We start from the raw sequence: 80788 nt of genomic DNA on the forward strand, positions 1-80788 counted from the left end.
CAGGGTTGGTCATGGCCGCCACAGTCAATTTCAATAACAACAAGAGAATAACGAGGCCGGTATTGTCGCACGGCGCGGCCATTGCAGTAAAACTGCGGCCCGCGCGCCGTTGGCGCACCGTCAAACACCGCGTCGACCGCATCGCAAATGACGTGGAACTTTCATCAACCTTGCACCTCTAACATGCAGAGCAGCGGCTTTGGCTGTTCGCAACCCGATCACAACCCAGGAGGCAGCAATGGCAAGCAGCAATCAACGTAATGCAGCAAGCAAGGATGGGGAAGACCAGGCCCAGCCCAAAACCCCGGCCAAGCGCGGCTTCGCCGCCATGGACCAGGCCACCCAACGCAGCATCGCCAGCAAGGGCGGACAGGCCGCGCACCAAAAAGGCACGGCGCATGAATTCGATTCCGAAGAAGCACGGCGCGCCGGCCAGAAAGGCGGCGAGGCGGTCAGCCGCAACCGCGAGCACATGGCCGCCATCGGCCGCAAGGGCGGCGAAAGCCGGCAATCGGCCGCGCGGGCGGCAGCCGCCGAACGAAGCAACCGGGGCTCGGAACAAGCTTCCGGCAGCGGCAACCGCCAGAGCAGCAAGGGCTAGGCGGGTGTCCCCACAATCACGCTCGACGCCTTGAACACCGCCACCGCCGCGCCGCCCTCGGCCAGGCCCAGTGCCTCGCCGCTGTCGCGCGTGACGATGGCGGCAATCACGCCGCCGCCCGGCAGGTCGATACTCACCTCGGTATTGACCGCGCCGGGCACCACGCGGCTGATGGTGCCGGCCAGCTGGTTACGGGCCGACAAACGCGCGCCGCCCAGGTCCGTCACCACGATCACCGATGACGCCTTGACCAGCGCAAACGCTTCCGCGCCGACCGCCAGCCCCAGGCTCGCGCGGCTGTCGCGGGTGATGGTGGCCACGATGTGCTGGCCACCCACCACCTCAAGTGTCACCTCGTCGTTGACGGCGCCCTCTTTCAAGGCCACCACCGTGCCGCTGAACTGGTTGCGCGCGCTGGTCTTCATTTTCATTCTCCGTATCATTAATAGGTCATCGGCCAGCGCGTGCGACTGTTCGCTCAGGTGGGCCACGAACTGGCGGTGCGCCGCCTCGATCTTGCGAAAATTCTCGACCAGCTGGGCGCCGCGGCTGGTGAGCCGGGTGCCGCCACCACCCTTGCCGCCGGCCACGCGTTCGAGCAGCGGCTCGCCGGCCAGGTTGTTCATCGCCTCGATGGCATCCCAGGCGCCCTTGTAACTGATGCCCACCGCCTTGGCCGCTGCCGTGATCGAACCGTGGGCAGCGATGGCTGACAGCAATTCCACGCGGTCCTGGCCGCCCAGCTTCTGGCCGCCGATGGTCATCCAGACATTGCCCTGCAATGCCAGCGTCTTGTGATCGTCATTCATGGTGCATGCTCCTCGAGCCGTCCCTGGTTCATGCGCAGCACGTGGTCGCCGAACGCGCGCACGTCCTCGGGATCGTGGGTGATCAGTATCATCGGTATCGCCAGGCGGCGTTGCAATGCATCGAGCTCGGCGCGCATGCGTTCGCGCAGGCCGGGGTCGAGCGCAGCGAACGGCTCGTCGAGCAACAAGGCGCCCGGCTGCGGCGCCAGCGCGCGCGCCAGGGCCACGCGCTGGCGCTGGCCGCCCGACAGCTGGTGCGGCAACTGCTGCGCCACGTGGTCAAGCTCAAACGCCGCCAGCCAGTAGCGCACCGCCTCCACATCGACACGCGCCAGCGGATTGCGCCAGCCGCGTTGCAGGCCAAAAGCGATATTCTGCCGCACATTCAGATGCGGGAACAGTGCATAGTCCTGGAACAGGTAGGCCACGCGGCGGTGCTGCGGCGTCACATCGATGCCGGCAGCAGCGTCGAATAGGCAGCGCCCGGCCAGCGCGATGCGGCCCTGGTCGGGCGTCATCAAGCCCGCCACCGCTTTCAGGAGCTGGCTCTTGCCGGCGCCCGACGGGCCATAGATCACCACGCGCGTACTGGCCGACTCGAAGCGGGCATCGAGCTCGAACACGCGGTCGCCCGAGCGCAAGGTCTTGCGGATATCGACGTTGATTACCATGGTCATCGTTGCGGGTTGCGGTTGGGGGTGAGCTTGTTAGCCGCCACCAGCACGGTGACGCACACCACCGACGTGATGATTACCAGCAAATTGGCGGTATCGTCCTGGCCCGCCTGCACCGCCTCGTAGACGGCAATCGACAAGGTCTGGGTTCTACCGGGGATGCTGCCGGCCACCATCAGCGTGGCGCCGAACTCGCCCATCGAGCGGGCAAACGCCAGCAAGGTGCCGCCCAGCACACCGCGCCAGGCCAGCGGCAAGGTCACGCGCAGGAACACGCCGAACGGCGACACGCCCAGCACCATGGCCGCCTGTTCAAGTTGCGTATCGACCGTTTCAAACGCGGCGCGGGCGCCCTTGAGCACCAGCGGAAACGCCACCACGGCCGCCGCAATCACGGCCGCCTGCCAGGTAAAAATCAGGTTGATGCCAAAATGGTGCTGCAGCCAGGCGCCGACCACGCCCTCGCGGCCGATGATCACCAGCAGGTAGTAGCCAAGCACCGTCGGCGGCATCACCATCGGCAAGGTCAACATGGCGTCGAGCAGCTCGCGGCCGATGAAACGCTTGCGTGCCAGCAGGTAGCCGAAGGCGGTGCCGGCCACCAGCGCCAGCAAGGTGGCCCAGCAGGCCACCTTGAGGGATAGCCGCAGCGCGATCCACGCGGGCTCGTTGAAAAAACTGTCCACGCCCTGTTTATGGACGGCTGAAACCGTATTTGGCCAGGACCGCCTGAGCGCCCGGCGCCATCACGTAGGCGATGAAACGGCGGCCGGCCGCCACTTGCGGGCCTTTTTCAATCAGCGCGATCGGATAGGTGACCGGCGTGGTGGTCGGGATGGTGGCAACGACCGCGACCTTGTCCTTTTGCACGGCAGCGTCGGTGGCGTAGACGAAGCCGGCATCGACTTCGCCACGCGCCACGTAATCGAGGCTCTGGCGCACCGAGGTGCCGTAGATGGCCTTCGGCTCGACCGCGCTCCAGAGCTTGGCTTGCTCGAGCGCGTTGCGCGTATAGCGGCCCACCGGCACGCTGGCCGGGTTGCCCAGGGTGATGCGGGTAATGGCCGGCTGCTGCAGGTCGTTGAGTCCCTTAATTGCATGCTTGCTGTTGACCGGCGTGATCAGCAGCAGGGTGTTGGCGACGAAATTCTTGCGGGTACCGGCAGCGAGCAGCTTCAGGCCTTCGGCCTTGTCCATGGCATCCTGGTCGGCGGAGGCAAACACGTCCACTGGAGCGCCCTTGGCGATCTGCTGCACCAGCGGGTCGGATGCGGCAAAGTTGAACAGCACCTTGTCGTCCGGATGGTCTTTCTCGTAGGCCGCACCGATTTCCTTGAAGGCATTGGTCAGGCTGGCCGCCGCCGAGACGGTAATATCTGCCGCCGCCGCCGTGCCACCCATCGCTGCTAATACCGGCATCAGCGCCACCATCATCTTCGTATTCCGCATTGCCGCCCCCAAGTGAAAACCGTAATATACATGATTATATAGCGATCATCATTGGATGCACCCGGGCAAAGGGACAGGTATGATACATTGCGCCCTCGATTGATTTTTCGCCTTCCTGCCATGCCTGCCTTGAAGTACCTGAGCGCCTATTCCGAGCAAACCCAGCAACAAGTATCGCTACTGCTGGCCCAGAACAAGCTGGGCGAGGTGCTGCTCAAGCGCTACAGCAAGGCGCACGACGTACGTACCGACAAGGCGCTGTACAACTACGTGCAGGACTTGCGCGAGGAACACCTGCGCAACGCCGAACCGATCAACAAGGTCGAATACGACAGCAAGATCCACGTGATCAACCACGCGCTGGGGCTACACACGTCGATCTCGCGCGTGCAAGGCGGCAAGCTCAAGGCCAAGCACGAGATCCGCGTGGCCACCATGTTCAAGGAGGTGCCGCTGGAATTCCTGCGCATGATCGCCGTGCACGAACTGGCGCACGTAAAGGAAAAGCAGCACGACAAGCCGTTTTATAAACTGTGCACGTACATGGAACCGAACTACCACCAGTACGAGTTCGACTTGCGGCTGTACCTCACCCATCTCGATACCGGCAGTGGCAAGCTGTGGACCTGACGGTCAGGTCACTTTCACCTTCAGCGGCCCGGTGCGCGATGGCATGGCCGGCCGATCCGGTGGCGTCAGCCCCTTGATCAGGTCGGCAATTTTCACCGTCTGCCCCGTCTCGAAGCACTGGTTGGCAGCCACCCCGACCAGGCACGACCAGGCGCCGGCACGCTCGTCGGCCATGCGCAGGTACTTGTCGGCCGGGGCCTTGCCGAAGATTTCGGTGAGCATCACCAGGTCGCCGCCGCCGTGGCCGCCCTTGCCTGCCCAGGGCTCGATGTCGCGCGCGGCGCCGCGCAGCGGAATGACGCGGGTATGCACACCTTCGCTCATGCTCTGCACCTCGTTGGCGCCGGCCACGCCCACTTTTTCAACGATGCGGTGCTCGAGCCGACCCTTGGTGCCGTTGAAGGCGATGTGGTACCCCTCCCAGGCATCGTAGGCAGACAGCGCGTAGTTGAGCTGGACGTTGTTGTCGTAGCGGACCATGACATTCATCGTATCCTCGATGTCGATCTCCGGCCGCCAGACGCACTGGTCGCGGAAGTAGCCATCGTATTTTTCATTTTCCAGGTACAACGCCTTCAGGCCCGCATCGGCCGCCAGGTCGAAATAGAACGCGCATTGGGCTTTTTCGGTGCAGGTCAGGCAGCGTTGGTGCGCGCCTTGCAGGCCCAGGCGGCGAGCCGTCTGCGGCGTGTAAAACTGGCGCGAGCCGAACGCGTGCACCCGCTCGGGCTGGGCGCCCAGCCACCAGTTGACCAGGTCGAAATGGTGGGTCGCCTTGTGGATCATCAGCCCGCCGGAACGGGCCTTGTTGCTGTGCCAGCGGCGGAAGTAGTCGGCGCCGTGGACGGTATTGAGCAGCCATGTGAAATCCACCGACAGCACATCGCCGATCTCGCCGCTCATCAAGATGTCCTTGACCTGCGTGCGCGGCGGCGCGTAGCGGTAATTGAACGTCACGCGCACGTGGCGACCGCTGCGCTTGACGGCGTCAAGGATGCGCTGGGCCTTGGCGGCCGTCGTGGTCATCGGCTTCTCGGTGATGACGTCGCAGCCCAGGTCGAGCGCACGCACGATGTAATCGTCGTGGGTGGCATCGACAGTCGTCACGATCACGTAGTCGGGCTTGGTCTCGCGGATCATGGTGTCGAACTGCGCGGCGCTGTAAGCGCGGGGCTGGCTGGCGCCGGTGGCGGCGATCGTGCGCACGGCCAGCGCCGCGCGGCCGGCGTTGTTATCGCATACGGCAACGATTTCGTTATCGTCACGGAAGTCGTCGGTGATCGCGCGCGTAAACATGCGGGCGCGCGAGCCGACGCCCACCACGGCATACCGCTTGCGCGGTGCGGCCGCGCAGGCGCTGCCGCCGAGCAGCAAGCCAGTGGCGGTGGCGCCGACGGCCTTGAGAACGGTGCGGCGGCTGGTGCCGGCCTGGCGGTCGGCGCCGCTGTCGATGTCGCTGTTGTTGTCGCTGTTGTTGTCGTTATGCATGGCTGGTCTCCGTGGTTGACGTCATCTCTCACCCATGTCGATCATAGGGAGATGTCTCCACGCAAGCAACAGCATCGCCGCAACACCAGCACATCGGTCACCGAGACGATTGTTATCGGCCAGCCGGGCCTGCCACGCCCGATGCGCGCTGAAACGTCAGGTCACTGGCCCGGCCCGGGATTGCTCTCGATAATCTCAGCGATCCGGTCCGCCGCCGGCCGCTCCGCTGCCATCACGGTGGCAAACGTGGCGCAGGCCTTGGCCACTGCCGGATCGTCGAGCAAACGGGCGAGCGCCTGCTGCCACACGGCCGCCGCCGCATCGGGCAGCACGGTGGCCGCCACGCCGAGGCGCGTCAGGCGCGCGGCATTGTCGGGCTGGTCGAACGCGAACGGCACGATCAGCTGCGGCTTGCCCGCCGCCAGCACGGTGGCGCTGGTACCGATGCCGCCGTGGTGCACGAAGGCTGCCACCTGGCGGCTGAGCACATCGAACGGCACGTAGGCGATGTAATGCACGGTCGGCGGCAAATGCTCCTGTACCTGCTCGCGGTACGGCGTCACCACCACCGCCCTCACCTTCAATGCTGCAGCGGCGGCAAGCGCCCGAGCAATAAAATCGCCGCCATGCGCCATTGCCGAGCCGGGGGTAATCACAATCGGCGCGTCACCGTCGTCAATAAAGCGCTGCAAGTCCGGCTCGAGCGCACTGCTTGATGAGGGCATGCGCGGAAAGCCGGCGCATACCGCATTGGGCGGCCAGTCCGCCTGCGGCGCGGCAAACCAGGCGGGCCACGCGCAGACCACGTGCTGCGGCGAGTGCAGCCACTGGCTCATCACGCGCCGCACCGGCGCCAGGCCAATATGGGCGCGCATGCCGTTCAGTGCGGGCCGCACCACGGCGTCGACCATCAGGCGATCGATCAAACCAAGCGTCATGCGCACCGCCCAGCGCGGCCAGCCGCGCGGCCAGTGCAAGCCGCGCCGCACGGCCGTATCGTCGGCAGAGAACAGGCACGACGGCGCCAGGTGGACGGTGACCAGCGGCACGCCGTGCGCTTCCTGCAACAGGCGGCCGGTCAGGCCCAGCGTGCTGGCGACGATCAGGGTCGGCTTTTCGCGCACCAGCGCCAGCTGCTGGTTGTAAGCTGCCGGCAGGTGGCGCGCCATGTATTTCCAGATGGTGGCAAAGCCCTTGACCGGGTGCCACAGGTCGGGGTCATGAACGCCCTCGTCCAGCTCCGCCTGAGTCAAGCCCGAAATGAACTGCAGGCCGGCACGCTGCACCCGTTCCTCGAAATTGGCCGAGGCCATCAAGGTCACTTCGTAGCCACGCGCACGCAGTGCCTGGCCGATGACGATGAAGGGATAGACATCGCCGGCGCTGCCGACGGCCAGGATCAGGATGCGAGGCGGTACAACTGTAGGCTGCACGACAGGGAGCTGCATGGCTGCGCCTCCGGGGTGGTTACTGCTTGAGGAGTTTGAGCAGTGCTTCGGGTTCATTGGCCGACATCATCAGCGCCGCGTGCTGCGGGCGGATGAAGCCCTGCTCGCGCGCGTGGCCGATGAAGTCGATCAGGCCATCGTAAAAGCCATCGACGTTGAGCAGGCCGATCGGCTTGGCATGGATGCCCAGCTGCGACCAGGTCAGCATTTCAAACAGTTCTTCCAGCGTGCCCATGCCGCCGGGCATAGCGATAAAGCCGTCGGACAGGCTGGCCATCATGGCCTTGCGTTCATGCATGTCCTTGACGATGAACTGGCGCGTCAGGCCCGCGTGGCCCACTTCGCGCTCGACCAGCGCGGTGGGAATCACGCCGGTGACTTCGCCGCCCAGGCGCAGCACCTCGTCGGCGATGATGCCCATCAGGCCCACCTTGCCGCCGCCGTACACCAGCGCCAGGTTTTGCTCCACCATGGCCGCGCCCAGCGCGCGCGCCGCTGCCGCATAGTTGTCGCTGATGCCGGCGTTGGCGCCGCAATATACACAAATGGTTTTGGTCACTGCTGCTTTTCCTCGTTGAGTTTTGTGTTCAGTTCTGATCGGGCAGCTTCGATATCGAGCCGCTCCACGGCGTCGTGCGCGTGCACTGCCGCCGCCTGTTCCAGCATGGTCCGTGCCTCAGCCAGTTTGCGCTTGCCTTCCAGCAGGCGCAAGGCGCGCGCATATTCGACGCGGGCAATCGCCGACCCGGGATTGAGCCGCAAGGCGGTCTCGAAGTGGCGATAGCCCTCCTCCTTCTTGGCGCCATAGGTCAGGCCGCCGATCATGGCGCCGGCCTTGTCGACGATCTCGGTGTGATACACGCCCAGCGCCACGTGCGCGTCGGGACGCTCGGGCGCCAGCCGCAGCGTGGTTTCCAGGCTGTGGCGCACCTTGGCGCCCAGGCCCTGGGCCAGCGCCTTGACCACGGAAATACCGGTGGAGTAATAGCCGAGTGCATAGCCGTGCCAGTACCAGCCGGACGGGTTGCCGGGCTGCTCGCGCTGCTGGCGTTCGCAGCGCTCGGCCACGCATTCGAAGGTGGCGATTTTCTTGCGCGGATTGGTTTCCAGGTACTGCGTGTAGATGCAGATGGCCTTGTGGGCGACGGCATAGCCGTTGACACCGACGTCCAGGCCCAGCCGCGTGGCGCGCTCGAACTCGCCGGCGTGGAAGGCGATCCAGGCCTGCACCAGCGCCGGATGGGTGGGAAACGGTTCGCAGTCGCCGCTGTGCAGCACCGGCCAGGCCTGTTGCAGGCTCTCCGGTGTGTGACGGTATCCGGCATCAGGATACGGGAAGGCGGTCCAGACCATGCTATCTCCGTGACGTAAAAATACTAATTCAGCTTTTTCAGATATTCCTCGGACAGCTTCTGGAACAGCAAGCTGGTCTCGTTGCGCAGGTACGGGCCGATCTGCGACAACACCTGGTAGCAGCCGCGCGCCAGCGCGTCGGCCATCGATTGCTGCTCGCTGTACTTGCGCGGATTGCGCACGTATTCGTACGACAGCCAGTACGTGGCCACCACCACCATATTGGTGGCCATGGCGTCGATGGCGACGTCGGACGCTTCGAGCGAACCTTCGCTGCGCAAGTCTTCGCACAGCTGCTTGGCCACCTTGATCTTGTGGTCGAGGATCTGCTTGAAGTGCAACTCGAGCTTGCGGTTGCGCGACAGCAGGTCGTTGAGGTCGCGATAAAAAAAGCGGTAGCGCCAGATCAGTTCGAACATCAGGTGCAAATACATCCAGACGTCGTCGATGTTCGAGCGGCGGCCGTTGGGCACCGTGAGGATGCGCTCGATCTCGGCCTCGAACTGCACGAAGATCGAATTGACGATGTCGTCCTTATTACGGAAATGGTAGTACAGATTGCCCGGCGAGATATTCATCTCTTCGGCGATCACCGTGGTGGTGATATTGGGTTCGCCGAACTCGTTAAACAGGCGCAGCGACAGTTCGAGGATGCGCTCACGGGTTCGGCGGGGGGCTTTTTGTTGCATGGCGGGGTGGTCTCGGTGAAATCTGTCGCCAGCATACCACCGATGCCAGCGGTGCGCCTCCCTGCTCAGGCCTGCTCGGTGTTAATGAACGGCAGCTTGCCATGCGCCTGCGCATGCAGGCGGAAGCCCTCGCGGATATTTTCGCGCAGCGCCGCGCCCTTCCACGGCTTGGTGTAGAAGCGGTCGATGGCGCCGTGGTTGATCGCCGCCATGATCGGCGTGAGGTCGGCATAGGCCGACAGCATGATGCGGAACGTGTCCGGGCACAGGTTTTTTACCCGCTCCATGAACTCGGTGCCGCTCATCAACGGCATGCACTGGTCGCACAGGATCACCTGCACCCGGTGCCGGGCCAGGATATCGAAACCTTCGGCAGCGGTTTGCGCGGTCAAGATGCGGTAGCCGTCCTGCGACAGGAAATCGGTCAGCACGTCGAGCATGAAGGCGTCGTCATCGACAATCAACAGCGTCGGCTGCTCGGTGGCCTGCTCGTCCGCAGGCGCCTGCAGGGTGCGACCGTCGCGCAGCATGGCTTCGAATTCGTTTTCGGGGAGCGGCCGGCTGAAGTAATAGCCCTGCATCTCGTCGCAGCCGTGGCGGCGCAGGTAGGCCAGTTGCGCATCCTTTTCCACGCCCTCGGCAATCACGTCGAGCTTGAGGCTGTGCGCCATGTTGATAATCGCCAGCACGATGGCCGCGTCGTCCGGGTTGCTTGTCACTTCGCGTACGAAGGCGATATCGATCTTGAGCTTGTCGATCGGGAAGCGTTTTAGATAGGCCAGCGACGAGTAGCCGGTGCCGAAGTCGTCGATCGAAATCTTGATGCCCAGCGCTTTCAAATTCTGCAGTACCGTGATGGTTTCTTCGGCATTCGACATCAGCGAACTCTCGGTCAGTTCCAGTTCGAGCAGCTCGGGCGAGATATCGTGCTCCTTGATGGCGCGCAGCACTTCCTCTTCCAGGCCGCCGACGAAGAACTGGATGCCCGACACATTGACCGACAGGTGCACGGCGCCGGCGCTGGTGCGGCGCCAGTGGGCGATCTTGCGGCACGCTTCGTTGATGACCCAGTTACCCACCCGCACGATCAGGCCGGTCTCTTCCAGGATCGGGATGAACAGCGCGGGCGACACCATGCCATGGCCCGGGCGCTGCCAGCGGATCAGCACCTCGGCGCCGCTGATGCGACCGCTCGAGATATTCACCTTGGGCTGGAAGTGCAGCACGAATTCATCGTTCTCGATCGCGCGCCGCAGCGCGTTTTCCAGTTCCAGGCGCGCCATCGACTGCGCGTTCATCTCGGCGGTGAAGAAGCGGAACGCGTCGCGCCCCGCTTCCTTGGCGCGGTACATGGCAGTGTCGGCGTACTGGATCAGGGTGTCGGGATCGGCGGCGTCGTCGGGGAATACCGAGATGCCGATACTGGCCGTCACCGTCACCTCGTGGCCCTTGAGGTCGAACGGGCGGCGCAGCGCTTCGCGGATCTTATCGACCACCATCACGGCGTTTTGCGCGCCCTCGGGCAGCATCAAAATGGCGGCAAACTCGTCGCCGCCGAAGCGGCCGATGGTGTCGCGCACGCGCAGGCAATCGACCAGCCGGCTCGAGAACTGCCGCAGCAACTCGTCGCCGATGGTGTGGCCGAGCGTATCGTTGACGTTCTTGAACCGGTCGACGTCGAGGAACAGCACCGCCAGCGACCAGTGGTGCTCGGCGGCCTGGCGCATCGAGTGGGTGAGCGAATCGTTGAACTGGCTGCGGTTGGGCAAACCGGTCAGCGTATCGAAGTGGGCCAGCTTGAGCAGGCGCTGCTCGGCTTCCTTGCGTTCGGTGATATCGCGCGCCACCGCCACCAGGATCCAGCTCGAGCCCGAGCGCAGCGTGCGGCGCTGCACTTCCACCGCCAGCGGCGAGCCGTCGCGGCATTGCAGCAGCAGTTCCGTCATGGCGCCGCTCTGGTCGCCGGACAGCAGTTTTTCGTACAGGACTTCGAGCTTGACCAGGTCCCCCTCCACCTGCTTGTTGGGACCCACTTGCAGGAAGTCCTCGCGCTCGAAACCGAGCATGCGGCAGGCGGTGGCATTGACATCGACAAAACACATGCCGGCGCGATCGACCAGGAAGATGGCGTCGGCGGTGGCGTCCATGGCCAGGCGGAAGCGGCGCAAGTCTTCGTCGAGGCGGATGCGGGCGTTCATGTCCAGCGTGAGCTGGGCGTGGTTGCGCTTGATCTCGTCGTACAGTTGCAGGTTTTCGTAGGCGCCGGCCAGTTGCGCGGCCACGGTGGCCGCCACCCGTTCATCGACTTCCGAAAAGCCGTCGGCGCCGAGTTTATCGACCAGGTACAACCAGCCGTGGATGCGCTCGCGCGAGGCGATCGGCACGCCGAGGAACGTGTGTACCGGCGGATGGCTGGCAGGCAGGCCGACATTGAACGGCGCGCCATCGAGGTCGTTGATGCGGCACGGGATCCGTTGTTCGAGCAGGCCGCCAAGCACGCCCGCACGCGGGTTCTGGGCGATTTCGTGGATCGGCACGCCGGCGCCGCAGCTGGAATAGTAGGCCAGCGCCACGCCCTCTTCGTCGAGCACGCCGATACAGGCGTACTTGGAGACGCAGATATTCTGCGCCACGCGGCAGCCGATTTCGAGCAGTGCGCGCGGATCGCGCTCGGCACCGAGTTCGATGCCCAGTTCGATCAGCGCGGTCAGGCGCAGGCTCACCGCCTGCAAGCTTGAAAGCGAGCGCGACAGGCGCTGGGTCATGCGCGCCAGGTCTTCGGCGGCGACATCGACCGCCGCCGGCGCCGAGGCCAGGCGCGAGATCAGCTGGCTGCTCGATTCGAGTTCGTCAAGGTATTCGGCGACCTGGTGGTCGATGTCGAGCAGGCGCTTTTCCTGCGGCAGGTCGGGCACCACGGCGGTGCGGTCGTCGTCCGACTCCACGACCGGGGTGGGCTCGTGGCCCAGCGCTTCCTGCACCGTGCGCAGGATCACGTCCGGGTCGGACGGCTTGGGCAGCACCCAGCGCACGCCGCACGACTCGGCCACTGCCAGCGCCTCGCGTTCGCGGTAGGTGGCGGTATAGAAAATCACCGGCACATCGGCCGTGTCCGGATGTTCATGCATGCGCGTGACAAACTCGTAGCCGTCCATATTGGGCATGAGGATGTCGGAGATGACCAGGTCGGGCTTGTCGGCCAGCGCCATTTTCAGGCCCTCGGCGCCATTGGCCGCTTCGATCAGGCGGTAACCGCCGTAACCGAGCAGCGTCATCAAAAATTCGCGGTTGAGCACATGGTCGTCCACGATCAGGATCGTGGCGATGTCGGTTTTAGGCGGGGTCGACATCTCCCCGGTCAAAAAAGACTCGATTTGCTTGACGAAAGTATCCGGTTCGATCGGCTTGCCGATGTAGCTGTCGAAGCCCGCTTCGAGCAGGCGCTCGCGGTCGCCCACCATGGCCAGTGCGGTCACGGCCAGGGCCGGAATGTCGCGCGTGGCCGGATCGGCCTTGAGCGCCGCCACCACGCCATAGCCGTCGAGCTTGGGCAGGTGGACATCGCAGATGATCAGGTCGGGCTGCTCGCGCCGGGCCGCCTCCACGCCGGCCTCGCCATCGGACGCTGACAGCGGCGTGTAGCCGAAGGCGCGCAACAGGTACACCATCAACTCCATGTTGGTGGCGTTGTCTTCGATGATCAGTATTCTTGCAGACACAAAGACTCCTTATTCAAGTCTCCAGCGGCAAGGCCAGGGTCAACACGCTCCCCACGCCATACGCGCTGTCGAACAATATCTCTCCATGCAACAGCGCTGCCAGTTTCTGGCTCAGGTGCAGGCTCAAGCCCGCGCCTTCGAACTGCTGCATTGCACTCGTGTCCAGTTGCGACACGGCTTGCAACGGCGCCGCACCGGCTGCCGTATCGCCGATGCTGATGGTCAGGCATGGGCGCGTACCGACGGTGGCCGGCGCCAGCCGCACCTGCAGCGGGCCCTGGTCGGCAAACCGGATCGCATTGCCGACCAGGTTCATCAAAATGTGCTGCAGCGCGCGGCGGTCGGTCCGCACGCTCGGCAAGTCCGGTGGCGCTATGACGTCGAAAGCCAGTCCCGCCGGCTTCTTGGCGTGCGCCTGCGGCGCCAGCAGCGCCAACACTTCATCGACGAGCGCACGACACTCCACCGCCACGATGTCGAGCTGCACCTTGCCGGTATCGATCCGGGTCAGGTCGAGCAAGTCGTTAATCAACGTTAGCAGATCACGGGCGCTGTCCTGCACCATCCGGAGCTGCTTGGTCTGTTCCGTATTGATGGGTCCAGGCAACTTCATCAGCATAGTACCTGTAAATCCGATGATTGCGTTCAATGGCGTGCGCAACTCGTGCGACATGCCGCCGAGGAAGCGGTCCTTGGCAGCATTGGCTTTTGCCAGTTCAATATTCTTTTCTTGCAACGCCAATTCAGCCAGTTTACGTTCGCTGATATCGCGGATCGCGCTGATGACCAAGGTACCCTCCTCGGTCGTGATCGGGCTCAGGCTGATCTCCACCGGAAACTCCACGCCATCGCTGCGCAAGCCATACAGCGCCAGACCCGCGCCCATCGGCCGCACCGACGGTTGCGCCATATAGCCGCCCCGGTGGCTGCGGTGGGCACTGCGCATGTGCGCCGGCATCAGCGCTTCCAGCTCCAGCCCGCGCAGCGCGCCCTGGGCATAGCCGAACAGCTTTTCGGCCTGGCCGTTGGCCAGCACGATGCGGCCGGTCATATTGGCCACCACGATGGCGTCCGGCATCGAATCGAGGATGCCATGGAAGCGCGCTTCAACCAGCTTGGCGTCACGCAAAACCCGCAGCGCGGTAACGTCTTTTTTACTCCACAAAATATATTCAGGCGCGCCGTCGGCGTCGCGCACCAGCTTGCTTGAACTGTCGATGTACACCAGCACGCCGTCGCGGGCGTGGCGCAGCGATTCGTAATTGGCCGATCCGGCCGCCAGGGTCTGGCGCAGCACGGTGTCGGAACTGGCGGCGTCTTGCGCGCCAGGCGGCTCGATCAGGTCGGCCAGCCGGTGGCCTATTGCCTCCGTGCTGCGATAGCCGAACACGGCCTCGGCGCCGTTGTTCCAGTAGACCACTTCGCCGTCCAGGCGTGTCAAGATCACCGCGTCCGGCGTTTGCTCGAGTATCAATGTGCCATAGTCTGTCACGGCCGGTCCGCCTTGTTTGCTGCACTTCACGGGAGTAACCATACAGCAACCAAGAACAACACAAAGTCACACAAAGTCACACTGTTGCGTGGAAACGATTTCTGCCAGCGCACAGCGCACGATCTCCGGATGCCGGCCCAGCGCCACGTGCCCTATGGCGCCGAACACCATGTTGCGCGCGCCGGGCAGCTCGCTCGAGTTCTGCGGGGCGACGATGTTGTCGTGGACAGAATAAATGGAACAGAACAAGTTCCGTTGCAAATTAGCGTCACCTGCTGCCTCGAAGGCGGCCAGCGTGCCCAGCCAATCGCTGCCGCAGCGCATTTGCACCGCGTTGCTGCCGGGGCCGAGGTCGGCCAGCACGGTGCCGTGGTGCGGCGTGCCCAGCGTGATCACGCGGGCAATCCGGTCCGCGCCGTGGTGGCGCAAGTACGCGCGCGCCACCAGCCCGCCCATGCTGTGGGCCAGGATGATCACTTGCGCGCTGCCAGTCACCGCGCACAAATGTTCTACCGCCGCCTGCACCTGCGGCGCGAAATCGTCGATAGCGGCGCCGGGCAGCTCGAGGTCGATGCCGTAATGACTGATACCGGCGGCGCGCAGCTGGTCGCTCATCGGCCGCCAGTAGCCGCTGTTGCAGCCGTAGCCATGGATCAGCAGTACCGGCAACCCGCGCGCCTGCGGCTGCAGTTGCAGGCCGACGGGGCGCAACATATACCAGGACGACGTCAGCATGGTGGACGCGAACTCATGCAAGAACAGCCGCGTAGCGGTGAGCGGGTCGAGCGCATGGATGGCGTCGGGCACGCTGCGCGCGCGCCAGCTGATGCGGAAATTGTTGGCGGCGATCAGCATGCGCACCAGCAGCAATACCAGTACACCGCCGGCCAGTGCGACCAGTACCGCGACCGGTGCCGGCCAGCCGGCAGGCAGCCAGGTACGCAGGCCGGCGGCCACGGCCAGCACGCCCAGCACTTCGATCACCAATAAGAGGATCAGCAGACGTTTGATCATCGAGATAAGGTTGATGTATGCACCAGGCCTGGCGTCGGCAGCGCACGACGAACGCGAGTATCCGTCATCCCGCACCGGCAGAAGGCCCGGATCACTTGCGCCCCGAGGTCATCTGCCGCGCAATCCCGCGCAGGATATTGACTTCTTCCTTCTCCAGCTGCGCCCGCGCGAACAGGCGCTTCAGGCGCGGCATCAGCTTGCGCGGATTACCGGCATCGAGAAAACCGATCTCCACCAGCGCGCTTTCCAGGTGCTGGTACATGCCCTCGATCTGCGCCAGGCTGGCAGCTTCGCCGTGGAAGCCGATCTCGTTGGCGTCCCCCTGCGGCTGGCGCACGCTGAGCACCTGCGGCGCCTGGTCGAGCACGGCCATCCGGCACTCGTACGCCACCACCTGCGCCGCCTGCGACAGGTTGAGCGACGAATACTCGGGATTGGCGGGAATGTTGATCAGCACATTGCACTGCTCGACCACCTCGTTGGGCAGGCCGAAGCGTTCGTTGCCGAAAATGACAGCCGCGTGCAATGCCGGCTGCGCCACCAGTTGCGTGGAAAACTGCCGTGGCGTGAGCACCGGCGGCGAATATTCGCGCAGGCGCGCACTGACGGCCGCCGCGAAGTTGATGCCGTCAAGCGCCTCGGCCATGCTGCCGACCACGCGGGCGCCGCTCAGGATATCCTGGGCGCCGCTGGCGAATGCCACCGCCTCCGGGTCCTGCACGGCATCGGCAAAGCGCGGATTGACCAGCACCAGGTCGCTGTAACCCATGGTTTTCATGGCCCGCGCCACCGCCCCGATATTGCCCGCGCGACTGGTTTCGACCAGGATGAAACGCAGCTGTTTGAAAAAGTTAGTAGGGGTTTGGGGCAGGTTCATTTAAAATATCGCTATTGCGCTGTTTCAATACGGTTGTTCCGCAGGGAGTTCTGCCCCGGATTTTACCTTGTTGCCGCCGCCCCGCTCTTTAATTCACTCTTGTCCTCTAACGCGTCGCCGGTGGCATTGCCCCGGTGGGCGTTAGCGTTCTTTTAACGGAAAAGTCATCATGCACCCAATGCTCAACACGGCGATCAAAGCTGCTCGCCGCGCCGCCACCGTCATCAATCGCGCCTCGTTCGACCTCGACCGCGTGATCGTGACCGAGAAAAATCACAAGGATTTCGTCACCGACGTCGATCAGGCGGCCGAACAAGAGATCATTGGCGTGCTGTCCAAGGCTTATCCCGACCACGCGTTCCTGGCTGAAGAGTCGGGTGCATCGAAGAACAACCACGACGAGGCTGAATACTGCTGGATCATCGACCCGCTCGATGGCACCACCAACTTCATGCACGGCTTCCCGCAATACTGCATCTCGATCGCACTGGCCCAGCGCGGCGTGATCACCCAGGGCGTGATCTACGACCCTGTGCGCAACGACCTGTTTACCGCCACCAAGGGCGCCGGCGCCTACCTGAACGAAAAGCGCATCCGCGTTACCAAGCTCGACCGTATCGCCAACGCCCTGCTGTCCACGGGCTACCAGGCTGGCAACGCCAAGGCCCTCGACGAATACCTGAAAATGTACGGCATCATGGCCGAACGCAGCCACGGCGTGCGCCGTCCGGGCAGCGCCGCGCTGGACCTGGCCTACGTGGCGTCGGGCCGCCTCGACGGTTTCTACGAAAAAGGCCTGAAGCCTTGGGATATCGCAGCGGGCGCCCTGATGGTGACCGAAGCGGGCGGTATCGTCGGCGAATTCAATGGCGAATCGGACTACCTGTACAAGGGTGACATCATTGCCGCCAGCCCGAAAATCTTCGGCCAGATGGTTGGTCTGCTGACCCCGTTTGCCTGATAGATAAGAAACACATAACAAAAGCCTTGCGCTGGTTTCATTGACGTAAGGTTTGTTACAAAAAAAGGGGGCGATCCGCCTCCTTTTTGTTTCCCAAGCGAAATTCCCTTCCAGCTTAGCTGTTATAGTGCTAGCTGCGGCTTGCCATCCAGTCTTGCGCCGCACCTAGATAATCCCGATTGCCTGCGACTGGCGCCTCAAGAGGGCGACAGGCCGATCTCATACAAAGCTACCCATGCCATTTTCCTCACTCGGTTTGTCCGACGCTATCGTCCGCGCTGTTGCCGACACCGGCTACACCACCCCGACGCCGATCCAGACCCAGGCCATTCCTGCCGTCCTGAACGGCGGCGACCTGCTGGCAGGCGCCCAGACCGGCACCGGCAAGACCGCCGGCTTCACCCTGCCGCTGCTGCAACTGCTGTCGTCCAGCGCAATCGGCAAGGCATTCACCACCAATAGCTCGCCGCGCGCCATCCGCGCCCTGATCCTGACCCCGACCCGCGAACTGGCGGCCCAGGTCGAGGAAAGCGTGCGCATCTACGGCAAGTACACCAAGCTGAACTCTGCCGTGATCTTCGGCGGCGTCGGCATCAACCCGCAAATCAAGCAACTGAAACACGGCGTCGACATCCTGGTCGCCACCCCGGGCCGCCTGCTGGACCACATGCAGCAAGGCACCGTGGACCTGAGCAAGGTCGAAGTCCTGATCCTGGACGAAGCCGACCGCATGCTGGACATGGGCTTCATCCGCGACATCAAAAAAGTGCTGGCCGTGCTGCCGCCGAAACGCCAGAACCTGCTGTTCTCGGCGACCTTCTCGGACGAGATCAAGGCCCTGGCCGACGGTTTGCTGAACAACCCGGCCACCATCGAAGTGGCCCGCCGCAATTCGACCGTGGAAGTGATCGCGCAAAAGATCCACCCGGTTGACCGCGACAAGAAACACCCGATGCTGGCCTACCTGATCAAGACCCACAAGTGGACCCAGGTGCTGGTCTTCACCCGCACCAAGCACGGCGCCAACAACCTGGTGGAAAAACTCGGTGGCGACGGCATCACTGCCATGGCCATCCACGGCAACAAGAGCCAGTCGGCCCGTACCCGCGCGCTGAGCGAATTCAAGGATGGCACGCTGCAAGTGCTGGTCGCCACCGACATCGCCGCGCGCGGTATCGATATCGATCAATTGCCGCACGTGGTCAACTACGACCTGCCGAACGTGCCGGAAGACTATGTGCACCGGATCGGCCGTACCGGCCGCGCCGGCGCCACCGGCGAAGCGGTGTCGCTGGTGTGTGTCGATGAACACGACATGCTCAAGGATATCGAAAAGCTGATCAAGCAAACCCTGCCGCGTGAAGTAATTCCTGGCTTCGAGCCGGACCTGAACGCGCGCGCGCAACCGATCCAGCTGCGCAGCGGCGGCCCCGGCCATCGTAACGGTGGCGGCGGTGGTCGCGGCGGCAACGGTGGTGGCGGTAACGGCGGCGGCGCCCGCAGCGGCGGCGGTGGTGGCGGTCAAGCCCGCACCGGTGGCGGCGGCAACGGCAGCGCGCCGCGCAATGGCGCCAACCCGTCGCAGCATCGTTCCGGTGGCCGTGGTCGTTAATCAGACCAAGCCAGCTGCACAATGAAAACCGCCTTTGGGCGGTTTTTTATTGCCTTATAATTTACCCATGCCTAAATTTGCCGCCAACCTGTCGATGTTGTTTACCGATCTCCCCTTCCTCGACCGCTTTGGCGCCGCCCGCGCCGCCGGCTTCGAGGCCGTCGAATTCCTGTTCCCCTATGCATGGCCTGCCGAGCAGATCGCTGCGCAATTGCGTGAGCATGGCTTGCAACTGGTGCTGTTCAACCTGCACCCGGGCGACTGGGACGCCGGCGAGCGCGGCATGGCCTGCCACCCGGACCGCAGCGACGAATTCCAGGCCAGTGTGGCCGCCGCCCGCGACTATGCGCTGGCGCTGGGAGTAAGGCAAGTGCATTGCATGGCCGGAAAAGCCCCGCCCGGCCTCGCGCCCGAGCAGGCACGCGCCACCTATATTGCCAATCTGCGCTACGCCGCCGGGCTGCTGGCGCCGCACGGCATCAAGCTGCTGATCGAGCCGATCAACCATTTCGACATGCCCGGCTACCTGCTCAACCGCAGCGCGCAGGCGCTGGCGATCATCGACGAAGCCGGCTGCCCCAACCTGTTCCTGCAATACGACATCTATCATATGCAGCGCATGGAAGGCGAGTTGAGCAACACCATCCGCGCCAACCTGCCCCGCATCGCCCACCTGCAAGTGGCCGACACGCCGGGCCGCCACGAGCCGGGCACGGGTGAAATCAATTACCGCCACCTGTTCGCCCTGCTCGACCAGCTGGGCTACGACGGCTGGATCGGCTGCGAGTACAACCCGGCCGGCGACACCCGCGCGGGCCTGGACTGGCTGACCGCACTCACCTAGCCAGGTCTGCGCAGTCGCAACACCACGCATCAAGCGCAGGGCAACAATGATCCTCATTTCCTTGAGGAGGCCCGATGATTTCGCTACGCTTGACCTTCCATGCGCTACTGATTGCGTGTCTGCTGGCGGTCTTTGCCATGTTGGGCGGCTGTGCCAGCAGCACCCCGCGCATGGCCGACGTGCGCGCCTTTGCCGCCGATGCACCCAAGCTCAATGCCTACCACGAACTGACCGAACGCTACCGTAGCGCCTACGAGCGCCAGCAGCCATACCTGGCGCCCGCCGCCGACCTGCGCGAACGTGCGCTCGACGCCAGCCGCAAACAGGCCAGCGACGATTTCCGTCGCATCGACGACGTGGTTCAAGCTTATATGCAGGCGCTCGGCGCGCTGGCCGGCGACCGCCGGTACGACTCGCGCGACCCGCTCAAGGTGGTCGGCACCGGCATCAAGGCCTGGCCCGACACCGGCCTGGAAGACCGCCACGTCAACGCCTTTACCGGCCTGACCCGGTTGCTGTCACGCGCGGTCACGGCGCCGATGCAGGAGCGCGCCGTCAACGACCTGATGCGCGACGCCAGCGAACCGGTGCAGCAGCTGCTCGATGCCATGCGCAACCTGCTGCGCCTGTATGACCGCTCCAATGACAATGAACAGCGCATCGTGCTGGGCATGCTGGAGATGGAAATCCCCTACCTCGACGCCAACCGCGACCGCCTCCTGATCGCACTGGCCAAGTCGCACCTGCAGGAAAAGACCGCCGAGTACCGCCTGATCGGCCTGCGTCACACGCTGGCGCGCAAGAACCTGGACCTGATCGCGCAGCGCCACCGGGCCCTGGTCGAGAGCCTGCCACAGCCCTGATTTCGGAGAGCCACCATGAGCATTGAACCCCACAGCAACACCCAGCGCGACCTCGAAACACTGGCCGACAGCCTGTCCGCCAGTGCCGATGCGCTCCATGCGCGCCTGATGCGGGCCATCCGCCAGAAAATGCCCGGCACCAGCGAACCCGCCATCAGCCGGGCTGCCGCGCAGGCGCTGTTCGCCAACGAAGTGACTTTGCGCCAGCACGCGCTGGGCCTGTACCTGGAAGCGGCCCGCCTGGCTGCTGTCGGGCTCGGCGGCTTGCAGCAACAGTTGCTGGACGTGACGGCGCAGGCGCAGGAAAAGATCCGCAAGATCGACCAGATCAAGGATTTGATTGCGCTGACGGGAGAACTGCTTTCGCTGGCGGCAGCAGTGGCCACCGGCGCGCCGGAAAAGCTGGTGGCGCCTTATGAAAAACTCAAGGCGCGGGTGGAGTCGATGTAGTCATTGCCACGGCTGGCTGCGGATGCGCGCCACCTGCCGCTGCGCCAGCAAGCGCCATAGTTGCAAGGCATCGTCTTGCGGCAGCGCGGTCATCACGCGCGGGTCGGCCAGCGCCAGCTCGCAATCGCGGTCCGACCACTCGGCAAACCGCACGGCGCCACCGCTCGACACTTCCACTTCGTACATCAAGCCGTCGTCATAACCGAAGCGCAACACGGCGCTGCCGGGCTCGCCGTCCGGACTGGCGGCCTTGCCGCTATAGACTTCGGCCAGGGCATCGGCCATTTGCGCCTCGGACGGCGCCTGCAAGTCGCGCCCGTCCGGGCGGGTCAGCACTACCCATGCCTGTGTCATCGCCGCGCCTCCCGGGTTTTGTAAATTCATTGTAGCAATGATTATCGGGAAATCCGCGATTGTCAGCGCGCCAGTACCGGATACGCAACAGGACGGCTCAAGCCGGCACGGGGCGCGAGGTCGGGTCGAAATCGCGCCAGTCGCCGGCGGCGATGGTCCCTTCGGCGCGCTCGAGATTGCTGGCGCCGAGGCTGCGCAGCACGTCGAGCGCCTGCTGTTCGCGGGCCTGGTCGGCCACCGCCACGGCTATCATCATGCCGGATTTGCGGGGCGGAATCATGTTTTCGTGACCGTCGCGCCCTTCTTCGGGTTCGCCCGCATCCTTCATTTTCGACAGCGAGAACAGTGAGCCGACGTGGGCGCCTACCAGCGCACCGACGACCGGGCCCAGCGGACCGGCAATCGGGATCGCCGCGCTGCCGGCCACCGCGCCAGCGACGGCACCGGCGCCGCCGCCCTGCACCACGCCCTCGTCGCTTTCCTTGGCGCCCGGCGATTTATCCTGGTCGCCACCGAGCTCGTGGACATCGTGCTGGCCCTGCGGGTTGACGTAAAAGGCGCTGATATCCTCGTCGGCAAAGCCCGCACGCTGCAAGGCGGCGCGGGCCGTAGCGATCTCGTCCTGGATCTGGAAATGTCCTGCGATGATGTGGCTCATGCTGTTCTCCGTGTGGTCGGGCCGCAAGCGGCGATGGCAGCAATATGCGCCCGCGCCCACCGGGAGTCGGTGCGCAGGCGCACCCCGGCAAAGCCTAATGAAGGTTGAAGCTGTAGCTGATCTCGCCCGGCTCCAGCTGGACCGGGGGCGGCGGCGGTGGCGGCATCCACTGGCGCGGATCGACGCGGTAGTACTTGAGGAATTCGGCAAACAGCTCGGCATGGTGCTCGGCCATCTGGTACGGCTTTTCATAAAAGGTTTCGGTGGCGACCGCGAAGAATTCGGCCGGATTGGTAGCGCCGTAAGGGTCCATTACCGTCTCCTGGCGATACATGGCGCGCATGCGCAGGCTGTCGTAATTGCGCTGCAGGATCTCGGACCATTCGCGGTAGCTGGCCCGGTTGCCCAGGTACGGGGCGCCATTGGCGCGGCCCGACTCGCTGTCGAGCTGGTGGGCAAATTCGTGCAGCACCACGTTGTGGCCGTCGGTCCAGTCGCCGGCGCCGCGCTGCACGTCGTCCCACGACAGCACCACGCGACCATCGTCCCAGGATTCGCCCAGCATGCTCTGGCGCCCTGGCGTAACCACGCCGCCGGGGCCGATTTCCGCCCGTTGCGCCACGAATTCGGACGGATACACGAGCACCGTGTGCAAGGCCGGATAGACCTTGGTGTGGCGGTTGAGCAGCAACATGCACGCCTGGCCGGCGATGGTGACGGCGATTTCGTCAGTCATCTCCAGCCCTTCGCAGCCGACAAATTTCTTTTGATGCAGGAACTGCACGACCAGCTTTTGCAACTGCTGCTGCAATTCGGCGGGCATGCGGTGATAGACGGGGATATTACGCTGCAAGATCGCTTGCGCGTCGGCTGATAACGGCCGCGCCAGCAACCGGCGCAGGCGCCAGCGCGGGTAATAGAGCGGGAGCGCTATGGCCAGCAGCGTGAGGACTATCCAGATCAAGGCTTCCATGTACAGCGCATCCGTAAAAGTTCAGTGATGCTTAAGTGAGGACACTTGCCCCTCTTTCAATACATCGGCAACGCAAACATTCCGAAATGCAAAAAGCCGGGACGAGCCCGGCTTCTTTGAGGTTACCGCCGACTTTATTCGGCAGCTTTTTGCTGCGATGGTGCCGAGCCGAACAGCGCGGCAACCAGCGGGTCGCGCATGACCGGGCCACGGTTGACGCGGATCGCGTAATGGGTGTCATCGGCCAGGATGTGGAAGTGGCGACCGCTGCCGGCCATGGCTTGCTCGCGCAGGCCTGGACGTTCCTTGCGCGGTGGCGCGCCTTCGCGTTTTGGCTGGACGATGGCGGCCAGGAATGCGGCCACACGTTCCGGATCGGGCGTGAGCTGATAGACAGCCTTGCCTAGGTAGGTAGCGGTGCCTTCCACGTAACGCGCCAGTTCGATCACGCCGGCTTCGCGCAGATCGCGGATGTACTTGCGGGCGCCCGACGGCGAAAACTTGAGGAACCATGCGATTTCGTCGGCCAGCATTTCGTGCATGGACAGCTCGGCGATGAGCTTTTGCATGTTTTCAATACGGCGCAGGGTGGCGGAAGTGGAACGCACACGCTCGATGGAGGCCATCGACAAGCCGGGTTTGCGGTCCAGTGGCACGGGACGCTCCAACAGCTTGCTGGTGGTCGATTGCATGTCGAGCGACGCTTTCATTTCGTTCTGAACCAGGGTTTGGGGTTGTGCGTGCATGTGTACACTCCTTAATAACAAATTGCCGAGATTGGTTTTGCCGGGATATTTGGCAGCGGAGGCTGTGTGATTGAAGATCAAGCGCTACAGTCTCTGCATCTGACGCCAGAATGCCTTTTTGCCGCGCACCAGTCTGTGCGGCAACGAACATTAGCGGCGAAACCCGAACAATGAATATAGGACACCCCCCATTTCGGCAAGTTGCATGAATTGCCCGATCAAATTCACAATCTGTGTTGAATTTGATACAGCACAATCTTTTGTGCGGTAGCGTACTGAATGAACTGACTATTTTGCATAAAGTTCGTTCCTAGCAGCGGTGAACAAAACACAGCTGACCACGAAACATCGAAACATCCTTCATTAATCGGGAGCTTACCTTGAATAAAACTAAGAAAATCGCCCTCGCCGCAGCAGCACTGTGTGCGTCGTTCTCCGCCATGGCTCAAGAGCCGGTCATCAACCCGTCGTGGTATGTCCAGCCTAGCGTCAACGGCATCAAACCGGACGACGACTTCGGCGTAGACCGTCGCGGCCCGGGTGGTGGCCTGAAGTTCGGTAAGGCAGTCAACGAAAACTGGGACGTGCAAATGGGCGGCACCTACGCCCGTTCGAAAGACAATGGTGACCGCTACCAGCAGCAGACCCTGGGCGTTGACGGCCTGTACCTGTTCTCGCGTAAGTCGTTCCGTCCATTCATTCTGGTAGGCGCCGGTGTCCAGCGCGACAAGCTGGCTCTGGCCGGTCAAAACGAGATCTCCAAGAACTCGCCTTACATCAGCGCCGGTCTCGGTTTCCAGGCTGACATGAACGAACGTACCACGTTCCAGGCCGACATCCGCAACGTGCACGGCTTCCTGCGTGACGACGTGTTCCCACGCACCGACAAGAGCAACAACCTGTACCTGACCGTGGGTGTGAACTTCGCCTTCGCTGCGCCACCACGTCCAGCACCACCGCCGCCACCACCAGCACCAGTCGTGGCTGAACCACCACCGCCACCACCAGCACCAATGCCACCACCGCCACCACCACCGGTGCGCATGGAAAAAGTGACGATGTCGGCCACCGAAATGTTCGGTTTCGACAGCGCCAAGCTGAACCCGAACCAGCCTAAACTGGACGAGATCGCTACCCTGCTGAACAACAACCCTGGCATCAACGATGTGACCATCGCCGGTTACACCGACCGCCTGGGCGCCGAGAGCTACAACCAGAAACTGTCCGAGCGCCGTGCCAACTCGGTCAAGGAATACCTGGTCGGCAAAGGCGTTGCAGCCAACCGTCTGAGCGCCGAAGGCCGTGGCGAAGCGAACCCTGTTGTCACCTGCGACAACAAGCGTAAAGCTGACCTGATCAAGTGCCTGGAGCCTAACCGTCGCGTTGAGGTGGAACAAATCACCATCGAACGTCGCGTGAACTAATTCACCCGGAAAAGCCCCGCAACTTCGGTTGCGGGGCTTTTTTTTTACTCATGAGAAAAAGAGATATATTTTCGGTGCTGAAATGCACCGTTTCCGAATGGTTCTCGCACCGCGCCGGCAGCATGGGCGCGGCGCTGGCGTTCTATACCCTGTTTTCCATGGCGCCGATCCTGGTGCTGGTGCTGGCCATTGCCGGCTGGTTCTATGGTCCGCAGGCGGCGCAGGGCGAGCTGTTCGCCCAGCTCAACGGCCTGGTCGGCCAGCAAGGCGCGGAAGCGATCCAGCTGGTCTTGGCCGGGGCAAAAAACAAGGAAGAGGGTCAACTGGCCACCATCATCGCGTTTTTTCTGCTGATCTTTGGCGCCACCACCGTGTTTGCCGAACTCAAATCCAGCCTGGACGTGATCTGGCAAGTGCCGCCCGTGACCACCAGCACGGCGTGGGACGTGATCCGTACCCGGCTGCTGTCGTTCGGCATGGTGCTGGTGCTGGCGTTCCTGCTGATGGTGTCGCTGGTGGTCAGTGCGGTGCTGACGATCATCCAGAAATACTGGGACCGGATCTGGGTCGATGCCGGCGAAGCGCTCACCGGCATCAATTACGCCATCAGCTTCCTGGTGATTGCCGCCTTGTTTGGCGTGATCTTCAAGATGCTGCCCCGCGTAAAACTGTCGTGGCAGGATGTGAGCATTGGCGCGCTCGGCACCGCTGCCCTGTTCACGCTGGGCAAGTTTGCCATCGGCGCGTATATCGGCAACAGCGGCGTGGCCAGCAGCTATGGCGCAGCCGGCTCGGTGATTGCGCTGCTGCTGTGGGTGTATTACTCGGCGCAGATATTCTTCCTGGGCGCGGAATTTGCGCGGCAGTATGCCTTGCAACTGGGCAGCCTGAAAGACAAAACGCCCGCGCCATAAAAAACGGGGCGCCGGCAACGCCAGCGCCCCGTTTTTCATCTCGGCCGCCCTACTCTCCCAGCAGTTCGGCCACCACTTCCATCCCTTCCACCCGCTCGGCAACGACCTTGACGATCACGATCACAGGTACGCCCAGCAGCAAGCCCCAGACGCCCCACAACCAGCCCCAGAACAGCAAACTGACAAACACGGCAGCGGCATTCATGCGGGCGAAGCGGCCGGTCATCCAGGTAGTGATAATGGTGCCCACCAGGGTCGCGATCGCCAGCGAGGTGCCCATCACCAGCACGCTCATCTGGATCGACTCGAATTGCAGCAGGGCCACCAGGCCTGTGGCCAGCATGATCAGCAGCGGGCCGAAGTAAGGCATCAGATGCAGCAAGCCGGCCACGATGGCCCAGGCGCCGGCGTTTTCCAGGCCGATCCAGCGCAGCGCGATCCACATCATGACTGCCAGCATGCCGTTGGTGACCAGCAGCATCAGCATGTATTTCTGGATCGACGTATTGATGTCTTCCAGGATGTGGACCGTGATTTTTTTCTTCGATAATGACGGCCCGGTGAGCTTGACCAGCTTGCGCTTGAAGGTGTCGCCGGACAGCAGCAGGAAAAACACCAGGAAGATCACCATGGTGGCCTGGCTCAGAAAGCCCATCAGCCCCATCGAGCCTGCCCACACCCAGTTCATCAAGGGAAACTCGGGCGACGTTGCCGGGATGGCCTTGCGCGCCGCGCGCCGTTCCTGGGCGCCGGCGGTGGCCTGCTGCAACTCGGTGGCCACGGCCTGGATGCGCTGCAAGGCGCTCGAGCTGCCATGCAGGCGCTCGCTCACGAGCTTCGACAGCTTGTGGCCGGTGCTGGGCAGTTCCTCGACGATGGACTCGAACTCGCCATGCAGTTTATCGACCGCCATCACCGAGCCGCCCACAATCGCCGCCGTGATCAGGGTGGCGGCAATGGCGCGCGGCACGCGGCGCCGCGTCATCCAGCCCATCAGCGGACTCAGGGTGTAGCTGATCAGAATGCCCAGCAACAGGGGAACCAGGAAATTGCGCGACCACTGCAAGGCCCAGACGAAGGCGACAGTGGCAATGATGCCCAGCGCGAGACCGCGGGCGTTGACATGAATGGGGAAACGCTGAAGCACACCGGGGTCGGCCGTGCTACTCGATGCCGGGCTCGCCGTAAGGGTGGCGGGAGGAAGGTCTGCGGGCTGCTGGCTCATGATGACTCACAATAAAATTACGGCGCGACATACCGAAGCATGTCGCGCCGATCGCGTTCGCCGTCACCGGAAACCGGCAACGACGGACCAGCGACATCGAGCGAAATTACTTCACGCGGATATCGTTCTTGACGGACGAAACGCCTTTGACGCCACGCGCCACTTCGCCGGCTTTGCCGATGTCAGCAGGCTGGGCCACGAAGCCGCTCAACTGCACCACGCCTTTGAAGGTTTCCACATTGATTTCGGTGGTTTTCAGGGTAGGTTCGTTGAAGATCGCAGCTTTTACCTTGGTGGTCACAACAGCATCATCGACGAACTCGCCGGTGCCTTCCTTGGTCGAAGTCGAGGCGCAACCTGCAGTTGCCAGCAGCGAGACGGTGAACAGTGCGGTAGCGATTTTGTGGGCGATTTTCATGGTGGTTCTCCTTGGTGTTTTGATCGAATCAGGTTGTCAGCCGAGCGATGCCTTACGGTTGTCAGGTCGTCGCTGCTGCCGATGGAAACGTTTTACGCCCATCACGGCAAGGACTCTGTACGGTATCGTACACACACTGAAATTTGGCAAAGTCACCACATTTATTCCACGTAATTACTTGGTGCGAAAGCGCACAGACCTGTGCGCGCAGCATGATTATTCTGAACTCATTACTTTCAGGAGGACAACATGAATTCGAACCGCACCCTTGCCGCTGTCGTACTTGCCGCCACCGCCGTACTGAGCGGCTGCGCCACCAGCAACCAGAATCCAGGCTACGGTCAGCAGACCGGCTACCAGAATGAAGCAGCCAGTTATGGCACCATCGAATCGATCCAGGTCAGGACCGTCGAGGGCAAAGGCAGCGGCGCCGGCGCCGTTGCAGGCGGCCTGGTGGGCGCACTGCTGGGTAATCAAGTGGGCTCGGGCAGCGGCCGTGCCGCCGCGACCGTGGCCGGCGCAGTCGCTGGTGGCGTGGTAGGCAACAACGTCGAAAACAACCGCAACGCACCGCGCGACGAGTACCAGATCAGCGTGCGCATGGACAATGGCGATTACCGCCTGGTGAACCAGGACAGCGTCTACGACCTGCGCGTGGGCAACCGCGTGCGCCTGATCGACGGCCGCCTGTACCGCTATTAATTTTTTTCGCTTATCGCGATCATCCCGATCAATAACTCAAACTTAAGGGGAATACCATGGGCACCATCATTCTGATCATCCTGGTCTTGTTACTGGTGGGTGCGTTGCCTACCTGGCCGCACAGCCGCAACTGGGGCTATGCACCGAGCGGCATCACCGGCCTGCTGGTCGTGATCCTGCTGATCATGCTGCTGACCGGCCGCCTGTAAGCCACGGGGAGCCCGTCATGACGCCTTTCCAGACCCTGAAATGCGGCGCCGTGCTCGCCCTGTCCTGCGCGGCGCTTGTCGCGCAGGCACAAGACAATACGCCCCCGCAAAACGTCCAGCTGCAACAGCAGGAAATCGCCAGGGGTGATCCGGCCCGCTGGCACCGCGAAGACGTCACGCCTGCGCAAAAAGAGCGCACCCTGCGCAAGGAAATCGGCGCCGCGCTGGCCGAAGCCAAGCAGGCGTGCGCCAAGGGCCCCGCTGCCGAGCGGGCCAGCTGCCTGAAGCAGGCGCAGGACACCTATCGCCACGACATGGCACGCGTGACGGCGGTGCTCGCCGAGAATGAACCACCGCGCCAACCCTGATTTTTGCTCCATTAAAAACATTCGGGCCCGTCAGCGAATCTCGCTGACGGGCCCGAATTTTGTCGATCTGGCAGCGGCTGGGCTGAAGAATCAGCCAGCGGAGCGCTTGCGCTTGAGCAGCCACGCCACGCCGACACCGGCCAGCGCCGCCACACCCAGTACCGGCTTGATCATGCGCTTGCGCGCCAGGAACGAGCCGACCGTGATGGCGTAAGGCATCAGCGCCTTGTAGTTGAAGTTGCTCAAGCCGCCCGGCTGGATCAACCCGCCCAGGCGTGCCTGGGCCAGGCTGACCGCGTGGTCGACCGCGCCGTGCATCAGCGCATCGGGACGCATGGCTTGCGCCACCAATGCCTTGGCATGGACGACCTTGATGCGATACAGCTCGCCTTCGCGGATCAGGCGCTGAATGTCGGCCGCAACCGGATCATGTGCATGTTTGCTCATCTGCTCTCCTTACATCAACATGTCGCGGTCGGACTTGAGCTCGGCCATGGTGGCCGGCATCGACAGCTTGCCGGCTCTGATCAGGCCACGCGCGTACATGATCAAGCCTATCGCCAGCAGCAGGAAGAAGCCCGCCAGGATCGGCAGAATCAGCCAGCCCAGCGCGTTCCACGCCAGGTAACCCACCATGACCGTTATGCACGCCAACGCAAAACAGCCGGCTACCAGCGCGACGGCAAACGCCACCACCAGTTGCAGCAGGTGATTACGTACCTGCGACAGCTCGAGGGCAGCGAGTTCCAGGCGCGTCAGCAGCAGGCCCATGCTGTTGCGGGCGATGTTGCCCAGCGACGCAATCAGGCCGGGCGGACGGTTCACTTCGTCAGCTTGCGCCATCGGTTACTTACGGCCGATGATCACACCGACCAGCAGACCGATGCTGGCTGCCGCAGCGATCGAGCGCCATGGATTTTCTTTGACGTAGGCATCAGCCTGCTTGGCGGCTTCCTTGCTGGCCGCCAGGGCGCTGACTTGCGCTTCGTGGGCTTTGGCCAGTGCCGAGTCCAGGGCACGCATGCCACGGCCGCGCAGCTCGTCGGCTTTTTCACCGGTGAGCGCAGTGGCGGCGGTGAACAATGCTTGAGCATCCTTGACCAGAGTTTTCACGTCGTTATTCACGGTGCTGATATTTTGTTCCAACATAATGATGCTCCTGTTATGGTTGTGAGAAGTGAAAACTGTACAACAAATTCACCAACTGGCCTAATCGCTTATTCAAGCAGATCGCGCATATCGTCCGCGTGTTCTTCTTCCACGGCCATGATGCTGATCAAAAGGTGACGCGTGGTCGGGTCGGTATCACCGATTTGCTCGATCATTTGACGATAAGACTCGATGGCGACGCGCTCGGCGATCAGGTTAGCCTTGATCATCGCTTGCACGTCGTCCGATGCATCATACTCGGCATGGCTGCGTGCGAGCAACGTTGCAGGATTGAAATCAGGCTCACCGTTGAGCTGAACGATGCGTTCGGCCAGCGAATCGGCGTGTTCCTGTTCCTGGGTGGCGTGCTCGAGGAACTCGGCCTTGATCGGACCGTTCTGCAAGCCGCTGACCGTGTAATAGTGGCGCTTGTAGCGCATGACGCAAACGAGCTCGGTAGCCAGCGCGTCGTTGAGCATCTTGATCACTGCCTCGCGGTCGCCCTTGTAACCGGACGTGACCGGGCCGTCGAGCATATTGCGTGCCGCTTCACGGATGGCTTCACGATCGATGCCTGCCGGATGGGTGGGATTGGATTCAGCCATGATGAATAGTCCTTTTCAAGAAAAAAAATACGGGATTAACGACGGTTGGTGATCGGTGCGCCGTTTTGCGACAGCACGATTTCCACGCGACGGTTGAGTTGGCGGCTGGCAGCGTCGTTATTGCCGGCCACGGGGTAGGCGGCGCCATAACCCTTCGTGGAGATCTTGTTGCCTGGCACACCCATGCCGACCAGGGCCTGGCGCACGGCGTCGGCGCGGCGCTGCGACAGGTCGAGGTTGTGCGACGAGCTGCCGGTCGAATCGGTAAAGCCCTCGATCAGCACCATGCTTTTCGGTTCCTGCGCCAGCACATCGGCCAGCTTTTGCGCGGTGCGCATGCCTTCGGCGCTCAATTCAGCCTTGTCGACGTTGAACAGCACGTCGTTGAGGGTAATCACCAGGCCACGGTCGGTCTGCTTGGCTTGCAGATCGTTCAGCTGCTGCTGCAGTGCTGCAGCCTTGGCCTGCTCGTCGCGCGCCGATGCTGCGGCTGCGTCGGCCTGCTGGCGCGCAGCGTCGGCCTCGGCTTTGGCGCGTTCGGCAGCCATGCGGGCCTTGTCGGCTTCGGCGGTGCGCGCTTCCAGGCGCACTTCGTCACGCTGGCGGCCGGCTTGCGCCACGTTGGCTTCGGCCTGGCGTTGCTTGGTCACCTCCTGTGCCACAGCGATTTTTTGCTTGGCAAGATAGGCCAGCTTGTCGATATCGGCCAGGCTTTCTTTCTGGGCGGCAGCAGCGTTGGCGCGGTCCAGCGCATCGGCAGCGGCCTTGAATTCCACCGGGGCGTTGGCGGCAACGGCCGGGTTGCTCTGGGCGGCAACGAAATCGCCGCGCGCGCCATCGAGTTCGCTGGTGGTGATCGGTGCGCTGCTGCAGGCAGACAGGACAATCGCTACGGCGACGGCGGCAGGCAGGATACGCAGTTTGGTCATCAGTTTCATGTGGGGCTCCGGTTTTATTGATTATTGTTGTTGGGTATTGGCGCGATTGGCTTCTTCGCGCAGCACACGAATGCTTTGCTGCAGCTCGTCGGCAGCAGCCGTGGCCTTGGCCGAGTTGGCCTTGCTCTGGGCCAGTTGGGCGTCGGCCTGCGCTTGCGCCGCCAGGTCCTGGGCCAGCTTGTAGTCCTTGGCAGCGAGCGCCTGGTTGGCGCGCATCATTTTTTCACGGGCCGATTTCATCTCTTCCGGCGCCAGGTCGGCAGCACCGGCCGAGGTGGCGTTGGCAACAGCAGCGCGCGAGACGGCGACATCGGCGGTGGCCGGGGTCTTTTCGCTGGCGCAAGCTGCCAGGCCCAACAGCGCCAGGGCGCCGCAGATTACTTTGACTTTATGCTGAACGGTGTTCATTTATTGTTCTCCTCGTGAAATATTGAACTGACAAGTAACGTTATAGGCCCATGCCCGGGCGCACTCAGTTCGGTGCCGCACATAGAGCGGAGTCGATGGCGCCGGTGCACGCCGTACGTGCGCTGGCGCACCGGGACGGGTCGCCGTCACGGTCCTGTGTAGAATGTGGCAACCTTCCCGTCGCAAATTACCCATGCCTCCTGCCCTGCTCCGCCGCCGCTGCGTTCGTATCGCTCTTGTTGTAGCGGGCGTGGGCGCGCTCGCCATTGCTGCCGCCGCGATCGCGCTGGCAACTTATGACTGGAACAGCGCACGGCCGTGGATCAGCCAGCGCATCGGCGAGGCCATCGCCCGGCCGTTTTCCATCCGGGGACCACTGACGCTGGCCTGGCGCCAGCAGGGGTCCGGCGCCGACCGCACCTGGCGCGATTATTTGCCACTGCCACACCTGGTGGCGCGCGATGTGCACATCGGCCAGCCGGCGGCGATGCAGGCTGGCGGCGAGTTTGCCAGCGTGGGCCAGTTCGCGTTCGCGGTGGAACTGCTACCGCTGCTGCGCCAGCGCATCGTGGTGCCGGTGCTGCGCTTTGAGCAGCCGCAACTGTGGTTGCTGCGCGATGAGGCGGGCCGCAACAACTGGACCTTTCACCAGGACGACAAGCAGCCGGCGTGGCAGCTGGCGGTACAGCGCGTGGTGCTTACGCGCGGCGTCGTCAACTACCGCGACGCATCCACCCACGTCGATGCGGTGGCCACGGTTGACAGCATAGCCAATGACAAAACCTACGGCGTGGCGTGGACCCTCAAGGGCAAGTGGAACGAGCAAGCCATCAGCGGCAGCGGCAAGTCGGGGGCGGTGCTGGGCCTGCAGGAGCACGCCACGCCTTACCCGCTGGCGGCCAGCCTCGACGTGGGCGGTACCCGCATCGCCGCCGAAGGCACACTCACCCGCCCTGCCGCGCTTACCGCGCTCGACCTGAAACTCAAGATGTCCGGCCCCAGCATGGCGCGCCTGTACGGCATCACCGGCGTGCTGCTGCCAGAGACGCCGCCGTTTTCCACTGAAGGGCGGCTCACCGGCAGCATCACCCGGGCCGGCAGCCACTGGCGTTACCAGGACTTCACCGGCCGCGTGGGCAGCAGCGACATTGCCGGCCGGCTCGATTACCGCTCCGCCACGCCGCGCCCGCTGCTCACCGGCACGGTGACCTCGAAGCTGCTGCAATTTACCGACCTGGGGCCGCTGGTGGGCGCCGATTCCGCCGCCAGCCGCGCAGCGCGCGGGGCCGAGACTGTCCAGCCGCGCAACAGGGTGCTGCCGGTGGAAGCGTTCCGCAAGGATCGCTGGACCGCGCTCGATGCCGACGTCAGGCTCCATGCCCAGCGCGTCACGCGCGGCCAGGGCCTGCCGGTGCAAAATGTCGAGACCCAGGTGCACATGAAGGATGGCGTGCTGTCGATGAAGCCGCTCAACTTCGATATCGCCGGCGGGCGGTTCGCCTCGAACATCGTGCTCGACGGCAGCGGCAAGGTCGATCCGCGCGCCATCCGCGCCGAGCTCAAGGCCGACCTGCGGCGTCTGCAACTCAAGCAGCTGTTCCCGGATATTAGCGGCATGCGCGCCACCGTCGGCGAAGTCAACGCCGACGTGGCGCTGACAGCCAGCGGCAATTCCGTCGCCGATTTGCTCGGTACGTCCAATGGCGACTTCAAGGGCGCCGTCAGCGGCGGCAGTGTCAGCAAGCTGATGCTCGAGGAAATGGGCTTGAACCTGGGCAGCGTGGTGGTCACCCGCCTGTTCGGCGACGAGCAGGTCAAGCTCAACTGCCTGGTGGCCGACTTTGGCGTTCAAAACGGGCTGATGCGCTCGCGCCTGTTCGTGGTGGATACGGCGGAAGCAGTCATCAATGCCAGTGGCACCGTCAACCTGGCCAACGAAAAGCTCGACCTCACGCTCAAACCCGACGCCAGGAGCATGCGCATCCTGTCGCTGCGCTCGCCGATTTACGTGCGCGGCACGTTCAAGGATACCGATGTGAGCATCGACAAGGGCAGCATGGCGCTGCGCGCCGGTGGCGCCGTGGCGCTGGCGCTGGTGGCGCCGGTGGCAGCCATCGTGCCGCTGGTCACCACGGGATCAGGAGGGTCACCAGCGTCGCAGTGCCCGGCACTGCTGGCGCGCGGTCCCGCCGCCGGCAAATGAGCAGGACGTTAAAGGGTAACAAGCTGTTTCAGGGTGCGGTGCCTAACTGAGATTCGATTCGGCAAGAAGTATTCTTCAGCCATCGGTGCGGATGAGACCGCGCCTTCATGAACGACCTGAGGAGAATACAATGAATACGATCAAACGAGTAGCTTCGGCAGCGGCAGTGGTAGTGGCAACCCTGAGCCTGACGGCGTGTGCCGGCATGTCCAACCAGGACCGTAACACGGCAGTTGGCGCTGGCGTAGGCGCAGTGGCCGGGTCCGTGCTGACCGGCGGCAGCGCTGTTGGCGCGGTCGGTGGCGCAGCAGTCGGTGGCGTGATCGGCAACCAGGTGCAAAAACCAACGCGTTAAGCGACCACCAGCGATGGAAAAATCCGTCATGCCCGCGCCAGCGGGATGACGGATTTTTTGTATGAACACCTCAGACAAATACGTTGGAAATGCCGATCAAACCCTCGTCCTTGACCAGCTCGTAGCACCGGCACGACACCGCCTCCAGCCCCGCCGCATCGAGAATCTCGATGTTGCCCCGGCTATAGGAAATCAGTTTCTGGTTTTGCAGGGCGCTGGCCGCCTTGGTCACCCCCACCCGGCGCACACCGAGCGCATGCGCCAGGAACTCGTGGGTGAGATGGAATTTATCGGACTGCAAGCGGTCGCGCGTAATCAGCAGCGAACGCGCCAGCCGTGCTTCGAGAACGTGGAAGCGGCTGCACACGGCGATCTGGATCGCCTGCGCCAGCAAGGTGTCGGTGTAGCGGTGCAGCAGGCGCTGCAACGGCTCCATGCGCGCGTACGCCAGGCGAAACTCGCCGGCATCGATGCGTACTGCCCGTCCGGCGCGTTGCACCACGGCGCGTACTTGCGCCAGTTCGTGGCCGAGCACCACCGGCGCCCCGATCATGCCTTCGCGGCCCACGGAACCGACTTCGAGCGTCATGCGCCCTTCGGCCACGGCCAGCAACGACAGCAGGCAATCGAGGGGGAAGTACACGTGCCGCACGGTCTGGCCCGGTTCGTACAGCACGTCGCCTACTTCCACCTTGATTATTTCTCCCAGCCTCGCCAGCTGGCCCTGTTCTTCTTCGGGCAAACTGGACAGTAAACGATTTACCAACGCACGCGTTGGGCTCCTGTCATCTTCGGCAAGGTGGTAGTGGTGGGTATGCATAGGGCTTAGCGTAACGGCAATAATTTGGGACGTATGTACGATGACGCACGGAAGCAAAGCCGACCCGGCGGGACAATGTGCGGTGCTGCACATTAATGCAAATTAGCTGCAATACAACACAATAAAGTCATTTATCAGTAAGCAATAAGTAACCAACAAGAAATCAAGGAACCGTCATGAATACTCCCGTCCACACATCCAAGTCCGGCCTGCATCCGATGCTGTTGATTGCCGCTGTCGCCGTCATCCTGTTCTGCGCGGTCGGCATCGCTGCCCTGATGGGCTGGCTGCCAAAATCCAACGCCAATGCTGACCTGCCGCCGGCGGTGGCCGGCCAGCTGGCGCCGGGTGACCAGGCGCTGGCAGGCAACCAACAGTTAGCCGCACAGCAGTCCCAGCAGGCGCCTCTGCAACTGGCTGCGGCCAATGCACCGCTGCGCGAAGCGGACCGGGCAGTTGAGCGGGCTCCCGAGCCGCAAGCGGCTGCTCCGGCCGTATGCAAGAACTGTGGCGTGGTGACCTCGGTACGCACCATCGAGCACCGCCCGCAAGGCAGCGGCGTGGGCGCGGCCGGTGGCGCCATCCTCGGCGGCATCCTCGGTAACCAGGTGGGCGGCGGCCATGGCCGTCAACTGGCCACCGTGGCAGGCGCGGTCGGCGGCGCCGTGGCCGGCAACCAGATCGAAGGTCATATGAAAACCACCCACAGCTGGCAGGTGACAGTACGCATGGACAACGGCGCCAAGCGCACCTTCAACCACAGCACGCAACCGGCCTGGCGCGAGGGCGACGAGGTGAAAGTCATCGATGGCAAGCTGCGTTCGGCAAATTAATTGTTGGTTAATGTGCTTTTAAGACAGCAGTGCATCATTTACGTGGGACAGCGTACAGAAGCCTGGGCTGTATAGAAAGATAATAGATTCCAAGATACGAACGAACAGTTCGACATCGCTTCGATGCCCACTGCGGACGTCACAACATAACCAAGGAGAGAATCATGCTCTATACCATCGCTGTAGTTCTGCTTATCCTGTGGCTGCTGGGCCTGGTCACCTCGTACACCATCGGCGGCTTCATTCACGTGCTGCTGGTTGTTGCCATCATCATGGTGCTGCTGCGCCTGATCAGCGGTCGCGGCGTCTAGTACGCTCCCCGCTTAGAATGAGCGGCGTCCCACCTTCGTGGTGGTACGCCGCTTTTTTTATTTTGAAAGGACCACCATGAAGCACATCGCGATCATGCTCACCGCTCTGGCCGCGCTGTCGGCAAACGCCCAAACCGCTCCTGCCATCAAGCCGGGCACGTGGGAAACCAGCAGCAAGGTCTCCACCGCCGACATCCAGACCAACGCCGCGCTGGACATGGCCATGCAGCAGTTGGGCAATCTGCCGCCGGCGCAAAAGGCACAGATGGATGCATTCCTGGCCAAGAACGGCGTCTCGTCGCCGACCGTGGGCACCGACGGTGCCATTGCCGTGCGCGCTTGCGTTACGCCAGAGATGGCGGCCAGAAAGGAATTGCCGTTGAATCAGAAAGGACAATGCACGTCCACCAGTACGCCGATAGCAGGCGGCTACGATGTGGCGTTCACGTGCAAGGATCCGGTCTCAAGCGGAAGGGGAACCGTGAAATTCGTGGATGACCGGAATTACACCATGGTGATGGATGTGAGCACCACCGCCACCGGCGCCCAGCACGACGTCAAGATCAACTCGACCGGCCGCTGGGTCAGTGCAGCCTGCCCTGCCAAACCCTAGAATGAGTGGCGCAGGCCGATGTTGATGGCATGGTCGCCGCGACCACGCGTGGTCGCGGTGCCAACTGCGTAATTGCCGCCGTTGCGGTTCTTGATCTTGGCCAGCGCAGTATAAAAGTCGGTGCGCTTGGACATGGCGTAGCTGGCGCCGATGGCGATCTGGTCGGCATCGCGGTTGGCCAAGCCCTGGTCGTCCTTGCGAATGTATGAAGCGAGGAAGGTAGTGGCGCCCCTGGGCACGGCCACGCCAAACAGGGCGTCACGGCTGCGGTCGGTGGGCAGGGTTTGCACCATGGCGCCATAGGGATTCGACTGGTCCCACTGGTTGCTGCCGGCGCCACGGCTGTGGCCGTAAGCTGCATAGCCCACCACGCCGCCGAAATCGACATTGGCGGCGACCAGCGAGTTGCGCGCCGACTGGTCAACGGCCGGGGTGGTGGCATTGGCTTCGAGCAGATTGTTTTTGCGCTGGTGCGTGATGCTGATGTTGACCGGCCCCTTGGCATACCCGATGGTGGCGCCATACGCGCGGTTGAAGCGACTATTGAATTGCGACTCGCCGAAGCTGTAGATCACCGAGCCGATCAGGCCGCTGCGGCTGCGCGGCGACTTGTACTTGATCGAATTGTCATAGCGCTTGGTGGTGTATCCGACCAGATTGCCGGCGCTGCCGGCCATACCGCCGTGGAAGGGATCGGCCACGTCGGTCAGCGCTTCGTATAACAGGTTGTACTGGCGGCCCATGGTCACCGCACCGAGCGGCCCTTCGAGCCCGACAAACACCTGGCGGCCGAACAGCTTGTTTTGATGCTCGTTGGCGCCGGTATCGTTCTTGATGCCCGCTTCCAGCGTGTACACGGCAGCCGTGCTGCCACCAAGACTTTCGCGGCCACGGATGCCGAGGCGCGAACCGGAAGCGATACCGCTGTCAAGGCGGGTACGGGCGCAGTCGCCCTGGCAACCGCGCTCGACCACTACACCGGCATCGAGCAAACCATACACCTCGACCGGCGACGTTTGCGCCGCTGAGCTCAAGGGCGCGATCAGGGACAGCGCAAGGATAGTCGGTTTCATGATGAGCGATGAAAGAGTGGATTGGTGATTTCATAATAGGCCGTGCCCGGCCATAGTTCTGTGCGGACCGCCACGTAAGCAGTCACTTCTACCGCCAGTTGGTTTATAGTGGATTTTCATCAGGTGAAAGGCCACAACCATGCATGCGCACTACGACAGCAAACGTTGCACGCCCGAACAGGCACTCGACTGGTTGAAAGATGGCGACACCATCATCGTGCCCACCGGCGCCGGCGAGCCACCTGGCCTGCTGCATGCGCTGTCGGCCCACCGCACGCGCTTTCGCGACATCAAGGTGGCGCAAATCCTGGCCATGCGCAAATACGGCTACTTCGATTGCGACACCGTGCAGCACGTGCGCCACGTGGCGCTGTTCTTCGGCGGCGCTTCGCGCGCGGCGGGACAAGCGGGCTGGGCCGATTTTGTCCCCGCCTATTTTTCCGAGCTGCCCAGCCTGATCGAGCGCGACCTGGTGCCGGCCGACGTGGTGTTTTCTCTGGCTTCGCCGATGGACGAGTACGGCAATTTTGCACTGAGCCTCGGCGCCGACTACACCATGGCGGCCATCCTCAAGGCGCGCGTGATTGTGCTCGAGGTCAATCCCAATGTGCCCACCGCACACGGCAACTGCATCGTCCACATATCGCAGATCACTGCGCTGGTGGAGAGCGACGAGCCGGTAATCGAAGTGGGCCTGCCCGCCATCGGCCCGGTGCAGGAAGCGATCGGCAAGCTGGTGGCCGACCTGATCGACGACGGCTCCACCCTGCAGATCGGCTACGGCGGCATCCCGGACGCGGTGGTGATGCAGTTGACCAGCAAGCACGACCTGGGCGTGCACACCGAGATGATCGGCGACGGCATCCTCAAACTGGTGGAATGCGGCGCGGTCAACAACAGCCGCAAGACCTTCATGCCGGGCAAGATGGTGGCGACGTTTGCACTCGGCTCGCGCCGGCTGTACGACTTCATGCACGACAATCCCATGCTGGAAATGCACCCGGTCAATTTCACCAACGACCCGTACCTGGCCGGGCAAAACGCCAACATGGTGGCGATCAACGCCAGCCTGCAAGTGGACCTGCTGGGCCAGTGCGGGTCCGAAAGCCTGGCCCACCTGCCCTATTCCGGCACCGGCGGCCAGGTCGATTTCGTGCGCGCGGCCAACCGCTCGCGCGGCGGCAAGGCGTTTATCGTGTTGCCATCGACCGCCAAAGATGGCACCGTGTCGCGCATCGTGCCCACGCTCACGCCCGGCACCCATGTCACGACCGGCAAGAACGACGTCAACTACGTGGTCACCGAATACGGCGTGGCCCAGCTGCGCGGCAAGACCGCCCACCAGCGCGCCGAGGCGTTGATCGCCATCGCCCACCCCGACTTTCGCCACGAGTTGCGCCAGGCGGCGCGCAAGATCATGTTGTGCTGATGGTACGGGCGCGATTCCACGCAGGAAACTAACGTTCGAGAGCGTACATACCGGGTCGGAGCCGAGCGGGTATACTTCGTTTTTAGTTTACTGCGGCTTTTGCCGCCCGATGCATGCTCGAGATTCTCCAACGCCTGGACGCCAACAGCAACGATATCGGCCTCATGGTCGAGTTGTTCGCCACCCTGCGCCCCAAGCGTCCCACCGATGGCGCGCGCGCCACGGCCAACGTCCGCACCCTCACCCAATTACTGAAGGGCGACCCCGCCCATGCGCTGGCCCTGCGCGGCTACGCCCGCAACCTGCTCGCTGCGCGCCGCCACTCCAGCCTGTACACCGAAATCGGCGTGCTCTCCAACGACGGTTTTTTCACCGAATTCAAGCAGCGGATTGCCTCGCGCATCCTGCCGCCCGCGCTGGGGAATGAATACCTGAGCGACGCCATCGACCAGGTGCTCTACAAGCGCACCGACTACATCTGGATGAGCGCGGTGCCGCCCGCCGACTGGCTCGAGCTGATCGACGTCATCAACGCCGGCGCCGGCCACGCGCCGCGCCAGGGCTCCAACCTGATGCTGCCGGGCCTGCTCGACGCGATCCAGACCCTGTCGTACCGCGTGTGCGCGATCGGCCTCGAACCCAAGCTCACCAATTTCCATACCGAGATGGAGACCTACGAGTCGCCGTTCACGGGCCAGAATATCGAGGTGAACGCCTACCTGGCCGCGTACAAGCGCAAGCTGGCCGGCGACGACGTGGCGATGGAAGATGCGCGCCACCTGCTGGTCATGCTCGACCAGTGCGAGACCGTCGTGGTCAAGATCCGCAAGAAGGCGCTGAGCCAGGGCACCAGCATTGCCCTGACCTATTTGCTGGTGACGCTCACGCAAAGCATCAACCGCCTGCGCAAGCTGCTGTACCTGGTCGATACCAGCGGCGAGCTGGCGCCCGACGCCAATGCCATCCTGCCCACCACCGCCACGCCGGCAGACACTCAGTTCGTGCAACCGGTGGCGCAGCAAGTCGTGCCCGACCGCCGCAAGGCAGCGGCAGTGGACCTGGCGCTGGAACTGGTCACGGCGCACAACAACAAGTACATGGTCAGCGACCTGCTGCGCGACAACATCAACCTGCTGGCGCGCAACGTCACGGAAAACGCCAGCCACACCGGCGAGCACTACGTGGCCGAATCGCGCACCGCGCTGTTCGGCATGTTCCTGCAAGCGGCCGGCGCGGGCCTGATCATCGGCTTCATGGCGCTGTTCAAGATCCTGTTCTCGTACCTGCGCGCCGCACCGCTGGTTGAAACCTTTTTGTTCAGCATGAACTACTCGCTGGGCTTCGTCTTCATCCACCTGCTGCACTTCACGGTGGCCACCAAGCAGCCAGCCATGACCGCCTCGCGCATCGCGGCCGGGCTGCAAAGCAAGGATGGCAAGAACATCGATCTCGACAGCATGGCCGAGCTGTGCAACAAGGTCTTGCGCACCCAGATCATGGCGGTGCTGGGCAACCTGGCTACCGCCATCCCCACCGCCTGGCTGATCGCCATGGCCTGGCCGTACCTGACCGGCCACCACCTGGTCACGCAAGGCAAGGCCATGCACCTGCTGGCCGATATCGACCCGATCCACGGCCCCAACCTGCTGTACGCGGCCGTGGCCGGCGTGTGCCTGTTCCTGGCCGGCCTGATCTCGGGCTACTACGACAACAAGGCGCTGTACACGCGCTGGGCGCAGCGCATCGCCCAACTGCGCGGCCTGCGCTGGCTGCTGGGGCCCGCGCGCCTGCAACGCTTTGGCGCCTACATGGAAACCAACCTGGGTGGGCTGATGGGGAACTTCTGCTTCGGCATCATGCTCGGCGTGATGCCGCTACTGGGCTTCCTGCTGGGTCTGCCGCTCGATATCCGTCACGTTACTTTCTCCTCGGCCAACTTCGCGACAGCCATGGTCGGACTGGACTACCATGTCAGTTGGCAACTAGTAGTGACCTCGGTGGCAGGATTCCTGGCCATCGGCGTGGTCAACCTGATGGTCAGCTTCGGCCTGGCGCTGTGGGTGGCGCTGCGTTCGCGCCAGGTGCGCTTTACCCATGGCTGGCGCCTGACCAAGGCGCTGGTCAAACGTTTTTTCCAGGGACCGGTGACTTTCCTCATCGGTGCCAGGGCAGTCCCCGCATTACCGTTTGATGAACCGCAGTTACTGGAGAAAACACCAAAATGAAAGCGACCAGCTTGCGACTCTGGCTTCCCGCCTGCCTGATGTGCTGGGGTTTGCTGGGCGCTTGCGCTTCGCTCCCCAATGTCAATGAACTCGGCGCCCGGCTCGACGCCGCCGACGCACCGAGCGTGCACGGCAAAAATGGCGAACTGAGCGCCGCCCGCACCAAGGCCCTGTTCACCAAGCGCTACACGAAAAACACGCTCGACCTGCAACAGCAGGCCGCGCTCGAGGAAGCGGCCACCGGTGTACCGCTCATTGCCGGCAACAAGACCACGCTGCTGTTCGACGGCCCGCAGACCATGAGCGAGATGCTCAAGGCCATCGAGGGTGCGAAAAACAGCATCAACCTGGAAACCTATATCTTCGACCAGGACGGCATGGGCATGAAGTTTGCCGATGCCCTGATCGAGCGGCGCAAGGCCGGCGTGGCGGTCAACATCATCTACGACAGCGTGGGCACCATCGGCGTGCCGAAGGAATTCTTCCAGCGCATGCGCGACGCCGGTATCAGCCTGCTGGAATTCAATCCCGTCAACCCGGCCAAGCTGTCCGGCGACAGCTGGAAGATCAACAACCGCGACCACCGCAAGGTGCTGATCGTCGATGGCCGTATTGCGTTCACGGGCGGGATCAATATCAGCGGCACTTACTCCAAGAGCTCGCTGTTCCGCTCGCGCAACAAGGCGTCCAAGGGCGAAGACGATGTCGGCTGGCGCGACACCCATATCAAAGTCGAGGGGCCGGCCGTGCACGCGTTCCAGTACCTGTTCGTGCGCCAGTGGACGTCGCAGGACCGCGCCGACCTGATCGACGCCGACTTCTTCCCCAACCCCATCATCGCCGGCGACAAGGTGGTGCGGGTGATCGCCAGCGACCCGGGCGGCCACTTCGAAATTTTCAAGGCCTACAACCTGGCGATGCAGGAAGCAAAAAAAAGCATCCACCTCACCTCGGCCTATTTCGTGCCGGACAAGCAGACCGTGGAGGCGCTCAAGGCCGCCGCCCGGCGCGGCGTCGATGTAAAAATCGTGCTGCCGGGCGTGTCCGACAGCGGCCTGGTATTCCACGCGGGCCGCAGTTTTTACGATGAATTGCTGGAGTCCGGCGTGAAGATCTACCAGCTCAAGCTGGCCGTGCTGCACGCCAAGACGGCGGTGATCGATGGCAAATGGTCCACCGTGGGCTCCACCAACATCGACACCCGCAGCTTCATGCACAACAGCGAGTTGAACGTGGTGGTGCTGGGCGACGCCTTCGGCAACGAGATGGAGCGCGCCTTCCAGGAAGACATGCGCGACTCGGTGCAGATCACGCTGGAACAATGGCGCGACCGGCCGTGGCTGGACCGCATGAAGGAGTGGGCGGCGCAGTTGACCAATTACTGGCTGTAAAAGCGAATACCGCTTTTACAGGCACTGGTACGCGGACGCGCCCTGCCTGTCAGCATCTGACCTTGCCCAGTCAATAGCGCACTAGATCTGCCGCTGACCGCCATCGACAAACAGTTCGATGCCGTTGACGAAGCTGGCGTCGTCGGAGGCCAGGAACACGGCAGCCTTTGCGATCTCGTCCGGTTCTCCCACCCGGCCCGATGGAATCACGCTTGCCAGGTGGTCGAGGAAGCCCTGCTGCTGCGCGGCGTCGGTGCCCACCAGTTCCACCAGGCCAGCCGTCCTGGTGGGGCCGGGACTGAGCGTGTTAACGCGGATGCCACGCCCCTTCAAATCGAGGATCCAGTTGCGGGCGAACGCGCGCACGGCAGCTTTGGATGCAGCATATACGCTGAATGCCTCGGTGCCGCCACTCGCTGCGGTCGAACCGGTCAGGATCACCGACGAACCGTGTCCCAGCAGGGGCAGCGCCGTCTGCACGGTAAACAGGGTGCCCTTGACGTTGCGGCCGAACGTGTCGTCGAAGTGTGCTTCGGTGATCTGGCCCAGCGGCAGCAGCGAGCCGCCGCCGGCATTGGCAACCAGCACGTCGAGCTTGCCATGCTGCACGCGCACCCGTTCGAACAGCGACTGCAACTGCGCCTGGTCGGCGGAATCGACGCGCATGCCCTGCGCGCCGGCGCCGATCGCCTGCACCGCCGCGTCGAGCTCGGGCTGGCGGCGGCCGGTGATGTACACGTGGGCGCCTTCGCTGGCGAAGCGTTTGGCCATGGCCAGGCCGATGCCGGTGGTGCCACCGGTGATCACTGCGACTTTTTCTGCGAGTTTCATGATGTTTTCCTTGGAAGTTGAGGGTGAACCGCAGGGCCAGTGTGCCGCGCAAAGCGCGTACTGATAAGACAGGCCGCGCTCATATCAGCTATGCTCCCGCTGCATGAATCACAAATAGCGGAGCGCAATAATGGATAAATTACTGTGGATGCATTGCTTTGTCCGGGCGGTGGAAACCGGCAGCTTTTCGGCCGTGGCGCGTGAACTCGGGATCGGACAACCGAACGTCAGCCGCCACATCGCCTCGCTCGAGAAGACGCTGTCCACCCGCCTGCTGCACCGATCCACGCGCCACATGGTGGCGACCCCGGAAGGCCAGCGCTATTACACGCAGGCGCGCCAGGCGCTCGACGTGATTGCCGAAGCCGAAGCCGATGCGCGCGGCCTGCAGCACCCGCACGGCCTGCTGCGGGTGACGTGTACGCCCAGCCTCGGGACGGAAAAAATCATCGGCGCCCTGCCGAATTTCCTGGCGCAATACCCCGATGTCGAAATCGATTTGCGCCTCAACGACGGTTATGTCGATCTGGTGGCGGAAGGCATCGACGTCGCGCTGCGCGGCGGCGTGCTCAAAGACAGCGCGCTGCGCGCACGCCGGATCGGCACCTCAGAACGGATCTGCGTGGCCACCACGGCGTACCTGGAACGGCACGGCACACCGGTACTGCCCGCCGACCTGCTGCAACATCAATGCCTGGTCTATACCTTGATGGCCAGCAGTGGCGGCTGGCCGTTCAAGAACGGCGAGGTAGCGGTGGCGGGACGGCTGCGCCTGAACAGCCTGGAAGGCATCCGGCGCGCCGTGCTGGAAGATGTCGGGATCGGCTACCTGCCGTCCTGGATGGTGGCCGAGCAGTTGCGCAGCGGCCAGTTGCGCGCCGTGCTCAGCGACCACGCCGGCCCGCCCTCGCCGCTCAATGCCGTGTATCCCACACAAACCATGGTGCCCCGGCGCGCGACCGTGTTCATCGATTTTATTGCGGCGCTGTTTGCGGCAACGCCGGGGCTCAATGGCGCGGCCATCGTTTGAACTCTCAGGCCACCGCCGTGGTATGCCAGGCCTCGCCGATGCGCTCGAAAATCTCGGTCTGCGCCGGCTCGAACGTGGCCGTGCCATCGACCCAGCTGTAGCGCACGACTTCGATCTTGTCGCTATGCACGCGGATCACGTTGAACGAGTTCGACTCGCCCCGGCCCCGGGTTGACGTGGCCGTGCCGGCCTGCACCACCAGCGCCGCGTAGCCGGGCAGCTTGTAGCGGTCGGTGCTCAGGCCTGCGCTGCTGGCGTGAAAATGGCCGGCCAGCAGCAAATCGACACCGCACTCGGCAAATGCCCGCATTGCCATCGGCGCGCGATTGACCAGGTCGTCCTTGTCGAAGGTTTGCGGCAAGTCGAACGGGTGGTGCGTGACCACGATGCGGGTAACGTCTTTCGGCACGGCGCTCATGCGCTGGCGGATCAGCGCCACCTGTTCAGGATTCACGCGGCCGTCCTTGATGGTGAGCGAGCGCGCGGTGTTCAGGCCCAGCACGGCGATCTCGTCATCGACATACTCGGGCGTGAGGTCCAGCGTGACGTAGCGCAGGTATTTGCGCAGCGGCGTCAGGAAACGGCTGGCGACGTTGTAGAGCGGGATGTCGTGGTTGCCGGGCACGACGATCTGCGGCCCCGGCAAGGTGTCGAGAAAGGCGCGCGCGGCAATGAATTCCTCGGTCTTGGCGCGCTGGGTCAGGTCGCCGGAGACCACCAGCACGTCGGGCGCCAGCGAGGCCACCAGCACACGCAAGGGGTCCAGCAGTTGCTGGTCGACGCGGCCGAAATGCAGGTCCGACAAATGAACGATGGTGCGCATTTCAGTTCCCCTTCGTCATGGTGCGGCCGGGCGCGATCACGCTCAGCGCGCCGGCGCGCGAGCGGTACTTGAGCGGCGGCTTCATTTCCGTGACCTCGCCATCGGTGGCCACGCGCAGGTGGCGGTGGCGGGTATCGATTTCCAGTTCGGCAGCGGTCAGCACGTCGAAATCGCGCGCCTCGGACAGGCGGTTGAACAGCGCGTGGATGGCGTAGCGAAACAGCGCCAGCCGGGTGGGCTTTTGCGCCACGTACATCACCAGCTTGCCGCTGTCGAGCCGCTCGCGCTCTCCGAGCGTGAGGCCCTGCAAATACTCGTTGTTGCCGATGAAAACGAAGGGCGTGCGGCGCAAGTGTTCCTCGCCGTTGATGGTGAGCCGCACGCGCATGAACGGAAAGCGCCGCAGCACCACGAACAGCGCACGGCCGAACGCGTGCCACTTGCTGCGCCCGAATTTTTTCTGCTGCTGCTCGCGGTCGCGCACCAGGTCCGGGTAAATGCCGAGGCTGGAATTGTTGAGGAAGATGCGTCCATTCACCTCGCCCACGTCCACCCGCAATGGCTTGCCGGTGACAGCGTGGGCCACCGCCTCGTCGAGGTCGAGCGGGATGTTGAGGTCCTTGGCAAAGTGATTGAGGGTACCAAGCGCCAGCACGCCCAGGTGGGTGTCGCTGCCGACCAGCTGCGAGGCCACGCAGTTGATGGTGCCGTCGCCCCCGCCCGCCACGACCACTGTGACCTTGTCGGCAACCGCCTGGCGGGCGCGGTTGATCATTTCCTCGCCGCTCTTGGCCAATAATATTTCCGGTTCAACACCGTGGCGGCGGAATTTTTCCGCCAGCGCGGCGGACCAGCCGCCGCAGTAACCGAGGCCGGCACTGGCGTTGATGATGACGACGATCGAATTGAGCACGCAGTTCCTTACATGGTTCCGTTGGCAGCAAGCGAGCGCGCTTCGCTGCGGCGGCGCAGCGTGGAAATGGCCGTGATACACACCGCCAGCCAGGCCGCGCTGCTCGCCATCGCGGCCAGCACATCGCTCAGATAGTGCGCGCCGAGGTACACGCGACTGAATGCCACCAAGAATATCATCATCACGCAGAACGCCGCTGTTGCCAAGCGCACACTCCAGCCCTTGCAGGCAATCATGATGTAACACGCCAACACGCCATAGAACAGCGTCGCCGCCGCCGTGTGGCCGCTGGGGAAGCTGTAGGTGGACAGCGTGACCAGCGGTTCTTCGAATAACGGGCGGCTGCGCTGGAACACCTGCTTGAGCACCACATTGAGGATCATGCCCGGCAGGACGGTAACGCCCAGCGCCAGCAGCCAGTAGCGCTGCCGGCGGCGCCACAGGTAATAGCCGAAAGCGGCCACCAGCAGGATCATGCCCCCCACCTTGTGAACGAAGGAGATGAACAGCAGGAAGCTGGTGTAGGGCTCAACGTGGTGGGTATTGAACCAATTGGCGATGTGCACGTCCAACACGGTGATGGCGTCCTGGTCGGTGACCTCGTCGGCGATGTTGCCGAAGACGGCGACCGAGACGATCATGGTCAACACGCCCAGGGTCAGGTGCAGGCCGAACTGGCCGCCGGGAGTCAGTCTTGCCCCCATGAAACGTAATATTTTGCTAAAAATTTGGTGCCTCCGCATAGGTCGCCATAGAAGTTGGCGTAAAAATCACAAAACAACAAATTTACTGTTTATTTAAACAGTACCTGTTTATCCATACAGTACTTATGCTATTCTGAACTCCTCGTTAAACACATCGCCATAAAGGAAATGTCATGATCAACAGCAGCCTCAGCTCCCGTTTCGGTCTCGAATACATGCCTACCTCGTTCCTGGTACGCATGGGCAAGCGCGAATTGCTGGTCTGTCGTGACTTCCGCAAGCGCTTCTACGCCGTCAACCCGGTCATCGAGTGCGACACCGGCGTGCAGGCAGGTCACCTCGAAATTCTGCTGTGCCGCCGCTGGTTGCTCATCATGTCGAAGGCGCATTAATGGTTGCCTCAGCAATTGTCGGTACCAGTTGCCCGATCCAGTCGCCCGATAGCCCGGCAGATGCTGCCAGCTCGCAGGCGCTCCTCACCTGGATCTGGCAGCTGGGCCACCGTCAAACGCCACAGCGCAAACCGCAGTCCTAGTCCATAGCCGTGGTGCAGACCGACAAGTCTGCATCTATGTTAACTGTTTTTCCTCGCAGCACAGTACAGCAGATGCCGGCTTAATCGTCTTCTAAGCCTTGCCGCACTGCTCGCGCAAAAAATCGCGCAAGGTCAGCACGGTTGCAGACACCTGCGACCGGTGCATGCACACCATGTGCAGCGGGGTCGGTTCGCCGGCCACGTCCGGCATCAGCACCATCAGCCGTCCCGCGCGCAGGTCGCCGCTCACGTCGAGCCGAGATTTATACGCCACGCCCAGTCCCGCCACGGCCCAGCGCCGCACCAGGTCGGCATCATCCGCACTGCGGTCGCCGTGGACCTGCACCGCCATCGGTGCGCCCTGCTCGGCCGCGCCGTGCATCGGATAGAAATTCCAGCGGTCGTGGATCACATCGTCGAGCATGAAGCGCAGGCAGTTGTGCAGCGCCAGGTCGTGCAGGTCGGTCAGCGGGCCGTGGCGGCGCACATACTCGGGCGAGGCCACCAGTACGCGGCGGTTGTCGGGCGCCAGCGGCAAGGCGATCAGGTTCGAGTCGTCTTGCCGCCCGTAGCGGATCGCAATGTCCACCGGCTGGCGGTACAGGTCCGACAGGCGGTCGCCCACGCTGAGCTGGTAGCTCACCTTCGGATACAGGTGCTGGAACTGGTCGAGCCAGCCCACCAGCATGTTGCGGCCCAGGTCGGACGGCATCGACATCTTCAGCACGCCGCCCAGGGTTTCCTTGCCTTCGGCGAGCGCGTCATGCCCGTCCTGCAGTGCGCGCAAGGCGTCGCGCGCGTGGCGCAGGTAGCGCTCTCCCTCGTCGGTCAGGCGCAGCGAGCGCGTGGTGCGGGCAAACAGGCGTATGCCCAACTCACCTTCCAGGCGCTTGACTGCCGCACTGGCCAGCGCCGGCGAAATTTCCAGCTCGCGCGCCGCTGCCGACAGGCTGCCCCGGTCTGCCGTGCGGACAAAGACCGTCACATCATCGAGTCGCACCACTATCTTCATTCCTTTGAAAGTGTTTCAGTCAAACGGCTCTTTTTCGCTCAAGCGAAATAAATGATCATACATGCACTTAACCTCAACGGAGTTCCCATGAAAGCCATCGCCTACCGCCAGTCCCTGTCCATCACCCACGATGAAGCGCTGATCGATATCGACCTGCCCGCCCCACAAGCGCAGGGGCGCGACCTGCTGGTGGCGGTCAAGGCCATTTCGGTCAACCCGGTGGATGTCAAAATCCGCGCCAATGCGCCGCCTGCCGAGGGTGCGGCCAAGGTGATCGGCTGGGATGCGGCCGGCGTGGTGCAGGCGGTCGGTCCCGACGTCACCATGTTCAAGCCCGGCGACGAAGTCTGGTACGCCGGCGACCTCACCCGCGCCGGCACCAACAGCGAGCTGCACCTGGTGGACGAGCGCATCGTCGGCCACAAGCCGCGCACGCTCGACTTCGCCCAGGCGGCCGCGCTGCCGTTGACTGCGATCACTGCATGGGAATTGCTGTTCGAGCGCCTGCAGGTCAGTCGTGACAAGGGCGTCACCGGCAAATCCTTGCTGGTGATCGGCGCGGCCGGCGGCGTCGGTTCCATCCTGGTACAGCTGGCGCGCCAGTTGACGGGCTTGACCGTGATCGGCACCGCTTCGCGCGAGGACACGGCAGAGTGGGTCAAGGAACTGGGCGCCCACCACGTGATCGACCACAGCAAACCGTTGAACGAGGAAATCGCCCGCCTGGGCCTGCCGCCGGTGACCTACGTGGCCGCGCTGAACCAGACCGACCACCATTGGCCGGCCATTGCCGAACTGGTGGCGCCGCAAGGCAAGGTGGCGCTGATCGACGACCCGGCAGCCATCGACGTGCGCGTGCTCAAGCGCAAGAGCGTGTCGCTGCACTGGGAATTCATGTTCACCCGGTCGATGTTCGAGACCGACGACATGGCGCAGCAGCATCAATTGCTGGACGACGTGGCGCAACTGGTGGACACGGGCGTGATCAAGACCACGCTGGGCGAACGCTACGGCGCCATCAATGCGAGCAACCTCAAGCGCGCGCACGCACTGATCGAGAGCAACCGCGCCAAGGGCAAGATCGTGCTGGAAGGGTTTGAATAATCCGGACGGCTGAACCCGGGACATTGCTGCGGGCGACACGTCGCCGTTACCGGCTGGGGTCGGGCCCGCACCAGGCTAATGCGGGCTGGCGACACAGGTTGAATTTCAGGCGCAGACCGGCAGATGCGCGTGTTGGCGTTGCTTTAGCAGCGACAGCACGCGAGCATCGTGCGCGGCCAGCGTGTCCTGCATGGTGGCGGCCTGCACGCAGGTATGCTCGATCACCGACAGGAACAGCCGCTGGCGCCGGTTCAGCCGTGCCGACTGGTAGCCGAGCTGGTCGAACATGGTGGCGATGTCGATGCAATAGGCGCGCAGTTCCCACATGGTTTGCCGGGTAGCGTCGATATCGTCGCGCATGGCGTGGTCCATGTCGATGAACTCCAGCTGCGTGCGAGCGTCCTGGTCGGCCGCACGGATGGCCGGCAGCCATTGCTCGAACTTGTGCGCAATGCGGCGCATGCGGGCGATTTTATGGTCGAGCATGCGGCAGTAATGCCAGCCCAGCCACCAGGCCGGCAAGCGCGCCATCCAGCGCGGCAGGCCGGACGTGTGCAGCGAGTGTTCGAGCTTTTTGACAGCGGCAATCAGGTGGCGGGTGCTGTCACTTCCAGGCACGGTGGACATGGTGGGGCTCCAGTAGCAAACGAAACCTCACCATAGCCGTCTGATCAAACAATCTATTTGATACCGATTAAACTTTGCGCGATTTTACGTGGCGGTTTTGCGCAACATGGCTTTGATACCACGCAGTCCCTGGCGGATGCGCGCCTCGTTTTCGATCAGCGCAAAGCGCACGTAGTCGTCGCCGTACTCGCCGAAACCGATGCCGGGCGAGACGCACACCTTGGCCTCGGCCAGCAGCAGCTTGGAAAACTCCAGCGAACCGAGGTGGCGGTACGCCTCCGGTATGCGGGCCCAGATGTACATCGACGCTTTCGGCTTATCCACCGGCCAGCCCGCTTCGCACAAGCCCTTGTGCAGCACGTCGCGCCGGCTCTGGTACATGGCGCGGATCTCTTCCACGCAGTCCTGCTTGCCTTCGAGCGCGGCAATCGCGGCCACCTGCACCGGCGTGAAACTGCCGTAGTCGTGGTAGCTCTTGATGCGCGCCAGCGCCGCCACCAGCTCCTTGTTGCCCACCATGAAGCCGATGCGCCAGCCGGCCATATTGTAGCTCTTGCTCATGGTGAAAAATTCCACCGCCACGTCGCGCGCGCCCGGCACCTGCATGATCGACGGCGCCTGCCAGCCATCGAAAGTGATGTCGGCGTAGGCCAGGTCGTGCACCACCAAAATATCGTGCTGGCGCGCCAGCGCCACCACCCGCTCGAAGAACTCCAGCTCCACGCACTGCGCGGTAGGGTTCGACGGAAAGCCGAGTATCATCATCTTCGGCTTGGGGTAGCTCTCGCGCACCGCGCGCTCGAGCTCTTCGAAGAAATCGACACCAGGGGTCATGCGCACCGAGCGGATATTCGCGCCGGCAATCACTGCGCCCCAGATGTGGATCGGGTAGCTGGGGTTGGGCACCAGCACGGTATCACCGGCGTCGAGCGTGGCCAGCATCAGGTGCGCCAGGCCCTCCTTGGAACCGATGGTGACGATGGCTTCCGAATCGGGATCGAATTCGACGGCATAGCGGGTCTGGTACCACTTGGTGATCGCCCGGCGCAGGCGCGGGATGCCCTTGGAAGCCGAGTAGCCATGGGTGTCGGGCCGGCGCACGGTATCGACCAGTTTATCGACGATGTGCGACGGCGTGGCGCCATCCGGATTGCCCATCGACATGTCGATGATGTCTTCGCCACGGCGGCGCGCCGCCAGCTTGAGCTCGGCGGTAACATTGAAAACATAGGGAGGCAGGCGATCGATGCGCGAAAATTTGCGCGGAGTTTGGGTGTCAGTCATGGATGTCTCACGTAAGCGCCCGGAACCGTCCGAGCGACGTCGATGCAATGTTGCACCGGAATCCATCCTAGCCGAATTATTGGACCTAGCGCAAGGTGGTCAGTGCGGAGGCCGCAACAATGCTGGCGATCGCCAGCCACTGGGTGGGCGTCAGGTGCTCGCCCAGCAGCACCATGCCGGCCAGCGCGCTGAGCGCCGGCGCCGCGCTGCTGAACATGCTGAAAGTGCGCGACGACAGGCTGCGCATCGACAGCATCTCCAGCGTGTACGGCAAGGCGCTCGACATCACCGCGATCGCCAAACCGATTGCCATGAACGACGGCGTGAGCAGCACTGCGCCCGAGGTCCAGGCACCCAGCGGCACGATGAACAGCGCGCCGGCCGTCATGCCCCACGCCACCGACTGGCCGCCATGCATCACCGACACCCGCTTGCCGAACACGATGTACAGCGCCCAGCACACCGCCGCCCCCGCCGCGTAGGCGACGCCGACCGGGTCGAGCTGATCGACCTTGCCGTGTATAGGCAACAGGAAATACAGCCCCAGCACCGCCAGCCCCACTGCTGCCAGGTCGCGCGGACGCCGCGAAGTCCACACCGCCACCGCCAGCGGACCGGACACTTCGATCGCGACTGCGATGCCCATCGGAATATGGCTGAACGCGCGGTAGATCAGCAGGTTCATCAGGCCGATCACGCTGCCATACACGGCGACATTGCCGGCCTGGCGCCACGTGAGCGGCACCCGCCACGGCCGGAAGACCGCCATCATCAGCAAGGCCGCAAAGCCGATCCGGTACGCGGTCACGCCCTCGACGCCGACCAGCGGAAACAGGTGCTTGGCCACGGCAGCACCGGCGTTGAGCGATATCTGGCTGGCCAGCAACGCCAGGCTGGCCAGGACCGGGCTACCGGCGGTGATTGATTTTTCTGTCGTCATCTGTTTCGGGCTACCGGTGGCGTCAGGCGGTGCAGCGGCCAGGTGCCGGACGCCGCTGGCCGGACTGGATTATTCCTGGTCATCATTTGGCCGATAATTCCAGCGCCAGCGCGACCGGCCGGCCCGCCGCCACCTTGAGGTTGTGCGGCGCGCCCGCCTTGACCGCTACCGTGCCAGCGCCAGCCAGCTTGAGCTGCGCGACAATGGCGGCAGCACGCCGCGCGGCCAGTTGCGGCAACGCGTCCGCCGGCAATTTTTCGTGCTCAACCAGTTGCGCCTGCAAGGCCGCGTAGAAGGCCGACGGATCAACCACCTGCGGCTCGCCCTGTACCAGCTTGCCGAGGCGCTGCAGCAGCGGCAGCTTGGCTGCTGTGCCAGCGACGCCGATACCACTACCAGCAGTCCGGCCAGCCGCACCAGAACCAGCAACAGCGCCAGCACCTTCGGCCGGGGCCGCATTCACGACCGAACCGTCAACCGTCACTGCGGCGCCGCCTGCCTTCTCCGCCAGTAATTTTTGCTGCGCCAGCGCCGCTGCGCCCAGGCGTTCGGCGTACAGATCGCGCAAGGCGGTGCGCAGTTTGCGGCCGCCCAGGTCGAGCGGGCCCGGCTGCTCGTCGGCCTCGACGTGCACGCCGGCGCGGGCCAACACCGTGCGGCGCAGCGCCTGGGTGCGCAAGGCCAGGCCATCGGCCGCCTCGCTGTAGCCGGCCGGCACGGTCAGCGCCAGTTCCGGCTTTTTGGCCAGCAACTGCGCCACCTGCTGCAATTTTTCTCGCTCGGGCGGCAACAGGCGGTCGCTGCCGGCATCGAACTCCACCGCCTGCAGGCGCTCGCCATCGATGCCAAACAAGCGGCCCAGCGCGCGGAACGGCGCCGTCACCGCGCGCGTCATGATGTTGCCAACAGCCTTCCACACCACCGCGCCGTAGCTGAACTGCGGATCGTTGAGGTCACCGGTCACCGGCACGCCGAGATCGATGCGGCCATCGCCGTCCTTGAGCAGCGCCAGCGCCAGTTCCAGCGGCAGTTTTAACGCGTCGGGACTGGCTATGCGCTCGCCCAGGGTCAACTGGTCGAGCACCATGCGGTTGCTGCCTTGCAGCGCGCCATGCCGCACCTGGTAATCGAGGTCCAGCGATACCTTGCCCTGGGCGATCTTGTAGCCGGCGAACTTCATGCTGTACGGCGACGCCGACACCAGGTCCAGATTCTTGAACATTACTTGCACGTCGGTGTTGTCGGCCAGCGCGAACGGATTGAGGTGGCCACGGATGCGCGCCAGGCCGAAGTCGTCAACCCGGCCATCGAGCTCGATCTGGGCCCGCGCGCCGGGCCGGGTGGACAGGCCGGAGACGACGCCATTCAACTCCACCACCCTGGCGGCAAACTGCGGCCGCAGGCTGAGGTCGGTGAAATCGAGCTTGGCATTCTCGACACGCACGCGCCGAACGCGTACCGGAAATGCCTCGGTACTCACTTCGACGCGCGCCGCAGCAGGCATCCCCACTGGCGCGGACACGGCCGCTGGTGCAACCGCCACCGGCGCGGCCTCTGATGCGGCGGCTATTGGCGCAACGGTCGGCGCCGAGGCTGGTGCGGCAGCCGCTGGCCGCTGCACCAGCAAGCGCTGGGCATTGAAGCTGCGGTCGTTGTCGATGATCAGGATGGCGTTCGGTTCGACCACGCGCAGCTCGGACACCTCCAGCCGGTCCGGGCCCAGCGTGAATGCCACCTGGTCGGCGCGCACCGACTTCCAGTGCGCGAAGTGGTCGCCATCGTGCTCGTTGAGTGCCAGCTGCGCCACCTCGAACCAACCGTCGTAGCGCAGCGCCGGCGCGGCCTTGTCGCCGGTGCTGGCGCTGGTGCTGGCACCGCTGCCGGTACGCAAGCGGCCGGCGGCCGACACGCTGCCATCGACCAGCTTGAGCTTGACGTACTGCTCGAGCAGCGGCTGCAATGGCGCCAGCGCCAGCCCGTTCACGGCAAGCTCGGTATCGACCACGGCGCCGGCCGGTACGAATGATCCTTTGGCAGTCAGCTGACCACCTTCGCGCAGGCCGACGCCGCCGTCGAACGCGATAGCATGCGCAAGGTCGGTACCGGCATCCGCCAGGTTCAGGTAAAAGTCTTGCAGGTGGACCTTTACGCCGCTGGCGCCATCATCCACCAGGGCGCCGAACTCCCGCACCTGTACCGACTTGACCACAGCAGTCCACGGATTACCGGCCGACGTCTGCCGCTCGAGCTCAACTCGGCCGCCATCGCGGCCATTGACGCCATTGAGTCCGCTGCCGCTGTTGCCTCTGTTGCCTATACTGGCCGGGTTGCCCGCCGTGCCGCGGTCGCTTATGCTGGCCCCGCTTAAGCCATCGAAACCGTTGCTACCATCGCCGCCATGACCACGATCGCCACCACCATCACGACCTGCCACCACCCAGCCGTCGAGCAGTCGCCATTGGCCGGCCGTATCGCGCGACAAATCGAGCTGGCCGCCTTCGGCATACAGACGCCCCACGCTGGCGCGCCGCGCCGCCAGGTCGAGCACCCCATCTTCGATGCCGAGCCGCGCCACGGTCACCGGCGTGGCCGCACCGTTGACCAGCGCCAGTTGCGCCACTGCCAGCGCCGCCTGGTCGATGTCGAGCTGCATGCCGCTGGCCGCGCTGCGCACGTGCAGCGCCAGGCCCAGATTGACGCGGTCGGCACTGGCACGTAGCGCCGGACGCTCGGCCAGGCCCAGCGCCACGCCGTCGAGCGTCACGCTGGCGCCCGGCAGACTGGCGTCGAACTTGCCGTCGTTGTAGGCGTAGTGATACGGCAAGGTCGCCGACAACCGTCCTTGCGTCAATGTGACGCCGGCCAGGGTTTGCAGATAAGGCGCCAGGCCCGGCAAGGCGACATTGCGCAGCACCAGCGCGCCGCTGCCGGTCAGCGGCGCCAGGGGATCGAGGCTGGCCCTGCCCTGCCAGTGCAACTTGCCGCCACGGCCGGCATCGGCGCTCAGCGTGTAGTCGCCGTGCTGGTTCGGCAGGGTGCTCAGGTTGCGCAGTTCGAACGCGATCGGCGCGAAGGTTTCGTCGTAGCCGGCATGGCGGTCGTGCAGCGCCAGCTTGCCCTGTGCCAGCACGAAGTGCTCGATCACCAGGCGCGGCGGGGGCGCTGGCGGCTGGTCGGCCCGGTCGCGGTTAAAGGTGTCGATCAGGCGCGCCAGATTGAGCGAGCCGTTTTTGTCGATCGCCAGTTGTACCGATGGCGCACCAATTCGGACTTCAGCCAGGGTCCAGGCCCGGCGCAGCAGCGAGCGCCATTGCAATTCCACGGCCAGCGACTCCATCGCAAACAGCGGCGCGCCATCGGCCTCGGTCAGTACCAGGTCGGTCGCCTCGAGCCGCAAGGTAAACGGGTTGAAGCGCAACTCGCCCACGCTGGCCTTGCGATCGAGGCGGCTTGCGGCAAAGGCCGGCAACTGCGTTTTGAGCACGTGCGGCAGCACCCATCCGCCCACCGTCGCGTACAGCCCCACCGCGCCAGCCATGCCGATGCCCCATCGCTTCCACCTTTTGCCCATCGCTCAGTCTTATATACAAAGTTGCAACAGCTGCCATTATAATAGTTTACTTGAATCAATTTATTGGCTTCTCAGCCATTTGACAATGCGACTCTCTCCTGCGCTACTCCCCGCCGCCATCGTTCTCGTTGCCGCCAACGTTACCACCCAGCCGGTGCTGGCGGCCCCCAAGGCGGCTGTCGCCAGGCAGGACACCACTTTTATACGCAACGCCCCGCTGCCGAAATGGATCGCGCCGTTGTCGGCAGTGCCGCCGGCGGTGCAGACCGGGCCGGTCGTGCTGCGCCTGATGGAAACCCAGGCCTGGGCGGGTCCGAAGCCGGTGGTACTGGTCAACCGCGCAGTGCAGGTCAACGACAAGAGCAAGCTGGGCGAAATCGGCCAGTACTCGCTGCCGTATCGTCCCGCCTACGAGAAGTTGTCGCTGCACCGGGTGGCGATCCTGCGCGGCGACGCCGTGCTCGACCGCACGGCCACGGTCAACATCCGCCTGCTGGAACAGGAAACCAGTGTTGCCACCGGCTTCTACATGGGGGTCACCTCGGCGCAATTGCTGCTCGACGACGTGCGGGTGGGCGACACGCTGCAAATCGTCTATTCGACCGAGGGCGCCAACCCGGTATTCGGCAGCACGTGGACCGACGACTACCAGTGGGACCGCCATATTCCGCAGGAAGTGCGCAAGCTGCTGGTGTCGCATCCGGCCGCCACGCCGCTGCACTGGCGCGAAGTGAGCGACGCCTACCCGCCCGGCCTGGCGCCGGTAGTCGAACGCATCGGCAATATCGAGCGCCTGCGCTTCGAAGGCCAGGCGCTGGCGCCGTTTTCGCTCGACGAAGGCGTGCCCAACGACGTGCTGCGCGCGCGCATGCTGCAGTTCAGCGAATACGGCAGCTGGCAACAGGTGGCGCAATGGGCCAACGCGCTGTTTGCACCGGCGCCTGTACCACCCGCGCGGCCGACCGCCAAAAAGCCGGCGGCGCCATCCGAACTGGTCACACTGGCGCAGCGCTTTGCCGGCGGCGCCAACGATACCGAACGGGCCAGCGCCGCGCTGCGCTGGGTGCAGGACGAGATCCGCTACTTCAGCGTGGCGCTGGGCGAAAATTCGCACCGCCCGCAAGTGCCGGACGAGGTGCTGCGGCGCCGCTTCGGCGATTGCAAGGACAAGAGCGTGCTGCTGATCGCCCTGCTGGCGCAGATGGGCATCAAGGCCGAGCCGGTGCTGGTCAACGCCCAGTTCCCTACCTATCCGCGCAAGAGCATTGCCGCACCCACCGTGTTCGATCACGCCATCGTGCGCGTGCACCTCGATGGCAAGACCTATTTCGTCGATCCTACCCGGGTGGGCGAGAAGGCGCTGATCCCGCTGCTGCCGACGGCCGTACCGGGCGCAGCCGGGCTGGTGGTGGCGGCCGACACCACCGATCTGATCGCCTTGCCGGAAGAAGTCGTGGATCAGCCGGTGATCGAGCGGCTGGAGTCATTCGTCCTCGACGAGCTCGACGGCGACGCCCGCCTCAAGGTACGCATCAGCTACCGTGGCAACCTGGCGGCGCCGGTGCGGGCAGCGTTGAACGGCAGTTCGCCACCGGACCTGGCCAAGAATGTACTGGCCGACTTCGACAAGCTGTATCCAGGCGCCGAGCTGGTCGAAGGACCAACGCTCGAAGACAGCGCGGACGGCACGACATTCTCGGTACTGTCCGCCCTGCGCCTGCCCAAGCCGGTCCTGCAGCAGAACAGCCTTTACGTCATGCGCTTCGATTCCAAGGTGCTCAATGGTTTGCTGCGCATCCCCGGTTCGCTGACCCGCACGCTGCCGCTGCAAATGCCGATGGGCCGGTTCCAGACCCGTTACCGCATGCAGGTGCAATGGCCGCAACGGGTAAAAATGATGTTCAGCGAAGGTGCGGTGGACATCAACAACCCGTTCTTCGATGCACGCCAGGAATTTTCCTGGCGCGGCAACGAGCTCGATTACACCATCGATTACGCCACCAAGCGCGCGCAAGTGCCGGCGGCCGAGGTGCCGCAGCTGGGCGCGGCAGTCAAAAATCCGGCGCTGCAGTCGTTTGGCGAAGGCAATGTGCACTTCCACGAGGCGTTTGCCATCAACGTCGGCGCCGAGCAGCTGACGGTGCAGGATGCGATTGCCATGCGCAACAAAACGATACTGGCAAGCCTGGGCGAAGCCATCAAGGAGCGCAGCCGGTCTCCAATGACCGCAGAGATCCTGGGCCTCAAGTGCGCAGCCGTGCGCCACCTGGTGACGGCAGGTGACGGTGGCAGCGGCACGCTACGGTATCTGCCGCAGATGATCGCCGACGTGGCGCAACAAAAAGGTTTCGATAAAGAACGCGACCTGTGCCTGGGCCAGGTGTACTTCAGCCAGCTCGACTATGCGCGCGCAGTTGAAACCTTTGCCAAAACCGACGTCAAGGAAGACGACACCGCGCTGCTCAAGCAAGCCTGGGCACGCATGTCGCTCGGCAATACCGCCGCTGCCGCCGGCGACGCCGGCCGCTACGTCAAGGCCAAGCTCAAGCAAGGCAAGCTGCTGCCAAGCGAAGCGATCCAGATCGCGCTGGTGTTCCAGCATGCGCACCAGCCACTGCCCCCGGACTTGCAAGCCTACGTGGATGCGGTGCCGGACGGCGCGTGGCCGCGCCCGGTGCTCGATTACCTGGGCGGCAAGATCGGCCAGCAGGCCCTGCTCGATATTGCGCGCGAATTCGGCCCGGTCAAGCGCGAGATGGCGCTCAACGAAGCCTGGTTTGCCATCGGCTCGAACCTGCGGGCACAGGGGAAAGCCGCCGAAGCCATTGGCGCGCTCAATTACGTGGCCGACCACGGCTTGCGCGGATTCGAGTCCACCTTGCTGGCGCGCAGCGAACTGGCTTTGCTGACCGGCACCGCACCGGCCGCCAAGTAATTCGCGCAGGGCTTACAATACGAAAATCGCCGACTCGTTACGTAAAATGCAATAGCATGCAAGCCCAACTCGAACCGTTCCACGCCATCGCCATCAGCCGCCTGGCCCATGCCCTCAAGGCGCAGGGCCGCTCCATCATCCACATGGAGTTCGGCCAGCCGTCCACCGGCGCGCCAGCGGCCGCCATCGCCCGCGCCCACGCGGTGCTGGACGACGACGCCATGGGCTACTGGGAAAGCGCACCGCTCAAGCAGCGCCTCGCGCAGCATTACCACGAACGGTACGGCGTGACGGTCGATCCCGAGCGGTTCATCCTCACCTGCGGCGCCTCGCCGGCGCTGGTGCTGGCCTTGAATTCGCTGTTTTCTCCGGGCGACCGGGTGGCGCTGGCGCGGCCCGGCTATGTTGCCTACAGAAACGCCTTAAAAGCTTTACACCTGGAACCTGTGGAAATAGCGTGCGGCCCCGAGGTGCGCTACCAGCTTACCGCTGCCGCCCTGGCCGCCGTCGAACCGGCACCACACGCCGTCATCATTGCCAGCCCGGCCAACCCCACCGGCACCATCATTGCAGCCGAAGAACTGGCGGCGATTGCCGAAGTGTGCCGCGAGCGTGGCATCCGCATCATCTCGGACGAGATCTACCACGGGCTGAGCTACGTGGAACCGGCGCAAACCATCCTGGCCTACGCACCCGAGGCGCTGGTGGTGAGCAGTTTTTCCAAGTATTTCAGCATGGCTGGCTGGCGCCTGGGCTGGCTGCTGGTGCCGGAAGACCATATTGCCCGCGCCCAGGCGTATTGCGGCAACCTGTTCCTTACCGCGCCATCGCTCAGCCAGCACGCGGCGCTGGCCGCCTTCGACGACTTGACCGAGCTCGACAGCCACCTTCACGTGTACGCGGAAAATCGCCGCCTGCTGCTGGCGGCATTGCCCGACCTGGGCCTGCGCGCCATCGCCCCGCCCGACGGCGCGTTCTATATTTATGCCAGCATCGCCCACCTGACCGACGACAGCCTGGACTTTTGCCAGCGCCTGCTGAACGACACCGGCGTGGCCACCGCCCCCGGCATCGATTTCGACCCGGTGGACGGCCGCCATTTTTTCCGCATGAGTTTTGCCGTGTCCACGCCGCAGATCGTGGACGCCATCGCCCGCCTGCAGCCGTGGTTTGCCGCGCAGGCCGGTTTATAAACAACTTTCGGGATCGCTAAAATTTATAACAGCAATGCGTAAACTAACGACTATCTCCCCGGCCCTGGCCTTGGCCTTGGCCGCGCTGATCCTGGCCCCTCAGGGCGCCAGTGCACAGGCGCCGTCCCCGCTCGGCGATGCCGTCACCATCGTCGGGCCGCTCCAGCCTGGCACTACCCAGATGGCGTGGAGCTACAAGGGGCTCGAAGCCGGTGTGGACATGTTCGAGCGCCGCAGCCCGCGCCTGGCGCCGGGCGCCCTCATGCGCTACCAGATGCCCAAGGGCATGCTGCCGCCCAGGGAAAAAGATGGCAAGCTCGAGGACACCACCGCCACCATCGCCGTCAAGGGCTGGTCGGTGCCGCTGCCGTTGGCGCCCGACCTGAGCTTCGTGCTGCCGCCGAACGACCGCGCCCGGTCCGATGGTGCATACGTGGTGATGAGCCGGCGTTTTCCGTCTGGCCTGTACCAGCACCCGATAGTATCTGTACGCACACCGGACCTGCCGCAAAACGTGCTGCGCATGGGCGACTTGCGGCTGGCCTGCGAAGTCCAGGTACGCATCCTGAAAAAAGACATGTTGCGCGAACGGATACTGCTCGACGCCAAGAGCTGGTTTGAAAAAGGCCCGTGCGAGCAGGACCGCATGTTCGACGCCCCGGCACCGTACAACAGCATCACGTACACGGCCGGCTCGCGCAAGCAGGTCATGCCGGCCAGCGGCAAGCAACTGGCATTCAACGCCCCGCTCGGCGACGACAAATGGCCCGACGATACGCTGCTCACGTTCGAGCTCGACGGCGAGCCGGCGCCGAAACCGGTCGCGGTACCAAGACCCGTGCAACCGCCGAAACCATTCAATCTGCCGATGGATTCCCAGCCCGCGCCATTGCCGCTTGAATTGCTCGAACCCGACCTGTCGCGGGAATCGCTGCTGTACCAGGAGGCCGAGGTCATCCCCGGAACAACGCATCCCTGAGCAAGCTCGGCACCAACCCCGTCCAGCGCTTGAACGAGCGGCGGAAGTTGGTGGCGTCGTGAAAGCCCAGGTACTGCGCCACTGCCTCGTTGTCATACCCGCGCACCTGGAACAGGTGGATCGCCACGTGCGCCCTCACCTGGTCCAGCTCGGCCTGGAAATGGCTGCCGTGGCGCGCCAGGTGGCGCTTGAACGTGGCGGGGCTGACGTCAAACGCCGCCGCGCTGCCCTCCAGCGTCGGCCCCAGCCGGATATTGTCGAGCAGGTAGTCGTACAGCGCTGTCAGCAGGCTGGGCACCAGTGCCGGCGCTTCTGCCGCCACGCCCTGCAATGCCGCCGCCGACGCCAGCGCATTGCCGCGTGGCCAGGGACGATCGAGCCACACGGGATCGATCAGCATGGCGTCGAACTGGCAGTTGAAGCGCAGGTCGCTGCCCAGGTGCGCCTCGTGCTGCTCGACGTGCGACGGCGCGCTGCGATTGAGGCAATAACGCCACGGCAGCCGTTCGCCACCGAGCCAGCGGCACATGGCTGTGACGGCCGTCATGTGCATTTCCACCAGCGCCGGCAACTGGCTCGGCGCGCCGAAGCTGTCGGTCCAGTACAGCACGGCCATGCCGCCATGAGTGCTGCCGCTACCGCCTTGAGTACCGCCATGGATGCCACCTTGGGTGCTGCCCTGCGTACCTTTTTCACGCCAGCGCGGCGTTAGCAGCGGGCAAAGGCGTGCGTGGCCGGCGCACAGGATGTCGAGGGCCTGGCGCAGGTTCTGCGCCTGCAGCAGCGCGTGGCTGAGCGCGCCGTAATGGCCGGGCAGCATTTGCTGGCCCAGCAGGAAGCTGGTGTCGCTGCTGGCCAGCGCACGCATGACGTTGGCCAGCAATTGCAGGTACTGCTGCGGCGCCAGCAGCACGTGCGCGCCCGGCGGCTCGTCATCCGTCAGGCCGGTGCCGCGCAGCAGTTGCTCGCCACTGATCTCCTGGCTGCGCGCGTAGTCGAGCAGCAGCGCCGGCTGGTGGCGCGCCACGATAAAACTGTCATGGCTTTGCCGGTAGGCGATCACGCTGACGCGCCGGCGACCGAGACCGAGACCGGTTGAACGGGCCGTTGCACTTGCGCGGCATGTATTCCCTGAGCCGGCGAACCGGGCTGTTCCGGTTGTGCCGACGCTGCGGACTGTACCGGCTGGGCTGATGCCGCCAGTATCCGCCCCAGTTCCGCCAGCAACACGTCGGCATCGATATCCGCACTGGCGCTGGCATGGCGCACGCTGATGGATACGCGGCCATCCTTGGCGTGGTGGCGCATCTGCCCTACCATTGCTGCCAGGTGGCGCGCCATCGCTTCGGCCTCGGCCACGCCGGTATCAGGCAGCAGCAGTGCGAAGCGGTCGCCTGCATAGCGGCACAGCAGGTCGTCGTTGCGCAGGTTGAGCAGCAGCATGTGGCCGACGGCCTGCAACACGCGGTCGCCCTCGCGCTGGCCGAACTCGCGGTTGATCAAGTGGAAGCTGTCGATGTCGAGCAGCACCAGCGCGCACGGCCGGCCCGGGCGCTGCGCCTGCTCGTGGCGGATCTGGCGGCGCAGGTAGTCGGCATTGGCCAGTTGCGTAATGCGGTCGAACGCGCGGTGGTCGCGGAACAAGCGCTCGCGCTTTTGCAAGTGTTCATTGAGGCGAAACTGTTCGTGGCGCCAGTAGTACATGCCGCAGGTGAGCACCAGCATGCCCAGCGGCACCAGCATCTCGAGCCAGTGGTCCCACCTGGCCGCCTTGCTGACGGCGAAAAATTCATCCATGCAGTCGGCAAACGAACCGACCATGATCATCGCCAGGCCGCCGGCCAGCAGCCGCGTGACCAGGCCGCCAGGCCGGCTGCTCAAGGTAAACAGCACCCAGCTGCCAGCCATGACCGCCGTGCCGCCTTCGCTGACGATATCGGTCCACTTCCACATGTGGAACGGTTTTGCCACGCCCAGGGTGGAATACAGGAACACGCAGGCGACCAGCGCCAGGCAGGAAACGATCAAGGTGGAGCGGTGCAATTGCAGCATAAGGTTTTACCAGGACGTGGGTACTGCGGCGGCAGCTTAGCGCCCGCGTATGACCGCCGTGTGACAAGGCCGGACATGGGCAAATACACAACACCGCAGCGGGGACAGGTCATTACGGCTCACCGAGGTTCGCAGGGCGAAGCCGCGCCATAGCAACGGCGACCAGCGCCGGGAAGCACCGCCAAGCGGGGGCGGGTCAATCGAGCTCATTTCGCCACGCCACCGCCTGCAACGCGGCGGTTTACAGCACTTGCCGCCGGGGCATGTCATGCAAGTGACATATAGCATCCCTAGAATCCGCAGCGTTCCCTCATCCAACCCACGGTACGCCATGAAAACCACTGCTTCTCACCTTTCCACCCATCCACGCCTCAAGGCGATGACGCTCGGCGTGCTGGCCATGCTGGCAGGCACAGCTACAGCCCAGACCGCCGTGCCGCTCGACGGCGCCAACGGCGCCAACGCTGCCCTGGTCACCGCCGCCAACAGCGTGGTCATCGCCGGCCAGCGCTCGAGCCTGCGCAACGCCATCGCCGCGCAGGAGAAGGCGGACAATATCGTGAGCGTGATCAGCAGCGACGACATCGGCGGCCTGCCGGACAAGAACGCTGCCGAAGCGCTGGCGCGCCTGCCAGGCGTGTCGGTCCAGCGCGACCAGGGCGAGGGCCGCTACGTGAGCGTGCGCGGCCTGGGCCCCGACCTGAACGCGGTCACCATCAACGGCGCGCTGGTGCCGTCGCCCGAGGCGGGCCGCCGCGCCGTGGCGCTCGACGTGCTGCCGGCCGGACTGATCCGCTCGCTGGAAGTGAGCAAGACCCTCACGCCCGACCAGGACGCCAACTCGCTGGGCGGCACCGTTGAGGTGAAAACCCTGTCCGCGTTCGACCTGCCCGGCAAACTGCTGTCCGGCTCGATCGGCGCCAGCCGCGACCAGAACATCGGCAAGACCAGCCCCAACGCCAGCGTGCTGTTTGCCGACCGCTTCATGGGCGGCAAACTGGGCGTGGCCGGCGGCATCAGCTTTGAGAAGCGCGAGTTCGGTTCCGACAACGTGGAAACCGGTGGCGCCTGGGACAATGGCAAACTGACGGGACTGGAACTGCGCGACTACTTGCCCACGCGCGAACGCCGCGCCGCCGCCATCAATCTCGACTACCACCTTGACGAACACAGCAAATACTACGTGCGCAGTTTCATCAGCGACTTCAGCGACGACGAAGTGCGCGACCGCCTCACGCTGTCCAACATCAGCGGCGGCAGCGTGGCCGAAGGCGCCACCGCCACCGCCCGTGGCGAACGCCGCCTGCGCCAGCGCAAGTACACGCAAACCATCAGCTCGGTCGTGGCCGGCACCGAACTCAAATGGGACCGCTGGAAACTGGAAGCGTCGGCCGGTACCAGCCGCGCCAGCGACGACGCGCCCGAATCGATCAACGACGCCCGCTTCCGTGGCGCCAGCAACTTTGCCGGCGTGGGCTTCACCGGCACCGACATCCCGCGCCTGACCGGCCCGGAGTCGCTGTACGACGCCAGCAAGTACAAGCTGAACTCGATCGCCCTCAAGCAAAGCGACGCCACCGACAAGGAACACCATATCCGCTTCGACCTCGGTCGTAAATACGACCTCGGCGAAGGCACCGGCAAGTTCAAGTTTGGCGCCAAGCTGAGCCGCCGCGAAAAGGACAACAACACCGAAGCCTGGTCGTACAGCAGCTCGCAGATCGGCGGCGCCAGCACCGCGCTGACCAGCTACATCACCGGCGACCAGCTCGATTTTAAACTGGGCCGCATCGGCAACGCCATCAACCCCGGTGCGATCCGCCAGCTGGTGGCTGGCCTGAACCGCGCCAATGCCCGCGTGCTGGTGGACTCCAGCGTGGACGACTACAACCTGCACGAAGACATCGACGCCGCCTACCTGCAACACAGCTACGACATCGACAGCTGGCACCTGCTGGCCGGCGTGCGCGCCGAGCACACGCGCTTCAAGGCGTCTGGTACCAGCGTCAACGAGGAAGAGGAAACCTTCACCCCTGTCGAGCGCCAGCGCTCATACACCAACTGGCTGCCGACCCTGCAAGCGCGCTACGACCTCGACGGCAAAACCAGCGTGCGCGGCGCCTGGACCCACTCGGTGGTGCGCGCCAACTTCGACCAGCTGAAACCGGGCATCAGCCAGTCCAGCGACACCGAAGCGACCATCGGCAACCCCGACCTGGCGCCGCTCAAATCGACCAACCTCGACCTCGGCATCGAACGCGTGCTGGGCGACGACGGCGCGGTATCGGCTTACGTGTTCCACAAGGACATCAAGAACTTTACCTACACCACCAACCTGGCCGGCAGCGGCGCCTGGGCCGGCTACACTTCGGCCATCACGTACGCCAACGGCGACAAGGCCAGCGTGAAGGGGCTCGAACTGTCGTACAACCAGCCGCTGCGCATGTTGCCGGCACCATTCAACAACCTGGTGTTCGGCGCCAACGGCAGCCTGACGCGGTCCAGGGCCAACGTGGCCCGCTACGACCAGGACGCCGGTGCGATGCGTTCGCGCAGCATCCACCTTCCGGGCCAGTCGAACCGCGTGATGAACCTGATGCTCGGTTACGAACAGGGACCGCTGTCCACCCGGATCGCCGTCAACTACAAGTCGCCCTACCTGCTGGAAATGGGCGACGACATCCTCGATGCCAGCGGCGACCGCATCGTGGACAGCCAGAAACAGGTCGATTTCTCGCTGTCGTACCAGCTGACCAGGCAGGTGCAGCTGAACATGGAAGCGGCCAACCTGAACAATGAAAAGTACTACACGTACCTGGGCACCAAGGCCTATAACGCCCAGTACGAACAATACGGCCGCACCTACAAGCTGAGCTTGAAGGTAAGCCTGTTCTAAGCCGTGAAGCGGCCAGCACGCAACGTCAGCACCGCTGGCCGCCAACAGAATAACCTTCATCCCCGAGCAGGCAGACCGCCTTGACAGCGGGGACCAATGTAGCCGAGCAGCTGCCGCAGCCAACCGCCAGCCGCCGCCCGAAAATCCGTCATCCCTGCGAAAGCGGGGATCCATACTGAGCAAGCGCCCACGCGCCAACAAAAAAAATGAAACTGTCCCTGTCAGCACTCGCCATCGCCATGGCCCTCACCACACCAGCCCAAGCCGCTACCACGCCAGGCCCCAACACCCACGCCCACGAACTTGCCCCACTGCCCAACGGCAACTGGCTCGCCCTCGACAAGACCGCGCTGCGCCTGCTCGCCGCCGACGGCACCGAGCGCGCCCACCTGCCAGTGCGCGCCAAGCACCTCGACACCCGCCCGCTCGGCGCCAACACCCTGGCCGTAATCGTCGATGCCAACGCCGAACAGGCAGTACCCATCCTGGTCGATACCAGTGCCGGCACCCTCACCGCCCAGGCGCCGTTCCCCGCGCCCGCCTTCGGCATCGAAGCGGCCTGCCTGTACCGCGATGCCCAGCAACTCGACCACCTGTTCCTGGTCGCCAAGGATGGCCAGGCCGAGCAATGGGTGATGCAGGGCGACAAACGTCTGCCGGTACGCAAGCTGGCCCTGCCCCCGCACAGCAAGCACTGCCGCGCTGACGACGCCAGCCACCAGTTGCTGGTGAGCGAAGACGGCACCGGCCTGTGGGCCTATAACGCCGATGCCGAAGGCGCGCCAAGCCGCGCAGCGGTACTGCTCAAGAAACCGTACGGCACGCTGGAAAAAGGCGCGGGTGCACTGGCCATCCTGCCTGGCGGCGTTGCCGTGCTCGACGCCAAGGGCAAGCAATTGCACCTGCTGCGCCGGGAGGCTGGCAAGTGGAATACCGTGTCCGCCACGGACACCAATATCAAGGGCGCCGAGCAACTGGCGGTCAGCACCACTGCCAATGGCCAACTGCAACTGGCCATCGGCGGCGAGGAAGCAGCCGGCTGGCAAGTGCGCACGCCGGCCTGGTCCGCTACCGCAGCAAAAGCGGATGGAAAAGCCGTCATCATGCCGCGCGGCCAGACCGAATCGGTCGCGCGCACCGGCGACGCCGCCGACGATCCTGCCATCTGGCGCAACCCGGCCGATCCACAGGGCGCGCGCATCCTCGGCACCAACAAGAAGCAGGGTTTGCTGGTGTACAACCTGCAAGGCAAGCAGCTGCAATTGCTGGAAGTGGGCCGTCTGAATAACGTCGATGTGCGCCAGGACGTCAGGATCGGCAACCGCCAGCTTGACGTGGCCGTGGCTACCCAGCGCGACGACAACAGCGTGATGGTCTTCACCATCGATGCGCAAGGCACGGTGGCCACCGCCGGCGCTTTCAATACCGGCCTGAAAGACATCTACGGCATGTGCTTGTACCGCCCGGCGGACGGTGGTGTGGAAGCGTTCATCAACGACAAGGACGGCACCTTCCTGCAATACCGCATCGTGGCCGATGGCGACAAGGTGAGCGGCAAGCTGCTGCGCCGCTTCAAGGTTGATTCCCAGCCCGAAGGCTGCGTGGCCGACGACCGCAACCACCGCCTGTTCCTCGGCGAAGAGCGGCGCGGCGTGTGGACCGTGTCGGCCAAGGGCGATGCGCCGGCCCGGCTGGAGATGATCATGCCGGTCGGCCCGCAACTGGTGGCCGACGTGGAAGGCATGGGCATCTACCATGGCGCCAGGGCCGACTACCTGGTGGTGTCGAGCCAGGGCGACAACAGCTACCTGGTGATGGATGCCAAGGCGCCGTACAAGGTGCGAGGCAGCTTCCGGGTCGGTTACAACCTGGCCGCCGGCATCGACGGCACGTCCGAGACCGACGGCCTGGAAGTGAGCTCGGCCAACTTCGGCGGCCCGTACGGCAACGGCATGCTGGTGATCCAGGACGGCTACAAGCGCCTGCCGGACGGCCCGCAAAACTTCAAGATGGTGGCATGGGACGACGTGGCCAAGGCGCTCAAGCTCGACTAAAAATTGTGGCGCAGCCCCAGGTTGTAGGCGCGGTCGCCACTGCCGGCTTCGCTGTTATTGGCCACCGTGTAGCCGGCGCCGTTGCGGTTGGAAATACTGCCATAAGCGCCGTACAAGCTGGTGCGCTTCGACACCGGGTACACATAGCCCACGCCCCAGGTGTTGGCATCCTGATTGAACGCGGTACGGTCGTCCTTGCGCATGACCGACGCCATCAGCGTGCCGGTCGAGAGCGGCATGGTAAAGCCGAGCAGCGCTTCGCGGCCATCGGTCGAGGCGGTCGGTGGCACGCCGCCAAACGGGTTGCTGGTATTGCCCAGCGGCGCAGCGTTAAATCCTTTGTCGATGCCGACCGCAGCAAACAGCTTGATGACGCCGAAGTTGTAATTGGCAGCGAGCAGCTTGTTGCTGGCCGAGCCACGGATCACGGCCGGCGTGGTCGGCGTACCCACCACGTCGTTGTTCTTGTGGTTGTAGGCAAAGCGCACCACCAGTGGGCCGTTGCTGTAGCCGAACGAGGTGCCCACCTGGCGGCCGGCCGCTTCGCTGCCAGCCTGCTCGCCGAAGCTGTAGGCGACGTCGCCATTCCAGCCGCGCACGTCGGGCGACGCATACATCACCGTGTTGTTGGTGCGGACATTGGTGCCCCAGTCGGGGAAGGTGTTCTTGATGGTGCCGGCGTAGCCGGTGGCAAACGGGTCGGCCACCGCCACCAGGGTGTTGTGGTACGGCGTGGTCTGGCGGCCCAGCATCAGGGTGCCGGCGCTGCTCTTGAGACCGACCAGCGCCTGGCGGTTGAACAGCATGGTGCTCGAGGCCATGGCGCCGGTGTCGATGCTGTAGCCGGCCTCCAGGATGAAGAACGCGGACAGGCCGCCACCCAGGTCTTCCGTGCCCTTGAAGCCGATCCGTGACGATGCTGCCGGACCGCTGGTGAGCTTGGTGACGTTGCCGTCGGCGCCGCCGCGTTCGCCGACGATGCCGACATCGGCGATGCCGTAAATGGTGACGTTCGATTGCGCGTGGACCGGTGCGGCAGCGGCAAAGGCCAGCGCCAGCGCGGTGACCAGGGGTGTTGCGAGATTGCTGCGTTTCATGTGTCTCCTCTAGTAGTTTTGGTCGCCCTCCTCGCGCTGTTGTTTGGCAAAGTAGTCGATTGCCAGGAGCCGGAACGCGGTGACGGCGGGATTTTCCTGGTCCGGTCGCCAGGCCATGCTCATCTCGGCGGGCGCCACCACGTCGCTCAAGTGCCGGAATTCGACATTGTCGTAATGGAAGCGCTGCGCCGAGGCCGGCAAGATCGACAATCCCAGCCCGGCCCGCACCATCGACAGGATGGTGGGACTCTGGTCGAGGTACTGCGTGATGTGCACGTGTACATCGTTGCTGGAAAAAATGCCCATCAGCCGGTCGTAAAAATACTTGCCATGCACGGGCGAGTGCATGATGAACGGTTGGTCTTTCAGTTGCTTCAAGGCGATGGTGGCCGAGGCACACAGCGGATGTCCCTTGGGCAAAGCCACCACCAGCGCTTCTTCCTCCACCAGCATCATGTCCAGCTGCTGGCGCGACGACACCGGGCGCATGAAGCCGAGATCGATGGTGTTGGCATAAAACGCCTCGATCTGCGCCACCGAAATCAGTTCCAGCAGCACCACGTCGATATCGGGCAACTCCTGCCGGGCCACTGCCAGCAAGCCCGGTATCAGCTCGTAGCCGGCCGCACCCGTAAAGCCGATGCGCACGCGGCCGGTCTTGCCCTTGCTGGCGCGCCGCACCGTGCTTTCCGCCTGCTCCGCCAGGTTCAGCAAGCGGGCGGCGTCGATCAGGAAAATGCGGCCTTCCGTGGTGAGCTTGACGGTGCGGCCCACGCGGTCGAACAGTTCCACGCCGAGGCTGTGCTCGAGCAGCTGTATCTGCCGCGACAGCGGCGGTTGCGTCATGTTCAGCAGCGCGGCAGCGCGGCGGAAGTTCAGTTCGGTCGCTGCGGCAACAAAGCAGCGTACCTGTCCCAGGTCTAGCATGGTGTGTCCTGTATGGCTACAAAGGTCAGCCATGATAGCGATAATTGCCTACAGGACGTGCTCGACTCGCCTCTGTCTTTAGGGTTAAGTGGTGAGGCTGCCTTCGGGGCGCTGCCCGGCCAGGCCGGCGGCCAGGCTGGCCAGCACCATCTCGCCCATGGCCGTGCGCGATTCGACGGTGGCGCTGGCGCGGTGGGCCTGCAAGACCACGCGGTCCATAGCGAACAGCGCTTCCGGCACGTTGGGTTCATCGACAAACACGTCCAGGCCGGCGCCAGCGATGGCGCCGCGCGTCAGGGCATCGACCAGGTCGGCTTCGACCACCAGCTTGCCGCGGGCGATGTTGATCAGGTAGCCGTCCTTGCCCAAGGCGTCCAGCACGGCGGCGTTGATGATGCCTTGCGCCTTGTCGGCAGCGGCGGCCAGCACCAGGATGTCGCTGTCGCGCGCCAGTTGCAGCAGGTCGGGCACGAAGTTGTACGGCAATTCCGCGATATGGCGCAGGTCGGTGTAGGCGATCGGGCAATCGAAGGCGGCGGCGCGCTGGGCAATTGCCCGGCCAACCTTGCCCATGCCGACGATGCCCACGCGCTTGCCGCTGAAGCGGCGCGACAGCGGGATCGCGCCCGGATGCGGATTCTTTTGCCAGTTGCCGGTTTTTACGAAATCATTGCCCGAGCAAATCTCGCGGCACGACGCCAGGATCAGGCCGATGGCCAGGTCGGCCACGTCTTCGGTCAGCGCGCCGAAGGTGGCGGTGACCGGCAGGTTGCGCGAGCGGGCAAATTCCAGGTCCACCGCATCGGTACCGACGCCGTTGACGGCAATTACTTGCAGTGCCGGCAGGCTCTCGATCATGGCGTTGGCGATGCCGGTGTGGCCACCGGTGATCACGCCCCGGATGTTGGCGCCATGCTCTGCCAGGTACGCCGTCTTGTCCTGTTGCTCGAACAGGCGGTGCACGGTGTAGAGTTCGTTCAGCTTGTCGTTAATGGCTGGCACGAGGATCGGGTTCAGTTGCAGGACGTGTGGTTTCAATGGGGTCTCCCTGTTAGGCGATGGCAAGCATCGAGATGTGAGCGCATCATGGGATGTTTTGTTTTGCGCGTCCAATCCCAAAAAGCTATCAGTTGATACACGGCTTGGACTGTGCCTTAGTGATTCAATTTGCGGATCACGTCATGTCGATAAAAGATTGGACGCGACCGGGGCCGGGTGGGAGGATTTGTAGCGCCTTTAAAACCAAATAAAAACATCACTGGAGACATCTATGCGACAGCAATCCACCGCGAGCATGCCGGTAACATCTGAAGCAGCAGCACCGCAGGAAGAAAAGAAGACCAATTACCGCTGGGTGGTGATGGGCCTGATTTTCTGTATCTGGGCCATCGCCTGCGCCGACCGCGCCAACTTCGGCATCGCCCTGCCCTACATGAAGAAGGAATTCCACATCACCAACACCGAAGCGGGCCTGATCGTCAGCCTGTTTTCGTTTGCTTACGCCATCGTGCAAATTCCGGTAGGCATGCTGTACCGCCGCCTCGGCGAAAAAGCCAGCGGCATTTTCCTGGCACTGTGCATGGTGTTTACGTCGCTGTTTACGGCGCTGATGGCCACCACCACGTCCGTGCTGTTGCTGCAACTCTACCGCGTTGGCCTCGGTTTTGCCGAAGGCCCGCTGGGCATCGGCTGCACCAATGTGATCAACCGCTGGTTCCCGCCGCAGGAAAAAGGCCTGGCAACGGGGCTGTGGATTGCCGCGTCCAAGCTGGGGCCGCTGATGGTGCCGTCGGTGTGCCTGATCGTGATTGCCATCTGGGGCTGGCGCGAGATTTTCTACGTGTTCGCCATCCCGGGCTTTTTGTTCGCCGTCCTGTGGATGCTGCTGGTGACCAACTCGCCCAGCGAGAGCCGTTTCTGCTCGCCGGCCGAACAGCGCTATATCCGTGGCGAAGGTGCACCGGCAGATGCTGCCAACGCCGGCAAAAAACCGGCGCTGCGCTACCTGCGCAGCATGCCGCTGCTCGACGCCATCAACCGCACCCGCCGGGTCGAGCGCCTGCAAACGATTCGTCAGGTCTTCACCTCGTGGAACATCATCGGCGTGGCGCTCGGTTACGGCTGCATGATCGGCATCACCAATATCTTCATGTCGTGGATTCCGACGTACCTGGTGACCGTGCGCGGTTTCGAATCGGTCAAGATGGGCTTCCTGGCCTCGGCGCCGTTCATCGGCGCGGTGACCGGCAACATGATCGGCGGCCTGATCTCCGACCGCCTGCTCGACGGCCGTCGCAAACCGATGATGCTGCTTGGCGCCATCGGCACCACCCTGATGCTGTGCCTGCTGATCAATGCCCCCGACAGCGCCACGTTCCTCGGCGCCACGCTGCTGATCTCGGGCCTGATGGTGGGCATCGGCTTTGCCGGCTACTCGGCCTATGCGATGGGCCTGGTCAGCAAATCGACGTACCCGACCGCGTTCGGCATCGTCAACTTCCTCGGCCAGATCGGTGGCGCTGTAGCGCCGCTGATGGTCGGCATCTTGCTCGACCACTTCGGCTGGAGCAGCGTATTCCTGTACATGGTGGGCACGGCGCTGCTGTGCGTGGTGCTGGTGGCCAGCGTGGTGGAGCCGGTGGCGGAGCCGGAGATGTAAAGCTTGTGTCGGTTAATCAGAAGCCCGCAACGCTGCAAAGCTTGCGGGCTTTTTCTATGCCGGCAAATGCAAACGGCGCCTTGTAGAACCTGCCTGTCCAGCTCGCTTCATAGCGCAGAGCCCGCTAATAATCGGCCTTGCACTCCTCGATTTTCGTCCTATATTGTCCGCTATCGTCACACCTCAACAGGAGCTCGCCATGCCTCTGCACCAGTACGGCGTACTGAAAGGACGTCCGATCAATCGCCAGCTTGGATCGAACCAGAACGCGCACTATCAAGTCCACATCATCGACGACACCACCGATTACCGCATCGCCGTCAACGTCAAATCGCAGCTGGCGCCGTCCGAGGTGGAGTACCTGGTGGACGCGCATTTCCAGCATCCCGTACTGGCGCAACTGGAGGCGTTGCCGGTGGGCTGGTCGCAACTGGCATCGAATCCCGGTGGTCCCGCGCTCGACTTCATCCGCAGCAACCTGTTTGATCCGCGCAAGATGGTGCCGCTGCCGCTGAGCATCAACGGTCCCGACAACGACCTCAACGAGAAGATCGACCAGCACATCCAGCGTGCGCTGTCCGACGAGAACGCCGTGCTGTACGCGTTTGGCGAGCGCTGGGGTCCCGAGGCCGGCAAGAAAGATAAAATCTTCGGCTTCTTGCCCGGCAACGGCGTGCACGATATCCACATGAACCAAGCCAACGCCGGCAACTTCAAACAGGACGACGGCGTGTACCAGGACGGCGCGCTGCTGTTGAACTTTCCCGATCAAAACCAGTGGGTGGGCATCTTCCTGAAATTCCAGTCGCAAACCTGGCACAGCGACGACCAGACCGGCCACCGCATCGAAGGCGGCGTCAGCGGTCCGCCGTCGGACAACCCCAATCCACCGAACCCGTTCGAGCCCGGCACCACGCCCACACCGGAGGCGCCCGATGGCGCGGTGCGCATCGTCGCCGCGCTGGTGAACCCGGTCAAGTCGCCGGAAATCGAAACCGTCACCCTGCTCAACGCCACCGCGCAACCGGTGGATCTGGCCGGCTGGAAATTGCTCGACCGCGACAAGAACGCCATGCCCCTGCAGGGCGCGATTGCTGCCGGCGAAGCGCTGCGTGTCACGCTCATTCCGCCGGTCGTGCTGCCCAACAAGGGCGGCATCATCACGCTGCTCAACGCGGACGGCCTGCGCGTGGACGGCGTGAGTTACACCAAGGCCCAGGCGTCGAACCCCGGCTACTCTGTGACCTTCTGATCCGCAAGGAGACGGCCATGCGCGCGCAACGCACCGAAGGCGGCCTGCATGTACAGGCGATTGCCGGCAGTCATGTGATCGTATTCGGCTTCGACTGGCCCGAGCAGCAGGCGGGGCTGCTGCAAGGATTCGCCATCCACCGCACCGATCACGAGACCGGCCGCGCCGACTGGCTCGAAGCGCAAAAGCGCTACGCCACCACCGACCCCGGCCTCGATAAGGGCACGCGCGTTTCCACCCGCAACCATCCGCTGCAAACCTTCCAGTGGGCCGACTACACGGTGCGCCCCGGCGTCGACTACACGTATCGCATCGTCGCGCTCGGCGGTACGCCGGCCGCGCTCGAGGCGTTGGCCGAAGTGGTGGTGCCGGTGCGCACGATTACGCGCACGGCGTCGGGCCACGCGATCCACTTCAATCGCGGCGCAATTGCCGCCCAGGAGTACGCCAGGCGCTTCGCCAACCGCGCGCCAGAAGATGTGCCTAACAACCAGGCGTTCGAATGGCTCAGCCGTGGCCTGTTCGAATCGTTGCTGGCGTTTATCGCCGAGGCGCAAGCCGGTGATGCGCTGCACGCGGCCATTTACGAAGCACGCCACCCGCCCGTGCTCGACGCCTTGCGCGCAGCGCGCGAGCGCGGCGTGGAGGTGCGCATCGTTTTCGATGCCAAGGAAAACGGCGACGACGACAGTCCCTCGTATCCGCGCGAGGAAAACATCGGCGAACTCGATATGGCGCACCTGGCCGACATCGGCATCGCGCGCGAGAAAAATCCCAGCTATATCGCCCACAACAAGTTCATCGTGCTGTCGAAACAGGGCGTGCCCACGGCGGTGTGGGGCGGCTCGCTTAACTGGTCGCAAAACGGCTTCTTCGGCCAGCTCAATACCGGCCACGAAGTGTGGGACGCCACGGTGGCGCAGCAGTTCCTCGCCTACTGGCAATTGCTGGCAGCCGACCCGGCCAGCATGGCGCTGCGCGAAGCGATCACCACGGCGTTTCCGCTGCCGGCGCAATGGCCCGACGGCTGCACGCCGATCTTCAGCCCGCGCAAGGAGCGCGACGCGCTCGACCGCTACATCGATGCGATACCCGCTGCCGATGCGGTTCTGCTCACGCTGGCGTTTTCCATCGACGACCGGCTGGGTCAAGCGCTGTCGCCCGAGCATCGCGGCGTGCGCTACGTGCTGATGGACGGCCTGAAAGGCAACAAGCAGCAGGTGGATAAAATCGGCCGCATCGTCAAACAGATCCGCGCCACCGAAAGCGGCCGCGTGGCGATGGGCGCCTACCTGCGCACCAACGCGCTCGACCAGTTTCTGCTCGAACGCAGCAATGCCATGGCCCAGCACGTGCAATTCATCCATACCAAGTTCATGCTGATCGACCCGCTCGGCAAGCGGCCGCTGGTGATCAGCGGCTCGGCCAATTTCAGCCTCGCATCGAGCAAGCAGAACGACGAGAACATGCTGGTCATCGCCGGCGACCACGAGGTGGCCGACATTTATCTCGGCGAATTCATGCGCTCGTATACGCACTACGCGTTCCGCGACGCGGTGCGCGCGGCCATGGCGTCCGGCACCTTCTTTGCCAGCAATCCACTGGTGGAAGATTGCAGTTGGGCGCAAGCGTATTACGGCGCCGGCTTTCGCAGCCGCCAGCGCACCTATTTTTCGCGCAGCGCGGTCTGACCACCGCCTGCGTTTTCACCGCCGTTGTTCAACAAACAAGGAGAATCATCATGAGCGAACTGGCTACCAGCAGCAATCCCCTCAACGCCAAGTATCCGGAAATCATCACGGAAACCGAAACCGACGAACGCGAGGAATCGACCGAAGAACAAAAGCTGGTGTATGAATCGGGCGCGCCGCGCGGCACGTCCATCATCAAGAAGGTCACTGTCAGCAAGATCAAGATACGCACCACCACGCCTTATCTGGGCACGGTGTAACCGGCCGCGCGCGATGACCGCCCGCCCTGCCTACGTGCCGGCCATCGCCGCCGCGCTGCGCGACCACGGCATTGCCGTGGTTGCCGGCGCGCATGGGCTTGGGCTGCGCGCCACCGCCCGCGCGTCAGTCGAAGCCGAGCGCGAAATCTGGGAACTCGACGGCGACGGCCACGCGCACGGCTACTTGGCCGGCTTCGAACCGCTGGCCATGCAGTTGCTGGATGAGGCGGAGCGAGACCAGTCGGCGCTGGTGGCTGCGCACGAGCAAAGCCTCAAGCGCCTGTGGCCACGCCGCGATTCACCGGCCTACGCCCTGCCGCGCGATCTGACCAGCACTTCGGTACGCGACGAGCGCACGCGGTTTTATCACCACGAGTACCAGAACAAGTTGCTGGTGGGACTGGCCGAGTTCATGCTTGCCGTGCTGGCTGTCCGCCAGCAAGCGGTGGTAGTGGTGATCGACAATGCGGAGCGGCTGCCGCCGACTTCGCGCAGCCTGCTGGCGGTGTTGCGGCGGTTGCAGGAACGGTCAGACGGACTGCCGGGGAGAACGTGCCGCTTGCAGTGCGTCCTGCTGGAACGCGGTGACGCGAACCGGCTCGATGGCCACTATACCGGCTGCAATGCCGACCACGATGCCGGCCGCTCTGCTGGCCAACATGCTGGCTGCGATACACACCGCTCTACTGACCACAATGCCGGTGGCGGTACCGGCAGCTTTGCCGATTGCAACAACGGCGGGGATACTGGCCGCGCTGCCAAGCACATTACCGATCCCGTCACCATCCGGATCGCGCCGTTGACGCTGGCAGAGTTCGAAGCAGCCACCGACCTCGCCCACCTCACGCCATTCCAGCGCGAAACGGTGTACCGCCAGTCCGGCGGCAATCCGGCCACCTGCCGGGTGCTGGCCACCTGCCTGGGCCACGACCTCGGCAAGGCCGCCACGCTGCCGGTCACCACCGTCATCGACCTGTACCTGGGCACGCTGGACAGCGAACGCCGCCGGGAACTGGCGCGCGACTCGGTGGCGTCGAGCTGCCAGGGCGACCTGCTCGCCCAACGCAACGCCGCCACCCTGCCCGCCGCCGAGCTCGATGAGTTGCACCATGCGGCGCACCTGGCCGCGTGGCAGCGCTATGCCGCTGGCGAAGGTCCGCTGGTGCTGGTCCATGCGCTGGCGATCCGCGACCCGCTGCGCCGCCTGCAAGCGCTGGTGGAACCATGCGACGTGCTGATGGGTATCGGCTTGTACGACACCTGGTTCGAGTTCTTTGCAGAGCTGTTCTCATCGACAGAATTGCGCCGCCAGGGCAGCGGCGACGATGCCATCAACGGCCTGTTCATCAATGCCGCGTTCGTGCTGTACTCGATGGGCTACACCGCCGCCGCGCTGGCCCTGCTCGACGATTTTTTAACGACCTTCCCCGCCAGCCGCTTCGTGCCCACCGCGCTATACGCGCAATCGATGACGTACGGCCGTTACCAGGTGCCGGTGAACCTGCCGGCAGCGGAAGACTGCGCCGTGCGCAACCTGCGCCTGATCGAAGAAAAATTTGCCGACCACCCGCGCCACACCTACATCAAGGTATTCGCCGAAAACGCCTACGCATACATCAAGGCGCGCCAGGGCAAGTTCGACGAGGCACTGGCCCTGTGCGAACACGGCATCGCCGAGATCGCGGGCGCATACGGCGAAGACCAGTTCCAGCTGCACCGCTCCATCCTCATTTACAACACCAGCCAGGTGTACGAACTGGTCAACGACACCGAACGCGCCGAACGCCGCCTGCGCACGGCGATCGCCTGCGATCCGTTTTACGCCGAGTATTACAACGACCTCGGCAACCTGCTGTCGCGGCTGAGCGGGCGCGAAGAGGAGGCGCTGGAAGCATACGCGCGGGCGATTACGCTGTCGCCGCCGTATTACGAGGCGCATCTGAACCGGGGCATGTTGCGGGCGGAGCTCGGCGATGTGGAGGGCGCCGCCGCCGACTTCGCACGGGTGCTGACGATCAAGCCGGCCGAGTGGCGGGCGTTACGGGAGCTGGGGAATTTGCGGCTGGTGAGCGGCGATGCGGCGGGTGCGCTGGCGGCGTACGATGAGGCGCTCAGGATCGAGGCGCACGATGCGGATTTGCTGGCGAATGCGGCGGTGGCAGCTTCGGATGTTGGAGACAGCGCGCTGGCGATCCGGTACGGCCAGGCGGCGCTGGCCATCAATCCACAGCATGCGAATGCGCGCCATAACCTGGCGGCGGAGTTAGTGGAAGCTGGACGCGTTAAGCCCTTTTAACACTGAATGAATTACCGTTTAGCGTACTTGCAAGGCGCCGCTCCGGCTATCATATAGACCAGAAGCAAGTAAAAATTGCCTTGCGTCAATTTCAAACTTCTCACTTCAGTTACGCTCGGTTCTCCGGAATTCGTCAACCAAGGACCTGCATGCGGCGCTATCACATCACGTTAGGCGCGACCACGACTGCCGGCGATAAAGTAACCTCAGCCAGCAGCAATGGCAGCATCAACAGCAAAAAGATCGCATTAGAGGGTGACCCGATAATTTGTCCTGCTTGTAAATCCAGCGGAAAAATTATGTGCGTCGGCCCCCGTATCCCATAAATCTGGAATGGTAAAAAGGTCGCGCTGGAGAACGACCTGTGTATTTGTGGATGCTCTCCTCCTCCAAAACTCAAGCCGAGTCAAAGTTTGCCAATATCAAGACCAATTATGCGCGCCACTTCAAGGTTCGACGCGGCATCAAGTTCGCTGATCCTTCCCACAATATATATGGGATCAAGGAATCCACAAAAGTCGTGATCATATCGAAAACAACCAAGACCCGAAGCCGTACCACTGGAAAGATATCGACCGCCACGGAAGAAGTCGGGCGCTATGATCACCAGTACGATTCCACAGCGGCATACGGCGGTACGATTTTCTGGAAGTTGAATCCGGAATTCCTGAAGGTCACGCGAGGATGGGAGTACAAATGAAGCATTTTTTCTTCATGATGTTTCTTTCAGCTTTGGTCGTGGAAGCTCAAGCCAAAACGCCGTCAAGGGCGGCGATCGTCAGTTGTCTGTCCGCGCAGTCAACTTCGAAATCGGTAAAGTGGAGTCCTTTACCCACTGAAAAAATATATTCGGAAGATGATTACCTCGAAGGCTTCAATGCCATCTATTACATCAAGTCAGGTAACAAACCGATAGGTTATGCCGAGCGCGGCCACGTCAAAGCTGTCATCTACGGCAATCAGCTTTTTTCCATCGCTCAGGCACACCCGCTTGCCGGCTTCCATACCCGTCCCACGGAGCTTGATCCCTTCGCTGCCGATTGGGCGACCGTGGCCGATCAAACCGGCACCTACGTTTGCATCAGCTTCCCGTACGGTGATCTTGGGCAGAGCGGGAGCTTTCAGAAAAACCGAAGCGCTTACCTTATAGCCATCGGCGAAAGAAATGGACCACGTATTTTGTATTCTGCCACTGGCAATCTCGACGCATTGCAGATGAACAGAGGTCAGCAAAAGTAAGCAACCGGCGCTGGCCGGCACTATGTTCACCCATCGCCGTCTCGAAGCGCACCTCGGGCTCGACCGGCAGCGCCGGACGCAATAGCGCATGAACGCACGCAACTGGCTTAGACCACCTTGGTAGCCACGCTCGACAATCTCGCGGTGTAAGACGCTGGCCGGTATCCAATTCGGCTGCGCCGCCGCCTGCCGCTCGCGCAGATAACTTTCATGCGCCGCCAGCTTCGTAGGGCGCTTGACCTTGCGTTCGTACTTCGGCACCGCCTGCAGCGCCAAATGTCGCCGCACCGTGTTCACCGCGCAGCCCACCTCGGCGGCGATGCGCCGCAGACTCAACCCATGCTTGCTCAATAACTGAATTTCCACGTACACCTCGTTGGGTTTCAAGGCCGCTCCGCAAAGCAGCCATCATCTCAAAACGGTGTATCAGTTTTCAATCGCTGCTTGGGGATGCGGACCTTTTCTTGGACTGGTTTACATCGTTAAACCCAAGCTTTCACGATACTCGATCGGACTCAGATAGCCAAGAGAGCTCTTGATGCGCTTTTCGTTGTACCAGCGAATGTA

Annotated in this window: 80 protein-coding genes and 1 pseudogene (1 of these 81 only partly in view); 37 read left to right on the top strand and 44 right to left on the bottom strand. The window is 63.6% G+C overall.

The features are described 5' to 3' along the window. A protein-coding gene (purU, locus tag ASF04_RS05255) for a formyltetrahydrofolate deformylase (RefSeq protein ID WP_019922001.1) crosses the window boundary here: on the bottom strand, positions 1 to 13 show its beginning. Its footprint begins 857 nt before the window's first position; only the first 13 of its 870 coding nucleotides appear in the window; it begins with the start codon at positions 11 to 13; its stop codon lies beyond the left edge, outside the window. On the opposite strand from purU, the gene ASF04_RS27330 reads away from it, so the two are divergent. Both ASF04_RS27330 and ASF04_RS05260 read left to right on the top strand, forming a co-directional pair. Further along, on the top strand, positions 12 to 182 hold the full coding sequence (locus ASF04_RS27330) for a hypothetical protein (protein WP_156368531.1): 171 nt from the start codon (positions 12 to 14) through the stop codon (positions 180 to 182). The genes purU and ASF04_RS27330 overlap by 2 nt on opposite strands. A 56-nt stretch (positions 183 to 238) precedes the next feature. Beyond that, a complete protein-coding gene (locus ASF04_RS05260) occupies positions 239 to 601 on the top strand; it encodes a KGG domain-containing protein (protein ID WP_056138760.1) in 363 nt (120 codons plus the stop codon). Here ASF04_RS05260 and ASF04_RS05265 read toward each other — a convergent pair. From ASF04_RS05265 to modA, 4 genes are read right to left on the bottom strand one after another with little or no spacing between them, the layout of a single operon-like run. Then, positions 598 to 1410, bottom strand: coding sequence for a TOBE domain-containing protein (locus ASF04_RS05265; RefSeq protein ID WP_056138762.1), 813 nt, complete (start codon positions 1408 to 1410; stop codon positions 598 to 600). The genes ASF04_RS05260 and ASF04_RS05265 overlap by 4 nt on opposite strands. Beyond that, positions 1407 to 2087: an ABC transporter ATP-binding protein gene (locus ASF04_RS05270; protein WP_373922123.1), complete on the bottom strand. Its 681-nt coding sequence runs from the start codon at positions 2085 to 2087 to the stop codon at positions 1407 to 1409. The genes ASF04_RS05265 and ASF04_RS05270 overlap by 4 nt, the downstream gene beginning before the upstream one ends. Then, positions 2084 to 2770, bottom strand: a complete 687-nt coding sequence (gene modB / locus ASF04_RS05275; protein ID WP_056138764.1) for a molybdate ABC transporter permease subunit — start codon at positions 2768 to 2770, stop codon at positions 2084 to 2086. The genes ASF04_RS05270 and modB overlap by 4 nt, the downstream gene beginning before the upstream one ends. Positions 2771 to 2777: 7 nt before the next feature. Continuing rightward, positions 2778 to 3533 (bottom strand): molybdate ABC transporter substrate-binding protein, encoded by a 756-nt coding sequence (gene modA, locus ASF04_RS05280; protein WP_229204924.1) that lies wholly within the window; start codon positions 3531 to 3533, stop codon positions 2778 to 2780. Between the two features lie 120 nt (positions 3534 to 3653). Between modA and ASF04_RS05285 the strand changes: the two genes are divergently transcribed. Beyond that, positions 3654 to 4163, top strand: coding sequence for a YgjP-like metallopeptidase domain-containing protein (locus tag ASF04_RS05285; RefSeq protein ID WP_056138768.1), 510 nt, complete (start codon positions 3654 to 3656; stop codon positions 4161 to 4163). 3 nt (positions 4164 to 4166) lie between these two features. Here ASF04_RS05285 and ASF04_RS05290 read toward each other — a convergent pair whose 3' ends face one another. From ASF04_RS05290 to ASF04_RS05330, 9 genes are all read right to left on the bottom strand, one after another. After that, a complete protein-coding gene (locus ASF04_RS05290; protein ID WP_056138770.1) occupies positions 4167 to 5651 on the bottom strand; it encodes a Gfo/Idh/MocA family protein in 1485 nt (494 codons plus the stop codon). Positions 5652 to 5812: 161 nt separating this feature from the next. Continuing rightward, positions 5813 to 7099 (bottom strand): glycosyltransferase, encoded by a 1287-nt coding sequence (locus tag ASF04_RS05295; protein ID WP_056138772.1) that lies wholly within the window; start codon positions 7097 to 7099, stop codon positions 5813 to 5815. A 19-nt stretch (positions 7100 to 7118) separates the two neighbouring features. Continuing rightward, positions 7119 to 7658 (bottom strand): TIGR00730 family Rossman fold protein, encoded by a 540-nt coding sequence (locus ASF04_RS05300; protein ID WP_056138775.1) that lies wholly within the window; start codon positions 7656 to 7658, stop codon positions 7119 to 7121. Next, complete coding sequence (locus ASF04_RS05305) at positions 7655 to 8452, bottom strand: hypothetical protein (RefSeq protein ID WP_056138777.1); 798 nt, start codon at positions 8450 to 8452, stop codon at positions 7655 to 7657. Before ASF04_RS05305 ends, ASF04_RS05300 begins: the two co-directional genes overlap by 4 nt. 23 nt (positions 8453 to 8475) lie before the next feature. Continuing rightward, the gene (locus ASF04_RS05310; RefSeq protein ID WP_019921990.1) at positions 8476 to 9141 is read right to left on the bottom strand and encodes a TetR/AcrR family transcriptional regulator; all 666 of its coding nucleotides are present in this window, start codon (positions 9139 to 9141) and stop codon (positions 8476 to 8478) included. A 65-nt stretch (positions 9142 to 9206) separates the two neighbouring features. Then, positions 9207 to 12860, bottom strand: coding sequence for an EAL domain-containing protein (locus tag ASF04_RS05315; RefSeq protein ID WP_056138779.1), 3654 nt, complete (start codon positions 12858 to 12860; stop codon positions 9207 to 9209). A gap of 13 nt (positions 12861 to 12873) precedes the next feature. After that, positions 12874 to 14352: a PAS domain-containing hybrid sensor histidine kinase/response regulator gene (locus tag ASF04_RS05320; RefSeq protein WP_056138780.1), complete on the bottom strand. Its 1479-nt coding sequence runs from the start codon at positions 14350 to 14352 to the stop codon at positions 12874 to 12876. Positions 14353 to 14418: 66 nt separating this feature from the next. Continuing rightward, on the bottom strand, positions 14419 to 15366 hold the full coding sequence (locus tag ASF04_RS05325) for a triacylglycerol lipase (protein WP_056138782.1): 948 nt from the start codon (positions 15364 to 15366) through the stop codon (positions 14419 to 14421). Between the two features lie 91 nt (positions 15367 to 15457). Further along, positions 15458 to 16243: an RNA methyltransferase gene (locus tag ASF04_RS05330; RefSeq protein WP_056138785.1), complete on the bottom strand. Its 786-nt coding sequence runs from the start codon at positions 16241 to 16243 to the stop codon at positions 15458 to 15460. A 178-nt stretch (positions 16244 to 16421) separates the two neighbouring features. Here ASF04_RS05330 and ASF04_RS05335 point away from each other — a divergent pair, with 178 nt between their 5' ends. The 5 genes from ASF04_RS05335 (at position 16422) to ASF04_RS05355 (ending at position 20973) form a co-directional block, all read left to right on the top strand. Then, complete coding sequence (locus ASF04_RS05335; protein ID WP_019921985.1) at positions 16422 to 17204, top strand: inositol monophosphatase family protein; 783 nt, start codon at positions 16422 to 16424, stop codon at positions 17202 to 17204. A 235-nt stretch (positions 17205 to 17439) separates the two neighbouring features. Then, positions 17440 to 18816 (top strand): DEAD/DEAH box helicase, encoded by a 1377-nt coding sequence (locus ASF04_RS05340; protein ID WP_056138787.1) that lies wholly within the window; start codon positions 17440 to 17442, stop codon positions 18814 to 18816. A 67-nt stretch (positions 18817 to 18883) separates the two neighbouring features. Beyond that, positions 18884 to 19660 carry a hydroxypyruvate isomerase gene (gene hyi / locus ASF04_RS05345; protein ID WP_056138912.1) on the top strand — a complete coding sequence of 259 codons (777 nt, stop codon included), beginning with the start codon at positions 18884 to 18886 and terminating at the stop codon, positions 19658 to 19660. A 74-nt stretch (positions 19661 to 19734) separates the two neighbouring features. Further along, positions 19735 to 20523: a hypothetical protein gene (locus ASF04_RS05350; protein WP_056138789.1), complete on the top strand. Its 789-nt coding sequence runs from the start codon at positions 19735 to 19737 to the stop codon at positions 20521 to 20523. A gap of 15 nt (positions 20524 to 20538) precedes the next feature. Continuing rightward, positions 20539 to 20973, top strand: coding sequence for a hypothetical protein (locus ASF04_RS05355; protein ID WP_056138791.1), 435 nt, complete (start codon positions 20539 to 20541; stop codon positions 20971 to 20973). Here the strand turns inward: ASF04_RS05355 and ASF04_RS05360 are convergent, their stop codons facing one another. The 4 genes from ASF04_RS05360 to ASF04_RS05375 form a co-directional block, all read right to left on the bottom strand. Beyond that, positions 20974 to 21327 (bottom strand): hypothetical protein, encoded by a 354-nt coding sequence (locus ASF04_RS05360; RefSeq protein ID WP_019921980.1) that lies wholly within the window; start codon positions 21325 to 21327, stop codon positions 20974 to 20976. A 97-nt stretch (positions 21328 to 21424) separates the two neighbouring features. Further along, positions 21425 to 21985, bottom strand: coding sequence for a hypothetical protein (locus ASF04_RS05365; protein WP_056138793.1), 561 nt, complete (start codon positions 21983 to 21985; stop codon positions 21425 to 21427). Between the two features lie 94 nt (positions 21986 to 22079). After that, positions 22080 to 22958, bottom strand: coding sequence for a zinc-dependent peptidase (locus ASF04_RS05370; RefSeq protein WP_056138795.1), 879 nt, complete (start codon positions 22956 to 22958; stop codon positions 22080 to 22082). 134 nt (positions 22959 to 23092) lie between these two features. Then, on the bottom strand, positions 23093 to 23704 hold the full coding sequence (locus ASF04_RS05375) for a winged helix-turn-helix domain-containing protein (RefSeq protein ID WP_026637310.1): 612 nt from the start codon (positions 23702 to 23704) through the stop codon (positions 23093 to 23095). 380 nt (positions 23705 to 24084) lie between these two features. On the opposite strand from ASF04_RS05375, the gene ASF04_RS05380 reads away from it, so the two are divergent. Beyond that, complete coding sequence (locus ASF04_RS05380; RefSeq protein ID WP_056138797.1) at positions 24085 to 25128, top strand: OmpA family protein; 1044 nt, start codon at positions 24085 to 24087, stop codon at positions 25126 to 25128. A gap of 50 nt (positions 25129 to 25178) precedes the next feature. Next, positions 25179 to 26042 carry a YihY/virulence factor BrkB family protein gene (locus ASF04_RS05385; protein WP_056138799.1) on the top strand — a complete coding sequence of 288 codons (864 nt, stop codon included), beginning with the start codon at positions 25179 to 25181 and terminating at the stop codon, positions 26040 to 26042. 49 nt (positions 26043 to 26091) lie between these two features. On the opposite strand, the gene ASF04_RS05390 is transcribed toward ASF04_RS05385, so the two are convergent. Further along, positions 26092 to 27267 carry an AI-2E family transporter gene (locus tag ASF04_RS05390; RefSeq protein ID WP_227012157.1) on the bottom strand — a complete coding sequence of 392 codons (1176 nt, stop codon included), beginning with the start codon at positions 27265 to 27267 and terminating at the stop codon, positions 26092 to 26094. Positions 27268 to 27373: 106 nt separating this feature from the next. Further along, positions 27374 to 27685: a BON domain-containing protein gene (locus ASF04_RS05395; protein ID WP_056138804.1), complete on the bottom strand. Its 312-nt coding sequence runs from the start codon at positions 27683 to 27685 to the stop codon at positions 27374 to 27376. Between the two features lie 249 nt (positions 27686 to 27934). On the opposite strand from ASF04_RS05395, the gene ASF04_RS05400 reads away from it, so the two are divergent. The 3 genes from ASF04_RS05400 to ASF04_RS05405 are packed head-to-tail and all read left to right on the top strand — an operon-like array spanning position 27935 to position 28964. Continuing rightward, on the top strand, positions 27935 to 28387 hold the full coding sequence (locus ASF04_RS05400) for a glycine zipper 2TM domain-containing protein (protein ID WP_056138806.1): 453 nt from the start codon (positions 27935 to 27937) through the stop codon (positions 28385 to 28387). Positions 28388 to 28443: 56 nt separating this feature from the next. Beyond that, complete coding sequence (locus tag ASF04_RS26520; RefSeq protein ID WP_019921971.1) at positions 28444 to 28596, top strand: DUF3309 family protein; 153 nt, start codon at positions 28444 to 28446, stop codon at positions 28594 to 28596. Between the two features lie 17 nt (positions 28597 to 28613). Next, complete coding sequence (locus ASF04_RS05405) at positions 28614 to 28964, top strand: hypothetical protein (RefSeq protein ID WP_056138808.1); 351 nt, start codon at positions 28614 to 28616, stop codon at positions 28962 to 28964. Between the two features lie 90 nt (positions 28965 to 29054). Here ASF04_RS05405 and ASF04_RS05410 read toward each other — a convergent pair whose 3' ends face one another. From ASF04_RS05410 to ASF04_RS05435, 6 genes are all read right to left on the bottom strand, one after another. After that, positions 29055 to 29411 (bottom strand): hypothetical protein, encoded by a 357-nt coding sequence (locus ASF04_RS05410; protein ID WP_056138810.1) that lies wholly within the window; start codon positions 29409 to 29411, stop codon positions 29055 to 29057. Between the two features lie 9 nt (positions 29412 to 29420). Further along, on the bottom strand, positions 29421 to 29807 hold the full coding sequence (locus tag ASF04_RS05415; protein ID WP_200931064.1) for a phage holin family protein: 387 nt from the start codon (positions 29805 to 29807) through the stop codon (positions 29421 to 29423). 3 nt (positions 29808 to 29810) lie between these two features. Next, positions 29811 to 30113 carry a YqjD family protein gene (locus ASF04_RS05420; protein WP_056138812.1) on the bottom strand — a complete coding sequence of 101 codons (303 nt, stop codon included), beginning with the start codon at positions 30111 to 30113 and terminating at the stop codon, positions 29811 to 29813. 68 nt (positions 30114 to 30181) lie between these two features. Further along, positions 30182 to 30718, bottom strand: coding sequence for a bacterioferritin (locus ASF04_RS05425; protein WP_056138814.1), 537 nt, complete (start codon positions 30716 to 30718; stop codon positions 30182 to 30184). Between the two features lie 35 nt (positions 30719 to 30753). After that, positions 30754 to 31656: an OmpA family protein gene (locus ASF04_RS05430; protein ID WP_056138816.1), complete on the bottom strand. Its 903-nt coding sequence runs from the start codon at positions 31654 to 31656 to the stop codon at positions 30754 to 30756. A gap of 21 nt (positions 31657 to 31677) precedes the next feature. Beyond that, positions 31678 to 32064 carry a DUF4398 domain-containing protein gene (locus ASF04_RS05435; protein WP_056138818.1) on the bottom strand — a complete coding sequence of 129 codons (387 nt, stop codon included), beginning with the start codon at positions 32062 to 32064 and terminating at the stop codon, positions 31678 to 31680. Between the two features lie 250 nt (positions 32065 to 32314). Here ASF04_RS05435 and ASF04_RS05440 point away from each other — a divergent pair, with 250 nt between their 5' ends. Both ASF04_RS05440 and ASF04_RS05445 read left to right on the top strand, forming a co-directional pair. Beyond that, entirely contained in the window at positions 32315 to 34267 is a 1953-nt protein-coding gene (locus ASF04_RS05440; RefSeq protein WP_056138820.1) for an AsmA family protein, read from the top strand. A gap of 130 nt (positions 34268 to 34397) precedes the next feature. Next, positions 34398 to 34622, top strand: a complete 225-nt coding sequence (locus ASF04_RS05445; RefSeq protein ID WP_019921962.1) for a glycine zipper 2TM domain-containing protein — start codon at positions 34398 to 34400, stop codon at positions 34620 to 34622. Positions 34623 to 34692: 70 nt separating this feature from the next. Here the strand turns inward: ASF04_RS05445 and ASF04_RS05450 are convergent, their stop codons facing one another. Then, on the bottom strand, positions 34693 to 35442 hold the full coding sequence (locus tag ASF04_RS05450; RefSeq protein ID WP_056138822.1) for a Crp/Fnr family transcriptional regulator: 750 nt from the start codon (positions 35440 to 35442) through the stop codon (positions 34693 to 34695). 176 nt (positions 35443 to 35618) lie between these two features. Here ASF04_RS05450 and ASF04_RS05455 point away from each other — a divergent pair, with 176 nt between their 5' ends. The 3 genes from ASF04_RS05455 (at position 35619) to ASF04_RS05460 (ending at position 37199) form a co-directional block, all read left to right on the top strand. Next, positions 35619 to 36275 carry a glycine zipper 2TM domain-containing protein gene (locus ASF04_RS05455; RefSeq protein ID WP_056138824.1) on the top strand — a complete coding sequence of 219 codons (657 nt, stop codon included), beginning with the start codon at positions 35619 to 35621 and terminating at the stop codon, positions 36273 to 36275. Between the two features lie 164 nt (positions 36276 to 36439). Further along, the gene (locus ASF04_RS27335) at positions 36440 to 36586 is read left to right on the top strand and encodes a lmo0937 family membrane protein (RefSeq protein ID WP_019921959.1); all 147 of its coding nucleotides are present in this window, start codon (positions 36440 to 36442) and stop codon (positions 36584 to 36586) included. Between the two features lie 76 nt (positions 36587 to 36662). Beyond that, complete coding sequence (locus tag ASF04_RS05460; RefSeq protein WP_056138825.1) at positions 36663 to 37199, top strand: DUF3617 domain-containing protein; 537 nt, start codon at positions 36663 to 36665, stop codon at positions 37197 to 37199. Here the strand turns inward: ASF04_RS05460 and ASF04_RS05465 are convergent. Beyond that, complete coding sequence (locus tag ASF04_RS05465) at positions 37196 to 38272, bottom strand: porin (RefSeq protein WP_056138828.1); 1077 nt, start codon at positions 38270 to 38272, stop codon at positions 37196 to 37198. The genes ASF04_RS05460 and ASF04_RS05465 overlap by 4 nt on opposite strands. A gap of 139 nt (positions 38273 to 38411) precedes the next feature. On the opposite strand from ASF04_RS05465, the gene ASF04_RS05470 reads away from it, so the two are divergent. The 3 genes from ASF04_RS05470 to cls all read left to right on the top strand — a co-directional run bounded on the left by ASF04_RS05470 (position 38412) and on the right by cls (position 43317). Further along, the gene (locus tag ASF04_RS05470) at positions 38412 to 39701 is read left to right on the top strand and encodes an acetyl-CoA hydrolase/transferase family protein (RefSeq protein WP_056138830.1); all 1290 of its coding nucleotides are present in this window, start codon (positions 38412 to 38414) and stop codon (positions 39699 to 39701) included. Positions 39702 to 39814: 113 nt separating this feature from the next. Further along, entirely contained in the window at positions 39815 to 41926 is a 2112-nt protein-coding gene (locus tag ASF04_RS05475; RefSeq protein ID WP_056138831.1) for a site-specific recombinase, read from the top strand. Beyond that, positions 41923 to 43317, top strand: coding sequence for a cardiolipin synthase (cls, locus tag ASF04_RS05480; RefSeq protein ID WP_056138834.1), 1395 nt, complete (start codon positions 41923 to 41925; stop codon positions 43315 to 43317). Before ASF04_RS05475 ends, cls begins: the two co-directional genes overlap by 4 nt. Positions 43318 to 43398: 81 nt before the next feature. On the opposite strand, the gene ASF04_RS05485 is transcribed toward cls, so the two are convergent. Beyond that, positions 43399 to 44148, bottom strand: coding sequence for an SDR family NAD(P)-dependent oxidoreductase (locus ASF04_RS05485; RefSeq protein ID WP_056138836.1), 750 nt, complete (start codon positions 44146 to 44148; stop codon positions 43399 to 43401). Positions 44149 to 44278: 130 nt separating this feature from the next. Between ASF04_RS05485 and ASF04_RS05490 the strand changes: the two genes are divergently transcribed. Beyond that, entirely contained in the window at positions 44279 to 45178 is a 900-nt protein-coding gene (locus ASF04_RS05490; RefSeq protein ID WP_056138838.1) for a LysR family transcriptional regulator, read from the top strand. 4 nt (positions 45179 to 45182) lie between these two features. Here ASF04_RS05490 and ASF04_RS05495 read toward each other — a convergent pair whose 3' ends face one another. The 3 genes from ASF04_RS05495 to ASF04_RS05505 are packed head-to-tail and all read right to left on the bottom strand — an operon-like array spanning position 45183 to position 47618. Continuing rightward, on the bottom strand, positions 45183 to 46001 hold the full coding sequence (locus ASF04_RS05495; RefSeq protein WP_056138840.1) for a metallophosphoesterase: 819 nt from the start codon (positions 45999 to 46001) through the stop codon (positions 45183 to 45185). Position 46002: 1 nt separating this feature from the next. Next, positions 46003 to 46914, bottom strand: coding sequence for a diacylglycerol kinase family protein (locus tag ASF04_RS05500; RefSeq protein ID WP_056138842.1), 912 nt, complete (start codon positions 46912 to 46914; stop codon positions 46003 to 46005). An 8-nt stretch (positions 46915 to 46922) separates the two neighbouring features. Next, complete coding sequence (locus tag ASF04_RS05505; RefSeq protein ID WP_229204925.1) at positions 46923 to 47618, bottom strand: phosphatase PAP2 family protein; 696 nt, start codon at positions 47616 to 47618, stop codon at positions 46923 to 46925. Positions 47619 to 47791: 173 nt separating this feature from the next. Here ASF04_RS05505 and ASF04_RS05510 point away from each other — a divergent pair, with 173 nt between their 5' ends. Then, positions 47792 to 48010: a hypothetical protein gene (locus ASF04_RS05510; protein ID WP_019921948.1), complete on the top strand. Its 219-nt coding sequence runs from the start codon at positions 47792 to 47794 to the stop codon at positions 48008 to 48010. Positions 48011 to 48244: 234 nt separating this feature from the next. Here the strand turns inward: ASF04_RS05510 and ASF04_RS05515 are convergent, their stop codons facing one another. Beyond that, the gene (locus ASF04_RS05515; RefSeq protein WP_056138915.1) at positions 48245 to 49156 is read right to left on the bottom strand and encodes a LysR family transcriptional regulator; all 912 of its coding nucleotides are present in this window, start codon (positions 49154 to 49156) and stop codon (positions 48245 to 48247) included. 96 nt (positions 49157 to 49252) lie between these two features. On the opposite strand from ASF04_RS05515, the gene ASF04_RS05520 reads away from it, so the two are divergent. Next, positions 49253 to 50269, top strand: coding sequence for a zinc-binding alcohol dehydrogenase family protein (locus ASF04_RS05520; RefSeq protein ID WP_056138847.1), 1017 nt, complete (start codon positions 49253 to 49255; stop codon positions 50267 to 50269). Between the two features lie 105 nt (positions 50270 to 50374). Here ASF04_RS05520 and ASF04_RS05525 read toward each other — a convergent pair whose 3' ends face one another. From ASF04_RS05525 to ASF04_RS05540, 4 genes are all read right to left on the bottom strand, one after another. After that, positions 50375 to 50896 carry a hypothetical protein gene (locus ASF04_RS05525; RefSeq protein WP_056138849.1) on the bottom strand — a complete coding sequence of 174 codons (522 nt, stop codon included), beginning with the start codon at positions 50894 to 50896 and terminating at the stop codon, positions 50375 to 50377. 84 nt (positions 50897 to 50980) lie between these two features. Continuing rightward, complete coding sequence (gene alaC, locus ASF04_RS05530) at positions 50981 to 52180, bottom strand: alanine transaminase (RefSeq protein WP_019921944.1); 1200 nt, start codon at positions 52178 to 52180, stop codon at positions 50981 to 50983. Positions 52181 to 52265: 85 nt separating this feature from the next. After that, on the bottom strand, positions 52266 to 53120 hold the full coding sequence (locus tag ASF04_RS05535; protein WP_056138851.1) for a DMT family transporter: 855 nt from the start codon (positions 53118 to 53120) through the stop codon (positions 52266 to 52268). An 82-nt stretch (positions 53121 to 53202) separates the two neighbouring features. Further along, a complete protein-coding gene (locus ASF04_RS05540; protein ID WP_229204926.1) occupies positions 53203 to 56691 on the bottom strand; it encodes a DUF748 domain-containing protein in 3489 nt (1162 codons plus the stop codon). A gap of 85 nt (positions 56692 to 56776) precedes the next feature. On the opposite strand from ASF04_RS05540, the gene ASF04_RS05545 reads away from it, so the two are divergent. The 3 genes from ASF04_RS05545 (at position 56777) to ASF04_RS05555 (ending at position 61798) form a co-directional block, all read left to right on the top strand. Beyond that, on the top strand, positions 56777 to 59626 hold the full coding sequence (locus tag ASF04_RS05545; RefSeq protein WP_162241418.1) for a DUF3857 domain-containing transglutaminase family protein: 2850 nt from the start codon (positions 56777 to 56779) through the stop codon (positions 59624 to 59626). A 56-nt stretch (positions 59627 to 59682) separates the two neighbouring features. Beyond that, a complete protein-coding gene (locus tag ASF04_RS05550; RefSeq protein WP_056138856.1) occupies positions 59683 to 60819 on the top strand; it encodes a pyridoxal phosphate-dependent aminotransferase in 1137 nt (378 codons plus the stop codon). Between the two features lie 76 nt (positions 60820 to 60895). Beyond that, positions 60896 to 61798, top strand: coding sequence for a hypothetical protein (locus ASF04_RS05555; RefSeq protein WP_156368533.1), 903 nt, complete (start codon positions 60896 to 60898; stop codon positions 61796 to 61798). On the opposite strand, the gene ASF04_RS05560 is transcribed toward ASF04_RS05555, so the two are convergent. Then, positions 61773 to 62861 carry an AraC family transcriptional regulator gene (locus ASF04_RS05560; RefSeq protein WP_056138860.1) on the bottom strand — a complete coding sequence of 363 codons (1089 nt, stop codon included), beginning with the start codon at positions 62859 to 62861 and terminating at the stop codon, positions 61773 to 61775. The genes ASF04_RS05555 and ASF04_RS05560 overlap by 26 nt on opposite strands. After that, on the bottom strand, positions 62858 to 63850 hold the full coding sequence (locus tag ASF04_RS05565) for a GGDEF domain-containing protein (RefSeq protein WP_056138862.1): 993 nt from the start codon (positions 63848 to 63850) through the stop codon (positions 62858 to 62860). Before ASF04_RS05565 ends, ASF04_RS05560 begins: the two co-directional genes overlap by 4 nt. 331 nt (positions 63851 to 64181) lie before the next feature. Here ASF04_RS05565 and ASF04_RS05570 point away from each other — a divergent pair, with 331 nt between their 5' ends. Both ASF04_RS05570 and ASF04_RS05575 read left to right on the top strand, forming a co-directional pair. Further along, positions 64182 to 66746 carry a TonB-dependent receptor gene (locus tag ASF04_RS05570; RefSeq protein ID WP_056138864.1) on the top strand — a complete coding sequence of 855 codons (2565 nt, stop codon included), beginning with the start codon at positions 64182 to 64184 and terminating at the stop codon, positions 66744 to 66746. Between the two features lie 206 nt (positions 66747 to 66952). Then, positions 66953 to 68800 carry a phytase gene (locus ASF04_RS05575; RefSeq protein ID WP_056138866.1) on the top strand — a complete coding sequence of 616 codons (1848 nt, stop codon included), beginning with the start codon at positions 66953 to 66955 and terminating at the stop codon, positions 68798 to 68800. On the opposite strand, the gene ASF04_RS05580 is transcribed toward ASF04_RS05575, so the two are convergent. From ASF04_RS05580 to ASF04_RS05590, 3 genes are all read right to left on the bottom strand, one after another. After that, on the bottom strand, positions 68797 to 69897 hold the full coding sequence (locus ASF04_RS05580; protein WP_056138868.1) for a porin: 1101 nt from the start codon (positions 69895 to 69897) through the stop codon (positions 68797 to 68799). The genes ASF04_RS05575 and ASF04_RS05580 overlap by 4 nt on opposite strands. A 9-nt stretch (positions 69898 to 69906) precedes the next feature. Next, positions 69907 to 70824: a LysR family transcriptional regulator gene (locus ASF04_RS05585; RefSeq protein ID WP_056138869.1), complete on the bottom strand. Its 918-nt coding sequence runs from the start codon at positions 70822 to 70824 to the stop codon at positions 69907 to 69909. A gap of 84 nt (positions 70825 to 70908) precedes the next feature. Further along, positions 70909 to 71862 (bottom strand): 2-hydroxyacid dehydrogenase, encoded by a 954-nt coding sequence (locus ASF04_RS05590; protein ID WP_056138870.1) that lies wholly within the window; start codon positions 71860 to 71862, stop codon positions 70909 to 70911. 256 nt (positions 71863 to 72118) lie between these two features. On the opposite strand from ASF04_RS05590, the gene ASF04_RS05595 reads away from it, so the two are divergent. The 8 genes from ASF04_RS05595 to ASF04_RS27340 all read left to right on the top strand — a co-directional run bounded on the left by ASF04_RS05595 (position 72119) and on the right by ASF04_RS27340 (position 80221). Beyond that, complete coding sequence (locus ASF04_RS05595; RefSeq protein ID WP_056138919.1) at positions 72119 to 73483, top strand: MFS transporter; 1365 nt, start codon at positions 72119 to 72121, stop codon at positions 73481 to 73483. Between the two features lie 199 nt (positions 73484 to 73682). After that, positions 73683 to 74735, top strand: a complete 1053-nt coding sequence (locus tag ASF04_RS05600; protein ID WP_056138872.1) for a DUF2278 family protein — start codon at positions 73683 to 73685, stop codon at positions 74733 to 74735. 17 nt (positions 74736 to 74752) lie between these two features. Further along, positions 74753 to 76426 (top strand): phospholipase D-like domain-containing protein, encoded by a 1674-nt coding sequence (locus ASF04_RS05605; protein WP_056138874.1) that lies wholly within the window; start codon positions 74753 to 74755, stop codon positions 76424 to 76426. Between the two features lie 50 nt (positions 76427 to 76476). Next, positions 76477 to 76686, top strand: a complete 210-nt coding sequence (locus ASF04_RS05610) for a hypothetical protein (RefSeq protein ID WP_019921927.1) — start codon at positions 76477 to 76479, stop codon at positions 76684 to 76686. Positions 76687 to 76699: 13 nt separating this feature from the next. Continuing rightward, a complete protein-coding gene (locus tag ASF04_RS05615) occupies positions 76700 to 78982 on the top strand; it encodes a tetratricopeptide repeat protein (RefSeq protein WP_056138875.1) in 2283 nt (760 codons plus the stop codon). A gap of 149 nt (positions 78983 to 79131) precedes the next feature. After that, positions 79132 to 79308, top strand: a complete 177-nt coding sequence (locus ASF04_RS28670) for a PAAR domain-containing protein (protein ID WP_373922124.1) — start codon at positions 79132 to 79134, stop codon at positions 79306 to 79308. 50 nt (positions 79309 to 79358) lie between these two features. Beyond that, entirely contained in the window at positions 79359 to 79682 is a 324-nt protein-coding gene (locus ASF04_RS05620) for a hypothetical protein (protein WP_200931066.1), read from the top strand. Next, positions 79679 to 80221, top strand: a complete 543-nt coding sequence (locus ASF04_RS27340; protein ID WP_156368534.1) for a hypothetical protein — start codon at positions 79679 to 79681, stop codon at positions 80219 to 80221. The genes ASF04_RS05620 and ASF04_RS27340 overlap by 4 nt, the downstream gene beginning before the upstream one ends. Positions 80222 to 80249: 28 nt before the next feature. On the opposite strand, the pseudogene ASF04_RS26530 reads toward ASF04_RS27340, so the two are convergent. Beyond that, positions 80250 to 80608, bottom strand: a pseudogene (locus ASF04_RS26530) (IS21 family transposase); the annotation flags it as partial. A gap of 87 nt (positions 80609 to 80695) precedes the next feature. Continuing rightward, positions 80696 to 80788 (bottom strand): IS3 family transposase (locus ASF04_RS26535; protein WP_156368535.1); only part of this gene is annotated, 93 nt, incomplete at its 5' end.

This window comes from Duganella sp. Leaf61 (genome assembly GCF_001421905.1).
GTDB classification, from domain to species: domain Bacteria; phylum Pseudomonadota; class Gammaproteobacteria; order Burkholderiales; family Burkholderiaceae_D; genus Rugamonas; species Rugamonas zoogloeoides.

What these genes read in the sequence shown, in the direction of transcription:
- ASF04_RS05450 (WP_056138822.1), bottom strand. Translation starts at nt 35,442, where the DNA reads ATGCATACCCACCACTACCACCTTGCCGAAGATGACAGGAGCCCAACG.
- ASF04_RS05505 (WP_229204925.1), bottom strand. Translation starts at nt 47,618, where the DNA reads ATGGGGGCAAGACTGACTCCCGGCGGCCAGTTCGGCCTGCACCTGACC.
- ASF04_RS27340 (WP_156368534.1), top strand. Translation starts at nt 79,679, where the DNA reads ATGAAGCATTTTTTCTTCATGATGTTTCTTTCAGCTTTGGTCGTGGAA.
- ASF04_RS05260 (WP_056138760.1), top strand. Translation starts at nt 239, where the DNA reads ATGGCAAGCAGCAATCAACGTAATGCAGCAAGCAAGGATGGGGAAGAC.
- ASF04_RS05400 (WP_056138806.1), top strand. Translation starts at nt 27,935, where the DNA reads ATGAATTCGAACCGCACCCTTGCCGCTGTCGTACTTGCCGCCACCGCC.
- ASF04_RS05415 (WP_200931064.1), bottom strand. Translation starts at nt 29,807, where the DNA reads ATGGCGCAAGCTGACGAAGTGAACCGTCCGCCCGGCCTGATTGCGTCG.
- ASF04_RS05525 (WP_056138849.1), bottom strand. Translation starts at nt 50,896, where the DNA reads ATGTCCACCGTGCCTGGAAGTGACAGCACCCGCCACCTGATTGCCGCT.
- ASF04_RS05390 (WP_227012157.1), bottom strand. Translation starts at nt 27,267, where the DNA reads ATGAGCCAGCAGCCCGCAGACCTTCCTCCCGCCACCCTTACGGCGAGC.
- ASF04_RS05615 (WP_056138875.1), top strand. Translation starts at nt 76,700, where the DNA reads ATGACCGCCCGCCCTGCCTACGTGCCGGCCATCGCCGCCGCGCTGCGC.
- hyi (WP_056138912.1), top strand. Translation starts at nt 18,884, where the DNA reads ATGCCTAAATTTGCCGCCAACCTGTCGATGTTGTTTACCGATCTCCCC.
- ASF04_RS27330 (WP_156368531.1), top strand. Translation starts at nt 12, where the DNA reads ATGGCCGCCACAGTCAATTTCAATAACAACAAGAGAATAACGAGGCCG.
- ASF04_RS05495 (WP_056138840.1), bottom strand. Translation starts at nt 46,001, where the DNA reads ATGCGCACCATCGTTCATTTGTCGGACCTGCATTTCGGCCGCGTCGAC.
- ASF04_RS26520 (WP_019921971.1), top strand. Translation starts at nt 28,444, where the DNA reads ATGGGCACCATCATTCTGATCATCCTGGTCTTGTTACTGGTGGGTGCG.
- ASF04_RS05335 (WP_019921985.1), top strand. Translation starts at nt 16,422, where the DNA reads ATGCTCAACACGGCGATCAAAGCTGCTCGCCGCGCCGCCACCGTCATC.
- ASF04_RS05325 (WP_056138782.1), bottom strand. Translation starts at nt 15,366, where the DNA reads ATGATCAAACGTCTGCTGATCCTCTTATTGGTGATCGAAGTGCTGGGC.
- ASF04_RS05585 (WP_056138869.1), bottom strand. Translation starts at nt 70,824, where the DNA reads ATGCTAGACCTGGGACAGGTACGCTGCTTTGTTGCCGCAGCGACCGAA.
- ASF04_RS05485 (WP_056138836.1), bottom strand. Translation starts at nt 44,148, where the DNA reads ATGAAACTCGCAGAAAAAGTCGCAGTGATCACCGGTGGCACCACCGGC.
- ASF04_RS05340 (WP_056138787.1), top strand. Translation starts at nt 17,440, where the DNA reads ATGCCATTTTCCTCACTCGGTTTGTCCGACGCTATCGTCCGCGCTGTT.
- ASF04_RS05395 (WP_056138804.1), bottom strand. Translation starts at nt 27,685, where the DNA reads ATGAAAATCGCCCACAAAATCGCTACCGCACTGTTCACCGTCTCGCTG.
- ASF04_RS05605 (WP_056138874.1), top strand. Translation starts at nt 74,753, where the DNA reads ATGCGCGCGCAACGCACCGAAGGCGGCCTGCATGTACAGGCGATTGCC.
- ASF04_RS05425 (WP_056138814.1), bottom strand. Translation starts at nt 30,718, where the DNA reads ATGGCTGAATCCAATCCCACCCATCCGGCAGGCATCGATCGTGAAGCC.
- ASF04_RS05385 (WP_056138799.1), top strand. Translation starts at nt 25,179, where the DNA reads ATGAGAAAAAGAGATATATTTTCGGTGCTGAAATGCACCGTTTCCGAA.
- ASF04_RS05455 (WP_056138824.1), top strand. Translation starts at nt 35,619, where the DNA reads ATGAATACTCCCGTCCACACATCCAAGTCCGGCCTGCATCCGATGCTG.
- ASF04_RS05290 (WP_056138770.1), bottom strand. Translation starts at nt 5,651, where the DNA reads ATGCATAACGACAACAACAGCGACAACAACAGCGACATCGACAGCGGC.
- ASF04_RS05360 (WP_019921980.1), bottom strand. Translation starts at nt 21,327, where the DNA reads ATGACACAGGCATGGGTAGTGCTGACCCGCCCGGACGGGCGCGACTTG.
- cls (WP_056138834.1), top strand. Translation starts at nt 41,923, where the DNA reads ATGAAAGCGACCAGCTTGCGACTCTGGCTTCCCGCCTGCCTGATGTGC.
- ASF04_RS05565 (WP_056138862.1), bottom strand. Translation starts at nt 63,850, where the DNA reads ATGCTGCAATTGCACCGCTCCACCTTGATCGTTTCCTGCCTGGCGCTG.
- ASF04_RS05310 (WP_019921990.1), bottom strand. Translation starts at nt 9,141, where the DNA reads ATGCAACAAAAAGCCCCCCGCCGAACCCGTGAGCGCATCCTCGAACTG.
- ASF04_RS05270 (WP_373922123.1), bottom strand. Translation starts at nt 2,087, where the DNA reads ATGACCATGGTAATCAACGTCGATATCCGCAAGACCTTGCGCTCGGGC.
- ASF04_RS05600 (WP_056138872.1), top strand. Translation starts at nt 73,683, where the DNA reads ATGCCTCTGCACCAGTACGGCGTACTGAAAGGACGTCCGATCAATCGC.
- ASF04_RS05330 (WP_056138785.1), bottom strand. Translation starts at nt 16,243, where the DNA reads ATGAACCTGCCCCAAACCCCTACTAACTTTTTCAAACAGCTGCGTTTC.
- ASF04_RS27335 (WP_019921959.1), top strand. Translation starts at nt 36,440, where the DNA reads ATGCTCTATACCATCGCTGTAGTTCTGCTTATCCTGTGGCTGCTGGGC.
- ASF04_RS05355 (WP_056138791.1), top strand. Translation starts at nt 20,539, where the DNA reads ATGAGCATTGAACCCCACAGCAACACCCAGCGCGACCTCGAAACACTG.
- ASF04_RS05305 (WP_056138777.1), bottom strand. Translation starts at nt 8,452, where the DNA reads ATGGTCTGGACCGCCTTCCCGTATCCTGATGCCGGATACCGTCACACA.
- ASF04_RS05470 (WP_056138830.1), top strand. Translation starts at nt 38,412, where the DNA reads ATGCATGCGCACTACGACAGCAAACGTTGCACGCCCGAACAGGCACTC.
- ASF04_RS05370 (WP_056138795.1), bottom strand. Translation starts at nt 22,958, where the DNA reads ATGGAAGCCTTGATCTGGATAGTCCTCACGCTGCTGGCCATAGCGCTC.
- ASF04_RS05580 (WP_056138868.1), bottom strand. Translation starts at nt 69,897, where the DNA reads ATGAAACGCAGCAATCTCGCAACACCCCTGGTCACCGCGCTGGCGCTG.
- ASF04_RS05410 (WP_056138810.1), bottom strand. Translation starts at nt 29,411, where the DNA reads ATGAGCAAACATGCACATGATCCGGTTGCGGCCGACATTCAGCGCCTG.
- ASF04_RS05465 (WP_056138828.1), bottom strand. Translation starts at nt 38,272, where the DNA reads ATGAAACCGACTATCCTTGCGCTGTCCCTGATCGCGCCCTTGAGCTCA.
- ASF04_RS05430 (WP_056138816.1), bottom strand. Translation starts at nt 31,656, where the DNA reads ATGAAACTGATGACCAAACTGCGTATCCTGCCTGCCGCCGTCGCCGTA.
- ASF04_RS05535 (WP_056138851.1), bottom strand. Translation starts at nt 53,120, where the DNA reads ATGACGACAGAAAAATCAATCACCGCCGGTAGCCCGGTCCTGGCCAGC.
- ASF04_RS05405 (WP_056138808.1), top strand. Translation starts at nt 28,614, where the DNA reads ATGACGCCTTTCCAGACCCTGAAATGCGGCGCCGTGCTCGCCCTGTCC.
- ASF04_RS05295 (WP_056138772.1), bottom strand. Translation starts at nt 7,099, where the DNA reads ATGCAGCTCCCTGTCGTGCAGCCTACAGTTGTACCGCCTCGCATCCTG.
- ASF04_RS05520 (WP_056138847.1), top strand. Translation starts at nt 49,253, where the DNA reads ATGAAAGCCATCGCCTACCGCCAGTCCCTGTCCATCACCCACGATGAA.
- ASF04_RS05545 (WP_162241418.1), top strand. Translation starts at nt 56,777, where the DNA reads ATGCGACTCTCTCCTGCGCTACTCCCCGCCGCCATCGTTCTCGTTGCC.
- ASF04_RS05575 (WP_056138866.1), top strand. Translation starts at nt 66,953, where the DNA reads ATGAAACTGTCCCTGTCAGCACTCGCCATCGCCATGGCCCTCACCACA.
- ASF04_RS05420 (WP_056138812.1), bottom strand. Translation starts at nt 30,113, where the DNA reads ATGTTGGAACAAAATATCAGCACCGTGAATAACGACGTGAAAACTCTG.
- ASF04_RS05365 (WP_056138793.1), bottom strand. Translation starts at nt 21,985, where the DNA reads ATGAGCCACATCATCGCAGGACATTTCCAGATCCAGGACGAGATCGCT.
- ASF04_RS05570 (WP_056138864.1), top strand. Translation starts at nt 64,182, where the DNA reads ATGAAAACCACTGCTTCTCACCTTTCCACCCATCCACGCCTCAAGGCG.
- alaC (WP_019921944.1), bottom strand. Translation starts at nt 52,180, where the DNA reads ATGACTGACACCCAAACTCCGCGCAAATTTTCGCGCATCGATCGCCTG.
- ASF04_RS05475 (WP_056138831.1), top strand. Translation starts at nt 39,815, where the DNA reads ATGCTCGAGATTCTCCAACGCCTGGACGCCAACAGCAACGATATCGGC.
- ASF04_RS05550 (WP_056138856.1), top strand. Translation starts at nt 59,683, where the DNA reads ATGCAAGCCCAACTCGAACCGTTCCACGCCATCGCCATCAGCCGCCTG.
- ASF04_RS05595 (WP_056138919.1), top strand. Translation starts at nt 72,119, where the DNA reads ATGCCGGTAACATCTGAAGCAGCAGCACCGCAGGAAGAAAAGAAGACC.
- ASF04_RS28670 (WP_373922124.1), top strand. Translation starts at nt 79,132, where the DNA reads ATGCGGCGCTATCACATCACGTTAGGCGCGACCACGACTGCCGGCGAT.
- ASF04_RS05490 (WP_056138838.1), top strand. Translation starts at nt 44,279, where the DNA reads ATGGATAAATTACTGTGGATGCATTGCTTTGTCCGGGCGGTGGAAACC.
- ASF04_RS05460 (WP_056138825.1), top strand. Translation starts at nt 36,663, where the DNA reads ATGAAGCACATCGCGATCATGCTCACCGCTCTGGCCGCGCTGTCGGCA.
- ASF04_RS05510 (WP_019921948.1), top strand. Translation starts at nt 47,792, where the DNA reads ATGATCAACAGCAGCCTCAGCTCCCGTTTCGGTCTCGAATACATGCCT.
- ASF04_RS05445 (WP_019921962.1), top strand. Translation starts at nt 34,398, where the DNA reads ATGAATACGATCAAACGAGTAGCTTCGGCAGCGGCAGTGGTAGTGGCA.
- ASF04_RS05540 (WP_229204926.1), bottom strand. Translation starts at nt 56,691, where the DNA reads ATGGGCAAAAGGTGGAAGCGATGGGGCATCGGCATGGCTGGCGCGGTG.
- ASF04_RS05610 (WP_019921927.1), top strand. Translation starts at nt 76,477, where the DNA reads ATGAGCGAACTGGCTACCAGCAGCAATCCCCTCAACGCCAAGTATCCG.
- ASF04_RS05265 (WP_056138762.1), bottom strand. Translation starts at nt 1,410, where the DNA reads ATGAATGACGATCACAAGACGCTGGCATTGCAGGGCAATGTCTGGATG.
- modA (WP_229204924.1), bottom strand. Translation starts at nt 3,533, where the DNA reads ATGCGGAATACGAAGATGATGGTGGCGCTGATGCCGGTATTAGCAGCG.
- ASF04_RS05285 (WP_056138768.1), top strand. Translation starts at nt 3,654, where the DNA reads ATGCCTGCCTTGAAGTACCTGAGCGCCTATTCCGAGCAAACCCAGCAA.
- ASF04_RS05435 (WP_056138818.1), bottom strand. Translation starts at nt 32,064, where the DNA reads ATGAACACCGTTCAGCATAAAGTCAAAGTAATCTGCGGCGCCCTGGCG.
- ASF04_RS05620 (WP_200931066.1), top strand. Translation starts at nt 79,359, where the DNA reads ATGCTCTCCTCCTCCAAAACTCAAGCCGAGTCAAAGTTTGCCAATATC.
- ASF04_RS05350 (WP_056138789.1), top strand. Translation starts at nt 19,735, where the DNA reads ATGATTTCGCTACGCTTGACCTTCCATGCGCTACTGATTGCGTGTCTG.
- ASF04_RS05375 (WP_026637310.1), bottom strand. Translation starts at nt 23,704, where the DNA reads ATGCACGCACAACCCCAAACCCTGGTTCAGAACGAAATGAAAGCGTCG.